Below are 112,936 nucleotides of genomic sequence, written 5' to 3' on the forward strand. Positions count from 1 at the left end.
GGTCGGTTCGTTGATGATACGTTTGACTTCCAGACCTGCGATACGGCCGGCGTCTTTAGTTGCCTGACGCTGAGCATCGTTAAAATAAGCAGGTACGGTGATAACCGCTTCAGTTACTGGTTCACCCAGGTAATCTTCAGCCGTTTTCTTCATTTTCTTCAGCACTTCAGCAGAGATCTGCGGCGGTGCGGTTTTGGTGCCTTTCACATCAAGCCATGCGTCGCCATTGTCTGCGGCAACGATTTTATACGGCATGATAGAAACGTCACGCTGGACTTCTTCGTCCTGGAAGCGGCGGCCAATCAGGCGTTTAATCGCAAACAGGGTGTTTTGCGGGTTTGTCACTGCCTGACGTTTAGCCGGCTGACCAACCAGAGTTTCACCATCCTGGGTATAGGCAATGATAGAAGGCGTGGTGCGATCGCCTTCGGCGTTCTCCAGCACGCGTGCAGTAGTGCCATCCATAATCGCTACACAAGAGTTGGTAGTACCCAGGTCGATACCAATAATTTTACCCATCTAAACGTCTCCACTAAAAATTCAGTCAACATGTGGTTGTGAACCTGTAATAAGGGCGAAACGTGCGGTTTCAACTGCCCAGACATCATTTTTTTTCAGGTTCATTCACTGCGGTTGACTACAAGATGGGGTCACCCGCCGCTTCATCAAGGGGGGGATACAAAAAATTTTTGTCCTGATCCTGCCGCAGAGGGGGACCGGGCATCAGAAGAAGGCCGAAAAGCGGGTTTAAAAATGCACAATATATAATGAATAAAAATAATTAAATTAAAATTCATTCATATTGTAATTGACATAATCCGCAATGATTACGCGCTAAAGACAATAAAGTTCTGGTGATAAAATATTTATCACTGATAACACATCAAATAATAAGGAAATCCTCATGAAATCACTCATTCATATATCAGCAGGATTATTGTTAAGCGCCGCGTTAATCACATCCGTTTCCGCTAACGATCATAAAATTTTAGGCGTTGTCGCCATGCCGCGAAATGAGACTAACGATCTCACCCTGAAGCTGCCGGTTTGCCGGGTGATTAAGCGAATCCAGCTCACCGCCGATCGCGGCGATATCCAGCTTTCCGGCGCGACGGTGTACTTTAAAGCCAGCAATAGCGCCAGTCAGAACCTCAGCGTGCCGTCAACCATCAAAGAAGGGGCAACCAGCGACTGGATTAACATTAATAGCGACAACGATAACAAGCGCTGCGTTAAAAAAATCGCTTTATCCGGCCACACTATTAACTCTTCTGACATGGCTTCGCTAAAAATCATTGGCGACGATTAATATCACTGTTCACATTATCTGAGATTTATGAAAATTAATTATCTGGATGATGAAGACCTCTCTTTTCTTCATCGCTGCAGCGAAGAGCATCTGGAAACATTCACCAGAATTCTGACCCACAATGAGAATGGTAAGCCGCGCCTTTCAAGCGCGCTATTGCGTAATGAAAATTTTCAGGCGATGGCCGGGCATCCTGAGCGCTATCGTCGCAACTGGCAGCTTATTGCCGGCGAGCTCCAGCACTTTGGCGGCGACAGCATCGCCAACACGCTGCGTCGTCACGGAAAGTTCTACCGGGAAATTTTGCTGGACGTCTGCAAGAGGCTAAAAATCAAAGTAGAAAAACAGATGTCTACGCCGGAAATCGAGCAGTATCTTCTGGAGCATTTTCTGGAACATAGCTGGAAGAAGATGGACGATCGGCAGAAGGCTGACTTTTTCATTGCCGTTGAGTGTCGGGTCAACGAGCATAAAGAGATACTCCCCTTTCTGCTACAGACGAATAAGCTGGCGCAGGGCGTCTCGCATCTTCTCGAGGCCCGGCTGACGAAGATCCTCCGCACGCACGCCGCCGTTAGCGTAATCGGCCACGGTTTGGTGCGTGGAGCCGGACTTGGCGGCCCTCTCGGCGCCGCGTTTAATGGCGTCAAAGCCGTGAGCGGCAGCGCTTATCGCGTGACCATTCCGGCCGTGTTGCATATTGCCTGTTTGAGGCAAATGACCAGACTTCATCAGGTGAAAAATGAAATTGGTGAAAAATACCCCGCCAGATCATAGACAGTAACGCAGCGCCTAATTATTATGCCGCGCCCCGCCGCTGAGTGGCGGGGAATGCTTCCCTTTCTAATCATTATTTTGAGGAATTATGGGCAACACTAAGTTGGCTAATCCGGCACCGCTGGGCCTTATGGGCTTCGGCATGACCACTATTCTGCTTAACCTGGCAAATAGCGGCCTGTTCGCGTTTGATGTAGCTATCCTGGCGATGGGCATTTTTTACGGCGGCATTGCGCAGATTTTTGCCGGTCTGCTGGAATTTAAAAAAGGCAACACTTTTGGTTTAACCGCATTCACGTCTTACGGCGCTTTTTGGCTGACACTGGTTGCCATTCTTTTGATGCCGAAAATGGGGCTTGCAGAAGCGCCTAATGCGCATTTCCTCGGTATGTACCTTGGATTGTGGGGCATTTTTACCCTGTTTATGTTCTTTGGCACCCTGAAAGCCGCGCGTATGCTGCAGTTTGTATTTCTCAGTCTGACCGTGCTGTTCGCGCTGCTGGCGATTGGTCACCTGGCTGATAACGAAGGCATTGTGAAGATTGCAGGCTGGGTCGGTCTGGTCTGCGGCGGCAGCGCCATCTATCTGGCGATGGGTGAAGTGCTGAACGAACAGTTTGGCCGTACCGTTCTGCCAATTGGCGAAAAGCATTAATTAACTTCGCCGCCCGTCCGCGAGCGGCGAAGTAAGCCCTATCGATTTACGGCAGGCGCTGCAGTTCAGCTTTCGGCGCAGCGACCTGCTCATCCAGTCCCTGGCGTAGCCAAATCCCCAGCCCCAATCCCATAAACGACAGTGCCAGTACGTACCACGCGGGCGCCATCGGCGAAACGCCCATCAGCATGGTCACCGCAATCGGCGTCAGGCCGCCAAAGATGGCATAAGAGACGTTATAAGAGAATGAAATCCCGGTAAAACGCACTTCAGCCGGGAACGCGCGCACCATCACATAAGGAACCGCCCCTACCACGCCGACGCACAGGCCCACCGTACCGTAGAGCAGAAACAGACGCTGCGGGCTAGCGCCGGAAAGATGGTAGAAAGCCCAGCTTGCCGCCGCGAGGAATACGCTGCCGACAATAAACGTGCGGCTGGCGCCAAAACGGTCGGCGGCCAGGCCTGCCAGCAGGCAGCCGATACACAGCATGATGGTGGCGATACTGTTCGCCTGCAGGGTGATGGCGGGGGCAAAGCCGTAGTGTTTTTGCAGCCAGACCGGCGACATCAGGATCACCACCACCACGCCAGCGGATAAAAGCCAGGTCAGCAGCATTGAGACCGCCACCGCTTTCTGATGCTTCAGCGCGACGGCCTTAACCGGCAGCTCCTGCGCTAACGCCTTGCGCTGCTGCATTTCGAGGAAAACAGGCGTCTCCTGGAGCCAACGGCGCAGATACATGGCGACGAGCCCAAACGCGCCGCCCAGCAGGAATGGAATACGCCAGCCGCCCTCATGGATACCCTGCGGCGTCAGGTTGGTATTAATCAGCGTCGCCACGACCGATCCCAGCAGGATCCCAACCGTCAGGCCGGCGGTCAGCGTCCCGCAGGCGATACCGATTCTTTTTTCCGGTACATGCTCCGCCACAAAAACCCAGGCGCCGGGGACTTCGCCGCCAATCGCCGCCCCCTGAAGAATACGCATAAATAGCAGCAAAAGCGGCGCCACGATGCCCACCGACGCGTAGGTGGGCAGCAGGCCAATCGCCAGCGTAGGCAGCGCCATCAGTAAAATGCTCAGAGTAAACATTTTCTTACGCCCGACCAGATCGCCAAAGTGGGCCATAATGATGCCGCCAAGAGGACGCGCTAAATAGCCCGCCGCAAATATGCCGAAGGTCTGCACCTGGCGCAGCCATTCCGGGATATCCGCTGGGAAAAATAGCTCGCCGACGACGGCGGCGAAGAAGACAAAGATGATGAAATCGTAAAACTCCAGCGCGCCGCCGAGGGCGGCCAGCGTCAGCGTTTTATAATCCTGTCGATTCAGAGGTCGGGTGCAGTGTGACATAACGGGCAATCATCCAGAGGTATGAAGTTATTCTACGTACTGTGTAAAGTAAAAAACACTATATCGTAAATAAAACAACACACCACTGGTGATGCAGGTTATATCAGGAATACGATAAATTCAGGATAATGTTTCACGCCTGGCGCTTTTAGGACGGAAAGCTGCTACTACCTCGCCGTTTGTTTCCACATAAGGCCCCTCAAGTAGCTGTACACAATACGGTACACTTGCGAAAACGCCGTGCACCAGCACGTTACCTTCCGCATCTTTCACGCCTTCCAGCGTTTCCTCAATCGCCTTTGGCTGGCCGGGCAGGTTAAGGATCAGCGCCTGCTTGCGGATAACGCCAACCTGACGAGAAAGAATGGCCGTCGGTACAAAGTGCAGGCTCACCTGACGCATTTGCTCACCAAAGCCGGGCATCACCCGATCGGCAATCGCCAGCGTCGCATCCGGAGTGACGTCACGACGGGCCGGGCCCGTGCCGCCGGTAGTCAACACCAAATGGCAGCCCATTTCATCCACCAGCTCGCACAGCGTTTGCTCAATAATAACCTGTTCATCCGGGATCAAGCGGGTCTGCAATTCGAAAGGCGTGGAGAGCGCGCGGGCCAGCCACGCTTCAAGCGCGGGGATGCCTTTATCCTGATAGACGCCGCTGGAGGCGCGATCGGAAATGGAAACTAAGCCGATTCGTAAGGTGTTCATGATTATTCCGTTCAAACAGTATCAATAAACAGAATAATACACCGAAGGGGAGCAAGGCAGACAGTTTAATGTGGCCGACGGGCGTCGGCCACATGCGGGATTACAGCAGATCGCCGATCATTTTTTCCAGTTTTTCCTGGTCGATCGCAAACTTGCGGATACCTTCCGCCAGTTTGTCTACCGCCATCGGATCCTGATTGTGCTGCCACAGGAACTCGGATTCGGTGATACGAGCCGGACGCGCTTTAACTTCGCCGCTAAAGGCCAGTTTACGCTCGATAGCGCCTTCGCTTTCCGCCAGCTCTTTCAGCAGCGCCGGGGCGATAGTCAGGCGGTCACAGCCAGCCAGCTCCAGGATCTCGCCGAGGTTACGGAAGCTTGCGCCCATAACCACCGTCTCGTAGCCGTGCTGTTTGTAGTATTCGTAGATTTCGCTTACCGAAACCACGCCCGGATCTTCTGCCGGCGCGTATTCTTTCTTATCGGTATTGGCTTTGTACCAGTCGAGGATACGGCCAACGAATGGAGAAATCAGGAATACGCCCGCTTCCGCACAAGCGCGCGCCTGAGCGAAGGAGAACAGCAGCGTCAGGTTACAGTTGATGCCTTCTTTTTCCAGCTGCTCGGCGGCGCGGATGCCCTGCCAGGTCGAAGCCAGTTTGATCAGAATGCGGTCGTTACCGATGCCGGCATCGTTATACAGCTTGATGAGACGCTTAGCTTTGGCGATAGATGCCTCGGTGTCATAGGACAGGCGAGCATCGACTTCGGTGGAAATACGGCCAGGGATCAGCTTAAGAATTTCGAGACCAATATTCACCGCCAGCTTATCGGAAGCATCGATAATCTGCTGCGCGCGGTCGCTGCTCTGGCCGCGAGCCCATGCAACAGCGTCATCAATCAGCTTACGGTACTCAGGGATCTGAGCCGCGCCGAGAATCAAAGAAGGGTTAGTCGTGGCGTCCTGAGGCTGATACAGCTTCATTGCCGCGATATCTCCGGTATCAGCTACGACAGTGGTGTACTGACGCAGAGAGGTCAATTTATCCGTCATGATAGTGTTTCTCTTAAACAGCAGTTAAGGGGATGTAACCGGTCTGCCAAGATGATAACACGCTGCCGGGGCAGCGCAACCGCCTACAATGCATGAGCGCAGAGTGTGATAAACTGGGTCAATTAATTACCTGAACACTAAAGGATTGTCACTGGATTGGTAGCGCTTACACTCGCGCACCGATATGGGCAAGAGGATGCTTGATGCCTGATTTTCTGTCGTTTATCAATGAAATACTCTGGGGCTCGGTAATGATTTACCTGTTACTGGGCGCCGGCGTCTGGTTTACCTGGCGAACAAAATTCATTCAGTTCCGTTATATCCGTCAGTTCAGCAAAAGTCTGAAAAGGAGCCTTCAGCCGCAGCCCGGCGGCTTAACGTCTTTTCAGGCGCTGTGTATGAGCCTGGCGGCGCGCGTGGGCAGCGGCAATATGGCAGGCGTTGCGCTGGCCATTGCCGCAGGCGGCCCCGGCGCCGTTTTCTGGATGTGGCTCTCGGCGCTACTCGGTATGGCCAGCAGCTTCGCCGAATGTTCTCTCGCCCAGCTTTATAAAGAGCGCGACTCCCGCGGGCAGTTTCGCGGCGGCCCCGCCTGGTATATGGCCCGGGGACTCGGTATGCGCTGGATGGGCGTGCTGTTTTCCATTTTTCTGCTGCTGGCCTACGGGATCATCTTTAATACCGTACAGGCCAACTCCGTTGCCCATGCCATGGCGTATGCATTTCATTTACCTGAGGCGATTACCGGCGGCGTCCTGGCGGTTCTGACCCTGCTGGTCATCGTTCGCGGCATTCGCGGCGTAGCGCGAATGATGCAGTGGCTTGTGCCAGTGATGGCCCTGCTATGGGTGGCGACCAGCCTGGTCATCGGCCTGTGGCATATCACCGCCCTGCCGACGATTTTTGAAACCATCTTCCGCTGCGCTTTCGGCTGGCAAGAGGCCGCCGCGGGCGCAGTCGGCTATACCATCAGCCAGGCGCTAACCAGCGGCTTTCAGCGCGGGATGTTTTCCAATGAAGCGGGGATGGGCTCAACGCCTAATTCCGCTGCCGCCGCTGCCTCCTGGCCCCCTCACCCTGCGGCGCAGGGGATCGTACAGATGATTGGCGTTTTCATTGACACCATCGTGATCTGTACCGCCAGCGCCGTCATCATCATGCTGGCGCCGCGAGACGGCAATGGAGAAGCGGTGAACGGCATTCAGGCTATTCAGCACTCGATGAACAACCTCATCGGCGACTGGGGTTCCAGCTTTGTCGCTATCGTGGTGCTGCTGTTCGCCTTCAGCTCGATCGTCGCAAACTATATCTATGCCGAAAATAATCTCATTTTTCTCCGCATGGATAGTGACCGTAATATCTGGCTGCTGCGTCTGCTTACGCTGTGCATGGTTGCTACCGGGGCGATGATCGGCCTACCGGTGGTGTGGCAGATGGCGGATACCATCATGGCGCTGATGGCGATAACCAACCTGACGGCTATCCTGCTGCTCTCGCCGACGGTACGCATCATTGCCAGTGATTACCTGCGGCAGCGGCGGCTGGGCCAGCGGCCGGAATTTGACGTCACCCGCTACCCTGAGATTCATCAGCAGCTGGTGCCGGGTACCTGGGACAACCTGCCGCGCGAATAGCGCGGCAATCGCAGCTATCGATCCTCTCATGACGTTTTTTTGCTAAAGTCGTCAAAAATTTCCCGCAAGGACTGGATATGCTCATTCTGATTTCACCTGCAAAAACGCTCGATTATCAAAGCCCGCTGGCAACGACGCGTTATACCCAACCTGAACTGCTGGAACACTCTCAGGAGCTTATCGGTATTGCCCGCCAGCTGTCGGCGCCGCAGATTGGCAAACTGATGGGTATCAGCGACAAGCTGGCTGACCTGAACGCGACTCGTTTCCACGACTGGCAGCCAGACTTCACCCCGGACAACGCCCGTCAGGCGATTCTGGCGTTTAAGGGGGATGTCTATACCGGCCTGCAGGCAGAAACCTTTAGCGAGGCTGATTTCGATTTTGCCCAGCAGCATCTGCGAATGCTTTCCGGCCTGTATGGCGTTCTGCGCCCGCTGGATCTGATGCAACCTTACCGCCTGGAAATGGGGATTAAGCTTGAGAACGCGAAAGGCAAAGATCTGTATCACTATTGGGGAGACGTGATTACCGATAAGCTGAATCAGGCGTTGAAAGCCCAGGGCGACGATATTGTGGTGAATCTGGCTTCTGATGAGTACTTCAGGTCGGTTAAACCCAAACGGCTTGAGGGGCAATTGATTAAGCCGGTGTTCCTCGATGAGAAAAACGGCAAGTTTAAAGTGATCAGCTTCTACGCTAAGAAAGCGCGCGGCTTAATGAGCCGTTACATCATTGAAAATCGTTTAACGAAGCCGGAGCAGCTGACCCGCTTTGACAGCGAAGGTTATTTCTTTGACGCCGACGCGTCGGGCAAAGGGGAGTTGGTCTTTAAACGCCATGAGCAGTAAAAGAAAACTCCCCTGCCGCGGATAACGCAGCAGGGGAGCGCGGGCTCGGGTTTAACCCATCATCAGCTTACGCAGCGCGGCAAAATCGGCCGGCAGATTATGCGACAGCAGCGGCAGGTCTGCGCGTTCGGCCAGCTCTTTTGGCAGCGGCAGCGTCTCTTGCAGAATCTCTTCCACGCTCTCTTTAAATTTCGCCGGATGCGCCGTGCCGAGGAACAGGCCGTACTCGCCCGGCTGCAGCTGGTCGCGCAGCGCGCGATACGCAATCGCCGCATGCGGTTCTGAGGTATAGCCGATGGCCTTCAGCTCGCGCATGGTCTCTTTGGTGGTTTCATCATCCACCGCCGCGTAGCCCAGCTCATTCAGACGCCAGATTTTACGGCGGAACAGCTCTTCCACGCGCGGCCAGTTATTCGGCTGGCTGACGTCCATGGCGTTGGACAGCGTGGCCTGAGTCGCTTTCGGCGACCAGTTGCCGTCCTGCAGGAAGCGCGGCACGGTGTCATTGGCGTTAGTTGCCGCGATAAAGCGTTTGATTGGCAGACCCAGGGATTTGGCCAGCAGGCCGGCGGTCAGATCGCCAAAGTTACCGCTGGGTACAGAGATAACCAGCTGATTACGGGCTTCCTGAGGCAGTTGAGCAACGGCTTCAAAGTAGTAGCAAATCTGCGCCAGCAGGCGGCTGATATTGATTGAGTTAGCCGAGTTCAGACCCAGAGCGACCTTCAGCTCTTCATCATCAAAGGCCTGCTTAACCAGCGCCTGGCAGGCATCAAAATCACCGTCGATAGCCACGGTTTCAATATTGCCGCCAAGGGTGCAGAACAGCTTTTCCTGCAGCGGGCTGATCTTGCCGCGCGGGTAGAGAATGACGACTTTGACGTTTGGCAGGCCATAGAACGCATGCGCGACCGCCGCGCCGGTGTCGCCGGAGGTTGCCGTGAGGATAGTGACCGGTTTGTCGCCGGCGATATGGGTCAGCATCTGCGCCATAAAGCGGCCGCCGAAGTCCTTAAACGCCAGAGTCGGGCCGTGGAACAGCTCGAGGCAGCCGACATCGTCCTGCACTTTGCTGACCGGCGCCGGGAAGGTGAACGCGTTGCCGATGCGCGCTTGCAGCACGTCCTGCGGGATCTCGTCGCCGATAAATGCCGACAGGATTTTCGCGCTACGCGACACCAAGTCCTGCTGCAGCATTTCGTCGATTTCAGTCAGGCTGAATTCCGGTAGATCGTGCGGAAAGAACAGCCCCTGATGCTTGCCAAGCCCCTGGGTGACGGCCTGCGCAAAGCTGACCTGTTCGTTATGATCTTTTAAGTTATAGAGTTTCATTGGTTATCCCACTACTCGAGCGCCCGCCGTGTCCAGCCGGCAAATATGAACGAAGCCTTCCTGATTTTGCAGATAGTGCGTAGCCAGCCAGTCGGCGACGCGCTGCGCGGTTTCCGGTTTATCGCATAATGCGAACAAGGTTGGACCGGAACCGGAAATGCCGCACGCCTGCGCGCCAATTTCCATTGCTGCCTGACGCGCTTCGCTGAAGCCCGGCAGTAGTTTGGTACGATACGGTTCGGCAATCACGTCTTTCATCAATTTCGCCGCCAGCTGAGGCTGACGGGAATAGCAGGCGTGAATAAAGCCCGCCAGGTGACGACCGTGGGCAATACAGTCCTGACGGCGATACTGCGCCGGCAAAATTGCCCGCGCTTCCGCCGTTGAGACCTTAATCCCCGGATAGGCCAGCACCCACAGCCACTCGTCGAAGGACGGAATCTGCTGGCTGATGATGCCGTTTTCCTCAAGCATCAGCTGTATCCCGCCAAGATAGCACGGCGCGACGTTATCGTAATGGATACTGCCGGAAATCCGCCCTTCCATCTCGCCCATCAGCGCCAGCATTCGGCTCTCATTGAGCGGCTTGCCGCAGAACTCATTCATCGCCACCAGCGCGGCGACCACGGAACAGGCGCTGGAGCCCAGCCCGGAACCGATCGGCATGTTTTTTTCCAGCGTCATCGCCACCGGTACCTTCTTGCCAATCTCCTGGCAAAAGCGCTCCCAGCATTGATAGACGATGTTTTCCTGCGGCGCCGTCGGCAGCTTGCTGGCGAAGCGACCCACGTTTTGCAGGCTAAAGCTCGCCGCCGCCTCAACGGAGACGTTGTCCCCCAGCAGCGTGCCGTCAACCGGCGTCACCGCAGCGCCCAGCACGTCAAACCCGACGCTCATATTGGCACTGGAAGCCGGGGCATATACTTTGACCATCTTAAACTCCTAACTTCCATGACAGGGTACGCAGCAGGTCGGCGAAAACGCCAGCCGCCGTCACATCGTTCCCCGCGCCATAACCGCGCAGCACCAGCGGCAGCGGCTGGTAATAGTGGCTGTAGAACGCCAGCGCATTCTCGCCGTTTTTCACTTTGAACAGCGGATCGTTGCCGTCAACCGCGGCGATTTTGACGCGACAGGTGCCATCCTCTTCGATATTACCGACATAGCGCAAGACTTTACCTTCATCTCGCGCTTTGGCGACCCGCGAGGCAAACTCATCATCCAGAGAAGGCAACCGCGCCATAAAGCTGTCGACATCGCCGCTGGCATCAAACCCCGCCGGCAGCGCCGGTTCCACGATAATGTCAGACAGTTCGAGCTCACGTCCGGTTTCACGCGCGAGGATCAGCAGCTTACGCGCGACATCAACGCCAGAAAGATCGTCGCGCGGATCCGGTTCGGTATAGCCCATCTCACGCGCCAGCCTGGTCGCCTCAGAGAAGCTCACGCCCTCATCGAGCTTACCGAAGATAAACGACAGCGAGCCGGACAGAATACCGGAAAAGCGCAGCAGCTCATCGCCCGCGTTCAGCAGATTTTGCAGGTTTTCGATAACCGGCAGCCCCGCGCCGACGTTGGTGTCGTATAAAAACTTACGCCGTGAGCTGCTCGCGGCGTGGCGCAGCTGATGATAGTAATCCAGCGATGAGGTATTGGCCTTTTTGTTCGGCGTGACCACGTGGAACCCTTCGCGCAGGAAATCGGCGTACTGATCGGCCACGGCCTGGCTGGAGGTACAGTCGACAATCACCGGATTCAACAGATGGTACTCTTTCACCAGACGAATGAGTCGGCCCAGATTGAACGCCTCTTTGGCTTCCGCCAGCTCGTCGCGCCAGTGTTCAAGGTTCAGGCCGTGTACGTTAGTCAGTAAAGCGCGAGAGTTGGCCACGCCGCAAACGCGCAGATCGATATGCTTACTCTTCAGCCAGCTCTGCTGGCGTTTGATCTGTTCGATCAACGCGCCGCCGACGCCGCCGATACCAATGACAAACACTTCAATAACCTGATCGGTATTGAACAGCATCTGGTGGGTCACGCGCACGCCGGTGGTGGCGTCATCGTTGCTGACGACAACGGAGATAGAGCGCTCGGAAGAACCCTGGGCAATGGCGACAATGTTGATATTGGCGCGGGCCAGCGCAGCGAAGAACTTCGCAGAGATGCCGCGCAGCGTGCGCATACCGTCACCGACAACGGAAATAATCGCCAGACGCTCCATTATCGACAGCGGCTCAAGCAGCCCCTCTTTCAGCTCCAGATAAAATTCATCTTCCATCACCCGCTTCGCCCGGGCGCAGTCGCTCTGCGGTACGCAGAAACTGATGCTGTATTCGGAAGAGGACTGGGTGATAAGCACCACTGAAATTCCCGCGCGGGACATGGTGGCAAACACCCGCGCCGCCATGCCAACCATGCCCTTCATCCCCGGACCGGAGACGTTGAACATCGCCATGTTATTGAGGTTGGAGATCCCTTTCACCGGCAGGTCGTCTTCATCGCGGCTGGCGCCGATAAGCGTACCCGGAGCCTGCGGATTGCCGGTATTTTTGATTAAACAGGGGATCTGGAACTGGGCGATAGGGGCGATAGTACGCGGGTGCAAAACTTTAGCGCCGAAGTAGGACAGCTCCATCGCTTCCTGATAGGACATCGACTTCAGCAAACGCGCATCCGGGACCTGACGCGGGTCACAGGTATAAACGCCGTCAACGTCGGTCCAGATCTCGCAGCAGTCGGCGCGCAGGCAGGCGGCCAGCACCGCGGCGGAGTAATCAGAGCCATTACGGCCCAGCACCACCAGCTCACCTTTTTCGTTACCCGCGGTGAAGCCCGCCATCAGCACCATATGGTCCGCCGGGATCTGGCTGGCGGCAATGCGGCGAGTCGACTCAGCGATATCAACGGTGGATTCGAGGTAATGGCCAACGGCCAGCAGTTTTTCAACCGGGTTAATCACCGTGACGTTATGACCGCGCGCTTCCAGCAAGCCGGCCATAATGGCGATAGAGAGCTTTTCTCCCCGGCAAATAAGGGACGCGTTAACGCTATCCGGGCACTGCCCAAGCAGGCTAATGCCGTGCAGGACGTGTTTGATTTGTGCGAATTCCTGCTCAACAAAAGCTTTCAGCTGCGCGAGCGGAAAACCCGGTTGTGCATCGGCGAGACCTTGCAGAAGTTCGGCGAAAATGCGTTCGGCATCGGCGATATTGGTCAGCGCATCCTGCCCGCCAATGGTTTTTTCGATCATGGCAACCAGGTGATTAGTGATCTTCGCCGGGGCAGACAGTACGGTCGCTACCTGCCCCTGCCTGGCATTACTCTCCAGAATATCGGCAACGCGCAGAAAACGTTCTGCATTTGCCACTGATGTACCGCCGAACTTCAACACACGCATGGTTATGACCCCTTGATTTTTTATCGAAAAAAAAGCCCGCACTGTTCAGGTGCGGGCTTTTTTCTGTGTTTCCTGTACGCGTCAGCCCGCACCGTTACCTGTGGTAATAGTGGTGGTGATAATCGTGGTGATCATGCCGATGCGATTCATGGATGTTGTGTACTCTGTAATTTTTATCTGTCTGTGTCCTGTGCCTATATTGGTTAAAGTATCTGTCGACTTAAGTCAACGAATTTCTACTTTTGGCCCATTTTTTCACACCTGGCCAATACGCCATGGCCCCCTGATAATTCATCCGCATTTGCGCATCAGGAGGCCAATAATTAGCACATAAGACCATATGAAAATAATATGACAGAACTTTAATCTGGAAGGTTTTTTTCAATATCGTGCAGTAAACGATGCAGCATGGCGGTGTCCCGCTGCTGCAAAAGACCCATTCGCTGCTGGAGCCAGTCGGTCAGTTTTATATCGTCCTCCACGCCGAGGCGCTCGAGCAGATCGCGAGTGCGAAGGCGTAGCGCCTGCAACTGATTGTCATCCACGCTGGCGGATGTTGACGGGGTATTCTGCAGCAACGAAGTCAGCTGATAGCAATAGACCATCACCGACTGCCCCAGATTGAGCGAGGGATAGTCAGCCACCATCTGCACGCCGCTCAGCACATCGGCAAGGGCCAGCTCTTCATTGGTTAATCCGGAATCTTCCCGGCCAAACACCAGCGCGGCATGATGCATCCACTGCGCTTTTTCTTCCAGCAGCGGCAAGAGCTGTTGCGGCGTCGCGTAGTAGTGAAAACGCGCCCGGCTACGGGCGGTCGTAGCGATGGTAAAATCGACATCGTGCAGCGCCTGCTCTAACGTGGCATAAGTTTTAACATTATCGAGGATCTCGCCAGAACCGTGCGCGACCCAGCGCGCCGCAGGCTGCAAATGAGCATCGCTATCGACGATACGCATATCGCTAAACCCCATTGTTTTCATCGCTCTGGCTGCCGCGCCCACGTTTTCTGCCCGAGCCGGGGAGACTAATACAATTGATAAACGCATTTGGTTTCTCTTTTACTTTTTAGGCGGCGGGAATGACGATTTTTCCCTTCATATTACGCGCCGTGAATTTACAAATTTGCAACAAAAATCACTAAATTTGAGCTTTATCACCCATAAAAAAAACTAAACTATTCCCAAGGCACCATGTCACAGAGTATGTTAACAGAACGGCTTTATCCGTATGTTTGGCAATGAAATTTATGTCCGAATACGTTTTGAGGCTTTGGATTCATCACGTTTATTATTTTCTTAGCGCAACTAATTGTGCAGGATATGAATTGTGACGATGAATCCCGTTTAGATGCAATGATTTCACAAGACTGTTAACGTGCTACAATTGAACTTGATATATGTCAACGAAGCGTAGTTTTATTGGGTGTCATGCCTCACTTAGCCTGTTATGTTGCTGTTAAAATGGTTAGGATGACAGCCGTTTTTGACACCGTCGGGTCCAGAGGGAAAGTACCCACGACCAAGCTAATGATGTTGTTGACGTTGATGGAAAGTGCATCAAGAACGCAATTACGTACTTTAGTCATGTTACGCCGGGCATGTTAATTTGCGACATGCACCAGGCAGGTCAGGGACTTTGGTACTTCCTGTTTCGATTTAGTTGGCAATTTAGGTAGCAAACATGCAGACCCCGCACATTCTTATCGTTGAAGACGAGTTGGTAACACGCAACACGTTAAAAAGTATTTTCGAAGCAGAAGGTTATGATGTATTCGAAGCGACCGATGGCGCGGAAATGCATCAGATCCTGTCTGAAAATGATATCAACCTGGTGATCATGGATATCAACCTGCCAGGCAAAAATGGTCTCCTGTTAGCACGCGAGCTGCGTGAGCAGGCGGACGTCGCGCTGATGTTCCTTACCGGCCGCGATAACGAAGTGGATAAGATCCTCGGCCTCGAAATTGGCGCCGATGACTATATCACTAAACCGTTCAACCCACGTGAACTGACGATTCGCGCGCGCAACCTGCTCTCCCGTACCATGAATTTGGGTACCCCGAGTGAAGAACGCCGCAGCGTAGAAAGCTATAAGTTCAACGGCTGGGAGCTGGATATCAATAGCCGTTCGCTGGTTAGCCCTAATGGTGAGCAGTACAAGCTGCCGCGCAGTGAATTCCGCGCCATGCTGCACTTCTGCGAAAATCCGGGCAAAATCCAGTCGCGCGCGGAACTGCTGAAAAAAATGACCGGCCGTGAGCTGAAGCCGCACGACCGCACCGTGGACGTGACCATCCGTCGCATTCGTAAGCATTTTGAATCCACTCCGGACACCCCGGAAATTATCGCCACCATCCATGGCGAGGGGTACCGCTTCTGTGGAGATCTGCAGGAATAACATCATTTTTCTTGCTGTCATAACGTAAAAACGGCGCAATTCGCGCCGTTTTTTTATTTCCAGATCCTCAACTTATCGTCATCATCACCGCCCTCGGGCTGCCTCTCTTTTGGCTTCGGGAGAGATAGCGTGTACCAGTCAACGCGACGGGTCAGGAACATCAGCGCGCTGAGCGCCAGCAGTAGCACTCCCGTTCCCAATAGCAGCGCGCTATCTTCCGAACGCAATAGCATCCACATAACGCCATCCAGCAGCAGCAATGCGCAGACAAAAAGAAAGCTGTTAAACCATCCCTTCAGCACCGCATGCAGATAAACCCCATTGATCAGCGCCCCTATCAGGCTGGCAACAATCCATGACGGCGTAAAGCCAATATGCTCGGACAGGGCCAGTAATATCAGATAGAACATCACTAGCGACAAACCAACCAGCAGATACTGCATCGGGTGTAAACGGCACTGAGTCAGGCTCTCGAAAACGAAAAACGCCATAAACGTAAGGGAGATTAATAGAATGGCATACTTTGTCGCCCTATCGGTCAGCTGGTACCGATCGGCCGGCGTCGTAACGTTAACGTTGAAAGCAGGCAGTTGACGCCACTCAATCTCGCGATCGTCCATAAAAAACCGGGCCATATTGTTCGCAAACCAGCTACTCTGCCAGCGGGCGCTATAACCTGATGGGGAAACCTCACGACTAACCGGGAGAAAATCGCCCAGGAAACCAGGATGCGCCCAGTTACTGGTCAGCTGTAATTGGCTATTGCGTCCGAGCGGCGCGACTGAGAAGCTTCCGGTTCCGTTCAGGTTGAGTGTGAATTCAACATCCAGCGTTTTTTGTTGAGGAGTTAACAGCGGCATTGGCATATGAATTCCCTCTCCGCTGCCGCTGATACCGATTCCGGGCTCCACCGGCAGTGCCTCTCCATTAATTTTCGGAGCAATAATGGTGCCAATCCCGCGTGCATCGCTAACGCCGACCACCATAACTGGTTTACCTAACGTAATATTATCTTTTCTGAGTTCAGCCAGACGGGAAACATCAAATTGCGCCTTAATCCCCAGATCGTTGTGCCAGATTTGGCCTTCATAAATCCCTATTTTTCTGGATTCAACGTTCTGTTTTCCGGCTATCGCCAGCGACTCAGGTAACCAGTAATGCAGCCAGTGACGTTGATATGTGACCTCTTTTTTATCCTCAATGCGGGTCAATACCTCGGTCACGGGAATGGCGATCAGCGGCCCGACCAGTTTCTGCGATCCGCTGGTACTGTTCTCCAGAGCTTCGATGACTTCGCTGCGATAATCCGCGCGTTCAACGATCAGCTGCCGGACGATCATCAGCGGGATCGATAACAGTAAAATACACCCCAGCAGGGTGCTCATTTTCCAGAATAGTGGTGATTTCAACATAGCCCTCTCCTTAGTAATGCGCTTACCTTAAAGGGGCTATGTGTGGAGAATTTGAAGCTATGTGAAGTGAGCGTGAAGTCTCAGCAAAGCGCACACGCCGCCTTCCGGGCGATTAACCAGCTCGATATCGCCCTGATGCAGGCGCGCAACTTCACGAACAAACGCCAGCCCCAGGCCGCTGCTTTTTTGGCCATTGTCACGGGGAAGAGAATAGAAACGCTCAAAAATACGCCCCAGCGCGTAGTCGGGAATGCCGCTTCCCGTATCGCATACGGTTAATCGCACGCCGCCATCACCTTCTTCCGCGCCAAGAACAATCTCCCCTTCGGCAGGAGTGAAATCGATAGCATTATCAAGCAGATTACCCAATGCTTGCGCCAGGAGCTCACCATCGCCCTCTACCGTCAGAGACGTTTCCTGCCAACGCAGCGTGAGGTTTTTCGCCGCCAGCGCGATGTCGCGCTCCTCGGCCAGACGACGAAAAAGCGCAGCGACGGAGACGGGACGTTGGGCGATCTCCAGCCGATTCTCCAGCCGGGCCTGCTGAAGTAAATTTTCCACCAGCGCCTGCATTCGCGCATTCTGCGCCAGGATATTGCGAGTAAAACGCGCGGCGACTTCAGGCGGAGGCGCCTCCCGAAGAATTTCTGCCGCGCCGCGAATCGCCGCCAGCGGGCTCTTCAGTTCATGGGTCAGCGCATAAACGTAGTTTTCAATCGCGTTTTTACCTTCAAGCTTAAGACGCATACTTTCCAGCGCCTGCGCCAGCTTGCGCAGTTCGCTGCTGCCCGCGTCCGGCAACGGAAGCGGACGGTCGGCGGTCACGGAGTCGGCGTAGCGAACCAGCTTGCCGATGGAAAAGTTAATCCACCATACCATCGCAACGCCGATCAGTAGCGCGATCCCCAGCAGCGCCCCTCCGGCCCACAGAATACGCCGCTCGCTGCGTTTGATGACCGGCGCCATGGCCAAATTAGGTTTTCCGACGCTGAGCACGCCAATGATTCGACCGTTATCCGTCACCGGCGCGGCAATATACATCACCGAGCTATTATCATCGTTCGGATCGCTTCGCGTACTGCGCGCCCCGTATTGCCCGCGTAAAGTGAGCCAGACATCGTTCCAGCGCGAATAGTCTTGCCCCTGCGCGTTGCCCGCGGAATCAAACACCACCTTGCCCTGCGCATCGGTCATATAGACGTGATATTCGTTGCGAACTTTCTTAATGCCGGCAATATTGGCGTTGATCGGCTGGCGATGCAGCGTTTGAAAAGCCTGGGCCAGGCGCCCGTGCTGGGGATCGGCGGAGAGTAAATCCTCACGGGCCAGCTCGGCAAGCAGGGTCGCCGTATCAATCAGCGTCCCTTCCGTTGCGCGCCGAACCCCGGGTTTAATCTCCTGAACGAAGATAGAAAGCACAAACCAGGCAGCGATCGCCACTATCAAAAAGTAGCCCATCAGCAGCCGCATACCGATGCGCATCAGAAGCCTCCAAGGCTGTATCCCATACCGCGGTGCGTGTTGATCGGGGAGAGATCGGGATTCACTTCTCGCAGCTTAGCGCGCAGCGTTTTGATATGGGTATCAACGGTACGATCGAAGCTCTCGTTCGCGTCGCCCCATACTTTCTCCAGTAGCAGCTGGCGGGAAAAAATGCGCCCAGGAGAATGAAGTAGCGTTTTTAATAATAAAAACTCATAGCGGGTCAGATTCAGACCCTGGCCGCACCACGTAACCTGAGCCGCGGCGTCATTCAATGTGAATTCCCCCACGCGCAAAAGCGGTGAAGGGGCGGCGAATTTCTGCAGCCGCCGCAGGACGGTGCGAACCCTGGCGCAAACTTCACGGGGGGAAAATGGCTTGGCGATATAATCATCAGCGCCGATTTCCAGACCGAGCAGCTTATCCACCTCTTCGCTGCGGGCCGTCAGGAACAGCACCGGCAGCGCCGGATAGCGGGCCAGCAGTCGCCGACATAGCTCAAACCCGCTGATATCAGGCAGGCCGACGTCCAGAATCGCGAGGTCGGGTTGGTGATGATGCGCCGCGTCCAGCGCAGGGAGCCCGCGCTCGAACGCCGTAACGATAAATCCTTCCTGTTGCAGCATGTAGACGAGCGTATCGGCGATACTCATCTCATCTTCCACCAACCAGATCCGCGGTTGTTGCATCGGCGTTCCCTGTTATTTATTCCATGGCATAATCGGCACGGCGCTAAGCGCATTTTTCGGCGAGCCATCGACGATTTTATCCGAATAGGTCAAATAGATCAGCGCATTGCGTTTGGCATCGTAAAAACGCACGACCTGCAGTTTTTTAAATACCAGCGAGGTCCGTTTCTGGAACACCACATCGCCCTGCGTTTTACCGTTTTTGATTTTATCCGCCAGCTCAATCGGCCCCACCTGCTGACAGGAAATAGCGGCATCAGAGGTGTCTTCCGCCAGCCCTAACCCGCCTTTAATTCCTCCGGTTTTCGCCCGGCTGATGTAGCAGGTGACGTTCTGAACGTCCGGGTCGTCAAAGGCCTCGACGACGATTTTATGATCCGGTCCAAGGAACTTAAATACGGTATCCACAGAGCCGATTTGTTCCGCCTGCGCCATCTGGCAGCCCGCCAGCAAAAGCATTCCCGCCACTAACTTCTTGTATTTCATATTGTTACCATTCTTAAAAATTTAGCTGAGTGATTATCACACATTAAGAAGAAAAGTTTTATAGATCACAGCTTTACAAAATTACCACCGAAACTTCTGGAAGAATCGCATTTAAAAGCAAAAAAAACACTGAATGCTAAAACATCAAAAAATGCTATTATCCGCTACCTTTAGTATCAGGCACCTGAGTTTAAGGATGGGGATATTTTATGGATCAAGCAGGGATTATTCGCGATCTCCTTAGCTGGCTGGAAGGTCACCTGGATCAGCCTCTCTCACTGGACAATGTGGCAGCGAAGGCGGGCTATTCCAAGTGGCATCTGCAAAGAATGTTCAAGGACGTGACCGGCCATGCTATCGGTGCCTATATTCGCGCCCGTCGCTTATCTAAGTCGGCGGTTGCCCTACGCCTGACCGCGCGTCCGATTCTTGATATTGCGCTGCAGTATCGCTTTGACTCGCAGCAGACTTTTACTCGCGCCTTTAAAAAGCAGTTTTCGTTGACGCCAGCCCTCTACCGACGCTCTCCCGACTGGAGTTCCTACGGTATGCGCCCTCCGCTGCGTCTGGGCGAGTTCACCATGCCGCACTATGAATTCGTCACGCTGAACACCACTCAGCTGGTCGGCGTCACCCAGAGCTATACCTGTAAGCTGGAGGAGATCTCCGATTTCCGTAATCAGATGCGCGTCCAGTTCTGGCGGGAATTCCTCGCCAATACGCCATCGATTCCTCCGACGCTGTACGGCCTGCATGAGCCGCGTCCTAGCCTCGATAAAGACGATGAGCAAGAGGTGTTTTACACCACCGCGCTGACGCCGGAGCTGGCAAACGGCCACCTGCATAACGCCCATCCGGTAACGCTGGAAGGCGGCGAATACGTGATGTTTACCTACGAAGGTTTGGGCACCGGGCTGCAGGAATTTATTCTGACGGTTTACGGCACCTGCATGCCGATGCTTAACCTCACCCGTCGTAAGGGCCTGGATATTGAACGTTTCTTCCCGGAAGATGAAAGCCGGAATCAGGAACCGCCTATTCAGCTGCGCTGCGAATACCTGATCCCGATTCGTCGTTAACGCTGGAGCTCATCCATCGCGGGGGCATCAAGATGCGACACATCCCCCGCGGTTTCCACCACCCATCCCGACGCCAGCCAGGGGCTTTGCTGATAGTCAACGCGGGAAATAGAGCAGTTGCGTAGACGCAGGCGACGCTCCGCGTAAGCGGGCAGACCAAGAATCGTACTCACCAGACATCCCAGCGCCATCCCGTGGCTCACCAGCAGCGGTCGGCTACCCGCGGGCAGTTCCAGACAAGACGTCAGCGCCGCGTGCATACGCTCGCTCAGCTCCTGCATTGACTCCCCCTGCGGGATACGCCCGTCGGGCGTGCCGTTAACCAGCTGTCGACGCCAGCCCTCCTCTTCTTCGCTCAGCGAGTCGATATGGCGCTTTTCAAGCACGCCCATATCCAGCTCACGCAAGCGTGAATCAGTCACGACGCTGCATCCGCAGGCTTCAGCGATGATTTCTGCGGTACGGCGCGTGCGGCCTAAATCGCTGGTGATAATATGCGTAATTCCCAACGTTCTGGCGCGCTCGCCCACCTGCCAGGCCTGACGCTCACCGTGGGCGGTAAGCGGGCTGTCGGACTGGCCCTGAATACGTCGCTCGGCGTTCCACTGCGTTTCACCGTGGCGAACAAGGTATACCTGTAACATGCTTTATTATCCGTTCTGAGCTCTTAACCCTCGAGCTACAAGCATAGCCGCCTGCAGCAAGAATGATTTGGAGTATACTGCGATGATGTTTAGTAATTCTGAGTTGTTTTGATTATGCACCATGTTGTCTCAGCTACCACTAATCCCGCCAAAATTCAGGCAATTCTGCAGGCTTTTAACGAGATCTTCGGCGAAGGATCCTGCCACATTGAGTCCGTCTCCGTCGAGAGCGGCGTGCCGGAACAGCCTTTTGGCAGCGACGAAACGCGCGCTGGCGCACGAAATCGCGTGGCTAACGCGCGTCGCGCGCGGCCAAACGCGGACTTCTGGGTCGCCATTGAAGCCGGCATCGACGAAGGCAGCACCTTTAGCTGGGTGACGATCGACGACGGCAGCCTGCGCGGCGAAGCGCGCTCGGCGACCCTGCCGCTACCGCAGGTTATTCTTGAAAAAGTCCAGGCAGGAGAAGCCCTGGGGCCGGTGATGTCTCAGCATACCGGCATCGATGAAATTGGCCGCAAAGAGGGCGCTATCGGCGTATTCACGGCCGGCAAGCTCACCCGCAGCAGCGTTTATCATCAGGCCGTCGTGCTGGCGCTAAGCCCGTTCCATAACGCTATTTATCGTCAGCTTTAATCAACGCCTGCTCCAGCCACAGACGTAGCTCCGCCGGTGCCGATTTGAGGCTGTTCGAACCGCGGGTAATGGTGGCGATCCCGGCGCCGAGTTCGTTTTTCAGCTCGCGCTGGCTCATCTCGCCGCGCAGTAGTTCTTCAATGATGCGCACCCGCGTGCCGAGCGCCTCGCGCTCGTCGGGCGTCAGCATAAGCTGTAAAAGCGGCAGATGGAGATCGTCGGCGTACGCCTGCTGCAGGAGGGCGACAAAACGCAGCCACTCCTGATGACGCTGTTCGGCCACCGCCGCTGAATAGGGGGATTGTTGGGTCATGTTACGCCACCTGTCGAATGTACTCACTAACGAGTACAAAGCATAACATACTTCTGTCCGGACTCTACGGATTTCGGGCAACATCGCGAAATCCGATGTTGCCCGAAGGCGGCTGTATTAATAGCGCAGCTTCCACTCCGCATCGCTCAGCAGCGTGTCTTTCTGGCCCATAAAATAGCGATAGTAGGCATCATAGGACAGAACGTTTTTCACATAGCCGCGCGTTTCAGAGAACGGAATGCTCTCGATGAACGCCACCGCGTCAATGCGTCCGCCGCTGTTGCCCCGCCAGGTGCGCACTCGCCCAGGACCGGCGTTATAGGCCGCAGAGGCGAAGATTCGGTTATTGCCAAACTGCTGGTAAACATATTGCAGATAGCTGGTACCAATGTTGATGTTCATTTCCGGATCCAGCAACTGCGACGGACCGCTATAGCCGGGAATACTGAACATGCTCACCGTATGCGTTGCCGTACCCGGCATAATCTGCATCAGACCGCGGGCGCCAACCGGTGAACCGGCTTTCGGGTTCCAGGCGCTCTCCTGGCGCGCGATGGCCATCGCGTAGCTTTGCGGAATATCTTTACCGCTGATGTAGCGGGTAAAGAGGTCGTTATAGGCCAGCGGGAAACGCTCTTCCAGCTGATCCCACAGTTTTCCGGCGATGGTGGCCTGGACGCTCAGATCCCACCAGTCCTGATTAAACGCGTAACGAGCCAGCTGCGCCTGCTGATCTTTGGTTTTGCTGGTCACCAGGTTTGCCCACTCGCTGCGGGCGGTATTATCCATATTCCAGTACATCAGCTCGCGGACCCGCGCCATTTCCGGCCCCGAGGTCAGCGTCGGGTCGAGATTCGCCGGCGCTTTGTCGACGCGGAAGGTGTACTCCTCGCCAAGGCGCTGGGCGGCGACCATGGGATAAAAGCCGCGCTGCTGCATCAGCGAGCGCAGAATATCTTTCGCTTCGTCATCACGTCCGCGTTCCAGCAGCAGATCGGCCTGCCAATAGCGCCATTCGTCCTTCTCTTTCGCCTCCATCGGTAAACGCGCCAGCCAGGTGTTCAGGCCACGGCGATCCCCAAGCCCCAGCGCCATACGTACCCGGCGCTCCACCAGCGAGGTGGATTGCGAACGCATAATGGCGTCGTCGCGCCAGATGGCCTGCTCTTCGGTCACATCGCTGCCCATCAGGCGCCAGGCGACGATATCCCGCAGCTCCTGAATCTGATCTTCATTGAGCTGCTGCGCCTGCGCCAGTGAGGGGATCATCAGGCGCGCGTTTTCCACATCCTGCCGGGCAACGCTGGCAAACGCGACCGCCGCCATCTGGCGGGTGAAATCCGTCGCGCCGGTTGTGCGGGCGAAGGTCATCACGCTATTGGGATCGTCAGCCAGCGCGATGACCGCCGTGGCAATGGTTTGATAGTCGGCCGGCATCTGCTGGGCCAGAACCCGTACCAGGCTGGTATTGCCGGCTTTCATCGCCAGGCGAATGCGTTCAAGGTAGGCCAGCGGATCCTGCTGACCGGAGGCGCGCCAGGCGCCAAACAGCTGGTCACAGGCGTTTGGCTGGCTTTTGCCGCTCAGCCACAGCGCTTTCGCCCCATCCCAGGCTTCCTGAGCCTGGCCGACGTTCCATTTCGCATAGTAGTAATTGCACTGCGCCTCGGTGCCGGTCGGCTTATCCGGGCTGAAGGCCAGCAGGCCGCGCCAGTCGCTGCGGCGCGCCAGTTCGTTGACGAACCGTGATTTCAGCGATCGTGCGGGAGGCAGCGTAGGATTAGCGGCAATAAAATTGGTCACCACCAGCGCCGGCTGGTTCATCAGATCGTCGGTAATCTGCCGGTACTGGAGATAAGGATAGAGCGGATAGGTCGTTAGCGTGGGCATCAGCTGATTAACGACATCCATCTGTCGACCGTCCCACGCCTGTTTAATTTGAGCATAGCGGCTGCGCTGTTCATCCAGTGAATCCGCATGCGCCAGTTGGCTTAACGTCAGCAGACTTACGCCGGCGGCCAGAAGACGCCACGTCACAGTTTTGGCTTTTTCCACAAGCTCTTCCTCTATTCAGGTACACCACAGCAGCATCATGCCGCGGGCAAAAATTTCAGGTATTACGTAGATATGCTAATCAGACAACGCGAATCGCGCCACGTCCCGGACATTTTTTTACTCTTTTGTGAATCCCATCGCCTCGCTGGGATTAAAGCGCGAAAAAGGCTACACTTCGCCTTTGAAAACTATTCACTACCCTACTCAATATCATTCTGGCTGCATCAAGCTAGCCTGAGGGATGAAGAGTATATAAAAGAGGCGAAGTCCAACGTGGCTCAATTCGTTTATACCATGCATCGTGTCGGCAAAGTGGTTCCGCCGAAACGTCATATTCTGAAAAATATCTCCCTGAGCTTTTTCCCTGGCGCAAAAATCGGCGTTCTCGGTCTGAACGGCGCCGGTAAGTCGACCCTGCTGCGTATTATGGCCGGCATCGATACCGATATCGAAGGCGAAGCGCGTCCGCAGCCGGGCCTGAAAATCGGCTATCTGCCGCAGGAGCCGCAGCTCAATCCGGAGCAGACCGTACGTGAGTCGGTTGAAGAAGCGGTGGCCGAAGTGGTCAATGCGCTGAAAGGCCTGGACGAGGTGTACGCCAAATACGCGGAGCCGGATGCCGACTTCGACAAGCTCGCCGCCCAGCAGGGCAAGTTCGAAGAAATTATCCAGGCGCACGACGGGCATAACCTGAACGTGCAGCTGGAACGCGCCGCCGATGCTCTGCGCCTGCCGGACTGGGATGCGAAAATCGCCAATCTCTCCGGTGGTGAACGCCGCCGCGTCGCGCTGTGCCGCCTGCTGCTGGAAAAACCAGACATGCTGCTGCTCGACGAACCGACCAACCACCTGGATGCGGAATCCGTGGCCTGGCTGGAACGCTTCCTGCACGACTTCGAAGGCACCGTGGTGGCGATCACCCACGACCGTTACTTCCTCGATAACGTCGCCGGCTGGATCCTTGAGCTTGACCGCGGCGAAGGTATTCCGTGGGAAGGCAACTACTCCTCCTGGCTGGAGCAGAAAGATCAGCGTCTGGCGCAGGAAGCGTCTCAGGAAGCGGCGCGTCGTAAGTCAATCGAGAAAGAGCTGGAGTGGGTCCGTCAGGGCGCGAAAGGCCGTCAGTCTAAGGGCAAAGCCCGTCTGGCGCGCTTTGAAGAGCTTAACAACGTTGAGTACCAGAAGCGTAACGAGACCAACGAACTGTTTATTCCGCCAGGCGCACGTCTGGGGGATAAAGTGGTGGAAGTCAGCAACCTGCGTAAATCCTACGGCGACCGTCTGCTGATTGACGATCTGAGCTTCTCGGTACCGAAAGGCGCTATCGTCGGCATCATCGGTCCTAACGGCGCGGGTAAATCGACGCTGTTCCGCATGATGTCCGGTCAGGAACAGCCTGACGCCGGTTCTATCACCCTCGGTGAAACCGTCAAGCTGGCTTCCGTCGATCAGTTCCGCGATGCCATGGACAACAGCAAAACCGTGTGGGAAGAAGTTTCCGGCGGGCTGGATATCATGAAGATCGGCAACACCGAGATGCCGAGCCGCGCCTACGTGGGCCGCTTTAACTTCAAAGGGGTTGACCAGGGCAAGCGCGTCGGCGAGCTGTCCGGCGGTGAACGCGGACGTCTGCATCTGGCGAAGCTGCTGCAGGTGGGCGGTAACGTCCTGCTGCTCGATGAACCAACCAACGACCTGGATATCGAAACCCTGCGCGCGCTGGAAAACGCCCTGCTGGAGTTCCCGGGCTGCGCGATGGTTATCTCGCACGACCGTTGGTTCCTCGACCGCATCGCGACCCATATTCTGGACTACCAGGATGAAGGTAAGGTGGAGTTCTTCGAAGGTAACTTTACCGAATACGAAGAGTACAAGAAACGCACCCTCGGCGCCGATGCGCTGGAGCCGAAGCGTATCAAGTACAAACGTATCGCGAAATAAAAGCAAAAGGGCAACGCAGGTTGCCCTTTTTGGTGTTTGCCCTCTCTCCCGCCGGGAGAGTGTTGTAGCCCGGCTCAGGCATTCAGGCCGCAGAAGGCCTATCCCTGCTCGCCCATCATCTCTTTTACCAGCTCAACGCAGCGCAGGAAGCGGGCATCGTAATCGGCCTCTTTCACATGCACAAAATCTATCTCGTTTTCTTTGAGCAACGACACCAGCATCGTCTGAAACTCCTTGCGGTCTACCGAGCTGCCAAGGCTACGTAAACCGTCGGCTACCCACGGCGTGTTGTTTTCCAGCAGGATGACCAGGTCAAAACGATACTCGTCGATCAGCGCTTGAACAAAGGGGTGTTCCCGCCCTTCGTACTTGAGACAGAACGCCTGGGTGCTGACAAAATCCGTGTCGATGAACGCCACCTTGTTGGCATACTTCACCGCGAAATCAATATATTGCGCGTGCCCAAGGGCAATCTTGTCATAGTCGGAGTATTGCAGCGCCATCTCATCGCCGCCGAGGTGCGAAAAGACATAGTCGCGGCCATATTCCCAGGCGCTGGTGGTATTAAAGATATTGGATAGCTTATTCACCAGCGTCGATTTACCGCTCGACTCACCGCCGAGGATCGCCACCGTGCGCACAAAAAACGGCTTCACTTCGGTAGGAATATATTCCCAGTAGCGGAACGGATTTTCACGGATCTGCCCGCCGCTGATGTTCATAAAGGTGCGTTTAGGATCGATGAGTACGGTTTCAATTCCCAGATGATCCAGATACTGCGGCGCGTCGCCCTCTTCCGAGGTGTAGATCCAGTTAGGTTCGATGCCCTTCTCGCTCATAAAGGCGCGGATCCCGCGGCTCCAGACGTCCCAGCCGTGCGGATAAGGCTCCATTCCCTCTTCATTGAAGGCGTGGATGCGGATATTCTTCTGATACTTAAAGGTTTGCAGCAGCCAGCGCAGGCGGTCAGGTACGGTCGGCTGCTGCGACATCGCGCTCTTTTCAAACAGCTCACGGTCACGGGGATCGTCGTAGCCCATAATGATGTGCAGCTCATCGACCTGGCTACAGGCGCGCTGAATCAAGTAGATATGGCCGGTATGCAGCGGGTAAAACTTACCAAATACCACGCCAACGCTTTTTTGCCGACGCGGAAACTCCAGCCCGAGAAACCGGTGCAGCGCTTCCAGCTTCTGCGCGCTGGGGCTTTTAATTTTCGCGTTCAGCAGCTGGCTCAGATAGCCTTTTGTCATCCCGCTGGCGTCCGCTACCTGCTGTAGCGTACAGCCCTTCTGCTTAATGGCGCTTTTTAAATAGTCAAATGACGACATAGCGAGTCTCCTTTTCACTTATTATAAGTCGTCAAAGACGCTTAGCGCGTCCGCAAGCTTTTTCACGCCAAAGATTTGCATCCCTTCCGGCGCTTTTTTCGGCACATTCGCTGCCGGAACAATCGCCCGACGAAAACCATGCTTAGCCGCTTCGGAGATACGCTCCTGCCCGCTCGGCACCGGGCGAATTTCGCCTGCCAGCCCCACTTCGCCGAAGACGACCAGATCCTGCGGCAGCGGACGGTCGCGCAGGCTGGATACCATCGCCAGCAGCAGCGCCAGGTCGGCGCTGGTTTCGGTGACCTTCACCCCGCCAACCACGTTGACGAAGACGTCCTGGTCGGCCATCTGCAGACCGCCGTGACGATGCAGGACCGCCAGCAGGATCGCCAGGCGGTTTTGCTCCAGCCCCACCGCCACGCGGCGCGGGTTGGACATCATCGAGTGATCGACCAGCGCCTGGATCTCCACCAGCAGCGGTCGCGTGCCTTCCCAGACCACCATCACCGAACTGCCGGAGGTCACTTCGTCCCCGCGGCTCAGAAAGATGGCCGATGGGTTGCTTATCTCACGCAGCCCCTGCTCGGTCATGGCGAATACGCCCAGTTCGTTGACCGCGCCGAAGCGGTTTTTATGGCTGCGCAGGGTGCGGAAACGAGAATCGGCGTCGCCGTCGAGCAGCACGGAGCAGTCGATACAGTGCTCCAGCACTTTCGGCCCGGCCAGCGAGCCGTCTTTGGTGACGTGACCGACCATGACGATAGCCACGCCGCGCGTCTTGGCAAAGCGCGTTAAATAGGCCGCCGTTTCGCGCACCTGGGCCACGCTGCCCGGCGACGACTGCACGTCGGCCATATGCATGACCTGGATGGAGTCGATAACCATCAGCTGCGGCTTTTCTTCGTCGGCTATCTGGCAAATCTGCTCAATGCTGGTTTCTGACAGCATATTGAGGTTGGCCGTCGGCAGGCCTAAACGGTGAGCGCGCATCGCCACCTGCTGAAGCGACTCTTCCCCGGTGACGTAGAGCGTTTTCATGCCTTCGGAGAGCTTACACAGGGTTTGCAGCAGCAGCGTCGACTTACCCGCGCCGGGGTTGCCGCCAATCAAAATCGCGCTTCCCGGCACCACGCCGCCGCCGAGCACGCGGTCAAACTCTTTAAATCCGGTCGAAAAACGCGGCAGCGCTTCGAGGCTGATATCGGAGAGCTTCTGCACTTTCGACACGCCGGCATTACCGGCATACCCTGACAGGCGTTCGTTTCTTGCCACCTGCGGCGAAGCGGCAATGCGCATCTCGGTTATGGTATTCCAGGCATGACAGGCGCTGCACTGCCCCTGCCAGCGCGGATAATCCGCACCGCATTCATTACAGACAAATGCGCGTTTTGGAGCTTTCGCCACGTTAACCTCTTACTTTTGATTCATGCTGCCGGAGAGAATACAGAATACCCCCATCAGGTCAGCGTGGCGGATTGTCACCTCCGCCAGTTCATTAACTTTTGGCTTTGCATGATAGGCAATGCCGAGCCCTGCCGCTTTAATCATCGGCAGATCGTTTGCGCCATCGCCAATGGCGACGGTTTGCGCCGGCGGGATCTCATACTTTTCCGCCAGTTTACGCAGCGTATTGGCTTTATATTTCGCATCGACGATATCGCCGATGACGTTGCCGGTCAGCTTACCGTCCCTGATCTCCAGTTCGTTGGCGAACACCGCGTCGAGATGCAGCTTGTCGCGCAGATACTCGGCAAAGAAGGTGAAGCCGCCGGAGGCGATCGCCACCTTCCAGCCAAGCGTCTCCAGCTTCAGCACCAACTGGGTCAGGCCCGGCATCAGCGGCAGCGATTCGCGCACCTGCAGCAGAATGCTGGCATCGGCATCTTTCAGGGTCGCCACGCGCTGGCGCAGGCTGGCGGTGAAATCAAGTTCGCCGCGCATCGCGCGCTCGGTCACTTCCGAGACCAGCTCGCCGGTCCCGGCCAGTTTGGCGATTTCATCGATGCACTCAATCTGAATCGCCGTCGAGTCCATATCCATGACCAGTAAGCCCGGCGTACGTAAATGCGGGATTTTACCCAGCGGCGCCACGTCAAACCCGGCCTCATGGGCCAGACGGGTGGCACGAAGCGTAAGGGAGCCCGCCAGCCGCATCACCTGATAGTCGTCAACCGCCCAGGAGGCGACGATAACCAGCGCCGCGCCCAGCTCGCGCTGCCACTCGGTCAGACGATGCTTGTTAAGACCGCGACCATACAGCAGCCAACCGCTGCGTCCGGCATGATAATCCAACGGCATGACCTCATCACCGCTCAGGGAAAGCGGCAATCCAGGCCACAGGGAAACATCTTCAGGCAGGTCGCACCAGGTCAAACTGTTTGGCATCACGGCTCCACATAACTTCATTCAGGCGAGGAAAATAACGCATGAGGCTACCTTGTAACCAGCGCTTCTGGCAACATTAAGCTGCAAATTTTCAAAGGTGGAATATGGTACGCGCAAAACTTAAATTCCGACTGCATCGCGCGGTAATTGTTCTGATCTGTCTCGCACTCCTCGTCGCCCTGATGCAGGGGGCCTCCTGGTTCAGCCAGAACAGTCAGAAGCAGCGCAATCCGCAGTTGGAAGAACTGGCACGCACGCTCGCCCAGCAGGTCACGCTAAACCTGGCGCCGCTGTTGCGTAGCGAAACGCCCGATGAAAAGCGAATTAGCCAGCTGCTGGAACAGCTTACCCACAAAAGTCGCATCCTCGACGCCGGCGTTTATGACGAGCAGGGCGACCTGGTGGCGCGTTCAGGCGAAAGCGTCGAGGTACGCGATCGGCTGGCGCTGGACGGTAAAAAAGCGGGCGGTTACTTCAACCAGCAAATTGTCGAGCCTATCCAGGGAAAAAACGGCCCGCTCGGCTACCTGCGCCTGACGCTGGATACCCATACCTTAGCCACCGAAGCGCAGCAGGTCGATAATACCACCAATATCCTGCGCCTGATGCTGCTGCTATCGTTGGCCATCGGCGTCGTCCTGACGCGCACCCTGCTGCAGGGAAAACGTACCCGCTGGCAGCAATCGCCTTTCCTGCTCACCGCCAATAAGCCGGTGCAGGATGAAGATAAAGATGAATCAGAATAAGGAAATCGCTATGTCCACGTTGCGCCTGCTGCTCTCCGACTCTTACGACCCCTGGTTCAACCTGGCGGTTGAGGAGTCTATTTTTCGCCAGATGCCCGCCACCCAGCGGGTACTGTTTCTGTGGCGCAATGCCGATACGGTGGTCATTGGCCGGGCGCAAAACCCGTGGAAAGAGTGTAATACCCGACGCATGGAAGAAGATAACGTGCGCCTCGCGCGTCGCAGCAGCGGCGGCGGCGCGGTATTCCACGATCTGGGCAATACCTGCTTTACCTTTATGGCCGGCAAACCGGAGTACGATAAAACCGTTTCCACGAATATCGTCCTGTCAGCGCTGAATGCGCTGGGCGTCGAGGCGGAAGCCTCGGGCCGCAACGATCTGGTGGTGAAAACCACTGAGGGCGACCGCAAGGTCTCCGGCTCCGCCTATCGCGAAACGATGGATCGCGGCTTTCATCACGGTACGCTGCTGCTGAACGCCGATTTAAGCCGTCTGGCCAACTACCTCAATCCTGATAAGAAGAAGCTGCAGGCCAAAGGCATTACCTCCGTACGCGGACGGGTAGCCAATCTGGTCGAGCTGCTGCCGGAGATTACCCATCAGCAGGTCTGCGAGGCGATTCAGGAGGCATTCTTCGCCCATTACGGCGAACGCGTCGCAGCTGAAGTGATCTCGCCGGAGAACATGCCGGACCTGCCGAATTTTGCCGCGACCTTTGCGCGCCAGAGCAGCTGGGAGTGGAACTTTGGCCAGGCGCCCGCCTTCAGCCATCTGCTGGATGAGCGTTTTACCTGGGGCGGCGTAGAGCTCCATTGCGACGTCGAGAAAGGCCATATCACGCGCACGCAGGTCTTTACCGACAGCCTTAACCCGGCGCCGCTGGAGGCGCTGGCCGCCAGATTGCAGGGTTGCCTGTACCGCGCGGATATGCTGCAGCAGGAGTGTGACGCGTTGATTGGGGATTTCCCGGAGCAGGAAAATGAGCTGCGGGAGTTGTCAGCGTGGATTGCACAGGCCGTACGCTAGCTACGGCCTGGTACCCTCATCCCGGCCCTCTCCCATAGGGAGAGGGAGGAAGAGATGATTACTCTTTATCGCCCAGCAGAACGGATTCCAGCGCGATTTTAATCATGTCGTTGAAGGTCGTCTGACGTTCAGCGGAACTGGTCTGCTCGTGGGTACGGATATGGTCGGAGACCGTGCAGATGGTCAGCGCTTTAGCGCCAAACTCCGCCGCGACGCCGTAGATACCGGCCGCTTCCATTTCCACGCCCAGGATACCGTATTTTTCCATCACGTCGAACATCTCGCCGCCATCCGGCGCATAGAACAGGTCGGCGGAGAAAATGTTGCCCACGCGAGCGTCAACGCCCAGCGCTTTTGCCGCGTCAACCGCGTTACGCACCATGCCAAAGTCGGCAATCGCCGCAAAGTCGTGGTCTTTAAAACGCATACGGTTAACTTTAGAGTCGGTGCAGGCACCCATGCCGATAACCACGTCGCGCAGCTTAACGTCCATACGCACCGCGCCGCAGGAGCCTACGCGAATGATTTTTTTGACGCCGAAGTCGGTGATCAGCTCTTTTGCGTAAATGGAGCAGGACGGGATCCCCATACCGTGGCCCATAACGGAAATTTTGCGGCCTTTGTAGGTGCCGGTGAAGCCCAGCATACCGCGCACGTTGTTCACTTCGCGGACGTCTTCAAGGAACGTTTCTGCAATGTGCTTCGCGCGCAGCGGGTCGCCCGGCATCAGCACAACGTCAGCGAAATCGCCCATTTCTGCGTTAATGTGTGGAGTAGCCATCGTTAAATCCTTCTGAATGTTGTTGCCTGATGGCGGCAGCGCCTTATCAGGCCGACAAAAAAGGCCCGGCGAACGAAGCTCGCCGGGCAAATAATCACAGCATGTTTTTGCCGTAGTCCATCGCAGAGGTACCGAAGTACGTCGCCAGGGTCTGGCCAATATCCGCGAAGGTTTCACGGTGACCCAGCGAGCCCGGCTTCACTTTCGGGCCATAAATCAGTACCGGAATGTGTTCACGAGTATGGTCGGTACCGGTCCAGGTCGGGTCGCAGCCGTGATCGGCGGTCAGGATCAGAATGTCATCTTCCCCGACCAGTTCCATCAGCTCCGGCAGACGGCGATCGAACAGCTCCAGCCCTGCGGCATAGCCTGCAACGTCGCGGCGGTGGCCCCAGGAAGAGTCGAAGTCTACGAAGTTGGTGAAGACGATGGTCTCGTCCCCCGCTTCTTTCATCTCTTTGATGGTGGCGTCAAACAGCGCATCCAGGCCGGTCGCTTTCACTTTTTTAGTGATACCGCAGTTGGCGTAGATATCGGCGATTTTACCCACCGATACGACCTGGCCCTTTTTCTCGTCGACCAGCTTCTGCAGTACCGTCGGCGCCGGCGGCTCAACGGCCAGATCGTGGCGGTTACCGGTGCGCTGGAAGTTGCCGGCTTTATCGCCGATAAACGGACGCGCGATGACGCGACCAATGTTGTAGCCGCCTTCGGTCAGCTCTTCACGCGCGATTTCACACAGCTCGTACAGCTTATCGAGACCATAGGTCTCTTCATGGCAGGCAATCTGGAATACCGAGTCAGCGGAGGTATAGAAAATCGGCTTGCCGGTTTTCATATGCTCTTCGCCCAGCTGGTCGAGGATAACGGTACCGGAAGAGTGGCAGTTGCCGAGGTAGCCCGGCAGGTTGGCGCGCTTAACCAGCTTATCCAGAAGCTCCTGCGGGAAGCTGTTTTCATGCTCGGGGAAGTAGCCCCAGTCAAAGAGAACCGGCACGCCGGCGATTTCCCAGTGGCCTGACGGGGTGTCTTTACCGGAAGAGAGTTCATGCGCCCATGCGTAAGCGCCGATAACTTCCGCACTGCCGTCCATACCGGCGGCAACTTTACCGGTAGAACCCTCATGGGCTTTAACCAGCCCCAGACGGGTCAGATTAGGTAAATTCAGCGGGCCTTTGCGGCCGTTGTCAGCCTCGCCCTTGGCGCAGGCTTCTGCAATATGGCCCATGGTGTCCGAGCCGACGTCGCCAAAGCGATCGGCGTCTTCAGTCGCACCGATGCCGAATGAGTCCAGCACCATAATAAATGCACGTTTCATATTATTCTCCGTACCTTTTGCGCTGTAAAAAAGCGATCAGATCAGTATATAACTATTCGGTGATACGACGATAGACCGTCGGCGTCATTTCAGGCGCTTTAGCGCCAAGTTTTATGGCGGCTTTAACGGCCCTGGCCGCTTCCTGCCAGCTGTTTTCATCTTTTGCATGGATAACCGCCAGCGGCTGCTGCGCGTCGATACGCGCGCCGAGGCGAACCATATCGGTGAAACCGACGCTGTAATCAATCAGATCCGAGGCCTGACGGCGACCGCCGCCCATCGACACCACCGCCATGCCCAACGCACGGGTGTCCATTTCTGCGACAAACCCTTCGCCTTCGGCATAGACCGCTTTGCTCAGCATCGCGGCCGGCAGATATTTATCGTAGTTTTCCACGAAGTCGTTCGGCCCTTTTTGCGCCGCCACCATCCGGCCGAAGACGTCGGCGGCTTTACCGTTATCCAGCACCGCCTGCAGCTTCGCCCGCGCGTCGGCGTCGTTCTCCGCCAGTTTGCCGGAAATCAGCATCTCGACGCATAGCGCCATCGTCACCTCAAGCAGCCGCGGATTGCGGTACTCGCCGGTGAGGAACTGCACGGCTTCACGCACTTCCACCGCATTACCGGCGCTGGAAGCCAGTACCTGATTCATATCGGTTAACAGCGCGGTCGTTCGCACGCCGGCGCCGTTGGATACCCCGACGATCGCTTCAGCCAGCGCGGCGGAAAGCTCATAAGTAGGCATAAAGGCGCCGCTGCCGACTTTGACATCCATCACCAGCGCGTCCAGTCCTTCCGCCAGCTTCTTGGCCAGAATCGAGGCGGTAATCAGCGGGATAGAGTCCACCGTCGCGGTGATATCGCGCGTCGCGTAAAAACGTTTGTCCGCCGGCGCCAGAGAGCTGGTCTGCCCGATAATCGCGACGCCGACATCTTTAATGATTTCCCGGAAGCGGCTATCGTCCGGGAAGATATCGAACCCTGGAATCGCCTCCAGCTTATCGAGCGTACCGCCGGTGTGCCCGAGGCCGCGCCCGGAGATCATCGGCACATAGCCGCCGCAGGCCGCGACCATTGGCCCCAGCATCAGCGAAGTCACATCGCCCACGCCGCCGGTGGAGTGTTTATCAACGATTGGGCCATTAAGGTTAAGATGCTTCCAGTCCAGAACGGTTCCTGAATCCCGCATCGCCATGGTCAGCGAAACGCGTTCCGGCATAGACATATCGTGGAAAAAAATGGTCATCGCCAGCGCGGCGATCTGCCCTTCTGAGACGGTGTTGTCGCGGATGCCGTTGATGAAGAAGCGAATTTCTTCATCACTCAGCGCATGACCATCACGTTTTTTACGAATAATTTCTTGTGCGAGAAACAAGATAACCTCCCGGGGAAAGAGTCAAAGACCAACCGCAGGCCGGACAACATCCGGCCTTGAGGTCGGTAAATTACGTTTTAGTAGCTGCTGGCGCTCTTACCATCGCCGTGACCCAGCGCTTTCAGCAGGCTTGCCAGCAGGCTGGAGGCGCCAAAACGGTAGTGGCGAGAGTCCGCCCAGTCGGCACCGAACAGCTCATCGGCAATCGCGAGGAATTTTTGCGCGTCTTCTGCGCTACGCACGCCGCCTGCCGGCTTGAAGCCGACGCTCTGCTGAACGCCCATATCGCGGATGACCTCCAGCATGATGCGCGCGCTTTCCGGGGTCGCGTTCACCGGAACTTTACCGGTAGAGGTTTTGATGAAGTCGGCGCCGGCTTTGATGGCGATTTCAGACGCTTTACGAATCAGCGCATCTTCTTTCAGTTCGCCGGTTTCGATAATCACTTTCAGCAGCACGTTTGCTGCCGCGCAGGCTTCTTTACAGGCTTTCACCAGGTCAAAACCGACCTGTTCGTTGCCGGCAATCAGCGCGCGGTAAGGGAACACGACGTCAACTTCGTCAGCGCCGTAAGCGATCGCCGCGCGGGTTTCCGCCAGCGCGATATCAATATCATCGTTACCGTGCGGGAAGTTAGTCACCGTCGCGATGCGAATATCCGGGGTACCCTGCTCGTTCAGCGTTTTACGCGCGATCGGGATAAAGCGCGGGTAGATGCACACTGCGGCAGTATTACCTACCGGTGTTTTGGCCTGGTGACACAGCGCGATCACTTTTTCATTGGTGTCATCATCGTTCAGGGTGGTCAGGTCCATCAGTTTCAACGCGCGCAGGCTGCTTGCCGTTAAATCAGTCATTTCATACTCCGACGGCGTAGTGCCGTTTTAAAGTTTGTTCACCTTGCGAGTCTGTTACTATTGTAACATTCCCTCGCCGCTACACTTCGATACACATCACAGTTAATGAAAACTAATTACTAATTTGCATTACTGTATGGTGATAAAAATCACAAAATAAAGCCTAATCCGTGCGCTTCCACTGCCAGACTCTCTATAAGCATAATCAGGAATCGCCACTGCGAATCAATGTTATTATTATAACATAACCTCGCAACAAGCCTCGACACCGGCACCGACATTTTGTGCGAAAAAATGCCAGATACATCATGAGTGGTTGATAAATAGAGAATTATAAAATGATAGAATTTTAACACTCAGAAGTGAGAACCCCACGGCGGCAATGCCGCGGGGTTCTTGGCGTGCAAGACGGCGTTATAGGGCGAGGAATACGCCCGCTATCGTGGCGCTCATCAGGTTAGACAGCGTTCCCGCCGCCACGGCCCGCATGCCCAGTTGGGCAATTTCCTGGCGGCGATTAGGCGCCATGCCGCCCAGTCCGCCAATCAGGATGGCAATGGACGACAGGTTGGCAAAACCGCACAGGGCAAAGGAGATGATGGCCTTGGTGTGGGTTGAAATCACCTGCAAACCGGCGGCAGCGACCTCGGTATCGGCTTTCAGATACTCGCCGAAATTCATGTAGGCCACAAACTCGTTGATAATCAGCTTCTGGCCGATAAACGAACCGGCAACGGTGGCTTCATTCCACGGCACGCCAATCACCCACGCCAGCGGCGAGAAAACCCAGCCAAGGATCATTTGCAGCGACAGGTCCGGATGGTTAAACCAGCCGCCCACGTCGGAAAGAATACCGTTAACCAGGGCAATCAGCGCGATAAACGCCAGCAGCATCGCCCCGACGTTAAGCGCCAGCTGCATCCCGGAAGCCGCGCCGGATGCGGCGGCATCCAGCACGTTCGCCGGCGCCTGCGGATCGGCGTCATTTTTTTCCATCGCCGGGTTGTCCCGGGGCTGCTCGGTCTCCGGCACGATAATCTTCGCGAACAGCAGGCCGCCCGGCGCCGCCATAAACGAAGCGGCGATCAGATATTCCAGCGGTACGCCCATCTGAGCGTAACCGGCCAGAACGGAGCCCGCTACCGAGGCCAGCCCTCCGCACATCACCGCGAAAAGCTCGGAACGGGTCATGGTGGCGATGTAAGGACGCACCACCAGCGGCGCTTCGGTCTGACCAACGAAGATGTTCGCCGTGGCGGAGAGCGACTCCGTGCGCGAGGTTTTGAGTACCGCGCGCAGCGCCCCGCCGAGGATGCGGATAACAAACTGCATGATGCCGAGGTAATAAAGCACGGCGATCAGCGATGAGAAGAAGACGATGACCGGCAGGACGCGCAGGGCAAAAACAAACCCGCCGCCGCCGAAGACCTCAAACATCTTATCGGAAACCAGCCCGCCAAAAATAAAGCCGATGCCTTCGTTGCCGTAGGCAATCACGTTGGCAACGCCGTTCGATATGGCCAACAGCGCCGTACGCCCGGCCGGTACATAAAGAATTAACGCGCCGATCCCGACCTGGATAATCCAGGCGCCAAGGACGGTGCGCAGATTGATGGCTTTTCGATTACTGGAGAGGAGCACAGCGATGGCTAACAGCACCACCATGCCAATAAGTCCCATGATAATTTGCATACAGAGTCCCTGTGTATTGATAGTTCAGTCTAAAACCCCGCGATTATAACGGCATGAAACCATCACGCTTATTTCAGCTCACACATTTTAAGCAAAACAATGAGATAAAAAGGCAGGAATGAGACACAGGTCACTCAGTAAGACGTTACTGAAGGGAAAAAATCTCTTTTGTATTATCTATCAGGGTATTAGCTATCACTTCCGCGGGCTCAGGGCGCAGCTCGCATAGGGTGGAGAAGACGCGCGCCGCCTGTTCGGGCCGGTTCGGCTGCCCCTGGAAACCGTTCAACGGCATATCCGGCGCATCGGTCTCCAGCAGTAGCGCCGAAAGCGGCAGCTGCGCCATCACATCGCGGGTCTTGCTGGCGCGCGGGTAGGTAATGGTGCCGCCAACGCCAATCTTATAGCCCAGTTGCACAAACCGCTCCGCCTGCTGAAGGCTGCCGGCAAAACCGTGGACCACGCCGGTTCGCGGTAAAGCGTGTTTTTTCAGCAGCATCGCCAGCTTATCGTGAGTGCGTCTGGAGTGGAGGATCGCCGGCAAATCGTAGCGTTTCGCCAGACGTAGTTGCGCCTCAAATACAGAAAGCTGGCGCTCAAACTGCGGATCTTCGCGATAGAGATCGAGACCTATCTCCCCGACCGCGACCAGCTTAGCATCGCGTTTCGCCAGACAGCGCTCAAGCCGTTCAAGGCTGTCGGCGCCATGCCGCTCAATCGCTATCGGGTGGAGGCCCAGGGCGGCGTAGAGCTCGCTATGCTTCTCTGCCAGCGCTAACACGCGGTCAAAGTTATCCGCTTCCGTCGCGGGCACCACGATCTGCGTCACGCCAGCCCGCACCGCCCGGGCAATACTGGCGCTTTCGTCACCGGTGAACGGGGGGAAATCGAAATGGCAGTGGGTATCAATAAATCGCAGGGTCACGCCAGATCCTCACTCTCAAAGCTGGCATCATTGGCCTGCACGGCCGCGATAACCGGAGCCTGGGGGATCTCATTGGCCACCGGCGCCGGCGGGATAACCACCGTTTTCGGCACCGCAATACGCGGCGCATGGCGCAGCAGCGGCGGTCTGTCGGCCAGCAGTTTGCCGACGGTGGCGAGGAAATAGCGCCCGCACTGGCGCCCGGTCTTGTAGTCTTCCAGCAACGCCGGTAGACGACTGCCTAACGCCATACTCTTCAACGGCTTCTGCGGATAAATCTCCAGAATTCTCAGCTTACCCGGCGGTTTTTCAATGAACTCCTGGGTGGAGCGATAGGTGGTTTCGTGGTGCTGCACCAGATTCACAAACGGCTGCAGGCTGCTTTCGCCGAGCCAGCGCTCCATCCGCTTAAACCACTGCGGGGTGTAGTACATCTGGGACGGTACGGTGCGGATCACCACGATGGTTTGCGCCCCGCGACGGGCGGCTTCCTGCACGGGGATCGCATCGCTGACGCCGCCGTCGAGATAGCTCACGCCGTCCAGCAGTACGCCGCTGCGGTAAAAACCGGGAATGGCGCTGGAGGCGCGAATCAGGTCAAGCCAGGTCTGCTGGGTTGGGGAGAAGTAGTTTGGCGTGTAATCATCGCCGCGACAGGCGCACATCCAGAACTCTTTGCCCTGGGCAAAACGATCTTCAGCATAGGCCATCGCCAGCGGCATTTTTTTCGCGGTGCTGTCGACCAGCCAGTCGAGATCGATAAGATTTCCGCCGCGCACAAAACGCATCGGGTCGAAAAACTCGCGGGCGGTGGTGTAGCGGGTGATCACCTTACGGGCATAGCCGGGCTGGTTGCACAGATAGGCCGACAGGTTTTGCGCCCCGGCAGAGGTGCCAAACATCATATCGAACGGGTTAAATCCCGCGCGCATGAATTCGTCCAGCACCCCGGCGGTAAAAATCCCTCTCTGTCCCCCGCCTTCGCACACCAGAGCAAGCCTGCCCGGCTGGAAGGGTTTAACAGATAACGGCGTAATGTTGCCCAACGTAACGGGAATTCGCTGCCCCACCCTGCTTTCCTGTCCTGCTTATTATAAAAACAAAGGTAACGCATTTTTTAACGCCCTGAAACCGAGAAAGCCAGTCACATTGACTGGCTTTATGTAAGACGGTATTTCACACGTTAACGTCTAGGGACGCCGACGGCCGGTGAACAGGCTGACCAGGAACAGGATAATACCGACAACGAAGACAATTTTCGCAGCCCAGGCAGCGGTACCAGCCAGGCCACCAAAGCCCAAAGCGGCGGCAATTAACGCGATCACCAGAAAAATAATGCCCCATCTAAACATACGTCTCTCCTTACCATAGTTAATGACGGTCGATTTTCTGCGCACTCAGGCCGCGCATACACAACCCTGTGGTGCTACACATCCTGCGGAAAGGCCGCAGAATAATTTTTTTAATGAATAGATTTATTTGACGCTAAGGTCGTTCTTCACGCTTTTGACGCCGGATACAGCTTTCGCAATACCTTCCGCCCGCTCCGACTGCTTACTGGATGCGACCGTACCGGATAGATGTACAACGCCATCGGTGGTCTCTACCTTCACGTTTCGCGACGGAACGATATCGTCAGCCAGCAATTTAGCTTTGATCTCGCTGGTCACCGCCGTGTCGCCGGCATAGCCCTTCAGCGAAGCAGATTTTTCGTTCTGCACGCTAAGCTTATCGTTAACGGAGCTCACGCCTTCAACCGCCTTCGCGACGCTAAGCGCCTGCTGGTGCTGTTCTGAACTATCAACCGTCCCGCTTAAGGTGACGACTTTATCTTCAGTTTTCACAGAGATATCGGTGCTGCGAATATCTTTATGATCGATCAGCGCCGCTTTCACCCTGGCGGTGATGGTGCTGTCGTCCATAAAATTCCCGACTTTGTTCATCGAATTATCGACGGCTTGCCCGGCATTGCTTGCTGCAGATTTCGCGCTGTCTACGGTCGAGTTTTCTGCATACGCCGAAGCGCTGATTATTGCTGAGCCCAGGAAGAGGGCCAGGAGTGTCTTGCCGCTCTTAAGTCTTGTCATCGTCGTTCCTCGTTATATCTAAGCAGGTAAAGCAAAATAAGTAGTCTATTAAGCCAGGATTCCAAAAATTACTTATTAAATGTAGTAGATACACTGAAGAGTGCGGCATTAACGGGTAAAAAAGCGCGCAAAACGGTAAGAATTAAGAACTTTCCAGAAAGGGCAAACCGAGGGGAAAATGGCGTGGAGCGCGGCGAAAACCGCGCTCCAAAGAGGATTAGTGCTCGCGGGTTTTACGGAACTGGACGTCTGGGTAACGTTCCTGCGTCAGATTCAGGTTCACCATGGTCGGGGCGATATAAGTCAGGTTATCGCCGCCATCCAGCGCCAGCTGAATTTCATTCTTACGCTTGAACTCTTCGAATTTCTTCGCGTCGCTGCATTCCACCCAGCGTGCGGTCGCGACGTTGACGGACTCATAAATCGCCTCGACGTTGTATTCGCTCTTCAGACGAGCGACAACCACGTCAAACTGCAGCACGCCCACCGCGCCGACGATCAGATCGTTATTGGCGATCGGCCGGAATACCTGCACCGCGCCCTCTTCCGAGAGCTGTACCAGTCCTTTCAGCAGCTGCTTCTGCTTGAGCGGATCTTTCAGGCGAATACGGCGGAACAGTTCCGGCGCGAAGTTCGGGATACCGGTGAACTTCATCATTTCGCCCTGGGTGAAGGTATCGCCAATCTGGATGGTGCCGTGGTTATGCAGGCCAAGGATATCGCCCGGATACGCTTCTTCCACGTGCGAACGGTCGCCGGCCATAAAGGTTAGCGCGTCGGAGATCACCACGTCCTTGCCGATACGCACCTGGCGCATCTTCATGCCCTTCTCGTACTTACCGGAAACCACGCGCATAAAGGCCACGCGGTCGCGGTGTTTCGGGTCCATGTTAGCCTGAATTTTAAACACGAAGCCGGTGAACTTATCTTCCGAGGCTTCCACCGTGCGGGTGTCGGTTTTACGCGGCATCGGCGCAGGGGCCCACTCCACTAAACCGTCCAGCATATGATCGACGCCAAAGTTACCCAGCGCGGTTCCGAAGAATACCGGGGTAATTTCGCCCGCCAGGAACAGCTCTTTATCGAACTCGTTAGACGCGCCCTGCACCAGCTCCAGCTCATCGCGCAGCTGCTGCGCCAGGTCTTCACCCACCGCCGCATCAAGCTCCGGGTTGTCTAACCCTTTCACGATGCGCACTTCCTGGATGGTGTGGCCTTTACCGGTCTGATACAGGTAGGTTTCATCTTTATAAAGATGGTAAACGCCCTTGAACAGTTTGCCGCAGCCAATCGGCCAGGTGATCGGCGCGCAGCCGATTTTCAGCTCGTTTTCCACTTCATCCAGCAGCTCCATCGGGTCACGGATGTCGCGGTCGAGTTTGTTCATAAAGGTCAGGATCGGCGTATCGCGCAGACGGGTGACTTCCATCAGCTTACGGGTACGATCCTCGACGCCTTTTGCGGCATCGATAACCATCAGGCAGCAGTCCACCGCCGTCAGGGTACGGTAGGTATCTTCGGAGAAGTCTTCGTGCCCCGGGGTATCCAGCAGGTTAACCAGGCAGTCGTGATAGGGGAACTGCATCACGGACGTGGTGATGGAGATACCGCGCTGCTTTTCCATCTCCATCCAGTCAGATTTTGCATGCTGGCTGGAGCCGCGGCCTTTTACCGTACCGGCGGTCTGAATCGCCTGTCCGAATAACAGAACCTTTTCAGTAATGGTCGTTTTACCGGCATCCGGGTGAGAAATAATGGCAAAAGTGCGGCGCTTGGCCACCTCCTGCAAATAAGGAGACAACGTCATAATTCAATCTTCTTGAGTAAGCGGCAACGCGCCGCGCATGTTGAATACGAAAAAATTGCGGCTATTTTACCCATCAATGGGGGGGAGGCAATCAGTGTTTACACAGGAGTTGCTCCAGTTCGCTCAAAGAGGTGACCGTCCAGTCCGGGCGGAGGTCCGCGGGCAGCTCGCGTTGATGGGGGTTGAACCAGCAGGTCGCCAGGCCGGCATTTACGCCGCCGCGAATATCAGACTCAGCGGTATCGCCAACCATCAGCACCCGCGAACGATCGGGGTTGCCCGCCTGCGCCAGCGCATAGTCAAAAATACGCGCATCCGGCTTAGCCACCCCAACCTCTTCGGAGATAATCAACAAATCAAAGTGATCGCGTAAACCGGTACGTTCAAGACGCGTCTGCTGTAGCGAGGTAAAACCGTTGGTGATGATGCCCATTTTCACCTTCCCCTGCAGCGAGTCGAGCAGCGATACGGCCCCCGGCAGCGGCGAACAGATTTCCGCCATCGCGTTCATAAACGCGGCGTTCAGCTCGCCGGGAGGGACATTCAGGCGCTCCGCCCAACCGTCAAAGCGCTGATGCTGCAGCTGAAGCGAAGTAATGGCGCCGTTCTGATAATCCACCCACAGCGGCTTATTCACGGCCTGGTAGTCCTGAAAATCCTCTGCGGAGAACGTCACGCTATAGTCGAGAAACATCCGCTGTAGGCCGCTAAACGAGTCAAACGTAAATAACGTTTCATCGGCATCAAAGAAAATCCAGTCCCACTTCATCGTATCACCTTGTCTTACATACTGATTGGCAGTGCCATAATGATTGCGTCCTCACGTCCGTCGACCGTGGGGTAATAGTTGCGGCGAATCGTCGCCTCGTTAAAGCCTAAGCTTTCATAGAGCGCGATGGCGGCGACGTTAGACGCGCGCACCTCCAGCCACAGCGTGACGACGCCGCGTTTTTCGACCTCATCAATCACCTGTTCCAGCAGTTCCCTGCCCAGACCGCGACGCTGAAACGCGGGGTCGACGGCGATATTGAACAGCGTCGCCTCGTCGAGGATGATTTGCGTAATGGCAAAAGCCGCCATCACGCCGTCCACGGACAGTTGAAGATTCAGATAGCGCTCGCCCTGATTACTGGCAAACGTCTGCTCGCTCCACGGAAAAGCGTGGGCGCGCGTTTCAATTTGCCAGGCGCGGGGCAAATCAGCCGGGTTGAGGGTAGAAATCGTGTTCATGTGCGCAAATCTGTTGCCAGAGCGCCATGCGGGCAGGCGTACTGGTCTGAAGTTCATCGAAAGCAGGCGTGGCGATCTGTGCGCCCGCCAGCGGTAGCGGCGCGTCGGTGCCCAGCCGCCAGCTATTACAGCGTGCGTCCTGAGGCAGCATCGCAACGCGCTCAGGCGTCAGCTGCATCACCTGCTCCGGCGTCAGGGCCAGCGCGCGCAGAATATCGCTGATAAGCGGTTCGCTCAGCAATGGCGGTTCTTCCGCCACCATCACCAGGCGAATATGTCCAGGAAGCGAGATAGCGATTTCACCCTGTAAGGCCCCAGGACGACGCAGCGACCACTGGGTGATGCCCAGCTGCTGTAATTGCCAGTCTCGTCGGGATGTCATAGCGAAACACTCCTGTTAATTAAGCGCGCAATATAGCAAATCCGTCGTATCTGCGCCAACAAACTACGTGGCGGTCGGAGCGCGTCCCACCGCCAACAAAGAGGCAGCCTGAAAGATAACGTGTATAATCGGCGCCAGTCTCAATGAAGGAGTGTTTCATGTCCGCTTTTACCCCGGCAAGTGAAGTCTTGCTGCGCCACAGTGATGATTTCGAGTCCGCCCGCGTTCTGTTTGCCGGTGACCTGCAGGATGACCTGCCCGCACGTCTGGACACGGCCGCCAGCCGCGCCCATACCCAGCAGTTCCACCACTGGCAGGTACTGAGCCGCCAGATGGGCGAAAATGCCCGCTATAGCCTGGTCGCAGAGGCCGGCGATGTCGCCGATTGCGATACGCTGATCTACTACTGGCCAAAGAATAAACCGGAAGCGCAGTTTCAGCTGATGAACCTGCTTTCGCTGCTGCCGACCGGTATTGATATTTTCGTGGTTGGCGAGAACCGCAGCGGCGTACGCAGCGCCGAGCAGATGCTGGCGGAGTATGCGCCGCTGAGCAAAATCGACAGCGCGCGCCGCTGTGGCCTGTATCACGGTCGTCTGGAGAAACAGCCCACGTTCGATCCCGAACAGTACTGGGGCGAGTATCCGCTGGAGAATCTGACGATTAAAACGCTTCCCGGCGTCTTCAGCCGCGACGGGCTGGATATTGGTAGCCAGCTGCTGCTTTCCACGCTCACCCCGCATACCAAAGGTAAAGTGCTGGACGTCGGCTGCGGCGCTGGCGTGCTGGCAACCGTGCTGGCCAGCCACTCGCCTAAAGTTCGCTTAACGTTATGCGACGTCAGCGCGCCGGCAGTAGAAGCCAGTCGCGCTACGCTCGCCGCTAACGGCATCGAAGGGGAAGTGTTCGCCAGCAACGTGTTCTCCGAAGTAAACGGCCGTTTCGACATGATCATCTCCAACCCGCCTTTCCACGACGGTCTGCAGACCAGCCTGGAAGCCGCGCAAACCCTGATCCGCGGCGCCGTTCGTCATCTCAACAGCGGCGGAGAGCTCCGCATTGTCGCCAACGCCTTCCTGCCCTACCCGAACGTGCTGGATGAGATCTTCGGCTTCCATGAAGTGATTGCTCAAACGGGCCGATTTAAGGTCTACCGAACGGTGATGACGCGTCAGGCGAAGAAATAACCTCGTTTTTTTCGGCGCCAGCAGCCGCTGGTCGCCGATGCTTCCCCTCTCTGACCGCCCATTTTTGCAACAATCAATCCAACTGATACAATTAACTATTGACGAATAGCTGAAAACCACTAGAATGCGCCTCCGTGGTAACGATACTTTCATAGTGTCGATGGTATGCGAAGGTGGCGGAATTGGTAGACGCGCTAGCTTCAGGTGTTAGTGTCCTTACGGACGTGGGGGTTCAAGTCCCCCCCCTCGCACCATAATCCACGTTGATATTGCTCGCACTGGGCGAAGGTGGCGGAATTGGTAGACGCGCTAGCTTCAGGTGTTAGTGTTCTTACGGACGTGGGGGTTCAAGTCCCCCCCCTCGCACCAACGAGGCGATATCAAAAATTAAGAATACTGTGCGAAGGTGGCGGAATTGGTAGACGCGCTAGCTTCAGGTGTTAGTGTCCTTACGGACGTGGGGGTTCAAGTCCCCCCCCTCGCACCAATATTCTTATCCCTTCTGCTTTATCCCATCAGCTTGACATTCATTATAATCAGCATCATTCCACTGACTAACGCCACGCATGACGGCAGCAAAACGAAATGTCGCAGCTGACGGTGCCAAATCATCATCGCTGCCATAAGCATTCCCAGCGCCACCAATGCGCGCCAGGCATCAACCGACAAATCGGCAAACCCAAGCGCGGCAATCAGTACGCCGGGGAGCACCACGCCCCATCCACTCCCTAAAGTTCGCTGCAACATGTTTTCGCCTCTCATAACGATAATGATAACCAATATCATATGGTAATTCTTATCATTTGTCATGTCAGGAAAACGGGAAGCCTTTATTCTTTACGTTTGCGGTAATGACATACATTCATGAAGGTGATAAATTAAGCAAAAGAAATTATATATTAAATAATCTGATTATTTCGTAAAAACCTTATTTTGCGCACTGTTTTTTATTATTCACTTCAAACTAACATCACATTGAATTTTAACGATTAATAATGACAACTCCGACATGACTGCACAATCCTGGCGCTCCCATTACGAACAGAAATATCAGTATTCCTTACGGCTATTTTTACTGCTTAATTTAGTTTCATCTTTCTTATCCCTTGTCAGCCCGCTCTTCACCGTCATCACGTTTACTCTGCCCTGTTTTCTGATTGTTGCCTGCAGCACGGTCCTGCTGCTGTGGCACTGTAAGTTCGCTCAGCACAAAATAAATATTCCGGTTATTTCTCTGATATTTGGCCTGCTTTGGGCATGGCACGTTGCGCTAAAAGCAATGATGATGGGTCCGCCGCATTTTAACTACCTGGTGATCGCCTTATTAAGCGTGTTATTTATTGGCACTATTGCTTTTTCCAGCAATATCATTGGCTTTACTTTGCACTCTTTACCAACCTACCTTACCTGCCTGATTCTTGGCGGCGGAGAACAATGGTTGCGCATGTCCTGGTGCTTCTTGTTGCCTATTGCGGGTATCACCCTGCAAAGCTTAATTCAGAAACGCAGCGATATATTCACCCAGGGACTAATGGATAAGCTGCTGAAGGAACGTAATACCCTTAACGATCTCAGTATGTTGGATCCGCTTACCGGCTTGTATAACCGTCGGGGTTTACAAAATCGTCTGGATACCGTTCTCTCTCTGGACAGCGCCGGACATTACGTCCTGCTGCTGGATATTGACCATTTCAAAGCCTACAACGACCACTATGGGCATATGATGGGCGACCAGGCATTAATTCAGGTTTCCGCCGCCATTCGTAACGCCGTACGCTCACGCGATATCGTAGCCCGCTTTGGCGGCGAAGAGTTCATGGTGCTGTTGACCAGCAGCAGCGCGGAGAACGCCCTTCAGGCCGCAGAGCGCATCCGTCAGCGGGTCTACGATCTGAAAATCCCGCATATGTTTAACGAAAGCGTCGCGACCAATGTGACCATTAGTATCGGTATGACGCCGCTGGTGGATGCTGATATCGACAGCGCCCTGAAACGGGCGGATAACGCGCTCTACGAAGCCAAAAACATGGGAAGAAACATCATTCTCGCCAGCTAATCCTTTACCGCGCGGCAAGAGTCGCCGCGCGGACAAATCACTTGCCAAGCCGGGACCACGGCATTAGTATCAGAAATCATTATCATTTAGATTTGTATCTGGCACTCGATGGCTTACCGTTCACTCGCATTCAATACTGAGATCATCTGGCGGGCCCCGCTCCCTTCGGCTGAGCGTGAACTGGCAAATTCGATACGCGACAAAATTAGCGCGTTACGTCCCCATCTGCTGGATTTTCTCCGTCTGAATGAAGAAGCCCCTCCCCATGCGCTAACTCTGGCTGAGTGGTCACAGCCCGCGACGCTGAGTTCGTTCATCGCGACCTGGTCCGACCATATTTATCGTCACCAGCCCGGTCAACCCCGTGAGCAAAAACCGCTGCTGTCTCTCTGGGCGCAATGGTACATCGGTTTACTGGTGCCCCCTTTAATGTTGGCGCTGTTGAGCGAAGAACGCGCCATTAGCCTGGCGCCGGAACATGTGCGCGTCGAGTTTCATGAGTCAGGCCGCGCCGCCTGTTTCTGGATTGATGTTCATTCAGCAGGTACTTCCCCGACAGAGTCCGCGCAGTCCCGGATGGAAAAGCTGGTCACCACGGCTTTACAACCCGTCGTGCAGGCGCTTGAAGCCACCGGCGATATTAATGGCAAACTTATCTGGAACAATACTGGCTACCTGATTAACTGGTATCTGGGAGAAATGAAAACGTTGCTGGGAGATGAAAAAGTGGCCGCTCTGCGCCAGCGCTGCTTCTTCGAAAAACAGCTATCCAACGGCGAGGATAATCCGCTGTGGCGAACCGTGGTTTTACGTGAAGGACAGCTTGTGCGCCGCACCTGCTGCCAGCGCTATCGCCTGCCGGATGTGCAGCAGTGCGGGGACTGCACGCTGAAATGATCTTTTGATAACGACAACGGGCGGCTATTTCAGCCGCCCGTTTGCTTTTATGCCGTCTGCTGGCTCTCTTCCGCAATGCGCTGCGCCTCTTCGGCCTCCTGCGCTAACAGCTGTTTCTCATAAACCTTGAAGAAGGGGAAGTAGATAATCGCGGAAACGCACGCGAGGACAACCACCAGAATCGCCGCCCGGAAATCCCAACCCAGCGCCCATGCGCCGCCAATCGGTGCCGGGGCGGTCCACGGCACAACCGAAATCACCCGACCAATGAGATCCATCTTCATGGCAGCCCAGGCCAGTACGGCGTTAACCATCGGCGCCAGCAGGAAGGGAATAAAGAACACCGGGTTCATCACAATAGGCGTGCCAAAAATGACCGGCTCGTTGATGTTAAACAGGCTTGGCACCACGCTCAGGCGGCCAATCGACCGCAGATGCGCGGAGCGGCTACGCAGATAGCAGAACACCAGCCCCATCGTCGCTCCTGAACCGCCAATCACAATAAAAAATGTCCAGAACGCTTCCATAAAGATATGCGGCAGCGGCGCCCCCTGCGCCAGAGCCTGCTGGTTCATGCCGAGGTTAGTGAGCCAGAACATCTGCAGCATGCCGGAAACAATAGCCGCACCGTGGATACCCGCAAACCACAGCAGGTGGCCCACCAGAACCGCCAATAAAATGGCGGGTAACGAGTCGGCTGCGGAAACCAGCGGTTTAAAGATAGCCATGATGGCCTGAGGGATCAGCATATCAAAATGATGCTGAATAAGCAGGCTCAGGGGATATAGCGTCAGGACGACAACCAGTACCGGGATCAGCAGATCAAATGAGTTTTTGATCATCGGCGGCACCTGATCCGGCAGGCGAATACCAATATTATGCGCTTTCAGGAAACGCATCATTTCAACGCAGTAGACCGCTACAAGAATCGCCGTAAATATCCCGGTTCCTCCCAGGCTATCTACCGGCAGGTTGCCGTTCGTTTTTGGCGCCGCCACCAGCAGGAAGGCCATAATCGACAGCATGGCGCACATAAAGGGGTCGAGCTGATTGGTTTTTTCGTAATGCTTGCCGAGGTTATAGGCGATCGCGGCGCAAATGTAGATCGACATAATACCCATCGTCATATCGAACGGCGTCAGAATTCGCCCTTCAAACTCTTTTGCCAGATCCAGCCAGGCGCGGGCAAATCCCCATGTGGTATCCGGTGAAAACGGCGGATAAGCGAATACCAGCAGAAAAGAGCCGACAATCATAAACGGCATGGCGGAGATAAAACCGTCGCGGATAGCCATCACATGGCGCTGAGATGAGATGCGCCCGGCGACAGGGCTGATGTAATTTTCTACGAAGCGAAATATCAGATTAAATGCAGCATGGTTAGCAGACATAGCAGCCCTCCTGACAGGCTAGATGAACAGGCCCAACAACGATTATCCTGCCGCTGTGATGAATCTGCTTCTGCGAGTGGGCGACCAGATTTGATAACCCGCAGGCTTTAGTGCTCAGGTACGTTCGATTCATCTTCGGCTCTTTTGTTATAGGTGACGCAGGGAAGTTACCTTGTCAGTATTCATGTCTCCATGAATAACCGCAACCGGTTACAGTAACCGGTTGCGGCGAATGTGAAGGAGATCCAGAAATTAGAAAGAATCTTGATTATCAACGAGAGATATTTACACTTTGCGAAGCTTGTGACAGATTTTTAACAAGCCTTAATCAGGAGATTCCAATGAGTCTGCAGTCCGTGCGGCAGTTTTTTGCTGAGCGCGCCCCCGATATCGAAATCATCGAACTTACTCAGAGCACGGCCACGGTAGCGTTAGCCGCAGCGGCACATAATGTTGAACCCGGGCAAATAGCCAAGACCCTGTCTTTAAAAATAAAAGAAAGGGTTGTGCTCGTTGTCGCAAAAGGCGATGCACGCCTGGATAATAAAAAACTAAAGGAGGCATTTGGCGCCAAAGCGCGCATGCTCAGCAGCGATGAGGTCATTACGCTAACGGGACACCCCATTGGCGGCGTGTGCCCCTTTGGTCTGGAAGTTCCGCTGGCGGTGTACTGCGATATCTCACTGAGGCAGTACCCGGAAGTGCTGCCAGCAGCAGGATCAATTCATAGCGCCGTTCGCATTTCACCCGAGCGGATGGCGCAGTTGACTGATGCTAAGTGGATTGATGTTTGTCTTTAAGAGACCGTTGGCGCTACTGAGCAAGGCGCATAACTCTGGCATCGTCATTATTCGCCGACAGGCGCATTAAAATGTCTGCCGCGCTCAGTAGTCCTATATCAGAACTGACGCCAAGCTTGGTCATGGCATTGAACTTATGGGCCCGAATCGTTTTAATATTTCTTTCCAGCTGTGTCGCTATTTCAGGTAATGAGTAGCCATAAGACATATATCGTAGGATGGTATGTTCCGTTGGGCTCAAAATTTGGCTAGAAATGTTCTGCTTTTGACATACCGATCCCTCATTAGTCTGGTAGCTATGTTCGAGAAGCTGAAGCAAATATTCCTGCAGTTGGATCCGACAGGCCGATTTATTCAGAATGCCGTGTAAACGGGAAGGCGTCAAATGGCTAACCAAACGCATTTCCGCTTCATCATTAGCCAGGACAATTCTTTGCGTTTCGGGGCAATAACGCGCGATCTCATGGAGAAAGAGCAAACTTTCAAGACGGGACCTGCGGTTCCCTGAAAGGGAAAAAATAATCGCAGAAAAATCTTCAGACTGAAACTCTCGTTTTAATGTTTTAGTATCTTTAAAGAATTGAATACGATAATTCTTACCACTTTCATTAAGTAAGATGTGGCGAAGAGCCACTTCCGTCATCGCACATTTCTCTACGATAGCGATATATCGTGTTGTGACGTCTTTTTCCATTCTGTTTGATCTCCATAGGCTGAATAAATATTCAGCTCCTTCATTCCCTGTGCACTATTAATCCAGGCATACATCTCTGCATTACTACGCAGAGATAAGCGGCGCATAGCACTATTTTTCTGCGCACTTATGGTTTTATTGCTCTTCTTCAATAAAGCAGCAATTTGGTTAATTCCCCACCCTTTTGCAAGCAGCCTCAATACCTTACGCTCAGAAAGAGTCAAAATGACCATCTTTTGCTGTTCTTCACCGATGCGTTCAACTTCAGGAGAAAACAACGTCTGGCTAATACGCTCAGCGGCAAGACCACCGGCGCGAACCACTTCGATAAGGCGTTTTACCGGCTCGCTGTCTGAAATTAACGTACTTTCGGGACGCATTAATAATTGAACGGCTAACGGAAAACAGGTGCTACCGACCATAAAGACCCAGTGTATATCCCTGTATTGGGTCATTAAAGAGTAGTAGTGTTCACAAATATTTCCTGGATGCTCTATTTCACCGGAAAGATCAGCGATAACCAACACTGCGCGGCGCAATTGCAGCAGGGTTAGCTCATCCTGAGAACGACAAAAACTCAATTCATAATCAGGGAGATGCTCCCCAACGATGGCCTTCAAACCGGACTGCATCACCGGTATTCTACTGATAATAATGCCGAACTTACCCTGTCCTGGTAACATAAACCCTCCGCTTCCTGTCGAAGATTCACCGCCGGCGCAAAACAATCGGATGAATAATTTAATAGCCATCATAATTATTTTGCCAAAATGAATCTTTATCGTCCCTGGCGGGTACGCTATTTCGCACCCTAAAGCCAACTTATATAATGAGGAGTAACATATTGCTGTTATCCATGCCAATGATTAACATTAACACAGGTGGTTGTCATCAATAAATTAGAAATGGTTAACATCGTCGTTAGATACGCTAACTTAAGATATATTAAATAAAGATTTCTTTATTTTATTTTTTTCCTAAATGCTTTTGGGGATTCACCGCTATAGCGACGAAAGAAACGAGAAAAATAGGCCGCGTCATTAAACCCCAAGTAATCAGAAAGTTGCGCAATAGTCATGCTGGTATACTGCAGGTTGCGCCGCGCCTCAAGCATCAACCTTTGATGTAAAACGCCCAGCGCACTGCAGCCATAAAATTCATGGCACAAATAATTTAAATGGGTCGCGGATACCCCCACCCGACTGGCATATCCGGCTAAGGGCAGATGTTCGCGATAATGGCTTTCTATAAGACGAGAGAAATGGCGCATCACGCTACGCTTGCGTTCCGCTTTGTCCTCCGCTATCGGCTGCGGGCGATATTGCCGATTCAGCCAGACCAACAGCGCTCCCAGCAGTGAATGCAGCATCATTTCACGCGCATCATATTCCTCACGGTACTCTTCTCGCAAAGCGGTAAACAGCGCCCGAATATGGCCTCGGGAGGCTTTTACCGGCACACACTGCGGCTGGCCGAGGAGATCCAACTGGCGACCAAACTGATTCTCAACCCTCCTGAGCAGGGGTAACGCCAGGGATAAAACGTATCCTTCCGTGCCCGGCGAAAATCGAAATCCATGAATACATAGCGCCGGAACAACCTGAATACAGGATTCCACCATCACGGTGGTTGTTCCTTCGATTTCAATTTCCGCCCGCCCTTTATGCAGGTACAGCAGTTGCACCAGCTCAGCATGCTGATGCACGCGGATATGCCATTCATAAAGATGGCTGCGCTGGAGTATCGACTCACAGTGCAGAAGTTCGGGCGTTGGCCAGCCCTGCTCTTCGCCATACAGTTTGAAAACGGGAATGGTGCTCACTGCCTGCATCACGCCTCCTGATATTTTGGGTGTTACACCACGCGCTCCATCGGCAGACCAACATAGTTTTCAGCGATAGTGGTTAACCCCGCGCGTGATTGCAGATAATAACGACGATCCGCCGCCTGCATTTTTCTGTCGAACTCGCTTTGCTGCGGAAAATCATGCAGCAGACGCGTCATAAACCAGCTGAATCGCTCCCCCTTCCACACCCGATCCAGCGCCAAACGCGAGTAGCTGGCTAAGAGGTCAACGCGGCCATGGTGATAATACTCGCGCAGGATCCGCCATAAATAGTTCACGTCGGACGCCGCGAGATTCAGCCCTTTTGCCCCGGTAGGCGGTACGATATGCGCCGCATCTCCCAGCAGAAATAGTTTCCCGTACTGCATCGGCTCTACCACATAGCTGCGCAGCGGCGCGATGCTCTTCTCCAGTGAGTGACCCGTTACTAACTTGCTGGACAACTCATCAGGGAGACGCCGTTTAAGCTCATTCCAGAAGCGCTCATCAGACCAGGCCTCCACCTTTTCGCTAAGCGGTACCTGCAGATAATAGCGGCTTCTGGTTAGTGAGCGCTGACTACACAACACAAACCCGCGTTCGTGGTGAGCGTAAATCAGCTCCGGATTTACCGGCGGCGTGTCGGCCAGCAGTCCCAGCCAGCCAAACGGCCAGACGCTCTCGTACTCTTTCAGAACCCCTGCCGGAATGCTCTGCCGGGACACGCCGTGAAAGCCGTCGCAACCGGCAATAAAATCGCACTCCAGGCGGTGGTTTTCTCCGTTACAGGCAAAAGAGACCGACGGTCTATCGCTTTTGGCATCATTAATTGTGACGTCGCTAACGCCATAAATCGTCGGGGCGCCACTTTCCGCCCGCGCCGCCATTAAATCCCGCGTCACCTCAGTCTGGCCGTATACCATCACGCTTTTGCCTTCCGTCAGCTCCGTCAGCGCAACCGGTACGCGTTTGCCTTCAAACAGAAACTCGACCCCATGATGGATCAGGCCTTCAGCATCCATTCGCCGGGCCGCCCCGGCTTCGCGCAGCAGCTCTACCGTTCCGCTTTCCAGAATGCCCGCGCGGATCCTCCCCAGTACATACTCGGGCGTCTGCCGCTCAAGGATCACGGTCTGAATCCCGGCGTGATGTAATAGCTGCCCCAACAGGAGCCCGGATGGACCCGCGCCGATAATCGCCACCTGTGTTTTCATAGGATTGCCTCAGCAAAGTTAATTATTTGTTTGTTTTTTGTTTATTAAAAGTTTGAATTTGCATTTTTGATAAGTCTGCCGGGAAAAAGAAGGGAGAAAATGGCGCAAAAATTGTACTTTTCACCAATTTTACGGAAGTGTGGCTGAGTTCAAATTTTCACGGAGCCCGCAGAACGGGTGTTTTTTTACACATTGTTTGATCCTGACCGCTCAGAGAAAGCACGACTTCAGGTAAAAGTATCGCCAGACACTACGGCATCGGGCATCACGGACAGCAGGTATTTATGCAAGCAGATCGGGCAACCCAGCGCGCAATCACGCGCTTGTGCATTCAATGTGGTCTTTTCTTATTACAGCATGGCGCGGAAAGCGCGCTGGTTGAGGAGCTTTCAACTCGTCTGGGCCTGGCGTTGGGGATGGATAGCGTTGAAAGCGCCATCTCTTCCAATGCGATTGTGCTCACCACCATCAAAGATGGCGAATGCCTGACTTCAACGCGAAAAAACACCGATCGCGGCATCAACATGCACGTCGTCACGGAAGTTCAGCATATTGTGATTATGGCGGAGCATAAGCTGCTGGATTATAAGGATGTCGAAAAACGATTCGCGCAAATAAAGCCGCTGCGCTATCCACGCTGGCTGCTGGTGTTAATGGTCGGCCTCTCCTGCGCCTGCTTTTGCAAGCTTAACAACGGCGGCTGGGACGGCGCGCTGGTCACCTTCTGCGCCAGTACGATAGCCATGTATATTCGTCAGGTACTCACCCATCGCTCCATGCATCCGCAAATCAATTTCTGCCTCACCGCCTTCGTCGCAACGACCATCTCCGGACTGATGCTGCGCCTGCCCGCTTTCGCCAGCACGCCGACGATAGCCATGGCCGCCAGCGTACTGCTGCTGGTGCCCGGTTTTCCGCTGATCAACGCCGTTGCCGACATGTTTAAAGGGCATATCAATACCGGCCTGGCGCGCTGGGCCATTGCCAGTCTGCTCACGCTCGCCACCTGTATTGGCGTGGTGATGGCGATGACGATGTGGGGGCTACGCGGATGGGCATAATTATGTATCTCTACGCGCTGGCGCAGGATATGGCTCTGGCAGCCATCCCCGCCGTTGGGTTCGCCATGGTGTTCAACGTTCCGCAGCGGGCGCTGCGCTGGTGTGCGCTGCTGGGGGCTATCGGCCACGGCTCGCGCATGGTCATGATGACGGCGGGTTTTAATATCGAGTGGGCAACGTTCATGGCCGCCCTGCTGGTTGGCAGCATTGGGATCCAGTGGTCCCGTTGGTATCTGGCGCACCCGAAGATTTTCACCGTAGCGGCGGTGATCCCGATGTTCCCCGGTATCTCCGCCTATACCGCGATGATTTCAGCGGTCAAAATCAGTCATTTTGGCTACTCGGAAGAGATGATGATTATGCTGCTGAGTAACTTTCTCAAGGCTTCATCCATCGTTGGCGCATTATCGATCGGCCTTTCTATCCCGGGGCTTTGGCTGTATCGCAAGCGTCCGCGCGTTTAATTCACCGCGCCGCCGGGTTACCTGCGGCGCTCCTTCCTGAGCGACCTCTATGCTACTATGTGTGCAGCTACCCCTCTCCTTTTAGTTGTTCAGAGTTGAGATTGATTTATGTCTTCACGAATATTAACTACCGATTTTAGCGGTCTGGATGACTTCATGCAGGATCACGCAGCGGTACTGGCAAAATCGGCCGGCGGCGCCGTCGCCGTGTTTGCCAACAATGCCCCCGCCTTCTATGCGCTGACGCCGGAGCGTCTGGCGCAGCTGCTGGAGCTGGAAGCCAAACTGGCGCGCCCCAATAGCGATATCGCCCTCGACGCGCAGTTTTTTGACGAGCCGACGGCGGTTCCCGTTGCGGTACCGATGGGGAAATTCCCGATGTACGCCGACTGGCAGCCGGACGCCGATTTCCAGCGTCTGGCCGCGCTGTGGGGCATCGCCCTGAGCCAGCCCGTTACGCCGGAAGAGCTGGCCGCATTTGTCGCCTACTGGCAGGCGGAAGGTAAAGTCTTTCATCACGTCCAGTGGCAGCAGAAGCTGGCGCGCAGCGTACAGATTGGCCGGGCCAGCAACGGCGGCCAGCCGCGGCGTGACGTCAACGCAATTAGCGAACCTGAAAATCATATTCCACGAGGATTCCGAGGATGAGCATGAAAAATGTCGGCGATTTAATGAAGCGCCTGCAAAAAATGATGCCAGCCCATGTCGAACCCGCGTTTAAGACAGGTGAGGAGCTACTGGCATGGCAAAAAGAACAGGGCAAGCTGCGGTCTGAAGCGCTGGAACGCGAAAACCGCGCCATGAAAATGCAGCGTACCTTTAACCGCTCCGGCATCCGACCGCTGCACCAGAACTGCTCGCTGGATAACTACCGGGTTGAGTGTGAAGGCCAGATGATTGCGCTGTCCCGAGCGCGCCAGTACGTCGAGGAGTTCGACGGCAATATCGCCAGCTTTATCTTCTCCGGCAAACCGGGCACCGGAAAAAACCACCTCGCCGCCGCAATCTGCAACGAACTGCTACTGCGGGGTAAGTCGGTGTTGATTATTACCGTCGCCGATATCATGTCAGCGATGAAAGATACCTTCGGCAACCGGGAAACCAGCGAAGAGCAGCTTCTCACCGACCTGAGCAAGGTCGACCTGCTGGTGATTGACGAAATCGGGATGCAAACGGAATCACGCTACGAAAAGGTAATCATTAACCAGATCGTCGATCGCCGCTCTTCGTCAAAGCGCCCCACCGGTATGCTGACTAACAGCACCATGGACGAGATGAACAAGCTGCTTGGCGAGCGCGTCATGGACCGCATGCGGCTGGGCAATAGTCTGTGGGTCAACTTCAACTGGGACAGCTACCGCGATCGCGTGACCGGCAAAGAGTATTAAGATATTTCTGAACACTGCCGGCGTTATAATCAGGGCATTGTTCACTCACGGCGAAGAGTATGTCTATGAAATCGGTAAAAACGTTATTCCGCACGGCGATGGTGGCCGGCGCACTATTGACCTTCGGCGCTCACGCCACCTCCTGGCAGGATTCTCTTTCCAGCGCCGCGAACCAGCTCAGCAGCCAGAGCGGTAGCCAGCAAAGCGGCGGCATGTCCCTCTCTTCGCTGACCGGTTTGCTCAACGGCGGCAGCCAGTCGTTGACTTCCAGCAGTATGAATAATGCCGCCGGGATTATGTCTTATTGCGCGAAACAGAAACTGACCTCGGTAACCAATACCGAAAACATTAAAAACCAGGTTCTGGATAAGCTGGGTCTCAGCGCGCCGGAAAAACAAAAAGAAGACACCAACTATCTTGATGGCCTTCAGGGCTTGCTGAGTAGCAAAGACGGTCAGCAGCTGAATTTGAATAGCCTCGGCAGTAGCCCGCTGGCGGAAAAAGTGAAAACCAAAGCCTGCGACCTGGTATTAAAACAGGGCGTTAGCTTCCTCTCCTGATCCTGGCCGCATAATGCCGCGTTTGGCGCTTTACCCTGGCCAGCGCGGCCGCAACCTCTGTTTTTTAACATCTCTCCTTCTGAACCCCTGGCAGACAAGATGTGAAGCGGGTCAAAAATGGCGATTTCTAAACCAATTCTGAACCACAGCACAAATTCATGACGATACAATTGCGGCAATATTGCGCTGCAATTACAGTGTAGCGTGAAAAAAGATCTATCTGGCCAGCCGACAGCTGGCGTGAATGAGGATGAGCTGTGTCAGAGTTGTTATCCATCGCCCTGTTTGTTGCCTCGGTGATGATTTACGCGTTAAAAGCCGGTCGTAATACCTGGTGGTTCGCCGCCACGCTCACGGTGCTGGGCCTGTTCGTTATTCTGAATATTACCCTCTACGCCAGTAATTACTTCACCGGCGACGGTATCAATGACGCGGTACTTTATACGTTGACCAACAGCCTGACGGGCGCTGGCGTGGGCAAATATATTCTGCCGGGCGTTGGGCTGGTCGTGGCGCTGGTCGCGGTATTTGGCGCACTCGGCTGGGTGCTGCGCCGCCGCCGTCATCATCCTCATCACTTTGGTTACAGCCTGGTGGCGCTGGTCCTGGCGCTGGCGTCCGTGGACGCCAGCCCGGCCTTCCGCCAGATTAGCGAACTGGTCAAATCCCAGTCCCGCGATGGCGACCCTGACTTCGTGGCTTACTACAAAGAACCGTCAAAGAGCATCGCGAACCCAAAACTGAACCTGGTGTACATCTACGGCGAAAGCCTTGAGCGCACCTATTTTGATAACGACGCGTTCCCGGATCTGACCCCGGAGCTCGGTAAAGTGAAAAGCGAGGGGCTGGATTTCAGCAATACCGCCCAGCTACCCGGCACCGACTACACGATTGCCGGAATGGTCGCTTCCCAGTGCGGGATCCCGCTGTTCGCGCCGTTCGAAGGCAACGCCTCGGCCTCGGTTTCCAGCTTTTTCCCGCAGAATATCTGTCTGGGCGATATCCTGAAAAACTCCGGTTACGAAAACTACTTCGTCCAGGGGGCGAACCTGCGCTTCGCCGGGAAAGATGTCTTCCTGAAATCGCACGGCTTCGATCATCTCTACGGCGCGGAGGAGCTAAAAACCACGGTCGCCGACCCAGCTTACCGTAACGACTGGGGCTTCTACGACGATACCGTCCTTGATGAGACGTGGAAAAAATTTGAGGCGCTTTCGCAATCCGGAAAACGCTTCTCGCTGTTCGCTCTGACGGTCGATACCCATCATCCGGATGGGTTTATCTCCCGTACCTGCCAGCGCAAAAGCTACGATATGGACGGTAAAAAGAACCTCTCTTTCAGCGCCGTTTCCTGTAGCCAGGAGCATATCGCGGCGTTAATCGAGAAGATTAAAGCTTCTCCGTGGTTCAAAAATACGGTCATCGTGGTCTCATCCGATCACCTGGCGATGAAAAACAGCGCCTGGGATTATCTGAATAAGCAGGATCGCAGCAATCTGTTTTTCGTCCTGCGCGGCGATCAACCCCAGCAGGATACGCTGGCCGTCAAACGTAATACCATGGATAACGGCGCGACGGTACTGGATATTCTCGGCGGCGATAACTTTATTGGCCTTGGCCGCAGCAGCCTTTCCGGGGAGTCGCTCTCCACCGTGTTCCTCAACATGAAGGAAAAAGTGCTGGCGTGGAAGCCGGATATCATCCGCCTGTGGAATTTCCCCAAAGAGATGAAGAATTTCACCGTCGATTCGCAGAAGAATATGATTTCCTTCTCCGGCAGCCATTTCCGCCTGCCGCTGCTGCTGCGGATCTCCGATAAGCGCGTTGAACCGCTGCCGGAGAGCGAATACTCCGCGCCGCTGCGCTTCCAGCTGGCCGACTTCGCGCCGCGCGATAACTTCGTCTGGGTCGACCGCTGCTACAAAATGGGTCAGCTATGGTCGCCGGAGCTGGCGCTCTCCACCGACTGGTGCGTATCGCAGGGCCAGCTGGGCGGCGAACAAAAAGTCCAGCGCGTCGATAAAGCCCAGTGGCAAGGCAAAACAGCGTTTAAAGATACCCTTATCGATATGGAACGTTATAAAGGCAACGTCGATACGCTGAAGATTGTCGATAACGATATTCGCTATAAAGCCGACAGTTTCCTGTTTAACGTGGCCGGCGCGCCGGAAGAGGTGAAGCAATTCAGTGGCATCTCTCGCCCGGAATCATGGGGACGCTGGTCTAACGCGCAGCTCGGCAGTGAAGTGAAAATTGAATATAAAGCGCCGCTGCCTGAGAAATTCGACCTGGTGATTACTGCCAAAGCCTACGGGCCGAACGCCAATAAACCGATTCCGGTACGCGTGGGCAACAGCGAACAAACGCTCACTTTGGCGAACGATGTCACCACCACGACCCTGCATTTCGATAATCCGTCGCGCAGCAGTACGTTGACAATTGCGCCGCCGGACCCGCAGTCCACGAACGAGGGTAATATTCTCGGCCACTCCCCGCGCCTGCTGGGCATCGGCATGGTTGAAATCAAAGTGGTGAAAAGCGAAGGATAAAACAAGCGCGCCCGGCGTTTTTTACGCCGGGCCATAGTATCAGGGGCAGGATATCAACAATGCAGCGGCTTTAATTCATCCGCCGAAAGCCCGGTGATCCGCTGTACCGTCTCTTTATCTAAGCCGTCCTGCAGCATACTGCTGGCAATGCGTAGCGCCTCCCGTCGGCTCCCTTCCTGCAGGCCTTCCTGGCGACCTTCTTGTATCCCTTCCCGCATCCCCTCCTGCTTCCCCTCTTGCCAACCTTCCTGCTTAAGTTTTTGAGCGATAGACATCAACCTCTCCTCATACTGTGGCAGACGGCGGGCCAACCGGCGGAGAAACACGCTCGGGTCGGCGGTATTGCCGTACTGCAGCATATAGTGAAACAGCACTCGCAACTGTCTGCGGTTAGTGTATCCCAGCATCACAAGGGTCGCCAACGACTCCGTGATCCCGCTGAGATCGCGCTGGCGAATATGCTTTTGCATCAGCTCCAGCAGCGCGACCCGTCGATGCTGGACGATCTCGTCATCCGGCATCGCCGTAACGTCAATCAGCGGAAACGGGCGGCCATACAGCGTCTTAGCCATCTGCGGGTCGGCAAATTCATCCAGCCAGTTCAGGGAGAAAGGATAGGGACTGGTCGCGCCATGATAGAAAAGCATCGGCACCACCAGCGGCAGCTCTTTATGCCCGGCGTCGAGGTGGCGCTGCATCGCGGCAATCGCATAGCGCATCAGGCGAAACGCCATATGATTATCCGGCGAGCTTTGATGCTCTATCACCACATAGACATACCCCGGACCGGAGGTGGTTTGTACCGACCACAGCACATCAGAGTACCAGGCGCGCAGATCTTCATCGACAAAGCTCGCCGACTCCAGGCGCAGGGTGGCAAAATCACACTGCTGGCGGATCTCCTCCGGCAGGTACAGCGTGAGGAAATCATTCGCCGTCTCCGGGTGGCGAAGAAATCGTTTAAACACCGCATCGTGCGGCGTCGAGGTCATTCGTTTTTTCATGGCCATCCGCTTGCCTGAAAGTGAAGGAAAGCCGGACTCTACCACCGCTTTTTACCCGGTTGGTTTTGGCGATGATTTTCTGGGAAGCGCCTCGGAGAATAGCGCGGCGGCCAGCCGGGCTGGCCGCTACAGGCAAGAGTTAGTAATCAAACTGACGGTAATAACGACGGATATTCAGGTCGTGGCCGGTGTGATGCTCAAAGTGGGCCGCCAGCCTGTCCACCAGCAGGGTCGACACCACGCACGGCGCCATAATCCAGCGGAAGGCGTCATCAATACCGCTCAGCGGGTAGTCGCGCGGGTCAATCACCACCAGATGGTCGGTGATCTTCTCAGCGAAGCGTTCGACGCGCTCATCCAGCGCCCGGCATTTACCCTCGCCTTTGACCAGGAACAGCGGGACCTCTTTTTCCAGCAGCTCCAGCGTGCCGTGGAAAAACTCTGCCGAACTCACCGACTTGGTCCGCTTCCACTGCATCTCTTCCAGAATACACATCGAGAACAGATAAACCTCGCCCCACATTTCCGCCCCGCCAATCCACATCATGTAATCACTGGTATGATATTGAGCGGCGATTTTATCCGCCTGCGGATCGAACTGGCGTTTAGCCTGCAACAGATTTTCCGGCAGCAGTTCCAGCTGGCGTGCAAAACGATCGTAATCGGCAAATTCGCCGTGACGATAAATCACGCGGAAGAATAACCAGTACAGCAGCATATATTCATATTCCACGCCGTTCTTGTGGCACATCGGAATATGCCAGCTCGCCGCCTCGGCTAATGGCGAATCGGCATTACGGGTAATGGCCACCACGCGAATCCCCTGCGCTTTGCACCATTCGGCAATGGCTACCGACTCTTTGGTATCGCCGGACTTGGATAGCGTCACCACCACCGCATCTTTATTTAATTTTTTGTGTCCACGATGAATTAATTCCGCCGCCTGCTCAAGGTAAACCGGCACGCTGGTTAATTCTTTTGCGAACTCACTTATTGCCATCATCGGCGCCAAAGAACCGCCTACCGACGCGAAAAATAACGCGCTACAGCCGCTGTGATAAATATCATCGGCGACGGCTTCCGCCTGTTTGCGCGCAGCGATGATCTCGCGAGCACTGGTCAGGTACTCGTCCTGATTAAAACCCAACATAGTTATTCTCCTGAATAATCAGATTTTACTTTTTAATACGCGGTCAAAATCGTCAAAAATACGTTTTGCCAGATCGATCCCTTTTAGTCGGGCGGTATGCCATGCCAGCATTTGGACGGGAACGATCAGCAGCAGCGGCGCCAGGTGATGGTCGCACGGACAGCTCAGCGCCAGCGCCTGCTCATCCTCTTCGTCGCTGAGCGTCAGCGTAAAGGCCCGGGCAATGGACGGCGCCATATAGTCCCGCAGCGCCCGGATCCGCGCATCCGGCGCATCTTCGATAAACAGCATCACGTGACGGGCGTTCGCCTCCAGATAGGGGCCGTGCATATAGGCCTCAAGCTCAAATCCGCTGGAAGGGACGCGCACCGTCTCAGTAAATTTGGTTTCGAACTCCTTCGCCACGCCAACCAGCGCGCCATAGCCGATGGCGATAAATCGTTCGCCGCCCCGCAGCGCTTCGCCGTGCCTGTCGATAAAGCGCGAGGTGCGGGCGATAACGTCCGGGATCGCCGCCGCCAGCCGCTGCAGCTCGTCAAGATAGCGCTGCTCCTCGGCCTCGCTGGCTGTTCCCTGGACACGGGCTATCATCAGCGCCATCAGCAGCAAATTCAGTACCGTCGCGCTAAATCCGCGGGTGACAAACCCCACGCTCTCAATACCGGTATTGATATCCAGTACCCCGTCGCAAGCACGGGCTATCGGGCTTTGCGGGTCGGAGGTCAGGGCAAAAACCGGCAGACTCAATGCCTGGACCTTGCGCATCGCCTCCAGCGTCGAGGCGCTTTTTCCGCTCTGCGAAATCGCCACCACCAGATCGGTATGCGGATCGACAGCCTCGTAATGCGTAAAGTTGTACGGCTCTTTAATTTCAACCAGCACGCCGAAGCGCTGTTCAAAGAAATAGCGCGCGCACAGAGCGGCGTTTAGCGACGATCCGGTCGCCAGCAGCAAAATACGGCGTACCGGATGCTGGCGGGCGAAATCCTCAATCGCCGCCAGCTTTTGCCGATAGTCGCGCAGGATCTGCGCCAGACAAGCCGGCTCTTCGCTGATATACGTCATCATCGTTGGTACCATTTTCGACTCCCGTTAAAACAAGCCAATCCACGAACCCAGAATGCCCACCAGCGCCATCCCGCCAATAATAGAAAGCGGTTTGACCTTACGCCCCAGCAGCCAGTAAACGATGCCAAAGCTCAGCAGCGGCAACATGCAGGGCAGAATGTCGTTGATAATGTCCTGTACCTGGGTTTTCGCCTCCCCGGCGCCGAAAGAGACAGGGATGGTGATATCAATCATTGAGGCGGTCATCGCGCCCACCACCATCAGGCCGATAATCGACGCCCCGTAGGTCAGGCTCTCCATCATTCCGCTCTTCTGGATCCGCTGCAGCACCCCGGTGCCCAGCACATAGCCCCAGCGGGTAAAGAACCAGCGCACCAGGATATGGGGCACGTTAAACACCAGCAGAAACAAGATTGGCCCGAGAATATTGCCCTTCAGCGCCAGACTGGTGCCGATCCCGGTGGCGATCAGCCGCAGCGTGCCCCAGAAAAAGGAGTCCCCCAGCCCGGCCAGCGGCCCCATCAGCGACGCTTTAACGTTATCAATCGCGTTGGCGTCCATATTTTTCTGCTGGCTGTTTTTCTCCTCCATCGCCGTGGTGATCCCCAGCAGCAACGTGACGATATGCGGCGTGGTATTGAAGAACACCAGATGCCGTTTCAACGCTGCGGCCAGCTCCTCTTTGCGCGGATAGAGCTTTTTCAGCACCGGGATCAGCGCGTAAACAAAGGCGAGATTCATCTGCCGCTCATAGTTCCACGAGAACTCCATCTGGAAGGAGCGCCAGAACACCCGGCGTAAATCTCGTGGCGTAATACGGGTCTCTTCTTGCTCCTGCGGGCGCAGGGTCTCTTCAGAAATCATCTTCGTCGTCATCGCTGACTCCTTGTTCTGTCGTCGTACGAGGTGAGCTCAACGCGGTGACGTTAACCATGACCACCGCCACGATAGCGCCGAGAATGGCGATGCCGGTCACCGGGATTTTCAGGTAGGCCATCAGCACGAAGCCAAGGAAAAAATACGGCGCGACTTTCTTGTTAATCAGCAGCCTGGCGAGCATCGCGAAGCCGAGGGCCGGAATGATGCCGGTAGCGACGCTGAGCCCGTGTTTGATAAATTCCGGGATGGTATCGAGCAGGGATTTCACCGCGTTGCTGCCGACCAGGAATGAAACGGTCACCACCGTGGCCAGCATCAGCGACAGCCCGAAGCCGGCAATCAGATGCATCCGCTCAATGCCCCGTGTATCCGCCCGTTCCGCGTAGCCGTCAGCCTTCTGGCTAAGCATCGGGATAAACATCCCCAGATAAACGTTTTTCAGGATCAGCGTCAGGGTGGCGATAGGCAGGCCAAGCAGCAGCGCCGTTTCCGTTCCCGCGCCGGAGGTAATGGCGAACGCCACCCCGAGAATGCCGCCGGTCACCACGTCAGGCGGTATCGACGCGCCGACGGAGAAAGATCCGATAAACGCCAGCTCGAGCGTCGCGCCCATGATGACGCCGGTCTGCACATCCCCCAGCACCAGCCCGGTCAGCAGCCCGGTGACGATTGGCCGCGAAATCAGCGACGTCCCTAATGCATATTCCGATTGCGCGATAAACGCCACCAGACCCAGTAAGAGAGCCTCTACCATAATCTGTCCTCCGGAATTAAACGCATTCCGCAAAAAGCTGTTTGCGATCGTTAGGGACCTGGCGGATCTCAACCTCGACGCCTTTCCCGACCAGTTGCTGCAGCTGCTCTATCTCTTCCGGGAGTAAATTAATCGCCTTAGAGATATTTTTACTGCCCTCTTTAGCCTTAATCCCACCGAGATTAATGCTTTTTATTTCCGCGACGGCGCTGGCAATACGCCAGGCGTCATTCACCGACTCCACGACGATAAAGAGATTATATTTATCCGTAACGCCGCTTTTTATCGCCTCAATAGCGTCGTCAATATTTTTAATTACCAGTTTTACCGAAGGCGGCTTGGCGAGCTTAATTGTGGTTTTTCGCAGCTCATCGGTGGGGACATTATCGTTGGCAATTAAAATGCAATCGGCCCCGACATACTGGGTCCAGGAAAAGGCGACCTGGCCGTGGAGTAATCGATGGTCTACCCTTAATAGCGTAATCATGGTGTTCCCTCATTTCAGAAGTCTTTATCAACGGTCATCGCACTGGCAATCGTGTGATTGCAGTACTGAATGCTCTCTTTGGCGCTTGTTAATGCTTCAGAAATTAATTTCTCGGTATTTTCTTCCCCTGCGGAAATAAGCAAATCAATAATCAGCGGCAGGTTTAAACCGGACAATAAATGAAAATTAGGGCGCGCTAAAAAACGCACAAACTCATTATTGACGCTACCGGCAAAAATATCCGTAATGACAATCAGCTCATCCTCGGCGGGAAAACGCGCCAGCAGCGTCTCCACCTGCTGCGTCAGATCGGCCTCCTCTTCGACGTAGGCGCAGAGGGTATGAATATCCGGCTGCTTGCCGAGGATCAGCTCCACGGAGTTCAGCAGACCGTTAGCAAAGGTGCCATGGCTGGCAAAAATATAGTGTCGTTTCATCCTTACCTCGAAAGCGCATTCCACTGCTTTCTTAATTGCAACCGGCGTGCCAGAAACAGTGGCGCGCCGGTTAGCGCAAGGACGAACGGAGGAAGGGAACTAAAACTCTTGATCTTCCTGAATAAATTCTGTTTCCCGCGTCAGGATATCGTGAATGTAATACAGCTCCACGGCGGGGATTTTGACACTATATCCGCTCTCAATGACACTAAAGGCCTCGCGCAGAATAACCAGCTCGCTCTCCGGACACTGCCTTCCGGAATAATGGGATGGCGACGCGTTGCGGATCAGGCGCTCAATCAGACAGCTGATATGCACGTACAGCGCCACCTTGCGATCGTTGGGCACGTCGCAGCCGGCCAGATGCTCATAGCGCAGTAAAAACTGCTCGACCTGATTGATCACTTTACCGGTATCAAGGATCGTCACCGACTCGATCACCCGGCGCAGCGAGAAATTTTTCAGGATCAGGTTATTGATCTCGCTGACCTGTTCAGAGGAGGCCAGCTCGCCGAAGATACGCATCAGCGGGCGGCTGCCCTGGCCGGAAATCAGCGAATCCAGCGAGATCCACGGCAGATCGGCAAGATGCGGATCGAGAGTACCGACGATAGCCAGCACCTCGTAGCGGCTGAGCATCGGCTCCCGCCGCGCGGGATCGGCGAGCGTGTCCACATCGCAGGCCACAATATCGATGCCGAGCGCTTCGGGAATACTGGCTTTTAACAGCGCCGACAGATTCGCCGCCGCCCCCAGGCCGGTGGCGCAGGTCGTGAGAATCGCCCGCGGTTTGTCCGCCTGCGGATAATAGAGCTGATGCTCAACCGCGAGGTCATCGCCAATCTCACGGACAATATCTTCCAGCATATCGCCCTGCAAAATCCGCTCCCCGACGTACATCGCCATCCCGGTCGAGACGTTATTAATAATCGCCACCGGCGTGGTCAGACGGCGGTTAAAGTGGCTGTGAATGGCGTTCAGCGATCCCATATCGACCAGGATGATCAGCCCGGAGGCCAGCGCGTGGCTCTCGATATAGGCCATCACCTGGTCGGCGATAGCCTCCGGCGTCACGTCGAGCGACATATCGAATGACTCAAACAGCTGGCTTTTCAGCAACCGGTTCGCCACGTTGGCGATGCTGCTGGCGGTGGCGTAGCCGTGGGCGAGAACGATCGCCCGGGTAACCTGCTGCTGGCTGATGGCGCCGTTTTTCTGTAACCACAGCACCAGCAGCAGCAGATCAATGCGCCGGGGTTCAATATCCAGCTTCAGCGCCAGCGCGGCGAGGATCTCTTCACAAAAGCGATACAGCAGCGGAAACTTTTGCGCCAGGAAATCCTCCAGCTGGCGGCTTTTCTCGGTGCTCATGGTGGAGTGCGCCTGACGAGAGCGATGTATCAGGTAGTGGCTAAGGGCGTAAATACAGTTGCCGTTAAACTGGATATTGAAGCGCTTTTCAAGGCGATAAAACTCTTCCCGCGCCTGATGAGTCAGCAGCAGCAGCAGATGCGAACTATTAGCATCGTGATTATCGAAAATCAGCCGATCGAAGAGGGTTTCAATCTCCTCGCCCATGCTTTTTTGCGCCTCTTCCCAGACCGTTTTTTTACTCAATACCGCTTCATATAGCGCCAGGACGCGGCACTGAGTATCGTAGATCAGCCCCTGAACCGGATCGCGCGCGCGCAGCAGCCAGACCAGACTGGTCTGCGGTTCGATAAGCAGCGGCTCCTGCTGGCCCATCGGTTCGCTGAGCGCTGGCGTCGCGGCCATGATATTTTCCGGCAGATCGTGCAGCGTGACGTTAAGCATCTCGCTGCCCGGACACCTGGCCCAGGCCGACGCAACGGCGTACTTCACCACATTCTTCAGCTCACCGACGTTACCGCGATAAACATAGTGCGTCAGCACCTGTAGCAGCCGGGGCGTCAGCTGCAGCCGGGCGGCCAACGTGCGCGCCTCCTGCCAGAAAAACTGCAGCGTTAACGCTTCTTTTTCGTGGCGGCTGCGGTTTTGTAAATCAGGCAGGCTAACGAGGATCGGAATACGGCGAATAAAGGTGGTCAGAAAAGTGCTGTGAATATCTTCGGTAGTGGCAAACACCAGCCGCAGAGAAATTGGCATCCCCTGCGCCGTTTCCCCCACCCGATAGATCTCCTTGCGATCCAGCCAGGTGAAGAGCTTCTCCTGCCCCTGCGCATCCAGACGATGGACTTCATCGAGAAACAGCACGCCGCCGTTTGCCGCCTCAAAGGCCCCGGCTTTATCCCCCTGCGCGCCGGTAAACGCGCCTTTAACGTAGCCAAACAGGTTGGCGGCCAGCAGCTCCGGGTTACTGGCGTACTGGGCGCAGTTGAAGCTGACAAAGGGCGCATCGGGCGCCAGCAGTCCCTGGGCGATGGCAAACTCGTGCATCAGCTCCGCCATATAGCTCTTACCGGTACCGCTGTCGCCGGTAATCAGCAGCGGTAGGCCGCCGTTAGGATAAAACAGCGCGGTTTTCATCTGTTCGATAGGCTTGCGCAGGCTGCCGTCATGGCCGGTCAGCAATGAGAAATGATCCGCCTGCTCCGGCTGTCGGTCGCTCTCCGCCAGCAGCTCCGCCATGCTGACGTACTCGCTGCGCGAAAGAGGGAAAAACTGCTGGCAGAAGGCGGCCTTATGCAGAAAATAGACCGGCCGGGTATTGATCTTCACCAGCACATCCTGGGCCACCAGTTGATTCAGGTAGTGGCTGGCGGTGTTTCTTTGCATCGCAAAACGCCCGGCGAGATAGCTGGCGGTAAAGACCTCGCTCAGATTATCCGGATCAAAAAAATCGGTCTGATTTTGCAGAAAAGCCAACAGTTCCGTTTTACGCATCGCATCCCCCCTCTTCGCCTGTCAGGGGCTTATGATGCGGGAAATCCGCCAGGCGTTGGCGCTTAATTCATTTTTTGCGGTTCAGAGCACAAAAAAAAAACGACGCCCAAATCCGCGGGCGCCGCACAACAAACCGACTACAGCCGCGACAGGGCCTCCCGCATCCCCGCGCTCAAAATCACTTCCAGATACCGCGTGACCTGTTCGGCAAGCCCCGGTATTGCCGTCAGATCCTCACCCCAGTGCGCGGTATCCTGCAAAACCTCCGTCACCAGCTCACCCAGCGGGCGGCCCTGGGCCACCTGTGCCCACCCTTCAGCAAAACGAGTTAACCAGACGTCATCATCCTGTAACGGATACGTCTGCCCGTCACGCTGGCCGCGGTAGAAGGCGATAAGCGCCGCCAGGGCGAAGGTTAAGCGCGGCGGAATGACGCCATGCTGGCGGGTATTCGCCAGCAGCTGCGGCAGGATCCGGGTGCGAAACTTGGTCATCCCGTTCAGGGCGATGGAGAGCAGCTGATGGCGGATAAACGGGTTGAGAAAGCGTCCGGTAACGGCATCAGCAAACTGGCGTAGCTCATCGGCGGGCAAATCCAGCGCCGGGATAATCTCCTCGTCGATGGTTTGCTGCACATAGTGGCGAATGGCTTCGTCGCGCATCGCTTCGCCGACGGTATCCACGCCGCACAGCCACGCCACCGGGACCAGCGCGGTGTGCGCGCCGTTAAGAATGGCGACTTTGCGCTCTTTGTAGGGCCGGATATCCTCTACGATATGAATATTGAGCGGGCAGCGGTCAAGCCGCAGCTTTTCCGCCAGCGCCCGCGGTCCCTGGATAACGAACAGCCAGAAATATTCGGCGGTATCGAGGAAAGCATCATGGTAGCCCAGCTCCGCCTCCAGCTTTTCTGCTTCATCACGCGGGTAGCCGGTGACGATGCGGTCAACTAGCGTTGAACAAAACGTATTGGCGGTCTCAACCCAGTCGCGAAAAGCCGCGGGCAATTGCCACTCTTCGGCGTAGCGCAGCACCAGCGCCTTCAGCGCTTCGCCGTTGTAGTCAATCAGCTCACACGGGATAATCGTCCAGCCCTTATCCGCTGCGCCGTTGAAATGGCGGAACCGTTCGAGCAGCAGCTGGGCCAGCTTCGCCGGGAAACTCACCGGCGGCTTATCGTCAGGCCGGTCTCCGGCGTGATAGCTGATGCCCGCTTCGGTGGTATTTGAAAATACGAACGCGATCGCCGGATTTCGAGCCAGCGCCAGATAGCCGGCAAAATCCTGCCAGGGGTTAATTTCATTGTTTACGGAGCGAATAATCCGCGCCTCGCTCACCGCCTCGCCGCGTTCGTCCAGCCCGCGGATCACCGTGGTGTAGAGTCCGTCCTGGGTATTGAGCGACGGCGGAAACTCAGTGTTGATCGGGCGAACGATGGTTACGCCTGCCGCCAGATCGGTTTTCTCATTCAACAGATCCAGCTGCCAGTCGATAAACGCCCGCAGGAAGTTGCCCTCGCCGAACTGAATCGCGCGCGTCGGGTACTGCGGCCCGGGAAAATCTTGTCTGTTTAACGATTTCATGAGTTTACCTGCTAAAAATGAATGACGCCTTTGATCAGCTGGCGATTATTAATCACTTCGCTTTCGTAAATGTCCGCCAGCGATCTGAAATCGTAACGGTGGGTCAGCATCATCCTGGCGGTGATTTTCCCCTCGGCCATCAGCCGCCCGACTTTGGCAAAATCCTCTTCCGTCGCATTGCGGCTGCCCATCATGGTGGTCTCTTTCTTATGAAATTCCGGGTCTGAGAACTGCAGTTCACCTTTAAACAGGCCAACGAATATGATGCTGCCGCCGTGGCGGATTAAATTCACCGTGTTGTTCATCGCATGCTGATTCCCGGTGGCGTCGATCACTTTTTGCGCCAGAGAACCGCCGAAGGCTGCGCACAGCTGTTCGATAAACTGCGGGTCGGAAGGATCGAGGGTGCTCAGGCCGAGATGCTGCGCCACGTGTTCGCGCCGCGCTGGACTGGTGTCCGCCACCACCACCTGCGCCCCGTCGGCTTTGGCGATAGCCGCCGCCCCAAGGCCGATGGGGCCCGCGCCAACCACCAGCACCTGCTCTCCCGCCCGGATAGCGGCGCGACGCACCGCGTGGGCGCTGATGGCGAAGGGTTCAATCAGCGCCGCGGCTTCCGGCTCGACGTCATCCACCACCAGCAGATTTTTGACCGGCACGCTGAGGTACTCGCTAAACCCGCCGTCCCGATGCACGCCGATAACGGAAATCTTCTCGCAGCAGTTTGTCCGGCCGCTCAGGCAGGCCGGACACTGGCGGCAGGCGACGTAGGGAATGACGGCAACCTGCTGGCCGCTTTTCAGATTAAGAATATTTTTACCAAGCCCGATTATCTCGCCGCATATTTCATGACCAAGAACGCGCGGATAGCTAAAAAAAGGTTGATTGCCGCCCCATGCGTGAATATCCGTGCCACAAATCCCCACCGTTTTTATTTTAATGAGAACCTCATCGTCACCGGGAATGGGAATCTGGCGTTTTTCCCAGTGAAATTTTTTGGGTTCTTGACACACTAGCGTATTCATCGACGTCATAATAATTGCCTCCGTATTTGTTGGCTTAGATATCGATGAAAAACAGAGGTGAGAATAAATTCATTGCAAAAATTGTGAAATCTCGCGCACAAAACTGTTTTAAATCCGGCTTTAATAGCGAAAAAACAGGAAACCTATTATGAGCCGCTCGCAAAATCTTCGTCACAACGTCATTAACCAGGTCATTAACGATATGGCGCGCGGCTTTCTCCCCTCGCCGCTACCCTCACAAAGCGCGCTGGCGGAGATGTACAACATCAGCCGCACCACCGTGCGCCACATCCTCAGCCACTTATGCGAGCGCGGCGTGCTGCACCAGGTCAAGCAGGATTACCAGATCCTCCGCCAGCCGGAGGTGCAGGACGGCTTCGATGGCGCCAGCGCCTCGCTGGCCGAACAGAATCGTCTCTTCGAACAGGCGTTTTTCACCATGATCAACCAGCGCCAACTGCGCGCCGGGGAGATGTTCTCCGAGCTACAGCTGGCGCGGGCGGCGGGCGTCAGCCCGGTGGTGGTCAGAGAGTTTTTGTTGAAATTCAGCCGCTACAACCTGATTGAAAGCGAAAAGCGCGGCCAGTGGAACATGAAGAAGTTTGAGTTATCCTGGGCCGAGCAGTTGTTCGAACTGCGGGAAATGCTGGAAACCCACGCGCTTCAGCACTTCCTCAACCTGCCGGATAACGACGCCCGCTGGCTGCAGGCCAGAACCCTGCTTGAGCGCCATCGCGCCCTGCGGGACAGCATCGGCGACAGCTTTCGTATGTTTTCGCAGCTCGATCGCGACTTTCATACGCTGCTGCTGTCCGCTGCGGAAAATATATTTTTTAATCAATCACTTGAAATTATTTCCGTGATCTTCCACTTTCACTATCAGTGGGATGAAAGCGATCTTAAACAGCGCAATATCATCGCCATTGATGAACATATGACCATCCTCAGCGCCCTCATCTGCCGCAGCGATCTGGACGCCAACCTGGCGCTGCGTAACCACCTGAACTCGGCGAAGCAATCGATGATTAACTCGCTCAAACAGAGCGAATCCCTGGCTCATTAAGTACCGATTAAAAACAGAAAATGATTATCAGCAGCACAAATCTCAAAACATAAACCAATGCCGTAAAAAAGGTTATTTATGCTGAAAACAAGTCGACTTACTTTACTGTGAAATAGGTGGGTGGTGTTTAAACCATTCGATGTCACTTGTCGTTCAAATAGAATAGCCAGGAGTCAGGCGTGGAACAACAAAATATAACTATCGACCCGCAGACAACCTTTAAAAAAGGGAAAGCGGAGACGATTTCAGTTCCGTTAGATAATACGTTAACGCGTAGCACTCGCATTAAAAAAATTCAGACAACGGCAATGATCCTGTTATTTCTTGCGGCGGTAATCAACTACCTCGACAGAAGTTCATTGTCCGTCGCGAACTTAACGATTCGCGAGGAGTTGGGGCTGAGCGCCACCGAAATCGGGGCGCTGCTGTCCGTTTTCTCGCTGGCCTACGGTATCGCCCAGCTCCCCTGCGGGCCGCTGCTGGACCGTAAAGGTCCGCGCATCATGCTCGGGCTGGGTATGTTTTTCTGGTCGCTGTTTCAGGCGGTCTCCGGAATGGTGCACAGCTTTACCCAGTTCGTGCTGGTGCGTATCGGCATGGGGATCGGCGAAGCGCCGATGAACCCCTGCGGCGTCAAGGTGATCAACGACTGGTTTAATATTAAAGAGCGCGGCCGCCCGATGGGTTTCTTTAACGCCGCGTCGACCATTGGCGTCGCCATCAGCCCGCCAATCCTGGCCGCCATGATGCTGATGATGGGCTGGCGCGGGATGTTTATCACCATCGGCTTGCTGGGGATCTTCGTCGCTATCGGCTGGTATATGCTCTATCGCAACCGGGAGGATATCGCTCTCACCGCCGACGAGCAGGCCTACCTTAACGCCGGGAGCGTCAACGTTCGCCGCGACCCGCTAAGCTTTGCCGAATGGCGCAGCCTGTTTAAAAACAAAACCATGTGGGGAATGATGCTGGGCTTCAGCGGCATCAACTATACCGCATGGCTGTATCTGGCCTGGCTGCCGGGCTACCTGCAAACGGCATATAATCTCGATCTGAAAAGTACCGGTTTTATGGCCGCCATTCCTTTCCTGTTCGGCGCCGCCGGGATGCTCATCAACGGCTACGTCACCGACTGGCTGGTCAAAGGCGGCATGGCGCCGATCAAAAGCCGCAAAATTTGCATTATTGCCGGGATGTTCTGCTCCGCCGCCTTTACCCTTGTTGTGCCGCAGGCCACCACCTCTATCGTCGCGGTGCTGTTAATCGGTATGGCGCTGTTCTGCATCCACTTTGCCGGCACCTCCTGCTGGGGATTGATTCACGTCGCGGTGGCCTCAAGGATGACCGCGTCCGTCGGCAGCATCCAGAACTTCGCCAGCTTTATCTGCGCCTCCTTTGCGCCGGTGGTGACCGGGTTTATCGTCGATACCACCCATTCATTCCAGCTGGCGCTGATTATCTGCGGCTGCGTGACCGCCCTCGGCGCGCTGGCCTATATTTTCCTGGTCCGACAGCCGATTAGCGACCCGCGTAACGGCTGAATCTTAACGCCCTGCCGACGGCAGGGCGCTCAAGGCCGCGCTCATCTCATACTGTTTTAATGCCATGGGCGTATAGCCGGCGGCGTGAAACAGCGGCGTAAAGCGCTCCGGGATGGTCACCGACGTCCCGAGGCCGGGAAAGCGTTGGGCGAGCGCCCTCAACATTTCCTGTCCCAGCCCGCGCCCGCGGGCGGCGGGATCGACCCATAAAAACTGCAGCTGCGGCCTGCTGGATAAGGTCGCCAGCACGGCGAAAGCCTGCTGATGAAGGCTCAACGCCCGGCACGGGAGGGTGCTGAAGGTTAGCGGGTCCATCAGCCACGGCAGCTGGCCGTTAATCTCGGCGCCGGCCCTGCGCGTCAGCGCCAGCACGTCATACTCCTGCAATACGGATGACTCCCCGCTCGCGGCCTGCGCGCTCAGATAGCCGCACAGCCCGTGCCGCACCTCGAAGCCCAGCGATTGATACAGCGCCACCGCGGCATGGTTGTCGCGGATAACCTCCAGCCACATCCGCCGTACGCCCTGCGCGCGCAGCGCGTCGATAAGCGGCGTCATCAGCCGGCGGCCAACGCCCTTTCCGCGATACGCGGGCCGCACCGCGAACGCCGCCAGCCGGGCTTCATCGCCGCGTCGGGCGACGACCGCCATCGCGGCGGGGACATCACCATCCAGCCAGACGCGAGAATCCAGCAGGCTCAGCCCTTCGGCGCTAAAACGCTGGACAAAAACCTCCACCGACAGCGTGACGGGAACGAGATAATCTTCGAAACAGTCGCAGAGGATCGTCGTCAGCTGCTCAATGCTGAACTGGGTGGCGGGAACGGCGGTAAGCTCCATACATTTCTCCCGGAGGCTGCTATGCTGAGGTGATGAAAACTAACACTATAACCGCCGCCGCGACGTTACGCCTGACTGAGGAGAACGATATTCCCCTCCTGCCTGCGATTGAGCGCTCGGCGGCCCAGGCTTTTCGCCAGATCCCGGCGCTGGCATGGCTGGCGGAAAGCGATGTGATAAGCCCCGAGCGTCACCGGCTGTTTCTCGAAACGGACCACAGCCTGCTGGCCGTAGCCGATGAACACCCGATCGGCTTCGTGCTGACCGAACCGCTGGACGATGCGCTGTTTATCGTGGAGATCGCCGTCCATCAGGCGTGGCAGGGGCGAGGCGTTGGCCGCATGATGCTGGAGCAGGTTATAGCGACAGCCCGTCAGGCGGCGTATCCGGCGGTCACGCTCACCACCTTCCGCGACGTGCCGTGGAACGCGCCGTTCTACACGCGCCTCGGATTTTCAATGCTGAACGAGCTAAGGCTACCGGCAGGGCTGGCGGCGAAAAGAGATCTGGAGACGGAACACGGGCTAGCGCCGGAAACGCGCTGCGCCATGCGCTTAGCGCTGTAGCCTTCGTCGCTGCTTTCAGCGTCTGAATATGGTACAAAGTATCATTCCAAATTAACCCGTTGATACCCGTATGTCCTCGCCAATCGATATCATTTCCTGCATTACCGATCGCTTTGTTGAACTGACGGCGACCGAAAAGCGCATCGCGCAGTTTATTCTCGATGATGTCGCGGCGGCGGCGGCGCTGCCCATCGCGGAGATGGCGCGTCTGACCCATACCAGCCAGGCCTCGGTCACCCGCTTTGCCCGGGCGCTGGGCTGCAAAGACGTCCGCGAGCTGAAGATGAAGCTCGCGCAATCCCTCGCGGTCGGGCAGCGGTTTATCCTCGATGTGCCGGACCTTGAAGGCGTACAGGGGATCTACGAGTCGATCATCGGCGTGCTGGAGACCAACCGGCGGGCGCTGGATCTTGAGGCGCTGAAGCGTGCGGTGAGCTGGCTGAGCGACTCGCGGCAGATCCTCGCCCTCGGGATGGGCGGCGGCTCCACCATCTGCGCCCAGGAGATCCAGTATCGCCTGTTTCGCCTCGGCCTGCCGGTGGTCAGCCAGAATGACGGTCTGCTGGTGCGTATGATGAGCTCGGCGGTAACGCCAAAGGATGTGGTTATCGTGCTGTCCTTAGGCGGCTATACCCAGGAAATCATTGAAAGCGCGGCGATTGCCAGCCAGTACGGCGCGAAGGTGATTGCGATTACCCCTGCCGGAACGCCGCTGGCGGAACAGGCGGATCTGGTGCTGCCGCTGCTGGTGCGCGAAAACGACTATATCTTCAAGCCCAGCACTTCGCGCTATGCGATGCTGGCGATGGTTGACGTGCTGGCCACCGAACTGGCGATGGCCAACAAGACCCAGGCAAAAGGCAGACTGCGCCGCATTAAGCTGGCGCTCGACAGCCACCGCGGCGGCGTCGACCGGCAGCCGCTGGGCGATTAACCGCAGCGGGCGGCGGCGATAAACCTCTCCGCCTGCTGACGGGTACGCTCCACGGCCTGCCCGGCGCGATAAAGATCGCTTCCCAGACCGGCGCCGGCGCACCCCGCCCGCACCCAGCTCGCCAGATTCTCCGGCGTCACGCCGCCGACCGCCAGCACCGGTACCTCCGGCGGCAGCACCGCTTTCAGCGCCCGAATGTAGTCCGGGCCGAATGCGGAAGACGGGAAAATCTTCAGCCACTGCGCCCCGGCGTCCAGCGCGCTAAACGCCTCGGTCGCCGTGGCGCATCCGGCGCAGACCCGCATTCCGCGCGCCACCGCCCGGCGAATCACCTCCGGCTGAGTATTCGGCGTCACGATAAGCTTCGCCCCGGCGTCGGCCAGAAAATCGACCTGTTCAACCTTAAGCACCGTGCCCGCGCCAATCACCGCCTGTTCGCCAAAGCGCGCGACCATCTGCGGAATGCTCTGCCGCCAGTCCGGTGAATTAAGCGGGATTTCAATATAGCGGAAGCCCGCGCCCACCAGCGTCGCAATATGCTCCGCCGCCTCAGCGGGGCGGATGCCGCGTAAAATCGCCACCAGTTTAATCGTGTCCATGCATTATCCTCGCCATGCCGTTCAGCAATGCCTCATCGCCGCTGCAGCGGTTAACCGTCATTCCATGCGCCCTCATCGCCCGACTGTAGCGGGCGTTCAGCGCCGGGTCGCCGACCAGCGTGACGGTAGAGGGGCGGTAACGCTGGCCCATGACCGCCACCTCCGCGCCAATCAGCAAGCCGGAGAGATAGTCGCTGACCGAGGTCGCCGCCAGCGCCCCGAGTACCCTGGCGGCCCTGGCGACAAACAGTTCGCTCACCAACGACGGCTGCGCCAGCCCTTTTTCCAGCCCCCGCTCAAACGCCGCCTCGTCCGGCTGCTGGGCCGGTAGCCCTTTGCCGAGCAGCGACTGCGTCATCAGCAGATGATGCAGTTCCCCGGTCATCGCCGTGACAAAATGGCGCACCGCGCCGTCCTCCATCTGCACCCATTTACAGTGGGTGCCCGGCAGCACGTAACACTCCGCCGGCGCCAGCTGCCAGGCCCCCAGCAGCTGCGTCTCTTCGCCGCGCATCACGTTGTAATCTCCGGCCTGGTCCATCTTGAGGCCGGGAATAATCCACACGTCTTCGGCCACGGCGCAAAGCTGCTGCCCCGGCGCGTCAATCGCCGCCGGGCAGGCAAGATAGGGCACCGCCTGCCAGCCGGCATCGCTGCCGATCATCCCGGCCATCAGCACCGGCAGCGTCTCCGCGCCGCGCCAGGGCGCCAAATGCTCCTCGAATACGTCGGCGGGCGCCCGCCCGTTCAGGCGGGTGATGCCCAGCGGCAGCTGCTTCGTTTCGACGCACTGGCCGTTGCGAATCAGCCAGCCGCGCAGCTGGGTGGAGCCCCAGTCGACGGCAATATAGTCCCTCATTGCGCTTCTCCTGAGGCCTGCGCCACCGCCGTTTTCGCCGGCGCCGCCTGCCCTTCCCGCTCCAGGGTAATCATCTCCAGCGCTTGCTGACGGCTGATTTTGCTGGCAGGCGTCATTAACGTGACAAAAACGGCGGAAACGAAGCTGCCGACGACCGACGGTATGCACGGGTTGCCCCAGTAAGCCAGCCAGTCGGCCTTAATCAGAACCACAAGAGAGACCACCATGCCGCTCAGCAGCGCGGTTAACGCGCCCTGCCAGTTAAAGCGCAGCCAGAAGCGGCCCAGAATCGAGCAGACGAACAGCCCGGACATCAGCATGGAGATCATTTTGGTGATATAGCTGATGATATCGTTCGAGGTCAGGGCGAAGATCATCGCCAGGCCGATAACAAACGCCAGCATCCAGCGCGACAGCGTAATGGCTTTATCTGCCGGGGGCATTTTCCCGGTAACGAGGGTATAAACATCGCGCATCATAATAGCGACGGCGGCTATCGCATCGGAGCTGGCCGAAGACATGGTGGCGGAAAGCCCGGCAATCAGCACCACCAGCCCCAGCATCGCCGGCAGGAAGCTGGTCGCGAACAGGAAGGCGTAATTGCTGTTCTCCAGATGGGGGTTCATCGTCCATGCCGCCATGCCGATAATCGCCGGTAGCACCGAGAAAAACAGATACAGCACGCCGGTATAGACAAACGAGCGGCGCACCGAAGAGACGTCTTTCCCCGAGTAGATACGCTGACGATAGGAAGGGGTCGCCAGTACGCCGACGCCGATGATCATCGCCAGCGATAGCGCTGGCATCACCCCGAGCTTGTCAACGGCAAACAGGCTCATCGCCTTAGGATCCATCGCCTGAACAATGGCATCCCATCCCCCCACGTGAACCACGGCCAGAATCGCCATCAGAATAAAACCGAAAAACAGAATTAATGCCTGAATGGTATCCGTCCACACCACCGCAGAATAACCGCCGATGATGACGTAAATCGCAAAAGCCAGAGCGATAATAATTTTTGCCAGCGTCAGATTTATTCCCGTCGCCCAGGATAAATACATGCTGCCGCCAAGAATATGCGCCCCCAGCCAGCCAATCGAGGCAATAAATATCATTATGCCGACGATATTTTTAATTAAATGGCTGCCGCCGGTATAATACGACAGCTCCTCGCTCATGGTCATAAAACGGAGTTTACGCACCGGCGCAAACAGCCAGGCCACCAGCAGAATACCGATCGCCCCGCCCACGCCGTACAGCATGCCGGCCCAGCCGTTGCTGTAGCCGAAGCCTACGGCGCCCATGCTTGAACCGGTTCCCACCATGGTCGCCACGGTGGAACCCAGCGTCAGAAAAAGCGGTAGGGAACGGCCGCCGAGTAAAAAATCTTCACCGCTTTTTTGATTACGCGACACGTACCAGCCAAGCCAAATCATGGCCAACGCGTAAATAATAAAGCCGACTAAAAAGATATGACTATTCATAATTCACATCCTGCCAGTTGAGTAGGTAAAAGGTAAAAGGCTACGGAGCGCTGAATGAATTCAGCGCTCAAAATTCTGTTTATATTTCTGATGAATAAATTTTTATACGCGAGCCGCGTTATAACAGGTCACATCCACTTCGACTTTACAATCCACCACCAGGTCCGCGACGCAGCAGATACGGGCAGGCGGGTTGTCGGCAAAGAACTCGCGGAACACTTTATTGAACGACTGAAAATAGCGCGAATCGGTGAGGATCACTTTGACATGCACCACGTCGGCCAGGCTGTAGCCCGCTTCGTTCATGATATCCACGCAGTTCTGAATCGCCAGCCGCGACTGCTCGACAATCCCGCCCTCCACCACTTCACCATCCTTCATCGGCGTCTGACCGGAGACATACAGCCAGCCTCCCGCCTCCACCGCGCGCGCGAACGGCAGATGCTGCCCGCCGGTGCCGGTACCGCCTTCCACGCCATAACGTTTAATACTCATCTTTCACTCCTCAGTTCATTTGGCGGCGCAGGAAACGCCCCGCACGCCCGATAATCTTTTTATCGCTGCCGTAGCTCATCACGCCGTTGACCATCACCGCCTCAATACCGTCCGCCGGTTGTTTCGGGTCGGAGAAGCTGGCGACATCGCGCACCGTCTGCGGATCGAACAGCACCAGATCGGCGAAATAGCCCACTTTCACCAGCCCGCGATCGGCGAGCTGGAAACGCGCCGCCGACAGCCCGGTCATTTTGTGAATAGCGGTGGTCAGCGGAAACAGCCTTTCATCGCGGCTATAGTGGCCTAATACCCGAGGGAAAGCGCCCCACAGCCGCGGGTGCGGCATCGGATCGTTCGGCAGACCGTCAGAGCCGATCATCGTCACCGGATAACGCAGTACCCGCCGTACGTCCTGCTCATCCATGTTGTAGTAAATGGCCCCGGCGGGCATCAGCCGCGCCGCCGCCTCATGCAGGCTAACCTGCCAGCCGTCGGCAATCTGCTGCAGGGTTTTCCCGGCCTGTTCCGGCTGCGCTTTCGACCAGGTGATGACGATGTCGAACTCATCGGTCACCTGCTTCATATCCAGCGTCGATGAGCTGGCGGAATAGGGGTAGCAGTCGCAGGCGATCTCCTGGCGCTGGCGCATTTCATCAAAGAAGGCCAGCGTCTCCTTCGTGCGACCCCAGTTTTTCGCGCCGGCGCACTTGTGGTGCGAGACCACCACCGGCACGTTGCCGTGGCGGCCAATGCGGAACGCCTCGTCGAGCGCATCCAGAATCGGCTCGAACTCCGAACGCAGGTGGGTGGTATAAATTCCCCCCTCTGCCGCCAGTTCCTCGGCCAGCGCCATCACCTCTTCAGTGGTGGACTGAAACGCGCTGGCGTAGGCCAGCCCGCTGCTCAGGCCAAGCGCGCCCTGGCGCAGCGCGTCGCGCAGCTGGACGCGCATCCCGGCGATTTCGCTTTCGGTCGCCGGGCGGAACAGATCGTCCATATGATTATTACGCAGCGCGGTATGGCCAATCAGCGTGCCAACGTTCAACGACGGCTTTGCCGCCTCCACCGCGTGGGCGTAAGCGTCCACGGTGGGGTAAATAAAGTGCTCCTGCTCGCCCAGCAGGTTCATCGGGTCCGGCACGCCGTCGCGCAGGGTCGCCGTCGCCGCGCTGATCCCGCAGTTGCCGACAATCACCGTCGTCACCCCCTGGCTCAGCTTGGGCAAATAGGCCGGCATACGGATGACGTTAATGTCGTCATGGGTATGCACATCGATAAATCCGGGCGCCAGCACGCGCCCCTGCCCGTCAATCACCTGCTCCGCCGGCAGGTTTAGCGCCGGGGCCACTTCCACAATTCGATCGCCCTTCACCGCCACGTCGCCGCGAAACTGCGGTCCGCCGCTGCCGTCAATGACCGTGACGTTTTTGAAAAGCCAGTTAACTTTCATCGCAATTACTCCCTTTCAACTCTGCCGACAAGTTAACCATTTACAAGGCGGAAAAACAGTGGAAAACTACGCAAAAATCAGATCAAATTATGATACTTTTATTCATAAATAACGAAATAAAGTAAATAAATATATATTTTTCAATTAATTATAATTGATACCCAGCTTTAATCCGAGCATAAACCCTGAAAGGATAATGTTATGAAATACCATCAAGATACGCTGATTCCGCATAAGGCCGCCGTCATGTCCGCCCCGGCGAATCTGCTGGCGGAGGAGGTCTGCCTCCCTGCCGCGCTGCTGAAAAAAACGGCGCTGGAGAATAACATCGCCTGGATGCAGCGCTATGCCGACGCGCGCGGCGTCTCGCTGGCGCCGCACGGCAAAACGACGATGACGCCGTGGATTTTTCAGGCCCAGCAGCGGGCGGGCGCATGGGGGATCGGCGCAGGCAGCGCCTGGCAGGCTGGCGCGGCGATGGCCAGCGGGGTTGAGCGCGTCCTGATGGTCAATCAGCTGGTCGGCAGGGCGAATATGCAGGCGGTTTCGCGGCTGAAAGCGCATTACCGGGCGGCGGATTTTATCTGCTGTATCGATAGCCTCGCCAACGCCCGCGCGCTGTCGGCCTTTTTCAGCGAACGCCGGCAAACGCTGGACGTGCTAATTGAGCTGGGCGTGGCCGGCGGGCGCTGCGGCTGCCGCAGCGTTGACGATGCGCTAACCCTGGCGCAGGCCGTCGCGGACCTTCCTGGCCTCAAGCTGCGCGGTCTCGAACTGTATGAAGGGGTGCTGCACGGCGACGATCCGCAGCCGCAGGTGGAAGTGCTGCTGCGCCAGGCCGCCGATTTGGCCTGCCGGATGGAGCATCTGGTTGAGGGGGAGTTTGTGCTGACCGGCGCGGGCACCGTCTGGTATGACGTGGTGTGCAATATCTGGCTGGCGGCGCAGAAGCCGGGGCGGTGCCGAATCGTCATTCGCCCCGGCTGCTATATCACCCACGACCGGGGGATCTACGATATCGCGCAAAAAGCGCTGGTGGCGCGCGATCCGATCGCCTGCGATCTGGGCGGCGATTTAACCTCGGCGCTGGAGCTGATGGCGATGGTCCAGTCGGTGCCGGAAGCGGATCGCGCGGTGGTCAACTTCGGTAAACGCGACTGCGCCTTCGACGCCGGGCTGCCGCAGCCGATCGCCCGGTATCGCAACGGCGAGCGGCTGTCCGCAGAGGGGATCGAAAGCGTCGGGATCATGGATCAGCACTGTATGCTGCGCCTCGCGCCCGGCAGCGACGTGCAGGTCGGCGATATTCTGGTGTTCGGCACCTCGCACCCGTGCCTGACGTTTGATAAATGGAAAACCCTGCTGCTGGTGGATGAGCAGTATAACGTGCTGGAAGAGCTGGATACCCTGTTCTGAAGAACGCCTTCTCCCGGAGGCGGCGCGCTGCGCCTGTCCGGGCTTGTATGATTAACCCGTCAGAAAGAACCGGCCAGTTCTCTCTGATGGCGGTCCGGATGCCGTGTCCGGGCTTAGGCTTTCGCGCCTGTTCCGTAGATCCTTTGCACCGGACCGCCGTTCTTTCTCATGTGATAAACCGGACAGTATCATGGACCGGCTTTCACCGGTAACCCGTATTCGCAAGGTTGGTTTCACTATGGAAAATGAACTCCACTTCATCGGTATTGATGTCGCCAAAGCTAAACTGGATGTCGATATTCTTCGCCCTGATGGCCGGCATCGTTGTAAAAAATTTGACAATACCCTCTCCGGGCATGAAGCGCTGGTCCGCTGGCTTCGCGGCCATGATGTGAACCGTGCCCATGTCTGCATGGAATCCACCAGCACCTACATGGAAGACGCGGCCGCGCATCTGAGTGATGCCGGGTATACCGTGTCCGTCATCAACCCCGCCCTCAGTAAAGCTTTCGCACAGAGTGAGGGGTTGCGCAGTAAAACCGACAAAGTGGACGCCCGTATGCTGGCTCACTTCTGCCGGGAAAAACGCCCGCCAGCCTGGGAGGCCCCCCATCCGACAGAGCGGGCACTGAAAGCCCTGGTGTTACGCCATCAGGCGCTGACAGAGATGCAGACACAGGAGAAAAACCGGCGGGAAACCGCGCCGGAAGTTCAGCTGACCAGCATTGATATCCTGCTGGGGTGTCTGAGCGCGGAGCTGGCGCGTATCGAAAAACAGATAAAAGACCTGACGGATAATGACCCGGATATGAAACAACGGCGGAAGCTGCTGAACAGTATCCCGGGCATCGGAGAGAAAACGGCGGCGGTTCTGCTGGCGTATACGGGCCTGAAACTGAAGTTCGGTACAGCGCGGCAGTTCGCGGCGTATGCAGGACTGACGCCGGTGCAGCATGAGTCAGGCAGCAGCGTGATGCGGGCGAGCCGGATGAGCAAAGCGGGACCGGTTCATCTGCGCAAAGCGCTATACATGCCAGCGTTATCGGCGCTGTACCATACGGCGTGGGGAAAAGCGTTCAGGAAAAGGCTGGAAGGGAATGGTAAGCGTGCGAAAGTCATCATAGGGGCGATGATGCGAAAGCTGGCGCAGGTGGCGTACGGTGTACTGAAGTCAGGAAAGGCGTTCGATGCGTCACAGCATGAGCTGTTGATAGCGTAAGAAAGCGTGCCGGATGAAACGACAGCGCGGGATGTCGCTGTCGTTGTTGTGCCTGTCATCCGGGAGCCGGAGAAGATGACAGTGGTGAAAAGAGTTGCAGGCGTTCACAGTATCTACCAGACGGTGAACCGTAGCCCGGACAGGTGCGCCAGCACCGCCTCCGGGATGTTTTTCGCGCGGACAACGCATTACGCCTCTTCCTCGCCCCGCGTTCCATTCCCCAGGGCGATAAACTCCTCCAGCAGCGCGGTAAGCTGGCGCATTTTTTCGACGGTAAACTCGGCTTCTATCTGGCGATAGGCTTCTTCGACCTGGGCCTGGGCGCTTTCATACAGCTTCAGGCCCGCCGGGGTCAGCGAAACGTACAGCTTGCGCTGATCGTTAACCGGCTTTAAGCGCAGTACCAGGCCGTCGCGTTCCATACGGGTCAGGATGCCGGTCAGGCTCGGGCGTAAAATACAGGCGCGAAAGGCCAGGTCGTGAAAATCCATCGACGGATTTTCGGCGAGGATCCGCACGATACGCCACTGCTGCTCGGTAAGATTATGGCGTTTAACAATGGGCCGAAAGTGGGCCATCGCCGCTTCCCGCGCCTGCAGCAGCGCGATAGTTAACGAATCATGCATCACATACCTCTGAATGAAATTCCTCATCTGTTAATAAGTTAATAATTAGCCTTAATTGCCGCAGAAGGCAACCGGTTTCTGTCTTTGAAAAGTACCAGATGGTACAAAGAAATTTCATTACTATTTGATTTAAAACATAAAAATTAAAATTCTGTAAATATATTGTTAATCCGATCACAAAACATTCACTTCTGTTTGCCAAACCTTCCTGCAAAGCATAAAAGATGATCATTAACATATTAATGAAATTCGTTATTCCCAAATCTGCAGCAGAGGAGTGGTCAATGAAAGGCACCATCTTCGCCGTGGCGCTTAACCACCGCAGCCAGCTCGACGCCTGGCGCGAAGCGTTCCAACAGGCTCCCTATAAAACCCCGCCGAAGACCGCGGTCTGGTTTATCAAACCGCGCAACACCGTTATCGGCGACGGCGAGAGTATCCCCTATCCGGACGGTGAAACCGTGCAGAGCGGCGCCACCGTGGCGCTGATCGTTGGTAACACCGCGCGCAAAGTCGCCGCCGAAGACGCTGCGGCTTATATTGCCGGGTACGCGCTGGCCAACGACATCAGCCTGCCGGAAGAGAGCTTCTATCGTCCGGCCATCAAAGCCAAATGCCGCGACGGCTTCTGCCCGCTGGGCGCCCTCGCGCCGCTCAGCAACGTCGATAACCTGACCATCATCACCGAAATCAACGGTCGCGAAGCGGACAGCTGGAATACCGCCGATCTTCAGCGCTCCGCCGCCGAGCTGCTAAGCGCCCTGAGCGAATTCGCCACCCTCAATCCCGGCGATGCGATTCTGATCGGTACGCCCCACACTCGCGTTACGCTGCGCCCCGGCGATCGCGTACGCCTTCTCGCCGAGGGCTTCCCGGCGCTGGAAAACCCGGTGGTTGCTGAAGGAGAGCTGGCATGAGACGAGCACGTATTGAGTGGCAAGGACAGCGGCACGATGTCCAGGTTAATGAACGCGGTCAGGTCAAGCTCGCCAACGGCAGTCTGCTTAAGGAAGGCGAGTTTCGCTGGCTGCCGCCAGCCAACGGCACCCTGTTCGCGCTGGGCCTGAACTACGCCGATCACGCCAGCGAGCTGGCGTTTACGCCGCCAACGGAGCCGCTGGTATTTATCAAAGCGCCCAACACCTTTATCGGCCACCGGCAGGAATCAGTGCGCCCGGATAACGTCGAGTACATGCATTACGAGGCGGAACTGGTGGTGGTGATTGGCAAAACCGCGCGTAAGGTCGCCGAAGCCGACGCTATGGCGTACGTAGCCGGCTACACCGTCTGCAACGATTACGCCATCCGCGACTACCTGGAAAACTACTATCGCCCCAACCTGCGGGTCAAAAGCCGCGACACCCTGACGCCGATCGGCCCGTGGATCGTCGGCAAAGAGGCGATCCCGGATCCGCATAACCTGGCGCTGTGCACCTGGGTCAACGGCGAACTACGCCAGCAGGGCACCACCGCCGATCTGATCTTCAGCATTCCGTTCCTGATCGCTTACCTCAGCGAATTTATGACCCTGCAGCCGGGCGACATGATCGCCACCGGCACGCCTAAAGGGCTATCGGACGTGGTGCCGGGCGATGAAGTGATCGTCGAAGTGGAGGGCGTCGGCCGTCTGGTCAACCACATCATCAGCCAGCAGGCATATGAGGAGAAGCTGTCATGAAAAAAATTAACCACTGGATCAACGGCAAAAACGTCGCCGGAAGCGACTATTTCCACACCACCAACCCGGCCACTGGCGAAGTGCTGGCGGAGGTCGCCTCCGGCGGCGCCGACGAGGTGAATCAGGCGGTGGCCGCGGCGAAAGAGGCGTTCCCGAAATGGGCCAATCTGCCGATGAAAGAGCGCGCGCGTCTGATGCGCCGGCTGGGGGATCTGATCGATCAGAACGTCCCGGAGATCGCCGCCATGGAGACTGCCGATACCGGTCTGCCGATCCACCAGACCAAAAACGTGCTGATCCCGCGCGCTTCGCATAACTTCGAGTTCTTCGCCGAGGTGTGCCAGCAGATGAACGGCAAGACCTACCCGGTTGACGACAAGATGCTCAACTATACCCTCGTGCAGCCGGTCGGCGTCTGCGCGCTGGTGTCGCCGTGGAACGTGCCGTTTATGACCGCGACCTGGAAGGTGGCGCCGTGCCTGGCGCTGGGTAATACCGCGGTGCTGAAGATGTCCGAACTGTCGCCGCTAACTGCCGACCGTCTTGGCGAGCTGGCGCTGGAAGCGGGTATTCCGGCGGGTGTGCTGAACGTGGTTCAGGGCTACGGCGCGACAGCGGGCGATGCGCTGGTCCGCCACCATGACGTGCGCGCGGTGTCTTTCACCGGCGGTACCGCCACCGGGCGCAACATCATGAAAAACGCCGGGCTGAAAAAGTACTCCATGGAGCTGGGCGGCAAATCGCCAGTGCTGATTTTCGAAGACGCCGATATTGAGCGCGCCCTCGACGCCGCGCTGTTCACCATCTTCTCGATCAACGGCGAACGCTGCACCGCCGGCTCACGCATCTTTATTCAGCAGAGCATCTACCCCGAGTTCGTTAAACGCTTCGCCGAGCGGGCGAACCGCCTGCGCGTCGGCGACCCGACCGACCCGAACACCCAAGTGGGGGCGCTGATTAGCCAGCAGCACTGGGAGAAAGTCTCCGGCTATATCCGCCTCGGCATTGAAGAAGGGGCGACCCTGCTGGCCGGCGGCGCGGATAAACCGACCGATCTGCCCGCCCATCTGAGAAACGGCAACTTCCTGCGGCCCACGGTGCTGGCGGACGTCGATAACCGCATGCGCGTGGCGCAGGAAGAGATTTTTGGCCCGGTAGCCTGTCTGCTGCCGTTTAAAGACGAGGCGGAAGGTCTGCGCCTGGCCAACGACGTGGAGTACGGCCTCGCCTCGTATATCTGGACCCAGGACGTCAGCAAAGTGCTGCGCCTGGCGCGCGGCATCGAAGCCGGAATGGTGTTCGTCAACACTCAGAACGTCCGCGACCTGCGTCAGCCTTTCGGCGGCGTGAAGGCCTCCGGCACCGGCCGCGAAGGCGGCGAATACAGCTTTGAAGTGTTCGCTGAAATGAAAAACGTCTGCATCTCGATGGGCGACCATCCGATCCCAAAATGGGGAGTCTGATATGGGAAAGTTAGCGTTAGCAGCAAAAACCACTCACGTACCGTCGATGTATCTTTCTGAACTGCCGGGTAAAAACCACGGCTGTCGTCAGGGAGCCATCGACGGGCACAAGGAAATCGGCAAGCGGTGCCGCGAACTCGGCGTCGATACCTTCATCGTCTTTGATACCCACTGGCTGGTCAACAGCGCTTACCACATTAACTGCGCCGACCATTTCCAGGGCGTCTATACCAGCAACGAGCTGCCGCATTTTATCCGCGACATGACCTACGACTACGACGGTAACCCGGAGCTCGGCCACCTGATCGCCGACGAAGCGGTCAAGCTCGGCGTCCGCGCTAAAGCGCACAACATCCCGAGCCTTAAGCTGGAGTACGGCACGCTGGTGCCGATGCGCTACATGAACGCCGATAAGCACTTCAAAGTGGTGTCGATCTCCGCCTTCTGTACCGTTCACGACTTCGCCGACAGCCGCAAGCTGGGCGAAGCCATTCGTAAAGCTATCGAGAAATATGACGGCACCGTAGCGGTGCTGGCCAGCGGTTCGCTCTCACATCGTTTTATCGACGATCAGCGTGCCGAAGAGGGGATGAATAGCTATACCCGCGAGTTCGATCATCAGATGGATGAGCGGGTCGTGAAGCTGTGGCGCGAGGGTAAATTCAAGGAGTTCTGCACCATGCTGCCGGAGTACGCCGACTACTGCTACGGCGAAGGCAATATGCACGACACGGTGATGCTGCTGGGCCTGCTGGGCTGGGATAAATACGACGGCAAAGTGGAATTTATCACCGAGCTGTTCGCCAGCTCCGGCACCGGCCAGGTCAACGCCGTGTTCCCGCTGCCGGAAACGGCTTAAGGAGAGCGCAGAATGCCGCATTTTATCGCTGAATGTACCGACAACATCCGGGAACAGGCTGATTTACCGGATCTGTTCAGCAAAGTGAACGACGCGCTGGCGGCGACCGGCATCTTTCCCATCGGCGGCATTCGCAGCCGCGCCATCTGGCTGGATACCTGGCAGATGGCCGACGGCCAGCATGATTATGCCTTTGTGCATATGACGCTGAAGATTGGCGCCGGGCGCAGCCTGGAGAGCCGCCAGGACGTGGGCGATATGCTGTTCACGCTGATCAAAGCCCATTTCGCCGCGCTAATGGAGAGCCGCTACCTGGCGCTGTCGTTTGAGCTCGATGAACTGCACCCGACGCTGAACTACAAGCAGAACAACGTGCACGCCTTGTTTAAATAGCGTGCGCCCGGCCAGTCCCCTCTCCTCGTTAGGGAGAGGGAGAAAACAAGCACTGCCACAAAACCCCAGGCCGGGTAAGACGCGCCAGCGTCGCCACCCGGCGCAGCAGCACCGAAAGACGTAACAGGAAGCGACTATGCTCGATAAACATACCCATACCCTGATCGCCCAGCGGTTGAACCAGGCGGAAAAACAGCGTGAACAGATCCGCGCCATCTCGCTGGATCACCCGACGATCACCATCGAAGACGCCTACGCCGTACAGCGCGAATGGGTAAATATGAAAATCGCCGAAGGCCGCGTGCTGAAAGGGCATAAAATCGGCCTGACCTCAAAAGCGATGCAGGCCAGCTCGCAGATAAGCGAGCCGGACTACGGCGCGCTGCTGGACGATATGTTTTTCCACGACGGCGGCGATATCCCCACCGACCGCTTTATCGTCCCGCGTATCGAAGTGGAGCTGGCCTTCGTGCTCGCCAAACCGCTGCGCGGCCCCAACTGCACGCTGTTCGACGTGTATAACGCCACCGACTACGTGATCCCGGCGCTGGAGCTGATTGACGCCCGCTGCCACAACATCGATCCGGAAACCCAGCGTCCGCGTAAAGTTTTCGACACTATTTCCGATAACGCCGCCAACGCCGGGGTGATCCTTGGCGGTCGACCGATTAAACCCGACGAGCTGGACCTACGCTGGATCTCCGCTCTGCTCTATCGCAACGGCGTGATTGAAGAGACCGGCGTCGCTGCGGGGGTGCTGAATCACCCGGCCAACGGCGTGGCCTGGCTGGCGAACAAGCTGGCGCCGTACGACGTCCAGCTGGAAGCCGGACAGATTATTCTCGGCGGCTCCTTTACGCGTCCGGTACCGGCGCGCAAGGGCGACACCTTCCACGTCGACTACGGCAATATGGGCGCGATCAGCTGCCGGTTTGTCTAGGAGAAACATGATGAATAACGCCTTTAAAGACGCCTTAAAAGCGGGTAGACCGCAGATTGGCCTGTGGCTGGGGCTGACCAGCAGCTACAGCGCCGAGCTGCTGGCCGGGGCCGGATTCGACTGGCTGCTGATCGACGGCGAGCATGCGCCAAACAGCGTGCAGACGATACTGGCCCAGCTGCAGGCGATCGCTCCTTACCCCAGCCAGCCGGTGGTCCGTCCGTCGTGGAACGATCCGGTGCAGATCAAACAGCTGCTGGATATCGGCGCCCAAACCCTGCTGGTGCCGATGGTGCAAAACGCCGATGAAGCGCGGCTGGCGGTGAAAGCCACCCGCTATCCGCCCGCCGGCATTCGCGGCGTCGGCAGCGCGCTGGCCCGCGCCTCGCGCTGGAACCGCGTCCCGGATTATCTCCATCAGGCCAACGACGCGATGTGCGTGCTGGTGCAGATCGAAACTCGCGAAGCGCTCAGCAATCTGCCGCAGATCCTCGATGTCGAGGGCGTCGACGGCGTGTTTATCGGCCCGGCGGATCTGAGCGCCGATATGGGCTTCAGCGGCAACCCGCAGCATCCGGAAGTGCAGGCCGCCATTGAGCGCGCCATCGCGCAAATTCGCGCGGCGGGCAAAGCGCCGGGGATCCTGATGGCCAGCGAGCCGCTGGCGAAGCGCTACCTGGAGCTCGGCGCGCTGTTTGTCGCCGTCGGCGTCGATACCACCCTGCTGGCCCGCGGCGCGGAAGCGCTGGCGGCGCGATTTGGCGCGGAAAAAACCGCCCAGGGTTCATCAGGCGTCTATTAACGCCGGGTGGCGCTGCGCTTACCCGGCAACCCGCAGTACCCTACAAAATTCCCATTAGAGGAAAATGATAATGAGCGATACATCATCTGCCATCCCGGAAAAGTTCGATCCGGCTAATCAGCACAAGCAGCTGACGGCGCAGCAGCAGTCGGTTATCAACAAGCTCTTTCGCCGCCTGATCGTGTTTTTGTTCGTGCTGTTTATCTTTTCGTTTTTAGATCGCATCAATATCGGCTTTGCCGGGCTGACCATGGGGCAGGATCTGGGCCTTAACGCTACCATGTTCGGCCTTGCCACCACCCTGTTTTACGCTACCTACGTCATTTTCGGCATTCCGAGCAACGTGATGCTCAGCATCGTCGGCGCCCGCCGCTGGATCGCCACCATCATGGTGCTGTGGGGCATCGCCTCCACCGCCACCATGTTCGCGACCGGTCCGAACAGCCTCTATATCCTGCGCATGCTGGTAGGGATCACCGAGGCCGGTTTTCTGCCCGGCATTCTGCTCTATCTAACCTACTGGTTCCCGGCCTTTTTCCGCGCCCGCGCCAACGCGCTGTTTATGATCGCGATGCCGGTCACCACCGCGCTGGGGTCAATCGTCTCCGGCTATATCTTGTCGATGGACGGCCTGCTCAACCTGCACGGCTGGCAGTGGCTGTTCCTGCTGGAAGGCTTCCCGTCGGTGCTGCTCGGCATTATGGTCTGGTTCTGGCTTGATGATTCGCCGTCGAAGGCCAAGTGGCTGACCGCGGAAGACAAAAAATGCCTGCAGGAGATGATGGATAACGACCGCCTGACGCTGGTCCAGCCGGAAGGGGCGATCAGCCATCACGCCATGCAGCAGCGCAGCCTGTGGCGGGAAGTGTTCACGCCGATCGTGCTGATGTACACCCTGGCCTATTTCTGCCTGACCAATACGCTCAGCGCGATCAGCATCTGGACGCCGCAGATCCTCAAAAGCTTTAACGAAAGCAGCAGCAATATCACCATCGGCCTGCTGGCGGCGATCCCGCAGATTTGTACCATTCTCGGGATGATCTACTGGAGCCGCCACTCCGATAAATACCAGGAGCGTAAGCACCACACCGCCCTGCCGTTCCTGTTCGCCGCCGCGGGCTGGCTGCTGGCCTCGGCCACCGATCACAGTCTGATCCAACTGTTCGGGATCGTGATGGCCTCCACCGGATCGTTTAGCGCGATGGCCATTTTCTGGACCACGCCGGATCAGTCGATCAGCCTGCGCGCCAGAGCGATCGGCATCGCGGTGATCAACGCGACCGGCAATATCGGATCGGCGCTCAGCCCCTTTATGATCGGCTGGCTGAAGGATATTACCGGCAGCTTTAGCAGCGGCCTGTGGTTCGTCGCCGCCCTGCTGGTCATCGGCGCGGTGATTATCTGGGCGATTCCGATGAAAGGATCGCGTCCGCGCGCGACGCCGTAAGGAGCCGCTATGTGCCAGAGCCCTGTTACCAATATCGATATGAATAAAGAGTACGATGAGAGTCTGGGGACGGAAGAGGTGCATTATCAATCGTTTGCCCGGATGGCGGAGTTCTTTGGCCGCGATATGCAGGCGCACCGCCACGACCAGTATTTTCAGATGCACTTTCTCGATACCGGGCAGATTGAGCTACAGCTCGACGATCATCGCTATTCGGTGCAGGCGCCGCTGTTTGTCCTGACCCCGCCCTCGGTGCCACACGCTTTTATCACCGAGTCCGATAGCGATGGTCACGTGCTGACGGTGCGCGAGGATCTGGTCTGGCCGCTGCTGGAGGTGCTGTACCCCGGCACCCGGGAGGCCTTCGGCCTGCCGGGCATCTGCCTGTCGCTGGCCGATAAGCCCGAGGAGCTGGCGGCGCTGGCGCACTACTGGCGGCTGATTGAACGAGAATCGACCTCGCAGCTGCCGGGGCGGGAACACACCCTGACGCTGCTGGCGCAGGCGGTGTTCACCCTGCTGCTGCGCAACGCGAAGCTTGACGACCATGCGGCCAGCGGGATACGCGGCGAGCTCAAGCTGTTCCAGCGGTTTAACCAGCTGATCGACAGCCACTACCACCAGCACTGGACGGTACCAGATTACGCCTGCGAGCTGCATCTGACCGAATCCCGGTTAACCGATATTTGCCGCCGCTTCGCCAACCGCCCCCCCAAGCGGCTGATTTTCGACCGGCAGCTGCGCGAGGCCAGGCGATTACTGCTCTTCTCCGACAGTACGATCGGTGAGATAGCCTGGCAGTTGGGATTTAAGGATCCGGCCTATTTCGCCCGCTTTTTTAACCGCCTGACGGGCTGTTCGCCGAGCGCGTTCAGAACGCAAAAAGTACCGGTGTCTTAGGATCGTCCCGGAGGCGATGCTGCGCATCTGTCCGGGCTACCGGCCCGCAGACGGCGGTGAACCCGTAGCCCGGGCAAGGCGCGTCAAGCGCCGCCCCCGGGAGCAGAGCGCAGAGTCGCTGAATGTCCCGCAGGCGATGCCGCGCATCTGTTCGGCTACAAATTCAAAACCCGCGCTGACTTATCGCCCGGTTCACCGGGGAGCCAGGCCGGAAAATAGAAAAACCGACCCCGATCACATAACCCAATCCCGCCTGAAAAGTACCGACCGTTGACCTAAAAGTCTCTTCACGAAAGCCGCGTTAACCGCTTCAATTGAACAACAAAAACAAAACATAAATTTAACATCGCATTCCGATTAATACTGAAGAGGTCACCTATGAAACCTGAAAACTTCCGTGCAGATACCAAGCGCCCGTTAACCGGTGAAGAGTACCTGAAGAGCCTGCAGGACGGCCGCGAAATCTATATTTACGGTGAACGCGTTAAAGACGTGACCACCCATCCGGCGTTCCGCAACGCCGCCGCCTCCGTCGCCCAAATGTACGACGCGCTGCATAAACCCGAGCTGCAGGATACCCTGTGCTGGGGCACCGACACCGGCAGCGGCGGCTACACCCACAAGTTCTTCCGCGTGGCGAAAAGCGCCGATGACCTGCGCCAGCAGCGCGACGCTATCGCCGAATGGTCGCGCCTGAGCTACGGCTGGATGGGCCGCACCCCGGACTACAAGGCCGCGTTCGGCTGCGCGCTCGGCGCGAACCCGGGATTTTACGGCCAGTTCGAGCAGAACGCCCGCGACTGGTACACCCGCATCCAGGAAACCGGCCTGTACTTTAACCACGCCATCGTCAACCCGCCGATCGATCGCCATAAGCCCGCCGATGAAGTGAAAGATGTTTATATCAAGCTGGAGAAAGAGACCGACGCTGGGATCATCGTCAGCGGCGCGAAGGTGGTGGCCACCAACTCGGCGCTGACCCACTACAACATGATCGGCTTCGGCTCGGCGCAGGTGATGGGCGAAAACCCCGACTTCGCGCTGATGTTCGTCGCGCCGATGGATGCCGAAGGCGTTAAGCTTATCTCCCGCGCCTCCTATGAGCTGGTCGCCGGCGCCACCGGATCGCCGTACGACTATCCGCTCTCCAGCCGCTTCGACGAAAATGATGCGATCCTGGTGATGGATAACGTGCTGATCCCATGGGAAAACGTCCTGATCTATCGCGACTTCGACCGCTGCCGCCGCTGGACGATGGAAGGCGGCTTCGCCCGCATGTATCCGCTGCAGGCCTGCGTGCGCCTGGCGGTGAAGCTCGATTTCATCACCGCCCTGCTGAAACGCTCGCTGGAGTGTACCGGCACCCTTGAGTTCCGCGGCGTGCAGGCCGAGCTCGGCGAAGTGGTGGCCTGGCGCAATATGTTCTGGGCGCTGAGCGATTCAATGTGCGCCGAAGCGACGCCGTGGGTCAACGGCGCGTATCTGCCGGATCACGCCGCGCTGCAAACCTACCGCGTGATGGCGCCGATGGCCTACGCCAAAATCAAAAACATTATCGAGCGCAGCGTCACCAGCGGCCTGATCTACCTGCCGTCCAGCGCCCGCGATCTCAACAACCCGCAGATCAACGAATACCTGGCGAAATACGTGCGCGGATCGAACGGTATGGATCACGTCGAGCGTATCAAGATCCTCAAACTGATGTGGGACGCGATCGGCAGCGAATTCGGCGGCCGCCATGAGCTGTATGAAATCAACTATTCCGGTAGCCAGGATGAGATTCGCCTGCAGTGCCTGCGTCAGGCGCAAAGCTCCGGCAACATGGACAAAATGATGGCGATGGTGGATCGCTGCCTGTCCGAGTACGACCAGAACGGCTGGACGGTGCCGCATCTGCACAACAATACCGATATCAACATGCTGGATAAGCTGCTGAAGTAACCGGCAGCGGGAGGTCACAATGCAATTAGATGAACAACGTCTGCGTTTTCGCGATGCCATGGCCAGTCTGTCGGCCGCCGTTAACGTCATCACCACCGAAGGCGAGGCGGGCCGCTGCGGTATCACCGCCACCGCGGTCTGTTCGGTGACCGATACGCCGCCGTCGGTGATGGTCTGCATCAACGCCAATAGCGCGATGAATCCGGTGTTTCAGGGCAACGGCAAGCTGTGCATCAACGTGCTGAACCACGAGCAAGAGGAGATGGCCCGCCACTTCGCCGGCATGACCGGGATGACGATGGACGACCGCTTCGGCCTCAGCGGCTGGCAAAAAGGCGCGCTGGGCCAGCCGGTGCTGAAAGGCGCGCTGGCGAGCCTCGAAGGCGAAATTAGCCAGGTGCAGACCATCGGTAGCCATCTGGTCTATCTGGTGGAAATCAGGAATATTACCCTGAGCCAGCAGGGCCACGGGCTGATCTACTTTAAGCGCCGCTTCCATCCGGTGATGATGGAGATGGACGTCGTGGCGTAGTTTTGCTTCCCCTCTCTCGCGGGAGAGGGGATTGTCTGTTTTCTCCGCTCGTCACAGTGAGAATATCCCTGTGATCTCAATCACATATTTAAGCCCGCCGGGATTCCTGCCCAACCGCTTACCCCCGCAAGTGACCGCTTAACCCTACATATAACCACTCACAGATTTACCCAACTTTACGCGCGCGACGTTCTGGCAAGATGGTCCCCAGCATAGCTAATCAATGCCTCCTCAAACCCTAACTAAACCCAGACGGCTTCGGCCCATTATTCATCTTATTAAGCCAGGTTTTACTATGGATACTAAAAAGTTATTCAAGCACATACCCTGGGTGATTCTTGGAATCATCGGGGCATTTTGCCTCTCGGTCGTCGCTCTGCGCCGCGGTGAGCACGTCAGTGCGCTGTGGATCGTGGTGGCGTCGGTTTCCGTCTACCTCGTCGCCTACCGTTATTACAGCCTGTATATCGCGCAAAAGGTAATGAAGCTCGACCCTACGCGCTCCACGCCTGCGGTGATTAACAACGATGGCCTGAACTACGTTCCGACCAACCGCTACGTGCTGTTTGGCCACCACTTTGCCGCTATCGCCGGCGCCGGTCCGCTGGTGGGCCCGGTGCTCGCCGCGCAGATGGGCTACCTGCCGGGTACCCTGTGGCTACTGGCGGGCGTGGTGCTGGCCGGGGCGGTGCAGGACTTTATGGTGCTGTTTATCTCCTCGCGCCGTAACGGCGCCTCGCTGGGGGAAATGATCAAGCAGGAGATGGGGCCGGTACCGGGATCCATCGCCCTGTTCGGCTGCTTCCTGATAATGATCATCATCCTCGCGGTGCTGGCGTTGATCGTGGTGAAAGCGCTGGCGGAAAGCCCGTGGGGCGTGTTTACCGTCTGCTCGACCGTGCCGATTGCCCTGTTTATGGGGATCTATATGCGCTTCCTGCGCCCAGGCCGCGTAGGCGAAGTGTCGGTGATTGGTATCGTCCTGCTGGTGGCGTCCATTTACTTCGGCGGCATCATTGCCCACGACCCGTACTGGGGCCCGGCGCTGACCTTTAAAGACACCACTATTACCTTTACCCTGATCGGCTACGCGTTTATCTCCGCGCTGCTGCCGGTGTGGCTGATTCTGGCGCCGCGTGACTACCTGGCGACCTTCCTGAAAATCGGCGTTATCGTCGGCCTGGCGCTGGGGATCGTTATCCTCAACCCGGACCTGAAAATGCCGGCGGTGACCCAGTACATTGACGGTACCGGCCCGCTGTGGAAAGGCGCCCTGTTCCCGTTCCTGTTTATCACCATCGCCTGCGGCGCGGTCTCCGGCTTCCACGCCCTGATCGCTTCCGGCACCACGCCGAAGCTGCTGGCTAACGAAACCGACGCCCGCTTTATCGGCTACGGCGCGATGCTGATGGAGTCCTTCGTGGCGGTGATGGCGCTGGTAGCGGCCTCAATCATCGAACCGGGCCTCTACTTCGCGATGAACACCCCGCCGGCGGGCCTCGGCATCACCATGCCGAACCTGCACGAAATGGGCGGTGAAAACGCCGCGCTGATTGCCGCGCAGCTAAGGGATGTCACCGCGCACGCGGCGGCGACCGTCAGCTCCTGGGGCTTTGTGATTTCACCTGAGCAAATCCTGCAAACCGCGAAAGATATCGGCGAACCGTCGGTACTCAACCGCGCGGGCGGTGCGCCGACGCTGGCTGTGGGTATCGCTCACGTGTTCCACAAAATCATCCCGATGGCGGATATGGGCTTCTGGTACCACTTCGGTATTCTGTTTGAAGCGCTATTTATCCTCACCGCGCTGGATGCCGGTACCCGCGCAGGCCGCTTTATGCTGCAGGATCTGCTGGGCAACTTCGTACCGTTCCTCAAGAAAACCGACTCGCTGGTGGCGGGTATTATCGGCACCGCGGGCTGCGTCGGCCTATGGGGCTACCTGCTGTATCAGGGCGTGGTCGACCCGCTGGGCGGCGTGAAGAGCCTGTGGCCGCTGTTCGGTATCTCTAACCAGATGCTGGCCGCCGTGGCGCTGGTGCTCGGCACCGTGGTGCTGGTCAAAATGCAGCGCACCAAATACATCTGGGTCACCGTGATCCCGGCCGCGTGGCTGCTGCTGTGCACCACCTGGGCGCTGGGCCTGAAACTGTTCAGCACCAACCCGCAGATGGAAGGTTTCTTCTTCATGGCGCAGCAGTATAAAGAGAAGATCGCCGCCGGCGGCGAACTGACCGCGCAGCAGATTGCCAACATGAACCATATCGTGGTGAACAACTACACCAACGCGGGTCTGAGCATTCTGTTCCTGGTGGTGGTCTACAGCATCATCTTCTACGGCATCAAAACCTGGCTCAACGTGCGCAACAATAAAGTGCGTACTGACAAAGAGACGCCGTACGTGCCGGTACCGGAAGGCGGCGTGAAGACCTCTTCGCATCACTAAACCTTAATGCCGGATGGCGCTACGCTTATCCGGTCTACACAAGCGAATGTTTGTAGGCCGGATGAGGCGCTAGCCGCCATCCGGCTTTATTCGTTCTCTGGGACTCACAATGTTTGGTAACTTAGGTCAGGCAAAAAAATACCTCGGTCAGGCGGCAAAAATGCTGATCGGCATTCCGGATTACGACAACTACGTCGAGCATATGCAGACCAACCATCCGGACAAGCCGTACATGACCTATGATGAATTCTTTCGCGAACGCCAGCAGGCTCGCTACGGCGGCGATGGCAAAGGCGGCGTGCGCTGCTGTTAATGGAGGTAAACATGGCACCGATTGCAGTCACCCTGCTGACCGGTTTTCTTGGCGCGGGTAAAACCACCCTGCTGCGTCATATTCTGAACGAACGGCACGGCTTTAAAATTGCCGTTATCGAAAATGAATTTGGCGAAGTCGCCATCGATAACCAGCTTATCGGCGATCGCGCCACGCAGATTAAAACCCTGACCAACGGCTGTATCTGCTGTACCCGCTCCAACGAGCTGGAAGACGCCCTGCTCGATCTGCTCGACAGCCGCGATCGCGGAGACATCGCTTTTGACCGGCTGGTGATCGAATGCACCGGCATGGCCGACCCCGGCCCGATCATCCAGACCTTTTTCTCTCACGATGTGCTGTGTGAACGCTATCTGCTGGATGGCGTGATTGCGCTGGTTGACGCGGTGCACGCCGACCAGCAGATGAATCAGTTCACCATCGCCCAGTCGCAGGTGGGCTACGCCGATCGCATTCTGCTCACCAAAACTGACGTGGCGGGCGACAGCGACAAGCTCCGCGAACGGCTGACGCGTATTAACGCCCGCGCGCCGATTTACAACGTTACCCACGGCGATATCGATCTGAACCTGCTGTTTAACACCAGCGGCTTTATGCTGGAAGAGAACGTGGTCAGCAGCAAACCGCGCTTCCACTTTATGGCCGATAAGCAGAACGACGTGTCGTCTATCGTGGTGGAGCTGGATTATCCGGTGGATATCAGCGAGGTGTCGCGGGTGATGGAAAACCTGCTGCTCACCTTCGCAGAACAGCTGATGCGCTATAAAGGGATGCTGTGGATCGACGGCGAGCCCAACCGCCTGCTGTTCCAGGGGGTTCAGCGGCTATACAGCGCCGACTGGGATCGGCCGTGGGGCGATGAACGGCCGCACAGTACTCTGGTGTTTATTGGGATACAGCTTCCGGAAGATGAGATTCGCACCGCTTTTGAAAGCCTGCGCAGGTAGCCACGCAGCTCATCCCCCCTCTTCAGGAGGGGGAATACGCGCATGAAAATGTAAAACTTTACTTTTATATGTAACAACAGAAACGTTTTTGGAAATAATTAGAAAGGCAATTATTGCGTTTATAACCGCTTTTTCTCGCCTGTTCAGCGAATATTTAGCCAAAAGATTCAACTCACGCTCAACGGCCAAAGATTACCCATTGACAGCGCCGTAAAAACAACTAACAAACAACACAAATAAATATATCTAATAACAAAATTAGCATAAAACAGTCATCGCTAGCTGATTTGCAGTCATAAAAATCGATTGTTAAGGTGCCCTCCGCGTAATGTAATGATGAGGCACAAACCATGAAAAAGCTGAATATCCTTCTCCTCACGGCCTTGACCGCCGTCTCGGGATCCGCACTGGCGATGGGCGGTACCGTTGAGCAGGGCAAGAACTTCACCAACCTGAATCTGGAAATGGGGAAATCCTCCTCTGGCCTGTATGTGGAAAGCAACTGGCTCAAAAATACCGATGACGGTACCCAGACAGGCGGCGTCGGCGCGGGTTATAACCTGGAACTCGGCCCGGTGATGCTCAATGCCGGCGCGAAAGCTATCTACCTGGGTCCCAAAAAAGGCGATAACGGCGTGGCCTTCCCTATCGGTGGCGGCGTCAACGTGGCCCTGACCGACAGCATCCATCTCTATGGTGAGGGCTATGCCGCGCCAGAGGGCCTGAACAACAGCGTCAAAAACTACGTTGAAGCCAACGGCGGCGTAAGCTGGACGCCCATCACCCCGGTCACGCTGAAAGTGGGCTATCGCCATGTCAGCGTCGACGGCAAAGATGGCCGCCCGGGCCACACGCTGATTGACGGCGCTTATGTCGGCGGTGGGGTTACCTTCTGATGAACGGCCGCTTCGCCGCGCTTTGCGCGCTGAGCCTCGCCGTGCTGCTGTCAGGCTGCGTCCAGTACAAATGGGTGAAACCGGGCGTCAGCGATACGGAGATGAATAAAAAGCTCACCGAGTGCGAAGCGCAGGCGCTGATCGATCTCCCCCCGGATAACGTCGTCACCGGTTCAAGCTCGGAAAAAACGGACAAAGAGAACAAGAAAAAGGATATTTCCACCAGCTATACGGTGGAGGACGCCAATGCGGGGCGCAGAGATACGCTTGTAGACAGCTGCATGTTTAAAAGCGGCTGGGATAAGATTGAAGTTCAGTGATCGCCAAAAAAACCTGCCGGATGGCAGGTTTTTGTCTTCACGCCGTTATTTATGCACGACGACCAGTTTCTGATTCACAAACTCTTTAATGCCAAGATCGGAAAGCTCGCGGCCAAACCCGGAGCGCTTAACGCCGCCAAACGGCAGCTCCGGCGCGGTATCGGTTAGCCAGTTGATATAGACCATCCCGGTTTCAATCCGCGAGGCCATACGTTTCGCCCTTTCGATATCCTGGCTGAATACGGCTCCGCCAAGGCCATAGTGCGAATCGTTGGCCAGCTTCACCGCCTCATCGTCATCTTTCACCACGTAGATTTGCGCGACCGGACCGAAGAACTCTTCGAAGTAGGCCGGGTTATCGCGGGTAATGCCGGTCAAAATGGTCGGCTCGAAAAAGCTGCCCTCCCGCTGCGCGGGTTTGCCGCCCAGGTGCAGCTTCGCGCCGTTTTTCAGCGCGTCATTCACCTGCCTGGTCAGCGTTTCCAGCGCATCTTTTGAGGAGAGCGGACCCAGCGTCGTACTCTCATCCAGCGGATCGCCGATTTTCACCTGACGGAAGGCCTCGGTAAACTGGCTCAGGAACGCGTCGGCAATTTTTTCATGCAGGATAAAGCGCTTCGCCGCGGTGCACACCTGGCCCGCGTTGTTGAGCCGCGCCTGTACACCGATCTTCACCGCCTTCGCCAGATCGGCATCGTCCAGGACCACAAAGACATCGTTACCGCCCAGTTCAAGCGTCGCTTTCTTAATGTGTTTAGCCGCCTGCGCCGCCACCACGCTACCGGCTTTTTCCGAGCCGGTCAGGGCCGCGCCCTGTACGCGATCGTCGGCGATAATCTTCGCCACCTGATCCTGAGAAATAAACAGGTTAGTCCACGCCCCTTCCGGCGCGCCGGCTTCGTGTACCAGGTGGGCGAAGGTTTCCGCACAATGCGGGACGATGCTGGCATGCTTGGCGATAACCGGGTTCCCCGCCGCCAGGTTCGGCGCCAGCACGCGCATAAGCTGGTAATAAGGGAAGTTCCACGGTTCTACCGCCATCAGCACGCCGATGGGATGGTGTTCGACCCAGGCTTCACCCAGCTCGGACGGATACTTTACCGGCGCCAAAAACTGTTTGGCGTTGTCGGCGTAGTAGCGGGCAATTTGCGCGCACAGTTTAACCTCACCGCGGCTCTGCGCAATAAGCTTGCCCATCTCCTGGCTGGCGATTTCGGCCAGTTCGTCAACCCGGCTGTCGATCAGGTCAGCCAGCTTGTGCAGGATCGGTAGCCGCTGGTCAATATTTCCTTTAGCCCACTGCGAATGAGAGAGCGCATCCGCCTTCTGCAGCGCCGCTTCTACGTCCGCATCGCTGTGTGACGGGTACGCTTTGATGAGCTGATTGTTTGCAGGATTCACCGTCTGATAAGCCATATCGCATGTCTCCTTGTTATCGCTGTTAACGCAGTCATAAATACCGCACCGGTTATTAAGGGTAGTCGAGATAGCTGAGGATGCGGCCAAACTCAGAGAGATACGGAATTTTCCCGAAATGGAACGGGGAACGCTATCAGCATAAACCCCTCATAAATAACGTCAATATATCAATATCTTAGTGAATAACAGCCCGGATATCTGCCTCCGACAAACCGGTAATTCTCAGCACCGTTTCCAGCGCCATCCCTTCGGCGAGCATCGTTTGAGCAATACGCAGCGCTTCGGCGCGCTGCCCCTCCTCAACGCCCTCAGGTCGACCTTCCCGCTTCCCCTGCCTGCGCCCCACTTCACGTCATCTTTCGGCGATAGTCATTAGCTTCCCCTTGTGATGCGGTACCCGCCGGGCCACTTCGCGGATAAATTTCCCCAACCGAAGCGCTTTGCCCGAGTGAATCAGATAATTAAACAGCGTTTTTAGCTGCCTGTCCTTAGCGTATCCGCTAAGCAAAATGGCCGTCAGATGTTCCACAATGCCCAGCAGATCGCGCTGACGAATATGTTTTTGCAGCAGTTCAAGTAAGGCTACTCGGCGATGCTGGACAATTTCATTCCTCGTTTGCAAGCGAGACATTTTTGTGGAAGGCGACTCGCGGTTCTTCCGCAGGCTGAAGGCATGTTATAAACAACTATCCCTCTCAGCTAAGGAGCCCACCGTGAGCCATACGCGCAATATTCAGCAAACCTTTTGGCGCGACGAACAGCTGCCCTGGCTGGAGCTGCGCAGTACCTGGAACAGCCGCCAGGCCTATAAACGTCATCGCCATCCGCAGCTCTCCATTGGGGCGATTATCGAGGGGGAAACGCGCTGTCTCTGCAATGGTCAGGAGTATCTGCTGCGGCCGGGCGATCTGATTATTATTCCCGCCCAGGCGCCCCACAGCTGTAATCCGCGCGACGGCCAGCCGCGCAGCTACCATATGCTCTATCTCGAGCTAAGCTGGTGCTGGCGACAGCTGGCAGGCGATGGGCATCATGAGCGATTGATAGCCTCCCAGCCGGTGATACGCGATGCCGAACTGTTTGCCCGGTATTTGCAGATCGTGGAATTGATGAGCCAGCAGAACACCGCCGCGTTACCCGAAAGCGTCGCCCGCTTGCTGCGCGGCCTGCCGCTGCGCCCGCTCGCGCCTGCGGCGCTAAGTCAAACCAGCGCGCGTTTGTTCAGTCGTCTGGCAACCAATCTGCAGGCGCCGCCGACGCTGGATAGCCTCGCCGAGGAGTTTGCGCTGCGTAAAGAGACGCTGATCCGCGCCTTCAAGCACGATACCGGCCTGACGCCCGCCAGTTTTATCAATATCGCGCGGATTGAGTTCGCCAAATCGCGCCTGCGCGCCGGGGATACTATCGCCGATGTAGGCTACCAGGCCGGGTTTGCCGACCAGAGCCACTTTCATAAAACCTTTGTCAGCTATACCGCCGCCACGCCGCGCCAGTATGCGCAGCGCCGATCAATAACAGACAATAATTAGCGTTCGCGCTGGCGTAGGGTGACCTCAGGTTATTACTGAGGTTACTATGGACATACTCGCTACGCTCTTTCCCTCCGCCTTCCCCGCGCTGGCGCTCTCCCATTTTGTCGCCCTGCTGAGCCCCGGGCCGGATTTTTTTCTGCTGGTGGGCTACGCCATCCGCTATCGCCTGCGCGGCAGCGTCGGCCTGTGTCTCGGTATTGCCGCCGGAAACGGTTTATATATTATTCTGGCGATTATCGGCTGGGGGATCCTGCGCCAGGCGCCGCTGCTGTTTACGGTGATTGAGCTGCTGGGCGCGGCGTATTTGCTGTGGATTGGCAGCCTGCTGCTCAGAAGCCGCCCGGCCACGCTGGCGCTGCACGGCGCCTCGGCTTCGCGCCCGTCGCTGGTGAGACAGCTTTTTCTCGGGCTGGGTTCTTCGCTGCTGAATCCGAAAAACGCGCTGTTCTACCTCGCGCTGATGACCTCCCTATTGGGACCGAACGTCACGCTGGTGCAGCAGGCCGTCAGCGGGGCATGGATGACCAGCGTGGTGCTGCTGTGGGATCTGTTGCTGGTCACGCTGATTGCGCTACCCTCGGTGCAGCGCCGCCTTTCCGCCGTCGTCTGGCGAGTCGAGCGCACGGCCGGCGCCATACTGATGGTTTTTGGCGGCTGGATTGTGTGGCAGTTTATTTTTAATTAGTATTGTCGACGACCCAATAAGGACAAAGCCTCATCATTCTCTGTACAAGAATAAACGAGGCTCTATTCTCTCTCTCTTTTAAACAATATTTATTCCGGGCTATTTGCCGTCAACATATCCATCGGCACAAATACCCACTGCTGCGCTTCCGAGCCGTTAAATTCGAAAAGAATAATCGGATTCCCCGGGTTTGTGCCGCGGTTGTAGCTGTCCATAACAAAGGTCGGATTTTGTTTGCTTTTAATAAAGCGACGTGAGCTGACTAAATCCCACCGCTGCGTCGCTTTATTCCCGCGAACCTGAAGCTCAATCGCTGCGCCTGAACCCATACGATCCTCGCGGATACCCAGCAGCAGCTCCTCACTGGCGGCCAGGACGATCTCGCCGGTCCTGTCATCAACCGACCACAGAATTTTATTTAACGGTGAGGACGCTGGTAAGATAACAGCCTTAGCCCCGGTTTGCTGATCGCTAATACCTAATACTATGTCTTTTTTTGCTGTATATTTAAATATACCAATCATGATCAACTCCTTTTATAAAAGACCAGTAGCAAGAGAAATTTATTAACGTTCTCCCTGAAATAAACAATGCCTTATTTAACCTTGAGTATAATGTGATTAAGATCACTTATTAATAATTAATTTAAGAAAGAACTCATGTACAATATATATTATAAATGTATTTAACTTTAATTATTTAAAAATAGAATTTAAGCTACGTAAATTAAATTAACCCTCATCGTCTCTCTCGTCGGGAAAAGAGGAATCCGAATGACCAGGGCGTCAAATGGCGAAGATTTTACGCATTAGCCGTCAGGCTATATGCTTAAGACTATGGAAAAACTCGCTGAACTGAAACGTGCCAAGCTGCTGGCGCTCTCGCTGCTGCTGATTGCAGCCGCTATTTTTATCACTACCCTCGTGCTGCCGCCGACGCCATGGGTCGGTGCGCTAAAGGCTATTTCCGAAGCGGCGATGGTCGGTGCGCTGGCGGACTGGTTCGCGGTAGTGGCGCTGTTTCGCCGCATTCCGCTGCCGTTCGTTGCGCAGCATACGGCGATTATCCCGCGCAATAAGGACCGGATAGCCGATAATCTCGGCTATTTCGTGCAGGAAAAATTTCTTGATACACCGTCGCTGGTGGCGCTGATCCGCCGCTACGAACCGGCGCTGATGCTCGGTAACTGGTTCAGCCAGCCGGAAAACGCGCGGCGGGTCGGCCAGCATCTGCTGCAAGTGATGAGCGGGTTTCTCGAGCTCACCGACGATGCGCGCATTCAGCGCCTGCTGCGCCGGGCGGTGCATAAAGCAATTGATAAGGTCGATTTAACCCAAACCAGCGCCATGATGCTGGAGGGGCTGACGCGCGATAACCGCCACCAGAAGCTGCTCGATTCGCTGATTAGCCAGCTGATCGCCCTGCTCCAGCGCGACAGCTCGCGGGCGTTTATTGCCCGCGGCATCGTGCACTGGCTGGAGACCGAGCATCCGCTAAAGGCCAAACTGCTGCCTACCGAATGGCTCGGCGAGCACAGCGCTGAAATGGTTACCGACGCGGTTAACACGCTGCTCGACGAAGTGAGTCAGGATCGCGCCCATCAGATCCGCCAGGCCTTCGATCGCGCGGCGCTGAAGCTGATCGACAACCTGAAGTCCGATCCGCTGATGGCGGAAAAAGCAGACAATATCAAAGCGTATCTGAAAAACGATGAGACCTTTAACCGCTATCTGGGCGAAGTGTGGGCCGACCTGCGCGGCTGGGTTAAAAACGACGTTAATAGCGACGATTCACGCATCAAGCAGCGCATTGCCGAAGCCGGTCAGTGGTTTGGCGAAACGCTGCTCCACGATGAGGCGCTGCGCGAATCGCTGAACGAACACCTTGAACAGGCGGCGCACCGGGTGGCCCCGGAGTTTGCCGCCTTCCTGACGCGCCATATCAGCGATACGGTCAAAAGCTGGGACTCCCGCGATATGTCGCGACAAATCGAGCTGAACATTGGTAAGGACCTGCAGTTTATCCGCATCAACGGCACGCTGGTCGGCGGCACTATCGGCCTGCTGCTGTGGCTGTTTTCACAAATTCCGGCGCTGCTGCATTTACATATTTAATTCAACTATTTGTTTTTAATGTATTTATTACACGAATACATATTAACCCCTGAAAATATATGGATATTTAGGTTGACCCTAAATTTATTGCAGTGTGAAGTGCTGAAATAGTGCGCGCATAAACGGCTATTTATGGCGTAGAGACTCAACAAGGAGCCCACCGATGTTGCAATGGATGACCCGCTTTTTTGCCCGCCATTCCGCCACCCTGTTCTTCCCGGCAGCGCTGATCCTCTATGACTTTGCCGCCTATCTGACCACCGATCTTATCCAGCCGGGTATTATCCACGTGGTGCGCGACTTTGACGCCGACGTGGCGCTGGCGCCCGCGTCGGTCAGCCTGTATATGGCCGGCGGCATGGCGCTACAGTGGCTGCTCGGGCCGCTCTCCGATCGTATCGGCCGCCGTCCGGTACTGCTCACCGGCGCGCTGATCTTTACCCTGGCCTGCTTCGCGACCCTGTTCACCACCTCAATGGAGCAGTTCCTTGCCGCGCGCTTTGTTCAGGGCACCAGTATCTGTTTTATCGCCACCGTCGGCTACGTCACCGTGCAGGAGGCGTTCGGCCAGACAAAAGCCATTAAGCTGATGGCGATTATTACCTCGATCGTGCTGATTGCGCCGATAGTTGGCCCGCTCTCCGGCGCGGCGCTGATGCACTTCGTGCACTGGAAAGTGCTGTTCGGGATTATTGCCGTCATGGGGTTTATCGCCTGGCTGGGGCTGCTGCTGAATATGCCGGAGACCGTCCGGCGCGGCGACGTCTCCTTCAGCGCCAGCGGGGTGCTGCGCGATTTCCGCGATGTTTTCCGCAACCGCATTTTTCTGTTTGGCGCCGCCACGCTCTCGCTCAGCTATATTCCACTGATGAGCTGGGTTGCGGTCTCGCCGGTTATCCTGATTGACGACGGTGGCTTAACCACCGCCGAGTTCGCCTGGACCCAGGCGCCGGTCTTCAGCGCGGTGATTATCGCCAACCTGTCGGTGGCGCGCTGGGTAAAAGATCCCACCCGCTCGCGCTTTATCTGGCGCGCGGTCCCTATCCAGATGATCGGGCTGGCGATCCTGATCCTCGGCAATCTGCTGTGGCCGAACGTCTGGCTATGGTCGGTACTCGGCACCTGCTTCTATGCTTTTGGCATCGGGCTGATTTTCCCGACGCTGTTCCGCTTTACTCTGTTTTCTAACGATCTGCCAAAGGGCACCGTTTCCGCGTCGCTGAATATCGTGATCCTCAGCGTCAGCGCGCTCTCCATCGAAGCGGCGCGCTGGCTGTGGTTTAACGGCGGTAGGCTACCTTTTCATCTGCTGGGGGTGGCGGCGGGGATCGCGGCCGCGTGCTGTCTGGCAGGCTTATTAAGCCGGATACGCCAGCGACCGGAAGCCATGCTGGCGCAGGAGTAGCGCACATTGACTACTCCACGGTCCAGGCTTCGCTAAAGCTCTCGTCGGCGAACAGCTCCGTCAGGCCGCTGATCTGTTTCAGGCGCAGCACCTCATCCGCATCCATACCGAGCTCTTCGCCGATGCGCCGATCGTCCCAGCCCTGGCGATGTAAATCGCGGACGATGTCGGACATCGCCGCGATCTGGTGTTTGCCCCTGGCGCGATTATGGCGAATGGTAGCGGCGATACGCTCTTTCTGCCCTTCGCGTTCGGCATTGATGAGCGTCACCGGAAGATAACCATGCAGACGGCGGCTCAGCTCCGGGCGACTCTTACCAATCAGATGGCGGTGAAAGCCGTCCACGACCAGGTGCCGTCGCTGCTGGCGGGCTACCACTACCGGTTGGGTAAAACCATCCAGTTCGATAGAACGCTCCAGAAGTTTTTTTTCCACCGTCGCCATCACGTTAGGGTTGTAGTCATTCGCCTCAACCGTGTTGGCTTCGACCCACAGCACGCAGTCCACCGGCTCGCGGCAGAAGGGGCTGTGCTGGTGGATCAGGCTCTTCAGCTCGTTAATCGCTTTGATTTTCAAGTCAACATCGTCAAACGACTCGAGATACTCAATCACTGTCTTAGCCACATCCGGTGACATCAAAGCGTCCTCCACTCTTTACGTTTGTTACTCACCAGCCGACAGTAACGCTCATAGTGCTTAGGCTGCGTCGGGCTGAACGACAGCATCCGGCACCAGAAATCGTTTTTCAGTAGCGTCTTGCAGATACGGCGCCATGAGGGAATATCGCGATAGCCGAGATCTTTTTCCTGCTCATCGGGGATATCGTCAGGGAAACCGCGGGTCTGGTACCAGTGCAGATAAATAGCGATTTTATTGCGGTAATGCTCGGCGGTTTTCTCCGGCATGCTATCGAGCAGAAAGAGCGCATATTCGCGCCAGCTAAAATGCGCCGGTTTGCGGATTTTGGTCTTCAGCGCAAAGTAGTCGCCGCTGGCGTTGGCGTAAATCGCGCCGCTGTGCGCGCCGCATACCCGACGGCACATCCGCTCCCAGGTCTCCGGCTCAAGTATGTGATAAAGCCACAGCCCGCGCCGCTGCTCGGGGCCGAAAGGCTCGCAGACGCGCATATTTTTCAGCGGCACGCCGGCGCGATGCATCAGGTCATAGAGCGGGTTGTAGGGGAGCCGCGACTTGTGATTAAAGATCCAGATGTCGCGGGTCCGCCAGTCATAGAGGGGATAGCAGGTGTAGCTAAACCCTTCCGGCGAGGCGGTGGTCCATGGCTTATCGTCCTCAAAGCGCAGTTTGGTCGGCGAGGTAAGCGCCATGTAGCGATGCAGCGACTCGTCGGTGCGGATACCGATCAGCGAAGCGAGGCTTCTCCCGGCGGCCAGCCAGTGCGAAAAAGCCGGAACAAAGGCTTCAAACGTCATTTCAGGCTGATAAAAAGGGAAAAAACCGGCATCGGTGATGGCATCATCCGGCGGTTGCCTTACCCATTCAACCCCGGCCCGCCAGGCGACCCATTCCGGCTCGTGCTGCGATACGCCGCTCACCGTGGTCATCGGCAGCGCCACCCAGTAGAAGCGGCTTACCACGTCCTGATAGCGCTCTTTCATATTTTGCACGTGCTGGATAGTTAATAAATACTGCGCTTCCCAGTCCACGAACAATACCGCAAACTTTTTCCCTTTTTTACGCGCAACGGCCGCCGCCAGATGAAATAATACCGTCGAGTCTTTACCGCCGGAAAAAGATAAACAGACCTGCTCGAAAGTATCAAATACCCAATCCAGGCGCATCAGAGCAGCGTCAAAAACATTCATATCCAGTTTTACGCGTTTCATCCTTCACCCCTGATAAATGAATCGCCGTCAGAATGTACTTATAGAAAAAATCCGTAAGCCAGATAACCTGAAAACAGGTCTATAGATTATTCATCCAGATACCGACATGCTGAAAAAAGGCGAGCGCAACTAAATGTTATTCACATCATAAAAACCATATTATCTCATTTAAATTCATGAGGTTATGAGAATCCCTCTGATTATCTTCATTTTATCGAGAATACTGTGATCTCAGTCACAATTAGCTCCTGAGCGATTTAATCAACCTACCTCGTTGTGGCCAAAAACATCACGCCATATCACAACTGACTCCCCGCGATCGGATATAATCAGCTGCCCTGATTCACCGTAACAATATTGATTAAGGAACGCTATGAGCGATATCGATCTCAGCCCGCCGCAACGCGATCTGCTGCGCGAGAAGCTGTGTAAATACTGCGAAGAGAATTTTGAGCTGGAGCTGGAGCAATTTGACGCGGAATTCTTTGTCGACTTTATCGCGAAAGAGCTGGGTCCAATGTTTTATAACGCCGGGATTGATGCGGCCATCGCCACCCACCTTGCATTGAGCGATCGGATTCAGGAAGAGATGGATCTGAAAAAAGTCTATTAGCGGGAGATCAATAAACACACACAATAAACAGGGTTATAATGCGGCCTCTTTCATCATCTCCCGTGTACGGGGAAGGAAAACCATGTCGCTTATCACCCATCTACCCGCCATCTTTGACCACTTCTCCGCAGCCCGCCAGCAGGGTTTCCTCACGGTCATGGAGCTTAAAGAGCAAAACATACCGCTGGTTGGCACCTACTGCACCTTTATGCCTCAGGAAATTCCACTGGCCGCCGGCGCGGTGGTGGTGTCGCTGTGCTCCACCTCCGACGAGACGATTGAAGAGGCGGAAAAGGATCTGCCGCGCAACCTCTGTCCGCTGATAAAAAGCAGCTACGGTTTTGGCAAGACTGACAAATGCCCCTACTTCTACTTTTCCGACCTCGTGGTGGGCGAAACCACCTGCGACGGCAAAAAGAAAATGTACGAATACATGGCCGAATTCAAAGCCGTGCACGTGATGCAGCTGCCGAACAGCGCCAGCGATGATGCCTCGCGAGCGTTGTGGAAAGCGGAAATTTTGCGCCTGCAGAAGGCGGTGGAAGATCGCTTTGGTACGCCGATCACCGAAGCCGCCCTGCGCGAGGCGATTATCCTCAAGAACCGCGAACGGCGGGCGCTGGCGAACTTTTATCGCGTCGGGCAGCTCAACCCGCCCGCGCTCAGCGGCAGCGATATTTTAAAAGTGGTCTACGGCGCGACCTTCCGCTTCGATAAAGCGGCGCTGATCGATGAGCTCAACGACATGGCGGATCGGGTGCGCCTGCAGTGGCAAGAGGGCAAACGGCTGGAGGCGCGGCCGCGTATTCTGATCACCGGCTGCCCGATCGGCGGCGCGGCGGAAAAAGTGGTGAAGGCCATTGAGGACAACGGCGGCTGGGTGGTCGGTTTTGAAAACTGCACCGGCGCGAAAGCCACCGAGCGCTGCGTGGAGGAGACGGGTGACGTTTACGACGCCCTGACCGAGAAATATCTCGCCATCGGCTGCTCCTGTATTTCGCCAAATGACCAGCGCCTGTCCCTGCTCAGTCAAATGGTAGAAGAGTACCAGGCCGACGGCGTGGTAGACGTCATTCTGCAGGCCTGCCATACCTACGCGGTGGAGTCGCTGGCGATAAAACGCCACGTGCGCCAGCAGCACGATATCCCCTATATCGCCATTGAGACCGACTATTCGACGGCGGATCTCGGCCAGCTCAGCACCCGCGTGGCGGCCTTTATTGAGATGCTTTAGGAGCGCGCGTGACCGTTACCGTAGGGATTGATTCCGGATCGACCGCCACCAAAGGCATCCTGCTCGCCGATGGCGTGATTCAGCGCCGCTTTCTCTGTCCGACGCCGTTTCGCCCCGCCGACGCCATCGTTGAGGCGTGGGAAACGCTCCGCGCTGGCTTAAGCGAACGCCCCTTTTTAACCTTAACCGGCTACGGTCGCCAGCTGGTGGATTTTGCCGATAAGCAAGTCACCGAGATCTCGTGCCACGGGCTCGGCGCGCGGCTGCTGGCCCCGCAGACCCGGACGGTCATCGATATCGGCGGCCAGGACAGCAAGGTTATCCAGCTGGACGACGCGGGTAATCTCACCGATTTTCTGATGAATGATAAATGCGCGGCGGGCACGGGGCGCTTTCTGGAGGTGATCTCGCGTACGCTGGGGGCCAGCGTCGACCAGCTCGACAGCATCACCGAAGGCGTTGAGCCCCATGCGATTACCAGTATGTGCACGGTGTTCGCCGAATCCGAGGTCATCAGCCTGCGTTCGGCCGGGGTGCCGCCGGAGGCGATCCTCGCCGGCGTGATCAACGCCATGGCCCGACGCAGCGCCAATTTTATCGGCCGCCTGTCGGCGCAGGGCCCGCTGCTGTTTACCGGCGGCGTCAGCCGCTGCGCCGCCTTCGCGCGGAGGCTGGAGGAGCACGTGGGTATGGCGGTGCAGACGCATCCCGACGCGCAGTTTGCCGGGGCGATCGGCGCGGCGCTGATCGGTTTACGTCAGAGGAGCCGCCGGTGACGGAATATCTGTTTTTATTTCACTCAACGGTGGGGGTAGTGCGGATGCGCAAAGCCCTGCAGGCGGCGGGAGCGACCTTCCGGGTGAAGGACATTCCGCGCCAGCTGCGCGGCGGCTGCGGGCTGTGCATTTATCTGCGCTGTGAGCCGGGCGAAGAGCAGAAGTGGATTCTCCCCGGCCACACGGCAACCCTGTTTCGCGTCGCCGGGGATGATTATCAGCTGCTGGCTCAGTTTCCGCAGCAGGCGTAACCCGGCGTGAAGCGAGCACAATATCCGGGTTTAGTCCCTCACCCCAGCAGCTGGCGAACGCAGGATTTAAACACCCGCACGCCATCCGCCAGCGCGGCGCGGTCGAAGCGCATCTCCGGATGATGCAGCCCCGGCAGCAGGTCGCAGCCCAGCCCCCAGAACCCGCCCTTCACCTGTGGACGCAGGCGCAGGTAGTGGAAAAAGTCCTCGCTGCCCGGCGTACTCTTCGCTGCCGTTAAGCCGGCTTCGCCAAACGTTTCGCGAATCGCCTGGCTGACGATAGCCGTAGCCTGTTCGTCGATAATCGCGGCGGGCATCTCCTTGACGATCTGGATATCGACGGTGGCGCCGTAAGCCGCCGCGCTGCTCTCTATCGCTCGCACCACCCGCTCTTTCAACGTCGCCATGCCCTCATTTTCCGCGCTGCGCAGATCCCAGCACACGTGCGCTTTCGCCGGCACCGAGTTGGTCACTCCCGCATCGCACAGAAAGCGCGTCGCTTTAGCGCTCCAGGTCAGCGAAGGCGCCAGATGAATCCCGTTTACCGCCTGCACCGCGTGCGACGCGGCGTCCAGCG

110 protein-coding genes, 3 tRNA genes, 3 pseudogenes and 1 other annotated feature (2 of these 117 cut by a window edge) are annotated in these 112,936 nt (G+C 56.5%); of the genes and pseudogenes, 54 read left to right on the top strand and 62 right to left on the bottom strand.

What is annotated here, in order from left to right:
- On the bottom strand, window positions 1-519 hold the start of the coding sequence (dnaK, locus tag GUC22_RS23015) for a molecular chaperone DnaK (RefSeq protein WP_004128758.1). Its footprint begins 1,398 nt before the window's first position; only the first 519 of its 1,917 coding nucleotides appear in the window; its start codon is at window positions 517-519; its stop codon lies off the left edge, out of view.
- 385 nt (window positions 520-904) lie between these two features.
- Between dnaK and GUC22_RS23020 the strand changes: the two genes are divergently transcribed.
- From GUC22_RS23020 to satP, 3 genes are all read left to right on the top strand, one after another.
- Window positions 905-1,309: a DUF2541 family protein gene (locus GUC22_RS23020; RefSeq protein WP_049130045.1), complete on the top strand. Its 405-nt coding sequence runs from the start codon at window positions 905-907 to the stop codon at window positions 1,307-1,309.
- 27 nt (window positions 1,310-1,336) lie between these two features.
- On the top strand, window positions 1,337-2,086 hold the full coding sequence (gene msyB / locus GUC22_RS23025; RefSeq protein ID WP_024360384.1) for an acidic protein MsyB: 750 nt from the start codon (window positions 1,337-1,339) through the stop codon (window positions 2,084-2,086).
- An 88-nt stretch (window positions 2,087-2,174) separates the two neighbouring features.
- The gene (gene satP, locus GUC22_RS23030; RefSeq protein WP_004132816.1) at window positions 2,175-2,741 is read left to right on the top strand and encodes an acetate uptake transporter; all 567 of its coding nucleotides are present in this window, start codon (window positions 2,175-2,177) and stop codon (window positions 2,739-2,741) included.
- A gap of 46 nt (window positions 2,742-2,787) precedes the next feature.
- Here satP and GUC22_RS23035 read toward each other — a convergent pair whose 3' ends face one another.
- The 3 genes from GUC22_RS23035 to tal form a co-directional block, all read right to left on the bottom strand.
- Window positions 2,788-4,098: an MFS transporter gene (locus GUC22_RS23035; protein ID WP_024360385.1), complete on the bottom strand. Its 1,311-nt coding sequence runs from the start codon at window positions 4,096-4,098 to the stop codon at window positions 2,788-2,790.
- Window positions 4,099-4,218: 120 nt separating this feature from the next.
- Window positions 4,219-4,806, bottom strand: coding sequence for a molybdopterin adenylyltransferase (mog, locus tag GUC22_RS23040; RefSeq protein ID WP_004098459.1), 588 nt, complete (start codon window positions 4,804-4,806; stop codon window positions 4,219-4,221).
- Window positions 4,807-4,906: 100 nt separating this feature from the next.
- Complete coding sequence (tal, locus tag GUC22_RS23045; protein WP_004098458.1) at window positions 4,907-5,860, bottom strand: transaldolase; 954 nt, start codon at window positions 5,858-5,860, stop codon at window positions 4,907-4,909.
- A gap of 203 nt (window positions 5,861-6,063) precedes the next feature.
- Here tal and GUC22_RS23050 point away from each other — a divergent pair, with 203 nt between their 5' ends.
- Entirely contained in the window at window positions 6,064-7,494 is a 1,431-nt protein-coding gene (locus tag GUC22_RS23050) for an alanine/glycine:cation symporter family protein (protein ID WP_024360386.1), read from the top strand.
- A gap of 77 nt (window positions 7,495-7,571) precedes the next feature.
- Window positions 7,572-8,345, top strand: coding sequence for a peroxide stress protein YaaA (yaaA, locus tag GUC22_RS23055; protein WP_004128743.1), 774 nt, complete (start codon window positions 7,572-7,574; stop codon window positions 8,343-8,345).
- A 51-nt stretch (window positions 8,346-8,396) separates the two neighbouring features.
- On the opposite strand, the gene thrC is transcribed toward yaaA, so the two are convergent.
- The 6 genes from thrC to yjjY all read right to left on the bottom strand — a co-directional run bounded on the left by thrC (window position 8,397) and on the right by yjjY (window position 14,662).
- Window positions 8,397-9,677 (bottom strand): threonine synthase, encoded by a 1,281-nt coding sequence (thrC, locus tag GUC22_RS23060; RefSeq protein ID WP_024360387.1) that lies wholly within the window; start codon window positions 9,675-9,677, stop codon window positions 8,397-8,399.
- 3 nt (window positions 9,678-9,680) lie between these two features.
- The gene (thrB, locus tag GUC22_RS23065) at window positions 9,681-10,610 is read right to left on the bottom strand and encodes a homoserine kinase (RefSeq protein ID WP_004132828.1); all 930 of its coding nucleotides are present in this window, start codon (window positions 10,608-10,610) and stop codon (window positions 9,681-9,683) included.
- A gap of 1 nt (window position 10,611) precedes the next feature.
- A complete protein-coding gene (gene thrA / locus GUC22_RS23070) occupies window positions 10,612-13,074 on the bottom strand; it encodes a bifunctional aspartate kinase/homoserine dehydrogenase I (RefSeq protein WP_004132830.1) in 2,463 nt (820 codons plus the stop codon).
- 25 nt (window positions 13,075-13,099) lie between these two features.
- Window positions 13,100-13,217: a sequence feature (Thr leader region), on the bottom strand.
- The gene (gene thrL / locus GUC22_RS23075; protein WP_004222578.1) at window positions 13,156-13,224 is read right to left on the bottom strand and encodes a thr operon leader peptide; all 69 of its coding nucleotides are present in this window, start codon (window positions 13,222-13,224) and stop codon (window positions 13,156-13,158) included. It overlaps the preceding feature by 62 nt.
- A gap of 212 nt (window positions 13,225-13,436) precedes the next feature.
- A complete protein-coding gene (locus GUC22_RS23080; protein WP_064342148.1) occupies window positions 13,437-14,123 on the bottom strand; it encodes a tRNA/rRNA methyltransferase in 687 nt (228 codons plus the stop codon).
- 398 nt (window positions 14,124-14,521) lie between these two features.
- Window positions 14,522-14,662: a protein YjjY gene (gene yjjY / locus GUC22_RS23085; protein ID WP_001541509.1), complete on the bottom strand. Its 141-nt coding sequence runs from the start codon at window positions 14,660-14,662 to the stop codon at window positions 14,522-14,524.
- 95 nt (window positions 14,663-14,757) lie between these two features.
- Between yjjY and arcA the strand changes: the two genes are divergently transcribed.
- The gene (gene arcA, locus GUC22_RS23090) at window positions 14,758-15,474 is read left to right on the top strand and encodes a two-component system response regulator ArcA (RefSeq protein WP_004132265.1); all 717 of its coding nucleotides are present in this window, start codon (window positions 14,758-14,760) and stop codon (window positions 15,472-15,474) included.
- A 53-nt stretch (window positions 15,475-15,527) separates the two neighbouring features.
- Here the strand turns inward: arcA and creD are convergent, their stop codons facing one another.
- Genes creD through creA form a run of 4 tightly spaced genes read right to left on the bottom strand, consistent with a single transcriptional unit; the run spans window position 15,528 to window position 19,543 of the window.
- The gene (creD, locus tag GUC22_RS23095; RefSeq protein ID WP_049130043.1) at window positions 15,528-16,886 is read right to left on the bottom strand and encodes a cell envelope integrity protein CreD; all 1,359 of its coding nucleotides are present in this window, start codon (window positions 16,884-16,886) and stop codon (window positions 15,528-15,530) included.
- Between the two features lie 57 nt (window positions 16,887-16,943).
- Window positions 16,944-18,368: a two-component system sensor histidine kinase CreC gene (gene creC / locus GUC22_RS23100; protein ID WP_049086821.1), complete on the bottom strand. Its 1,425-nt coding sequence runs from the start codon at window positions 18,366-18,368 to the stop codon at window positions 16,944-16,946.
- Window positions 18,368-19,057, bottom strand: a complete 690-nt coding sequence (creB, locus tag GUC22_RS23105) for a two-component system response regulator CreB (protein WP_004132269.1) — start codon at window positions 19,055-19,057, stop codon at window positions 18,368-18,370. Before creB ends, creC begins: the two co-directional genes overlap by 1 nt.
- 12 nt (window positions 19,058-19,069) lie before the next feature.
- Window positions 19,070-19,543: a protein CreA gene (creA, locus tag GUC22_RS23110; protein WP_024360392.1), complete on the bottom strand. Its 474-nt coding sequence runs from the start codon at window positions 19,541-19,543 to the stop codon at window positions 19,070-19,072.
- A gap of 209 nt (window positions 19,544-19,752) precedes the next feature.
- Between creA and robA the strand changes: the two genes are divergently transcribed.
- Window positions 19,753-20,622, top strand: a complete 870-nt coding sequence (gene robA, locus GUC22_RS23115; protein ID WP_004132273.1) for an MDR efflux pump AcrAB transcriptional activator RobA — start codon at window positions 19,753-19,755, stop codon at window positions 20,620-20,622.
- On the opposite strand, the gene gpmB is transcribed toward robA, so the two are convergent.
- Window positions 20,619-21,266, bottom strand: coding sequence for a 2,3-diphosphoglycerate-dependent phosphoglycerate mutase GpmB (gene gpmB, locus GUC22_RS23120; RefSeq protein ID WP_049130041.1), 648 nt, complete (start codon window positions 21,264-21,266; stop codon window positions 20,619-20,621). The two genes, robA and gpmB, sit on opposite strands and share 4 nt — an antisense overlap.
- 114 nt (window positions 21,267-21,380) lie before the next feature.
- On the opposite strand from gpmB, the gene yjjX reads away from it, so the two are divergent.
- Window positions 21,381-21,902: an inosine/xanthosine triphosphatase gene (gene yjjX / locus GUC22_RS23125; protein WP_004132276.1), complete on the top strand. Its 522-nt coding sequence runs from the start codon at window positions 21,381-21,383 to the stop codon at window positions 21,900-21,902.
- Here the strand turns inward: yjjX and trpR are convergent.
- Together trpR and sltY are read right to left on the bottom strand one after the other, a co-directional pair.
- Window positions 21,883-22,215 carry a trp operon repressor gene (gene trpR / locus GUC22_RS23130; RefSeq protein ID WP_004132278.1) on the bottom strand — a complete coding sequence of 111 codons (333 nt, stop codon included), beginning with the start codon at window positions 22,213-22,215 and terminating at the stop codon, window positions 21,883-21,885. The two genes, yjjX and trpR, sit on opposite strands and share 20 nt — an antisense overlap.
- A gap of 117 nt (window positions 22,216-22,332) precedes the next feature.
- Window positions 22,333-24,270, bottom strand: a complete 1,938-nt coding sequence (sltY, locus tag GUC22_RS23135; RefSeq protein WP_049086192.1) for a murein transglycosylase — start codon at window positions 24,268-24,270, stop codon at window positions 22,333-22,335.
- A gap of 273 nt (window positions 24,271-24,543) precedes the next feature.
- On the opposite strand from sltY, the gene ettA reads away from it, so the two are divergent.
- Window positions 24,544-26,211: an energy-dependent translational throttle protein EttA gene (ettA, locus tag GUC22_RS23140; RefSeq protein ID WP_014227837.1), complete on the top strand. Its 1,668-nt coding sequence runs from the start codon at window positions 24,544-24,546 to the stop codon at window positions 26,209-26,211.
- 98 nt (window positions 26,212-26,309) lie between these two features.
- Here the strand turns inward: ettA and nadR are convergent, their stop codons facing one another.
- The 3 genes from nadR to serB are packed head-to-tail and all read right to left on the bottom strand — an operon-like array spanning window position 26,310 to window position 29,927.
- Window positions 26,310-27,542, bottom strand: a complete 1,233-nt coding sequence (nadR, locus tag GUC22_RS23145; protein ID WP_004132285.1) for a multifunctional transcriptional regulator/nicotinamide-nucleotide adenylyltransferase/ribosylnicotinamide kinase NadR — start codon at window positions 27,540-27,542, stop codon at window positions 26,310-26,312.
- Window positions 27,543-27,563: 21 nt separating this feature from the next.
- The gene (radA, locus tag GUC22_RS23150) at window positions 27,564-28,946 is read right to left on the bottom strand and encodes a DNA repair protein RadA (RefSeq protein ID WP_024360394.1); all 1,383 of its coding nucleotides are present in this window, start codon (window positions 28,944-28,946) and stop codon (window positions 27,564-27,566) included.
- Window positions 28,947-28,955: 9 nt separating this feature from the next.
- Window positions 28,956-29,927 carry a phosphoserine phosphatase gene (gene serB, locus GUC22_RS23155; protein WP_049086195.1) on the bottom strand — a complete coding sequence of 324 codons (972 nt, stop codon included), beginning with the start codon at window positions 29,925-29,927 and terminating at the stop codon, window positions 28,956-28,958.
- A gap of 104 nt (window positions 29,928-30,031) precedes the next feature.
- Here serB and GUC22_RS23160 point away from each other — a divergent pair, with 104 nt between their 5' ends.
- Complete coding sequence (locus GUC22_RS23160; protein ID WP_004128710.1) at window positions 30,032-30,673, top strand: YtjB family periplasmic protein; 642 nt, start codon at window positions 30,032-30,034, stop codon at window positions 30,671-30,673.
- A gap of 10 nt (window positions 30,674-30,683) precedes the next feature.
- On the top strand, window positions 30,684-31,700 hold the full coding sequence (gene lplA, locus GUC22_RS23165) for a lipoate--protein ligase LplA (protein WP_004132289.1): 1,017 nt from the start codon (window positions 30,684-30,686) through the stop codon (window positions 31,698-31,700).
- Window positions 31,701-31,758: 58 nt separating this feature from the next.
- Here the strand turns inward: lplA and deoD are convergent, their stop codons facing one another.
- The 13 genes from deoD to GUC22_RS23230 all read right to left on the bottom strand — a co-directional run bounded on the left by deoD (window position 31,759) and on the right by GUC22_RS23230 (window position 44,154).
- Window positions 31,759-32,481 (bottom strand): purine-nucleoside phosphorylase, encoded by a 723-nt coding sequence (gene deoD, locus GUC22_RS23170; protein ID WP_004098401.1) that lies wholly within the window; start codon window positions 32,479-32,481, stop codon window positions 31,759-31,761.
- 94 nt (window positions 32,482-32,575) lie between these two features.
- Window positions 32,576-33,799 (bottom strand): phosphopentomutase, encoded by a 1,224-nt coding sequence (gene deoB / locus GUC22_RS23175; RefSeq protein ID WP_049130039.1) that lies wholly within the window; start codon window positions 33,797-33,799, stop codon window positions 32,576-32,578.
- A 52-nt stretch (window positions 33,800-33,851) separates the two neighbouring features.
- On the bottom strand, window positions 33,852-35,174 hold the full coding sequence (gene deoA, locus GUC22_RS23180; RefSeq protein WP_098067343.1) for a thymidine phosphorylase: 1,323 nt from the start codon (window positions 35,172-35,174) through the stop codon (window positions 33,852-33,854).
- A 77-nt stretch (window positions 35,175-35,251) separates the two neighbouring features.
- Window positions 35,252-36,031, bottom strand: a complete 780-nt coding sequence (deoC, locus tag GUC22_RS23185) for a deoxyribose-phosphate aldolase (protein ID WP_004132293.1) — start codon at window positions 36,029-36,031, stop codon at window positions 35,252-35,254.
- 414 nt (window positions 36,032-36,445) lie between these two features.
- Window positions 36,446-37,723 carry a NupC/NupG family nucleoside CNT transporter gene (locus GUC22_RS23190; RefSeq protein ID WP_160183786.1) on the bottom strand — a complete coding sequence of 426 codons (1,278 nt, stop codon included), beginning with the start codon at window positions 37,721-37,723 and terminating at the stop codon, window positions 36,446-36,448.
- Between the two features lie 145 nt (window positions 37,724-37,868).
- Window positions 37,869-38,648, bottom strand: coding sequence for a metal-dependent hydrolase (locus GUC22_RS23195; RefSeq protein WP_004132297.1), 780 nt, complete (start codon window positions 38,646-38,648; stop codon window positions 37,869-37,871).
- On the bottom strand, window positions 38,645-39,718 hold the full coding sequence (locus GUC22_RS23200; RefSeq protein ID WP_049086200.1) for a patatin family protein: 1,074 nt from the start codon (window positions 39,716-39,718) through the stop codon (window positions 38,645-38,647). The genes GUC22_RS23195 and GUC22_RS23200 overlap by 4 nt, the downstream gene beginning before the upstream one ends.
- 120 nt (window positions 39,719-39,838) lie before the next feature.
- Window positions 39,839-40,000, bottom strand: coding sequence for a DUF1328 domain-containing protein (locus GUC22_RS23205; RefSeq protein WP_003856556.1), 162 nt, complete (start codon window positions 39,998-40,000; stop codon window positions 39,839-39,841).
- A gap of 123 nt (window positions 40,001-40,123) precedes the next feature.
- A complete protein-coding gene (gene osmY / locus GUC22_RS23210) occupies window positions 40,124-40,735 on the bottom strand; it encodes a molecular chaperone OsmY (RefSeq protein ID WP_004132300.1) in 612 nt (203 codons plus the stop codon).
- 217 nt (window positions 40,736-40,952) lie between these two features.
- Window positions 40,953-42,542 (bottom strand): peptide chain release factor 3, encoded by a 1,590-nt coding sequence (gene prfC / locus GUC22_RS23215; protein WP_004128689.1) that lies wholly within the window; start codon window positions 42,540-42,542, stop codon window positions 40,953-40,955.
- Window positions 42,543-42,633: 91 nt separating this feature from the next.
- Window positions 42,634-43,311 carry a pyrimidine 5'-nucleotidase gene (gene yjjG / locus GUC22_RS23220; RefSeq protein ID WP_004128688.1) on the bottom strand — a complete coding sequence of 226 codons (678 nt, stop codon included), beginning with the start codon at window positions 43,309-43,311 and terminating at the stop codon, window positions 42,634-42,636.
- A gap of 14 nt (window positions 43,312-43,325) precedes the next feature.
- The gene (gene rimI, locus GUC22_RS23225) at window positions 43,326-43,772 is read right to left on the bottom strand and encodes a ribosomal protein S18-alanine N-acetyltransferase (RefSeq protein WP_004128686.1); all 447 of its coding nucleotides are present in this window, start codon (window positions 43,770-43,772) and stop codon (window positions 43,326-43,328) included.
- A complete protein-coding gene (locus tag GUC22_RS23230; protein ID WP_004132304.1) occupies window positions 43,741-44,154 on the bottom strand; it encodes a DNA polymerase III subunit psi in 414 nt (137 codons plus the stop codon). Before GUC22_RS23230 ends, rimI begins: the two co-directional genes overlap by 32 nt.
- Before the next feature lie 158 nt (window positions 44,155-44,312).
- Here GUC22_RS23230 and rsmC point away from each other — a divergent pair, with 158 nt between their 5' ends.
- The 4 genes from rsmC to GUC22_RS23250 all read left to right on the top strand — a co-directional run bounded on the left by rsmC (window position 44,313) and on the right by GUC22_RS23250 (window position 45,828).
- Complete coding sequence (gene rsmC, locus GUC22_RS23235) at window positions 44,313-45,341, top strand: 16S rRNA (guanine(1207)-N(2))-methyltransferase RsmC (protein WP_024360401.1); 1,029 nt, start codon at window positions 44,313-44,315, stop codon at window positions 45,339-45,341.
- Window positions 45,342-45,508: 167 nt separating this feature from the next.
- Window positions 45,509-45,595: transfer RNA gene (locus tag GUC22_RS23240), tRNA-Leu, on the top strand.
- A 28-nt stretch (window positions 45,596-45,623) separates the two neighbouring features.
- A tRNA-Leu gene (locus GUC22_RS23245) sits at window positions 45,624-45,710 on the top strand.
- 31 nt (window positions 45,711-45,741) lie between these two features.
- Window positions 45,742-45,828 (top strand) — tRNA-Leu (locus tag GUC22_RS23250).
- A gap of 20 nt (window positions 45,829-45,848) precedes the next feature.
- Here the strand turns inward: GUC22_RS23250 and GUC22_RS23255 are convergent.
- The gene (locus GUC22_RS23255) at window positions 45,849-46,088 is read right to left on the bottom strand and encodes a DUF1435 domain-containing protein (protein ID WP_160183787.1); all 240 of its coding nucleotides are present in this window, start codon (window positions 46,086-46,088) and stop codon (window positions 45,849-45,851) included.
- Between the two features lie 262 nt (window positions 46,089-46,350).
- On the opposite strand from GUC22_RS23255, the gene GUC22_RS23260 reads away from it, so the two are divergent.
- A complete protein-coding gene (locus GUC22_RS23260; protein WP_024360402.1) occupies window positions 46,351-47,397 on the top strand; it encodes a GGDEF domain-containing protein in 1,047 nt (348 codons plus the stop codon).
- Between the two features lie 108 nt (window positions 47,398-47,505).
- Window positions 47,506-48,294 carry a siderophore-iron reductase FhuF gene (gene fhuF / locus GUC22_RS23265; protein ID WP_004132120.1) on the top strand — a complete coding sequence of 263 codons (789 nt, stop codon included), beginning with the start codon at window positions 47,506-47,508 and terminating at the stop codon, window positions 48,292-48,294.
- Window positions 48,295-48,341: 47 nt separating this feature from the next.
- Here the strand turns inward: fhuF and GUC22_RS23270 are convergent, their stop codons facing one another.
- Window positions 48,342-49,685, bottom strand: a complete 1,344-nt coding sequence (locus GUC22_RS23270) for a PTS cellobiose transporter subunit IIC (protein WP_004128673.1) — start codon at window positions 49,683-49,685, stop codon at window positions 48,342-48,344.
- A gap of 341 nt (window positions 49,686-50,026) precedes the next feature.
- Here GUC22_RS23270 and GUC22_RS23275 point away from each other — a divergent pair, with 341 nt between their 5' ends.
- Window positions 50,027-50,485 carry a YbaK/EbsC family protein gene (locus GUC22_RS23275; RefSeq protein ID WP_004132117.1) on the top strand — a complete coding sequence of 153 codons (459 nt, stop codon included), beginning with the start codon at window positions 50,027-50,029 and terminating at the stop codon, window positions 50,483-50,485.
- 13 nt (window positions 50,486-50,498) lie between these two features.
- On the opposite strand, the gene bglJ is transcribed toward GUC22_RS23275, so the two are convergent.
- The 4 genes from bglJ to pobA all read right to left on the bottom strand — a co-directional run bounded on the left by bglJ (window position 50,499) and on the right by pobA (window position 54,218).
- On the bottom strand, window positions 50,499-51,179 hold the full coding sequence (gene bglJ / locus GUC22_RS23280) for a DNA-binding transcriptional activator BglJ (RefSeq protein ID WP_160183788.1): 681 nt from the start codon (window positions 51,177-51,179) through the stop codon (window positions 50,499-50,501).
- Window positions 51,140-51,862 carry a helix-turn-helix transcriptional regulator gene (locus GUC22_RS23285; protein ID WP_004132115.1) on the bottom strand — a complete coding sequence of 241 codons (723 nt, stop codon included), beginning with the start codon at window positions 51,860-51,862 and terminating at the stop codon, window positions 51,140-51,142. The genes bglJ and GUC22_RS23285 overlap by 40 nt, the downstream gene beginning before the upstream one ends.
- 278 nt (window positions 51,863-52,140) lie before the next feature.
- Window positions 52,141-53,010 carry a helix-turn-helix domain-containing protein gene (locus GUC22_RS23290; RefSeq protein ID WP_024360405.1) on the bottom strand — a complete coding sequence of 290 codons (870 nt, stop codon included), beginning with the start codon at window positions 53,008-53,010 and terminating at the stop codon, window positions 52,141-52,143.
- Window positions 53,011-53,033: 23 nt separating this feature from the next.
- Window positions 53,034-54,218, bottom strand: a complete 1,185-nt coding sequence (gene pobA, locus GUC22_RS23295) for a 4-hydroxybenzoate 3-monooxygenase (protein WP_004134231.1) — start codon at window positions 54,216-54,218, stop codon at window positions 53,034-53,036.
- Between the two features lie 284 nt (window positions 54,219-54,502).
- On the opposite strand from pobA, the gene GUC22_RS23300 reads away from it, so the two are divergent.
- From GUC22_RS23300 to opgB, 6 genes are all read left to right on the top strand, one after another.
- Complete coding sequence (locus GUC22_RS23300; RefSeq protein WP_004128660.1) at window positions 54,503-55,279, top strand: threonine/serine ThrE exporter family protein; 777 nt, start codon at window positions 54,503-54,505, stop codon at window positions 55,277-55,279.
- The gene (locus GUC22_RS23305) at window positions 55,270-55,743 is read left to right on the top strand and encodes a threonine/serine exporter (RefSeq protein ID WP_004134228.1); all 474 of its coding nucleotides are present in this window, start codon (window positions 55,270-55,272) and stop codon (window positions 55,741-55,743) included. The genes GUC22_RS23300 and GUC22_RS23305 overlap by 10 nt, the downstream gene beginning before the upstream one ends.
- A gap of 108 nt (window positions 55,744-55,851) precedes the next feature.
- Window positions 55,852-56,391 carry a primosomal protein DnaT gene (gene dnaT / locus GUC22_RS23310; RefSeq protein ID WP_004134226.1) on the top strand — a complete coding sequence of 180 codons (540 nt, stop codon included), beginning with the start codon at window positions 55,852-55,854 and terminating at the stop codon, window positions 56,389-56,391.
- Between the two features lie 2 nt (window positions 56,392-56,393).
- Window positions 56,394-57,131, top strand: a complete 738-nt coding sequence (dnaC, locus tag GUC22_RS23315; RefSeq protein WP_014227813.1) for a DNA replication protein DnaC — start codon at window positions 56,394-56,396, stop codon at window positions 57,129-57,131.
- A gap of 65 nt (window positions 57,132-57,196) precedes the next feature.
- Window positions 57,197-57,691 (top strand): DUF2501 domain-containing protein, encoded by a 495-nt coding sequence (locus tag GUC22_RS23320; RefSeq protein WP_024360407.1) that lies wholly within the window; start codon window positions 57,197-57,199, stop codon window positions 57,689-57,691.
- 257 nt (window positions 57,692-57,948) lie between these two features.
- A complete protein-coding gene (opgB, locus tag GUC22_RS23325) occupies window positions 57,949-60,240 on the top strand; it encodes a phosphatidylglycerol--membrane-oligosaccharide glycerophosphotransferase (protein WP_160183789.1) in 2,292 nt (763 codons plus the stop codon).
- Window positions 60,241-60,293: 53 nt separating this feature from the next.
- On the opposite strand, the gene GUC22_RS23330 is transcribed toward opgB, so the two are convergent.
- The 10 genes from GUC22_RS23330 to GUC22_RS23375 form a co-directional block, all read right to left on the bottom strand.
- Window positions 60,294-61,250 (bottom strand): Rpn family recombination-promoting nuclease/putative transposase, encoded by a 957-nt coding sequence (locus tag GUC22_RS23330; RefSeq protein ID WP_165774987.1) that lies wholly within the window; start codon window positions 61,248-61,250, stop codon window positions 60,294-60,296.
- A 133-nt stretch (window positions 61,251-61,383) separates the two neighbouring features.
- Window positions 61,384-62,394, bottom strand: a complete 1,011-nt coding sequence (locus tag GUC22_RS23335; protein ID WP_004134216.1) for an SIS domain-containing protein — start codon at window positions 62,392-62,394, stop codon at window positions 61,384-61,386.
- Between the two features lie 18 nt (window positions 62,395-62,412).
- Window positions 62,413-63,474 (bottom strand): SIS domain-containing protein, encoded by a 1,062-nt coding sequence (locus GUC22_RS23340; protein ID WP_134878716.1) that lies wholly within the window; start codon window positions 63,472-63,474, stop codon window positions 62,413-62,415.
- A 12-nt stretch (window positions 63,475-63,486) separates the two neighbouring features.
- Window positions 63,487-64,338: a PTS system mannose/fructose/sorbose family transporter subunit IID gene (locus tag GUC22_RS23345; RefSeq protein ID WP_004134215.1), complete on the bottom strand. Its 852-nt coding sequence runs from the start codon at window positions 64,336-64,338 to the stop codon at window positions 63,487-63,489.
- Entirely contained in the window at window positions 64,316-65,095 is a 780-nt protein-coding gene (locus GUC22_RS23350) for a PTS mannose/fructose/sorbose/N-acetylgalactosamine transporter subunit IIC (RefSeq protein WP_004108505.1), read from the bottom strand. The genes GUC22_RS23345 and GUC22_RS23350 overlap by 23 nt, the downstream gene beginning before the upstream one ends.
- A gap of 16 nt (window positions 65,096-65,111) precedes the next feature.
- Window positions 65,112-65,582 carry a PTS sugar transporter subunit IIB gene (locus GUC22_RS23355; protein WP_024360411.1) on the bottom strand — a complete coding sequence of 157 codons (471 nt, stop codon included), beginning with the start codon at window positions 65,580-65,582 and terminating at the stop codon, window positions 65,112-65,114.
- Between the two features lie 14 nt (window positions 65,583-65,596).
- Window positions 65,597-66,019 carry a PTS sugar transporter subunit IIA gene (locus tag GUC22_RS23360; RefSeq protein WP_024360412.1) on the bottom strand — a complete coding sequence of 141 codons (423 nt, stop codon included), beginning with the start codon at window positions 66,017-66,019 and terminating at the stop codon, window positions 65,597-65,599.
- Between the two features lie 99 nt (window positions 66,020-66,118).
- On the bottom strand, window positions 66,119-68,884 hold the full coding sequence (locus GUC22_RS23365; RefSeq protein WP_098363603.1) for a sigma 54-interacting transcriptional regulator: 2,766 nt from the start codon (window positions 68,882-68,884) through the stop codon (window positions 66,119-66,121).
- A 137-nt stretch (window positions 68,885-69,021) separates the two neighbouring features.
- On the bottom strand, window positions 69,022-70,467 hold the full coding sequence (locus GUC22_RS23370) for a tagaturonate reductase (protein ID WP_004134211.1): 1,446 nt from the start codon (window positions 70,465-70,467) through the stop codon (window positions 69,022-69,024).
- Between the two features lie 11 nt (window positions 70,468-70,478).
- Window positions 70,479-71,501: a zinc-binding alcohol dehydrogenase family protein gene (locus GUC22_RS23375; RefSeq protein ID WP_004134210.1), complete on the bottom strand. Its 1,023-nt coding sequence runs from the start codon at window positions 71,499-71,501 to the stop codon at window positions 70,479-70,481.
- A 139-nt stretch (window positions 71,502-71,640) separates the two neighbouring features.
- Here GUC22_RS23375 and GUC22_RS23380 point away from each other — a divergent pair, with 139 nt between their 5' ends.
- Both GUC22_RS23380 and GUC22_RS23385 read left to right on the top strand, forming a co-directional pair.
- Entirely contained in the window at window positions 71,641-72,555 is a 915-nt protein-coding gene (locus GUC22_RS23380; RefSeq protein WP_004134209.1) for a GntR family transcriptional regulator, read from the top strand.
- Window positions 72,556-72,734: 179 nt separating this feature from the next.
- Window positions 72,735-74,096: an MFS transporter gene (locus GUC22_RS23385; RefSeq protein ID WP_004134208.1), complete on the top strand. Its 1,362-nt coding sequence runs from the start codon at window positions 72,735-72,737 to the stop codon at window positions 74,094-74,096.
- Window positions 74,097-74,099: 3 nt separating this feature from the next.
- Here GUC22_RS23385 and GUC22_RS23390 read toward each other — a convergent pair whose 3' ends face one another.
- Window positions 74,100-74,936, bottom strand: a complete 837-nt coding sequence (locus GUC22_RS23390) for a GNAT family N-acetyltransferase (protein WP_004134207.1) — start codon at window positions 74,934-74,936, stop codon at window positions 74,100-74,102.
- Window positions 74,937-74,968: 32 nt separating this feature from the next.
- On the opposite strand from GUC22_RS23390, the gene GUC22_RS23395 reads away from it, so the two are divergent.
- Entirely contained in the window at window positions 74,969-75,502 is a 534-nt protein-coding gene (locus tag GUC22_RS23395) for a GNAT family N-acetyltransferase (protein WP_004134206.1), read from the top strand.
- Between the two features lie 70 nt (window positions 75,503-75,572).
- Window positions 75,573-76,436 (top strand): MurR/RpiR family transcriptional regulator, encoded by an 864-nt coding sequence (locus GUC22_RS23400; protein ID WP_154933517.1) that lies wholly within the window; start codon window positions 75,573-75,575, stop codon window positions 76,434-76,436.
- On the opposite strand, the gene GUC22_RS23405 is transcribed toward GUC22_RS23400, so the two are convergent.
- The 5 genes from GUC22_RS23405 to GUC22_RS23425 form a co-directional block, all read right to left on the bottom strand.
- Window positions 76,433-77,035, bottom strand: a complete 603-nt coding sequence (locus GUC22_RS23405) for a 2-dehydro-3-deoxy-6-phosphogalactonate aldolase (RefSeq protein ID WP_049130532.1) — start codon at window positions 77,033-77,035, stop codon at window positions 76,433-76,435. The two genes, GUC22_RS23400 and GUC22_RS23405, sit on opposite strands and share 4 nt — an antisense overlap.
- A complete protein-coding gene (locus GUC22_RS23410; protein ID WP_049088594.1) occupies window positions 77,022-77,894 on the bottom strand; it encodes a 2-dehydro-3-deoxygalactonokinase in 873 nt (290 codons plus the stop codon). The genes GUC22_RS23405 and GUC22_RS23410 overlap by 14 nt, the downstream gene beginning before the upstream one ends.
- Complete coding sequence (locus GUC22_RS23415; protein ID WP_160183790.1) at window positions 77,891-79,378, bottom strand: sodium:solute symporter family protein; 1,488 nt, start codon at window positions 79,376-79,378, stop codon at window positions 77,891-77,893. Before GUC22_RS23415 ends, GUC22_RS23410 begins: the two co-directional genes overlap by 4 nt.
- Window positions 79,379-79,480: 102 nt before the next feature.
- The gene (locus tag GUC22_RS23420) at window positions 79,481-79,873 is read right to left on the bottom strand and encodes a RidA family protein (RefSeq protein WP_004134199.1); all 393 of its coding nucleotides are present in this window, start codon (window positions 79,871-79,873) and stop codon (window positions 79,481-79,483) included.
- A 10-nt stretch (window positions 79,874-79,883) separates the two neighbouring features.
- Window positions 79,884-81,323: an N-acyl-D-amino-acid deacylase family protein gene (locus tag GUC22_RS23425; protein ID WP_160183791.1), complete on the bottom strand. Its 1,440-nt coding sequence runs from the start codon at window positions 81,321-81,323 to the stop codon at window positions 79,884-79,886.
- Between GUC22_RS23425 and GUC22_RS27640 the strand changes: the two are divergent.
- From GUC22_RS27640 to GUC22_RS23435, 3 genes and pseudogenes are all read left to right on the top strand, one after another.
- Window positions 81,301-81,448, top strand: a pseudogene (locus tag GUC22_RS27640) (hypothetical protein). The gene GUC22_RS23425 and the pseudogene GUC22_RS27640 sit on opposite strands and share 23 nt — an antisense overlap.
- Window positions 81,449-81,524: 76 nt before the next feature.
- Window positions 81,525-82,739 (top strand): amino acid deaminase, encoded by a 1,215-nt coding sequence (locus tag GUC22_RS23430; RefSeq protein WP_160183792.1) that lies wholly within the window; start codon window positions 81,525-81,527, stop codon window positions 82,737-82,739.
- Between the two features lie 238 nt (window positions 82,740-82,977).
- Window positions 82,978-83,958 (top strand): IS110 family transposase, encoded by a 981-nt coding sequence (locus tag GUC22_RS23435; protein ID WP_154945130.1) that lies wholly within the window; start codon window positions 82,978-82,980, stop codon window positions 83,956-83,958.
- A gap of 188 nt (window positions 83,959-84,146) precedes the next feature.
- On the opposite strand, the gene hpaR is transcribed toward GUC22_RS23435, so the two are convergent.
- A complete protein-coding gene (hpaR, locus tag GUC22_RS23440; protein ID WP_004133165.1) occupies window positions 84,147-84,584 on the bottom strand; it encodes a homoprotocatechuate degradation operon regulator HpaR in 438 nt (145 codons plus the stop codon).
- 284 nt (window positions 84,585-84,868) lie between these two features.
- Here hpaR and GUC22_RS27645 point away from each other — a divergent pair.
- The 15 genes and pseudogenes from GUC22_RS27645 to GUC22_RS23520 all read left to right on the top strand — a co-directional run bounded on the left by GUC22_RS27645 (window position 84,869) and on the right by GUC22_RS23520 (window position 100,482).
- Window positions 84,869-86,262 (top strand): annotated as a pseudogene (locus GUC22_RS27645) (fumarylacetoacetate hydrolase family protein).
- Window positions 86,259-87,725, top strand: coding sequence for a 5-carboxymethyl-2-hydroxymuconate semialdehyde dehydrogenase (gene hpaE, locus GUC22_RS23455; protein ID WP_024360422.1), 1,467 nt, complete (start codon window positions 86,259-86,261; stop codon window positions 87,723-87,725). Before GUC22_RS27645 ends, hpaE begins: the two are co-directional and overlap by 4 nt.
- Before the next feature lies 1 nt (window position 87,726).
- Window positions 87,727-88,584 (top strand): 3,4-dihydroxyphenylacetate 2,3-dioxygenase, encoded by an 858-nt coding sequence (gene hpaD / locus GUC22_RS23460; RefSeq protein ID WP_004133172.1) that lies wholly within the window; start codon window positions 87,727-87,729, stop codon window positions 88,582-88,584.
- 12 nt (window positions 88,585-88,596) lie between these two features.
- Window positions 88,597-88,977, top strand: a complete 381-nt coding sequence (locus GUC22_RS23465; protein ID WP_049086533.1) for a 5-carboxymethyl-2-hydroxymuconate Delta-isomerase — start codon at window positions 88,597-88,599, stop codon at window positions 88,975-88,977.
- Window positions 88,978-89,113: 136 nt separating this feature from the next.
- On the top strand, window positions 89,114-89,917 hold the full coding sequence (hpaH, locus tag GUC22_RS23470) for a 2-oxo-hept-4-ene-1,7-dioate hydratase (RefSeq protein ID WP_024360424.1): 804 nt from the start codon (window positions 89,114-89,116) through the stop codon (window positions 89,915-89,917).
- Window positions 89,918-89,927: 10 nt separating this feature from the next.
- Window positions 89,928-90,719: a 4-hydroxy-2-oxoheptanedioate aldolase gene (gene hpaI, locus GUC22_RS23475; RefSeq protein WP_004133176.1), complete on the top strand. Its 792-nt coding sequence runs from the start codon at window positions 89,928-89,930 to the stop codon at window positions 90,717-90,719.
- Between the two features lie 70 nt (window positions 90,720-90,789).
- Window positions 90,790-92,166 carry a 4-hydroxyphenylacetate permease gene (gene hpaX, locus GUC22_RS23480; protein ID WP_049130517.1) on the top strand — a complete coding sequence of 459 codons (1,377 nt, stop codon included), beginning with the start codon at window positions 90,790-90,792 and terminating at the stop codon, window positions 92,164-92,166.
- 9 nt (window positions 92,167-92,175) lie between these two features.
- Window positions 92,176-93,066 (top strand): 4-hydroxyphenylacetate catabolism regulatory protein HpaA, encoded by an 891-nt coding sequence (gene hpaA, locus GUC22_RS23485; RefSeq protein WP_024360426.1) that lies wholly within the window; start codon window positions 92,176-92,178, stop codon window positions 93,064-93,066.
- 378 nt (window positions 93,067-93,444) lie between these two features.
- Window positions 93,445-95,007 (top strand): 4-hydroxyphenylacetate 3-monooxygenase, oxygenase component, encoded by a 1,563-nt coding sequence (hpaB, locus tag GUC22_RS23490; RefSeq protein ID WP_004133179.1) that lies wholly within the window; start codon window positions 93,445-93,447, stop codon window positions 95,005-95,007.
- 19 nt (window positions 95,008-95,026) lie between these two features.
- Window positions 95,027-95,539 carry a 4-hydroxyphenylacetate 3-monooxygenase reductase subunit gene (locus GUC22_RS23495; RefSeq protein ID WP_004098296.1) on the top strand — a complete coding sequence of 171 codons (513 nt, stop codon included), beginning with the start codon at window positions 95,027-95,029 and terminating at the stop codon, window positions 95,537-95,539.
- Between the two features lie 295 nt (window positions 95,540-95,834).
- Window positions 95,835-97,985: a pyruvate/proton symporter BtsT gene (gene btsT / locus GUC22_RS23500; protein WP_024360427.1), complete on the top strand. Its 2,151-nt coding sequence runs from the start codon at window positions 95,835-95,837 to the stop codon at window positions 97,983-97,985.
- 109 nt (window positions 97,986-98,094) lie between these two features.
- Window positions 98,095-98,298, top strand: a complete 204-nt coding sequence (locus GUC22_RS23505) for a YbdD/YjiX family protein (protein ID WP_004098292.1) — start codon at window positions 98,095-98,097, stop codon at window positions 98,296-98,298.
- Window positions 98,299-98,309: 11 nt separating this feature from the next.
- Complete coding sequence (gene yjiA, locus GUC22_RS23510) at window positions 98,310-99,266, top strand: GTPase (RefSeq protein ID WP_004133181.1); 957 nt, start codon at window positions 98,310-98,312, stop codon at window positions 99,264-99,266.
- A 350-nt stretch (window positions 99,267-99,616) separates the two neighbouring features.
- Window positions 99,617-100,162 (top strand): YfaZ family outer membrane protein, encoded by a 546-nt coding sequence (locus GUC22_RS23515; RefSeq protein WP_004133182.1) that lies wholly within the window; start codon window positions 99,617-99,619, stop codon window positions 100,160-100,162.
- A complete protein-coding gene (locus tag GUC22_RS23520) occupies window positions 100,162-100,482 on the top strand; it encodes a hypothetical protein (RefSeq protein ID WP_004133183.1) in 321 nt (106 codons plus the stop codon). The genes GUC22_RS23515 and GUC22_RS23520 overlap by 1 nt, the downstream gene beginning before the upstream one ends.
- 45 nt (window positions 100,483-100,527) lie before the next feature.
- On the opposite strand, the gene GUC22_RS23525 is transcribed toward GUC22_RS23520, so the two are convergent.
- Both GUC22_RS23525 and GUC22_RS23530 read right to left on the bottom strand, forming a co-directional pair.
- Window positions 100,528-101,898 (bottom strand): NAD-dependent succinate-semialdehyde dehydrogenase, encoded by a 1,371-nt coding sequence (locus GUC22_RS23525; RefSeq protein WP_160183793.1) that lies wholly within the window; start codon window positions 101,896-101,898, stop codon window positions 100,528-100,530.
- A gap of 178 nt (window positions 101,899-102,076) precedes the next feature.
- Window positions 102,077-102,511 (bottom strand): annotated as a pseudogene (locus GUC22_RS23530) (Rpn family recombination-promoting nuclease/putative transposase); the annotation flags it as partial.
- A 103-nt stretch (window positions 102,512-102,614) separates the two neighbouring features.
- On the opposite strand from GUC22_RS23530, the gene GUC22_RS23535 reads away from it, so the two are divergent.
- Window positions 102,615-103,430 (top strand): AraC family transcriptional regulator, encoded by an 816-nt coding sequence (locus GUC22_RS23535; protein WP_064371498.1) that lies wholly within the window; start codon window positions 102,615-102,617, stop codon window positions 103,428-103,430.
- Between the two features lie 46 nt (window positions 103,431-103,476).
- A complete protein-coding gene (locus tag GUC22_RS23540) occupies window positions 103,477-104,118 on the top strand; it encodes a LysE family translocator (RefSeq protein ID WP_024360430.1) in 642 nt (213 codons plus the stop codon).
- Between the two features lie 89 nt (window positions 104,119-104,207).
- On the opposite strand, the gene GUC22_RS23545 is transcribed toward GUC22_RS23540, so the two are convergent.
- Window positions 104,208-104,642 (bottom strand): RICIN domain-containing protein, encoded by a 435-nt coding sequence (locus GUC22_RS23545; protein WP_049132029.1) that lies wholly within the window; start codon window positions 104,640-104,642, stop codon window positions 104,208-104,210.
- Between the two features lie 300 nt (window positions 104,643-104,942).
- On the opposite strand from GUC22_RS23545, the gene GUC22_RS23550 reads away from it, so the two are divergent.
- Both GUC22_RS23550 and mdtM read left to right on the top strand, forming a co-directional pair.
- Window positions 104,943-106,232, top strand: a complete 1,290-nt coding sequence (locus GUC22_RS23550) for a DUF445 domain-containing protein (RefSeq protein WP_074168711.1) — start codon at window positions 104,943-104,945, stop codon at window positions 106,230-106,232.
- 163 nt (window positions 106,233-106,395) lie between these two features.
- The gene (mdtM, locus tag GUC22_RS23555; protein WP_049132030.1) at window positions 106,396-107,637 is read left to right on the top strand and encodes a multidrug efflux MFS transporter MdtM; all 1,242 of its coding nucleotides are present in this window, start codon (window positions 106,396-106,398) and stop codon (window positions 107,635-107,637) included.
- Between the two features lie 10 nt (window positions 107,638-107,647).
- On the opposite strand, the gene GUC22_RS23560 is transcribed toward mdtM, so the two are convergent.
- On the bottom strand, window positions 107,648-108,274 hold the full coding sequence (locus GUC22_RS23560; RefSeq protein ID WP_004133192.1) for an IbrB-like domain-containing protein: 627 nt from the start codon (window positions 108,272-108,274) through the stop codon (window positions 107,648-107,650).
- Window positions 108,274-109,485 (bottom strand): phosphoadenosine phosphosulfate reductase, encoded by a 1,212-nt coding sequence (locus GUC22_RS23565; RefSeq protein ID WP_004133194.1) that lies wholly within the window; start codon window positions 109,483-109,485, stop codon window positions 108,274-108,276. The genes GUC22_RS23560 and GUC22_RS23565 overlap by 1 nt, the downstream gene beginning before the upstream one ends.
- 373 nt (window positions 109,486-109,858) lie before the next feature.
- On the opposite strand from GUC22_RS23565, the gene GUC22_RS23570 reads away from it, so the two are divergent.
- The 4 genes from GUC22_RS23570 (at window position 109,859) to GUC22_RS23585 (ending at window position 112,359) form a co-directional block, all read left to right on the top strand.
- Window positions 109,859-110,098 (top strand): DUF2164 domain-containing protein, encoded by a 240-nt coding sequence (locus tag GUC22_RS23570; protein ID WP_004133196.1) that lies wholly within the window; start codon window positions 109,859-109,861, stop codon window positions 110,096-110,098.
- Between the two features lie 82 nt (window positions 110,099-110,180).
- A complete protein-coding gene (locus GUC22_RS23575) occupies window positions 110,181-111,332 on the top strand; it encodes a double-cubane-cluster-containing anaerobic reductase (protein WP_082236788.1) in 1,152 nt (383 codons plus the stop codon).
- 8 nt (window positions 111,333-111,340) lie between these two features.
- A complete protein-coding gene (gene yjiL, locus GUC22_RS23580) occupies window positions 111,341-112,108 on the top strand; it encodes a putative 2-hydroxyacyl-CoA dehydratase activator YjiL (RefSeq protein WP_004133200.1) in 768 nt (255 codons plus the stop codon).
- On the top strand, window positions 112,105-112,359 hold the full coding sequence (locus GUC22_RS23585; RefSeq protein WP_004133202.1) for a DUF3343 domain-containing protein: 255 nt from the start codon (window positions 112,105-112,107) through the stop codon (window positions 112,357-112,359). Before yjiL ends, GUC22_RS23585 begins: the two co-directional genes overlap by 4 nt.
- Window positions 112,360-112,397: 38 nt before the next feature.
- Here the strand turns inward: GUC22_RS23585 and GUC22_RS23590 are convergent, their stop codons facing one another.
- Window positions 112,398-112,936, bottom strand: the 3' end of a protein-coding gene (locus tag GUC22_RS23590) for a M20 peptidase aminoacylase family protein (protein ID WP_024360437.1). 565 nt of this gene lie beyond the right edge of the window; only the last 539 of its 1,104 coding nucleotides appear in the window; its start codon lies off the right edge, out of view; the stop codon is at window positions 112,398-112,400.

The sequence above is a fragment of the Klebsiella sp. MPUS7 genome (assembly GCF_009905335.1).
Taxonomy (GTDB): Bacteria; Pseudomonadota; Gammaproteobacteria; order Enterobacterales; family Enterobacteriaceae; genus Klebsiella; species Klebsiella grimontii.

Excerpts from the sequence above, each read along its gene's own strand:
- GUC22_RS23020 (WP_049130045.1), top strand. The coding sequence starts at position 905 with ATGAAATCACTCATTCATATATCAGCAGGATTATTGTTAAGCGCCGCG.
- msyB (WP_024360384.1), top strand. The coding sequence starts at position 1,337 with ATGAAAATTAATTATCTGGATGATGAAGACCTCTCTTTTCTTCATCGC.
- satP (WP_004132816.1), top strand. The coding sequence starts at position 2,175 with ATGGGCAACACTAAGTTGGCTAATCCGGCACCGCTGGGCCTTATGGGC.
- GUC22_RS23035 (WP_024360385.1), bottom strand. The coding sequence starts at position 4,098 with ATGTCACACTGCACCCGACCTCTGAATCGACAGGATTATAAAACGCTG.
- mog (WP_004098459.1), bottom strand. The coding sequence starts at position 4,806 with ATGAACACCTTACGAATCGGCTTAGTTTCCATTTCCGATCGCGCCTCC.
- tal (WP_004098458.1), bottom strand. The coding sequence starts at position 5,860 with ATGACGGATAAATTGACCTCTCTGCGTCAGTACACCACTGTCGTAGCT.
- GUC22_RS23050 (WP_024360386.1), top strand. The coding sequence starts at position 6,064 with ATGCCTGATTTTCTGTCGTTTATCAATGAAATACTCTGGGGCTCGGTA.
- yaaA (WP_004128743.1), top strand. The coding sequence starts at position 7,572 with ATGCTCATTCTGATTTCACCTGCAAAAACGCTCGATTATCAAAGCCCG.
- thrC (WP_024360387.1), bottom strand. The coding sequence starts at position 9,677 with ATGAAACTCTATAACTTAAAAGATCATAACGAACAGGTCAGCTTTGCG.
- thrB (WP_004132828.1), bottom strand. The coding sequence starts at position 10,610 with ATGGTCAAAGTATATGCCCCGGCTTCCAGTGCCAATATGAGCGTCGGG.
- thrA (WP_004132830.1), bottom strand. The coding sequence starts at position 13,074 with ATGCGTGTGTTGAAGTTCGGCGGTACATCAGTGGCAAATGCAGAACGT.
- GUC22_RS23080 (WP_064342148.1), bottom strand. The coding sequence starts at position 14,123 with ATGCGTTTATCAATTGTATTAGTCTCCCCGGCTCGGGCAGAAAACGTG.
- yjjY (WP_001541509.1), bottom strand. The coding sequence starts at position 14,662 with ATGACTAAAGTACGTAATTGCGTTCTTGATGCACTTTCCATCAACGTC.
- arcA (WP_004132265.1), top strand. The coding sequence starts at position 14,758 with ATGCAGACCCCGCACATTCTTATCGTTGAAGACGAGTTGGTAACACGC.
- creD (WP_049130043.1), bottom strand. The coding sequence starts at position 16,886 with ATGTTGAAATCACCACTATTCTGGAAAATGAGCACCCTGCTGGGGTGT.
- creC (WP_049086821.1), bottom strand. The coding sequence starts at position 18,368 with ATGCGCATCGGTATGCGGCTGCTGATGGGCTACTTTTTGATAGTGGCG.
- creB (WP_004132269.1), bottom strand. The coding sequence starts at position 19,057 with ATGCAACAACCGCGGATCTGGTTGGTGGAAGATGAGATGAGTATCGCC.
- creA (WP_024360392.1), bottom strand. The coding sequence starts at position 19,543 with ATGAAATACAAGAAGTTAGTGGCGGGAATGCTTTTGCTGGCGGGCTGC.
- robA (WP_004132273.1), top strand. The coding sequence starts at position 19,753 with ATGGATCAAGCAGGGATTATTCGCGATCTCCTTAGCTGGCTGGAAGGT.
- gpmB (WP_049130041.1), bottom strand. The coding sequence starts at position 21,266 with ATGTTACAGGTATACCTTGTTCGCCACGGTGAAACGCAGTGGAACGCC.
- yjjX (WP_004132276.1), top strand. The coding sequence starts at position 21,381 with ATGCACCATGTTGTCTCAGCTACCACTAATCCCGCCAAAATTCAGGCA.
- trpR (WP_004132278.1), bottom strand. The coding sequence starts at position 22,215 with ATGACCCAACAATCCCCCTATTCAGCGGCGGTGGCCGAACAGCGTCAT.
- nadR (WP_004132285.1), bottom strand. The coding sequence starts at position 27,542 with ATGTCGTCATTTGACTATTTAAAAAGCGCCATTAAGCAGAAGGGCTGT.
- serB (WP_049086195.1), bottom strand. The coding sequence starts at position 29,927 with ATGCCAAACAGTTTGACCTGGTGCGACCTGCCTGAAGATGTTTCCCTG.
- GUC22_RS23160 (WP_004128710.1), top strand. The coding sequence starts at position 30,032 with ATGGTACGCGCAAAACTTAAATTCCGACTGCATCGCGCGGTAATTGTT.
- lplA (WP_004132289.1), top strand. The coding sequence starts at position 30,684 with ATGTCCACGTTGCGCCTGCTGCTCTCCGACTCTTACGACCCCTGGTTC.
- deoD (WP_004098401.1), bottom strand. The coding sequence starts at position 32,481 with ATGGCTACTCCACACATTAACGCAGAAATGGGCGATTTCGCTGACGTT.
- deoB (WP_049130039.1), bottom strand. The coding sequence starts at position 33,799 with ATGAAACGTGCATTTATTATGGTGCTGGACTCATTCGGCATCGGTGCG.
- deoC (WP_004132293.1), bottom strand. The coding sequence starts at position 36,031 with ATGACTGATTTAACGGCAAGCAGCCTGCGCGCGTTGAAACTGATGGAC.
- GUC22_RS23190 (WP_160183786.1), bottom strand. The coding sequence starts at position 37,723 with ATGCAAATTATCATGGGACTTATTGGCATGGTGGTGCTGTTAGCCATC.
- GUC22_RS23205 (WP_003856556.1), bottom strand. The coding sequence starts at position 40,000 with ATGTTTAGATGGGGCATTATTTTTCTGGTGATCGCGTTAATTGCCGCC.
- osmY (WP_004132300.1), bottom strand. The coding sequence starts at position 40,735 with ATGACAAGACTTAAGAGCGGCAAGACACTCCTGGCCCTCTTCCTGGGC.
- prfC (WP_004128689.1), bottom strand. The coding sequence starts at position 42,542 with ATGACGTTGTCTCCTTATTTGCAGGAGGTGGCCAAGCGCCGCACTTTT.
- yjjG (WP_004128688.1), bottom strand. The coding sequence starts at position 43,311 with ATGAAGTGGGACTGGATTTTCTTTGATGCCGATGAAACGTTATTTACG.
- rimI (WP_004128686.1), bottom strand. The coding sequence starts at position 43,772 with ATGAACACGATTTCTACCCTCAACCCGGCTGATTTGCCCCGCGCCTGG.
- GUC22_RS23230 (WP_004132304.1), bottom strand. The coding sequence starts at position 44,154 with ATGACATCCCGACGAGACTGGCAATTACAGCAGCTGGGCATCACCCAG.
- rsmC (WP_024360401.1), top strand. The coding sequence starts at position 44,313 with ATGTCCGCTTTTACCCCGGCAAGTGAAGTCTTGCTGCGCCACAGTGAT.
- GUC22_RS23255 (WP_160183787.1), bottom strand. The coding sequence starts at position 46,088 with ATGTTGCAGCGAACTTTAGGGAGTGGATGGGGCGTGGTGCTCCCCGGC.
- GUC22_RS23260 (WP_024360402.1), top strand. The coding sequence starts at position 46,351 with ATGACTGCACAATCCTGGCGCTCCCATTACGAACAGAAATATCAGTAT.
- fhuF (WP_004132120.1), top strand. The coding sequence starts at position 47,506 with ATGGCTTACCGTTCACTCGCATTCAATACTGAGATCATCTGGCGGGCC.
- GUC22_RS23270 (WP_004128673.1), bottom strand. The coding sequence starts at position 49,685 with ATGTCTGCTAACCATGCTGCATTTAATCTGATATTTCGCTTCGTAGAA.
- GUC22_RS23275 (WP_004132117.1), top strand. The coding sequence starts at position 50,027 with ATGAGTCTGCAGTCCGTGCGGCAGTTTTTTGCTGAGCGCGCCCCCGAT.
- bglJ (WP_160183788.1), bottom strand. The coding sequence starts at position 51,179 with ATGGAAAAAGACGTCACAACACGATATATCGCTATCGTAGAGAAATGT.
- GUC22_RS23285 (WP_004132115.1), bottom strand. The coding sequence starts at position 51,862 with ATGTTACCAGGACAGGGTAAGTTCGGCATTATTATCAGTAGAATACCG.
- GUC22_RS23290 (WP_024360405.1), bottom strand. The coding sequence starts at position 53,010 with ATGCAGGCAGTGAGCACCATTCCCGTTTTCAAACTGTATGGCGAAGAG.
- pobA (WP_004134231.1), bottom strand. The coding sequence starts at position 54,218 with ATGAAAACACAGGTGGCGATTATCGGCGCGGGTCCATCCGGGCTCCTG.
- GUC22_RS23300 (WP_004128660.1), top strand. The coding sequence starts at position 54,503 with ATGCAAGCAGATCGGGCAACCCAGCGCGCAATCACGCGCTTGTGCATT.
- GUC22_RS23305 (WP_004134228.1), top strand. The coding sequence starts at position 55,270 with ATGGGCATAATTATGTATCTCTACGCGCTGGCGCAGGATATGGCTCTG.
- dnaT (WP_004134226.1), top strand. The coding sequence starts at position 55,852 with ATGTCTTCACGAATATTAACTACCGATTTTAGCGGTCTGGATGACTTC.
- dnaC (WP_014227813.1), top strand. The coding sequence starts at position 56,394 with ATGAAAAATGTCGGCGATTTAATGAAGCGCCTGCAAAAAATGATGCCA.
- GUC22_RS23320 (WP_024360407.1), top strand. The coding sequence starts at position 57,197 with ATGAAATCGGTAAAAACGTTATTCCGCACGGCGATGGTGGCCGGCGCA.
- GUC22_RS23330 (WP_165774987.1), bottom strand. The coding sequence starts at position 61,250 with ATGGCCATGAAAAAACGAATGACCTCGACGCCGCACGATGCGGTGTTT.
- GUC22_RS23335 (WP_004134216.1), bottom strand. The coding sequence starts at position 62,394 with ATGTTGGGTTTTAATCAGGACGAGTACCTGACCAGTGCTCGCGAGATC.
- GUC22_RS23340 (WP_134878716.1), bottom strand. The coding sequence starts at position 63,474 with ATGGTACCAACGATGATGACGTATATCAGCGAAGAGCCGGCTTGTCTG.
- GUC22_RS23345 (WP_004134215.1), bottom strand. The coding sequence starts at position 64,338 with ATGACGACGAAGATGATTTCTGAAGAGACCCTGCGCCCGCAGGAGCAA.
- GUC22_RS23350 (WP_004108505.1), bottom strand. The coding sequence starts at position 65,095 with ATGGTAGAGGCTCTCTTACTGGGTCTGGTGGCGTTTATCGCGCAATCG.
- GUC22_RS23355 (WP_024360411.1), bottom strand. The coding sequence starts at position 65,582 with ATGATTACGCTATTAAGGGTAGACCATCGATTACTCCACGGCCAGGTC.
- GUC22_RS23360 (WP_024360412.1), bottom strand. The coding sequence starts at position 66,019 with ATGAAACGACACTATATTTTTGCCAGCCATGGCACCTTTGCTAACGGT.
- GUC22_RS23365 (WP_098363603.1), bottom strand. The coding sequence starts at position 68,884 with ATGCGTAAAACGGAACTGTTGGCTTTTCTGCAAAATCAGACCGATTTT.
- GUC22_RS23370 (WP_004134211.1), bottom strand. The coding sequence starts at position 70,467 with ATGAAATCGTTAAACAGACAAGATTTTCCCGGGCCGCAGTACCCGACG.
- GUC22_RS23375 (WP_004134210.1), bottom strand. The coding sequence starts at position 71,501 with ATGACGTCGATGAATACGCTAGTGTGTCAAGAACCCAAAAAATTTCAC.
- GUC22_RS23380 (WP_004134209.1), top strand. The coding sequence starts at position 71,641 with ATGAGCCGCTCGCAAAATCTTCGTCACAACGTCATTAACCAGGTCATT.
- GUC22_RS23390 (WP_004134207.1), bottom strand. The coding sequence starts at position 74,936 with ATGGAGCTTACCGCCGTTCCCGCCACCCAGTTCAGCATTGAGCAGCTG.
- GUC22_RS23395 (WP_004134206.1), top strand. The coding sequence starts at position 74,969 with ATGAAAACTAACACTATAACCGCCGCCGCGACGTTACGCCTGACTGAG.
- GUC22_RS23400 (WP_154933517.1), top strand. The coding sequence starts at position 75,573 with ATGTCCTCGCCAATCGATATCATTTCCTGCATTACCGATCGCTTTGTT.
- GUC22_RS23405 (WP_049130532.1), bottom strand. The coding sequence starts at position 77,035 with ATGGACACGATTAAACTGGTGGCGATTTTACGCGGCATCCGCCCCGCT.
- GUC22_RS23410 (WP_049088594.1), bottom strand. The coding sequence starts at position 77,894 with ATGAGGGACTATATTGCCGTCGACTGGGGCTCCACCCAGCTGCGCGGC.
- GUC22_RS23415 (WP_160183790.1), bottom strand. The coding sequence starts at position 79,378 with ATGAATAGTCATATCTTTTTAGTCGGCTTTATTATTTACGCGTTGGCC.
- GUC22_RS23420 (WP_004134199.1), bottom strand. The coding sequence starts at position 79,873 with ATGAGTATTAAACGTTATGGCGTGGAAGGCGGTACCGGCACCGGCGGG.
- GUC22_RS23425 (WP_160183791.1), bottom strand. The coding sequence starts at position 81,323 with ATGAAAGTTAACTGGCTTTTCAAAAACGTCACGGTCATTGACGGCAGC.
- GUC22_RS23430 (WP_160183792.1), top strand. The coding sequence starts at position 81,525 with ATGAAATACCATCAAGATACGCTGATTCCGCATAAGGCCGCCGTCATG.
- GUC22_RS23435 (WP_154945130.1), top strand. The coding sequence starts at position 82,978 with ATGGAAAATGAACTCCACTTCATCGGTATTGATGTCGCCAAAGCTAAA.
- hpaR (WP_004133165.1), bottom strand. The coding sequence starts at position 84,584 with ATGCATGATTCGTTAACTATCGCGCTGCTGCAGGCGCGGGAAGCGGCG.
- hpaE (WP_024360422.1), top strand. The coding sequence starts at position 86,259 with ATGAAAAAAATTAACCACTGGATCAACGGCAAAAACGTCGCCGGAAGC.
- hpaD (WP_004133172.1), top strand. The coding sequence starts at position 87,727 with ATGGGAAAGTTAGCGTTAGCAGCAAAAACCACTCACGTACCGTCGATG.
- GUC22_RS23465 (WP_049086533.1), top strand. The coding sequence starts at position 88,597 with ATGCCGCATTTTATCGCTGAATGTACCGACAACATCCGGGAACAGGCT.
- hpaH (WP_024360424.1), top strand. The coding sequence starts at position 89,114 with ATGCTCGATAAACATACCCATACCCTGATCGCCCAGCGGTTGAACCAG.
- hpaI (WP_004133176.1), top strand. The coding sequence starts at position 89,928 with ATGAATAACGCCTTTAAAGACGCCTTAAAAGCGGGTAGACCGCAGATT.
- hpaX (WP_049130517.1), top strand. The coding sequence starts at position 90,790 with ATGAGCGATACATCATCTGCCATCCCGGAAAAGTTCGATCCGGCTAAT.
- hpaA (WP_024360426.1), top strand. The coding sequence starts at position 92,176 with ATGTGCCAGAGCCCTGTTACCAATATCGATATGAATAAAGAGTACGAT.
- hpaB (WP_004133179.1), top strand. The coding sequence starts at position 93,445 with ATGAAACCTGAAAACTTCCGTGCAGATACCAAGCGCCCGTTAACCGGT.
- GUC22_RS23495 (WP_004098296.1), top strand. The coding sequence starts at position 95,027 with ATGCAATTAGATGAACAACGTCTGCGTTTTCGCGATGCCATGGCCAGT.
- btsT (WP_024360427.1), top strand. The coding sequence starts at position 95,835 with ATGGATACTAAAAAGTTATTCAAGCACATACCCTGGGTGATTCTTGGA.
- GUC22_RS23505 (WP_004098292.1), top strand. The coding sequence starts at position 98,095 with ATGTTTGGTAACTTAGGTCAGGCAAAAAAATACCTCGGTCAGGCGGCA.
- yjiA (WP_004133181.1), top strand. The coding sequence starts at position 98,310 with ATGGCACCGATTGCAGTCACCCTGCTGACCGGTTTTCTTGGCGCGGGT.
- GUC22_RS23515 (WP_004133182.1), top strand. The coding sequence starts at position 99,617 with ATGAAAAAGCTGAATATCCTTCTCCTCACGGCCTTGACCGCCGTCTCG.
- GUC22_RS23520 (WP_004133183.1), top strand. The coding sequence starts at position 100,162 with ATGAACGGCCGCTTCGCCGCGCTTTGCGCGCTGAGCCTCGCCGTGCTG.
- GUC22_RS23525 (WP_160183793.1), bottom strand. The coding sequence starts at position 101,898 with ATGGCTTATCAGACGGTGAATCCTGCAAACAATCAGCTCATCAAAGCG.
- GUC22_RS23540 (WP_024360430.1), top strand. The coding sequence starts at position 103,477 with ATGGACATACTCGCTACGCTCTTTCCCTCCGCCTTCCCCGCGCTGGCG.
- GUC22_RS23545 (WP_049132029.1), bottom strand. The coding sequence starts at position 104,642 with ATGATTGGTATATTTAAATATACAGCAAAAAAAGACATAGTATTAGGT.
- GUC22_RS23550 (WP_074168711.1), top strand. The coding sequence starts at position 104,943 with ATGCTTAAGACTATGGAAAAACTCGCTGAACTGAAACGTGCCAAGCTG.
- mdtM (WP_049132030.1), top strand. The coding sequence starts at position 106,396 with ATGTTGCAATGGATGACCCGCTTTTTTGCCCGCCATTCCGCCACCCTG.
- GUC22_RS23560 (WP_004133192.1), bottom strand. The coding sequence starts at position 108,274 with ATGTCACCGGATGTGGCTAAGACAGTGATTGAGTATCTCGAGTCGTTT.
- GUC22_RS23565 (WP_004133194.1), bottom strand. The coding sequence starts at position 109,485 with ATGAAACGCGTAAAACTGGATATGAATGTTTTTGACGCTGCTCTGATG.
- GUC22_RS23570 (WP_004133196.1), top strand. The coding sequence starts at position 109,859 with ATGAGCGATATCGATCTCAGCCCGCCGCAACGCGATCTGCTGCGCGAG.
- GUC22_RS23575 (WP_082236788.1), top strand. The coding sequence starts at position 110,181 with ATGTCGCTTATCACCCATCTACCCGCCATCTTTGACCACTTCTCCGCA.